Consider the following 113700-nt stretch of genomic DNA (forward strand, 5'->3'; position numbering starts at 1 on the left):
AGCAGGCCGTAATTTGCGGTAAAAAGCTGCGTATATGCGCCGAGTGTCAGACGCCAAACAACTCCGCCGTACAGTCCCTTTTGGAGAAAGCTATAGACGACAATGATGAGGAGCGGCAGCACGAAAAACACGGTGAACCATGCCGCCATCGGGAAGGTATACAAAAAGGCGTACCGGCGCCGGGAATTATCTTGAGCCATACGCTTACGTTAGATCCTCTACAATATAGCCGTCGTTAGCCGCCCACGAAACATACACCTGATCCTTCCATTCGATTTCGGGGCCGTCTTCAAGATAATTCTGATGCTGCTTAAAGACTTGCACGACCGTACCGCATTCCAGTTTGACAAAAAACTTTGACTGAAAGCCCGAGTAAATAGGTTCTTCAACTTCGCCACGAAAGACATTCAATTCCTTGGTTTGCGATGATGGCTTTTCCAAAGAGATTCGGATTTTTTCCGGCCGCACGGTAAAGCATACCGGTTGCCCCACTTTTGTTTTATCGTAGTCGGTAATTTTAACCGACGTACCAAGCACGGGAGTGTCGAGCGTAACCATAAAGCCGTCCGTATGAGGTTCACAGGCGGCAACGGTTGCATCAAAGAGATTCGTTTCGCCGATAAACTTAGCGACAAAAGCAGTCGCAGGCTGTTCGTAAATTTCATACGGACTGCCGATTTGCAGCACCTTTCCCTGATTCATCACCGCAATGCGGTCGGATACGGAAAGCGCCTCGCTTTGGTCGTGAGTAACAAAGATAAACGTAATACCGATTTGGTCGTGCAGCTTATCAAGTTCGATTAAAAGATTTGCCCGCAGCTTTGCGTCGAGCGCGGAAAGAGGTTCATCCAGCAGCAGTACCCGCGGTTCGTTAATCAAGGCACGGGCAATTGCAACCCGCTGCTTTTGCCCGCCTGAAAGCTGAGACGGCTTTTTGTAGATATGCGCATCAAGCTGCACCAAATGCAGATATTCTTTAACCCGCCGGTCAATTTCGTCCTGCGGGCGCTTACGGATACGGAGCGGAAAGGCGATATTTTCGTACACGGAAAGGTGCGGAAAAAGCGCGTAGGTTTGAAAGACGGTATTCGATTGCCGTTTATGAGCTTCTATACCTATAATATTCTGCCCGTCAAAGGTGATAACCCCTGAATCCGGCTGTTCAAATCCGGCAATAATACGCAGCAGCGTGGTTTTTCCGCACCCCGAAGGTCCCAACAGCGAGAAAAACTCTCCGCGCTTAATATGAATAACGGCATTATCCACCGCATGAAAATCGCCGAATGTCTTTGAAACATTCTCGATTGAAATTTCGCATCCTTTCACTGACGCATCGCGCCCCCTTCACATCATTATAGACACGGCTAAAAGCAGTTAACCGGTAACAGGACTCTTAACCATGACCTATTATATTTGAAGCATTTAGCGGTTTATGTCAATCAGGGGAAGACTTTTCTTTTTTTTCGATAAAAAGAAAAGTCTTCCCCTGTGACCCCATCTAAAGAAAAATGACGAGGAGCTGTCCAAAAAGTTTATTGCGTTGTTCATTTTTTTCCCTAATCCTGCCCATAAAAGGGCTGAGTGCTCCTTTAGCCTCTCGCTTTAAGCCGCCGGTTGTTGTGCTTCCTTCTTCTTTTTCTCATTTTCAGTCCATATCATGGTCTTTATATTGTACCCGATCAGTAATAAGCCCCATTCTGTCCCTACTTTTTCTTTTCCGCATCATATACCCAATTCTCCGATTCATTCTTTTCTACCGAGCTGAATAAAATCTTTTGCAATAAAAAAACCGGACGGTATACGGAATACCTATTCGGTAGGCTGCATAACCGGAACGGCGACCCGATGGACTCCCGTCTGTTTTCCCCGGTTGCAGGATCTTTTTCCGTTTCTAAAATTAACATTATGGTCGGCATAATCAGCCTATGTTTTTTTCTGATTGCTTTTTTCTTTCATCTGTACAAGTTGTGTAAAATCATTTTTGACGCTCCTTGGCATCCCCTCTTATGCATTATCTTCCCCGCCGCAGCTTTTTTGCTCTTTGTGCTTTTTACCTGCTTAAAGAAGCAGCTAGAGTCCTCCTATTTGGACAACAAGTAGGCGTCCCATCTGCCGGACGCAATTACTAAATCACCTAACCATTCGGCGCATTCCGGAGTAAATAAGCCGCGCGGCATCCGCCATGTCCAGTTTTTCCCCAATGTAGACGGCTCGTTCATGCGAGCCTCTGCACCCAGTGCATACAGGTCTTGGAACGGAATAACGGCAAAGACCGCCACGGAGAAAAACGCTTGCTTAATCAGTTCGGCACATAGGTCGTCTTTAAAGGCAGCAGCTTGCAAGACTGTCCCTTCGTCTGCAGGTTGCCCCGTTGCGGGGGTATTGCATTGCACTGCAGTACCGTCAGTCGAAAACAGTTCGTCGAGCAATTCGGCGGCAGGTCTTTCACCGTAGAGGTAGAACAGCAGTACTTCAAAATCATCCCGTGAGAGTGTGTCGAGCCATGCCCGCAATGTAGTGTTGTCATGAGTACCGGTGTACACGACAGCGTTTTGCGTATACCGGTGCGGTAAAAAGGCATCGGTAAAGCCTATTTCCCGTACCTCTGCGGCGCTAAAAGCAAACTGTAAGATTTTCATTCCCGGCAAATGGAAGTCGTCGCGGAGACGCTCCACCTGCGGGGTAATAACCCCAAGGTCTTCGGCAATAATCGGCAAACCTTTGGCATATTCGCTGTTCTTTTTGAGTAGGACGCGCTGTACCGCTTCAAAAAAATGATGATCGGGGCCGGGCAGCCATTCGCCTTTTTCCGCAGTCGGAGCGCCGAAGGGTACCGCCCAATACGCTTCAAAACCACGGAAGTGATCGATACGAATATAATCGACGAGTTCCAAACATGCGTCAATGCGGTCAATCCACCAGCGGTATTTATCAGCTTTCATTGCATCCCAATTATAGAGCGGGTTTCCCCACAGCTGCCCCGTTGCGCTAAAATAGTCGGGCGGTACCCCGGCGACTACCGTCGGTATACCGTTTTCATCAAGCTGAAAGAATTTTTGATTTGCCCATACATCAGCTGAATCCGGAGCGACAAAAATCGGTATATCCCCAATAATCGAAATTCCTTTTTCATTTGCATATCGGTGCAGCTTCTGCCATTGCTCAAAGAAGAAATACTGAATAACCGTATACAGCTCAATTTCGTGCCGATGTTCCTGCGCCCAACGTTTTAATGTCTCCATGTCGCGGCAGGCAAGGGCTTTCGGCCAATAGTTGTTCCACAGTTTTCCTGAAAGCCCTTCTTGTGCAGCCTTTGCATCATATACTTCTTTAATCGACATAAACAGCGCATACTCACCAAGATGTTTTCTCCTTTTACACCGCCGATAAGCTTCCTCCAGTTCCGCAGCGTCCGGCGCATCGCCTTTTTTAATCTTACCAAGAAACGCCGAGGCCGCTTTTTTTAAAAGCGGCAGTTTCCAGTATACCACCGAGCCGAAGTCAATATTACCATCTGTAGAGAGGTATTCCGGCAGCTTAATATCATCGGCAGTCAAATATCCTTGCTCCGAAAGTGTTTCCAAGTCGATCAACAGCGGGTTCCCGGCAAAGCTCGAAAATGCCGCATAAGGAGAATCCCCGTAACCGGTCGGACCGAGCGGCAGTACCTGCCATAGTCGTATATGCGCAGAGTGAAGCCAATCGATAAAGTTATAGGCGGTTTTGCCTAGTGTGCCAATCCCTTCATTACTCGGAAGTGAAGTCGGATGGAGCAGTATTCCTGCAGAACGGTTTAAAAGTTTTTGACTCATAATATCTCCTAAAGCATCCATTAATATTCACCGGAAAGCAGCGTTACGGTAAATAATTCTTTCCCGTTTTTATCTTTATAAATATAAACCACTGTAAGACCGTCCGCTCTTACCTGCGACACCGATTGATTCGTTTTTAGTTTTTCTTTTAATGTATTTTCAGTTGACGCCTGTACAACAGCCCAAAGTTGCGTATCCATATCTTCATATACTGCACCGGAAAAGAGATAGGTATAGGCAAGCGCATGCCGTACCTCATCGTATTCAAGTTTTGTAAGAGTCGTTTCTCCATCAACTTTTATCGGGCACTGCTTTGTTACCCCTTCTGCCATAGCGCGATATACATCGGTTTTCGTATGTATATTTTCGGCAGATGCAGGCAGTTCTTCTTTTACTTTCGCAGCAGTATTAGCTGTTTGACAAGCGGTAACATACGCCAGCCCTACGGTTATAATAGATAATACGATAACCTGTTTTATATTTTTCCGGACTTTCATATCGAGTCTCCTAACTAATTGTTGTATTAAAAATACTTTATCACATCTCCCCATTTATGAAAAGGCAATACATCGGCGGTCGATACTATTCAGGTAAATTGAAATATAAATAGAAATAAAGCGTATGAAGGTCAGTTTAAGGGTTATCAGTCAATATGCAGAAATCAGATAATTAGATAAAAAAAAATTTATTCGTGCGGAGAGTTTAATACCCCGACGCTCGCGTCGGGGTTGTTGATTAGATGGGCGGACACTAATAGGCCTCTCTAAAAACTCCAATTTTTAGAGAGGCCTAAGAATCGCCTTAGTTTGATTTTATGGCAATTTGCCGGCGAGGAGCAATCTCCTTACGCGGTATATTAACGGTCAACACCCCGTTTTTAAACGATGCTTCAACCTTGTCTTGGTCTATATCCTCAGGCAACGTAAACCGTCTGACAAAGCGGCGCTGTGTGCGTTCGCGGATCAGGAATTGTTCACCATTCGGTTTTTCTTCCTTTTCCTTTGTTTCCTCATGGTTGGAAGCAACCGTTAAAACACGCTCTTTTAAATGAACGGTAACGTCTTTTTCCGTATAACCGGGAAGGTCAATATCCATAATATAAGCATCGCTTGTTTCGCGCACATCAACAGTCGGATAAGTCGCATTTGCCAACGGACTGAAAACTCCGAAATGAGGGCTATCGTGATTTAAAGTGTCAAGAACAGAGTCCGCAAATAAGGGATTAAAAATACTTAATGAGTTCATAGTTTTCCTCCAAAAGGCTTGTAATAGTAGGGCTTTTATAAAGTCCTTGAAGTTTTTCAACTTCACTTATTATAAAGCAACAAATGTGCCAAGTTATACCAAGCAATTTTCAAACTTTGTGAGGACTTTTGGAGCCTTCCTATGATAAAAACAGGCAAAATGACGCTGTTTTTGAGAATTTTCGATATGGGACTTCTATTTTGACGGCTGCTTATTTCCCGATTTTGATTATACTGTATCATTTTGCATGGCATATTGGGTCAATATTTCCGACGTAAACCAATAAGTGTGTTATTATGACACACCTTCTTTTACTGCATCATAAGTATTATGGGCATCTCTAAAAACTCGGTTAGATTTTTAATTTTTTTTATTAAAAATAGAAAAAATAGGTTATACTGTTTTCTATTCAATTTGTTTCTTGACAGACAAAAAGTATCGGATTATGGTAGTGCTCTTTACACCCAAAATTGATGTAAACACCATCTTAGTCCTATAGATAGAGCCGGAGGCGGATATGAACGTAACCGATTATCTTACTGAATCCGAATGGAAAAAAGTAATACATTTTTCCGAAAAACTTGAAACACCCTGTGTGGTTATCAATTTGGATCGAATTAAAAAAAATTACCTTGAATTAAAAAATTTCTTTTCTACTGCAGATATTTACTATGCGGTAAAAGCGAATCCTCACGAAGAAGTTTTAAAACTGCTTATTGAGTTAGGAGCCAATTTTGATATTGCCTCACGCTATGAGCTTGATAAAATACTGGCTTTGGGGATTAGCCCCGATCGGCTTAGCTACGGGAATACAATTAAAAAAGCGAAAGATATTGCCTATTTTTATGAAAAGGGTATCCGGTTATTTGCTACCGACAGCAAAGAAGATTTAAAGAATCTTGCAAAATATGCGCCGAAATCGCATGTCTATGTCCGCATCTTGGTTGAAAATACCAACAGTGCCGACTGGCCGCTTTCCCGTAAGTTCGGCTGCCATCCCGATATGGCTTACGATCTCTGTATTTTGGCGAAAGAACTGGGGCTTATTCCGTACGGTATTTCATTCCATGTCGGCAGCCAGCAGCGGGACATCGGACAATGGGACGATGCTATTGCAAAGACAAAGTATCTGATGAGCTCGCTTGAAGAAGAAGAAGATATTGAACTTAAAATGATTAATATGGGCGGCGGTTTTCCTGCCTCGTATGTGGTGCCCACCAATGAACTTTCCGAATATGCAAGCGAAATTAACCGCTACCTTGATGACGACTTCGGCGATGAACGACCGCGTATTATCTTGGAGCCGGGTAGGTCGATGGTTGGTAATGCAGGGGTTTTGGTTACCGAAGTTATCACCGTTTCACGCAAGAATAATACGGCTTTGCAGCGCTGGGTTTACGTTGACGCCGGCGTATTTAACGGATTGGTAGAAACGCTTAACGAAAGCATCAAGTATCCTATTATAACCTCAAAAGATACAAATTGCAGCAAACGCGGAGAGGTGATCCTTGCCGGGCCGACCTGCGATAGTATGGATATAATGTACGAAAAATATAAATACCAGCTTCCGATCAATCTAAAACCCGGCGACAGAGTGTATTTTCTCAGCGCCGGCGCATATACGGCAACGTATGCATCCGTAGAATTTAACGGCTTTCCGCCGCTTAAAACCTATATTATGAAAAATGAAAAGAAAGGGGACTGAACATTTTTAACATAAGGGCATCTCCAAGCACTCTGCCGGATTTTTAGAGATGTCTGATACAAAAAAAAACGGCACAAAGAACATATCTTTGTGCCGTTCATACCGTATGCTATATTTTACGGTTATTTTGCGAAACGCTCGCCGAATTCTTTACACTTTTTCTGTGCTTCTTCATCGGGATCATCATAAGCGATGAGACCTTCTTCAAACACATCGGCTCCATCTCTTTTAGCACGTTCTACCCATGTCTGCATCCACTCGCCGTCCGCCCATTCATAAGAACCGAACAACGCGATTTTGCGTCCTGAAAGCTTATTTTCGATAGAAGCAAAGAACGGTTCAAATTCATCAGGCTCCAGCTCTTCCGAACCCATGGCCGGGCAGCCGAAGGCGATTTTATCATAACTATCTAATTTGTCCGCACTGAACTGGGAAACAGGGAATAATTCAGCCTCTGCTCCGCCCGCTTTCAGTCCTTCCATAATGCACTGCGCCATTTTTTCGGTATGACCGGTTCCGCTCCAAAATACTACTGCAACTTTTGCCATAGAAAACTCCTTATAAGGTTTGATGAGAATAATATAGGCATTATTCTGTTGTTAGGCAACACAAACAATCTCAAAGATAGTCATGCCGCTCTTTATCTGTAAAGCAAAACGCTCTTTACATTCGGTATATCGATGGAACACTTGTAATGCTTGCTCCGGATTGCTGTACACCTTCCAGTATCCGCAAAGCAAACAATTTTGACCGCCCGTTTTTACATATTGCATTACATCCTCGGCCGGATAGCCTAAAAAAAGGCCGATTTCATGCGGAAAGCTATCCCTGCAATGCCTGTTCCGTGTCCCTATTAAAACAGACATCCGTTCTTTTAACCGCATAATAATCGCATCAAGACCGTTTTCCGGCTGATAGCCGAAAGACTGTAACGCTGCTGCTACCTGCGGCTGAAAACAAAAACGGGCAAGTAAATCCTTCCGATACACTAAAATTTGTGCGCGGTCTTCGCATACGCAAAGCGGCATAAAGTATATTCCTTGCCCGTTCAGCCGCCGGTTATAGAGACGGCACCATTGGATATCGGCGCTGGGAAACGATACGAGGTTTGCCGGTTTAATTCCTGCCAAACAGGGTGCCGCATGGCGGGCAAGAGCTGCTTCAACGTAAGCGTGCGGTAACATATCATTATTATGAGCATAGAACTTGAAAAATGTCAACCTCGAATAACTGGATTATATCCGGAACTATCAATAGCAATTAATTAGTGTCGAAACAAGCTATAAAAGACTTCTAAAAGTTAATCGAGTTTTTAAATTTTAAAGATGTCCATATATCTTTAAACGGTTTATAAATAAAGGTATAATGCGAATACATACTAAGCATAAAAATCCGGAGGTACGGCGACTATGAAATTTATTATGGACGAAAGTTTGAAAGCGCTTGGGATTAAAAGCATTGTGATTGGAATTGCAAAAAATGTAGATCCGCAGGCACCATTATCGGATTCATTTTTGAAAAAACAAAAAGAGATGGAAGAATGGGCATTAAAGTGCGACATTGATGAAGTATTCAATCATCCGGTTATTCAGGGATATACGGATATGCTGCAAAGCGTTGGACGCAGTATCAAAAAATATATGCCGACCGTTCCGGCTCTTATCCGAAATATTCAGCACCGCGGCTCCATTCCGCACATCAACAGCGTTATCGATATTTATAATGTCGAATCCTTACGTTCGCTTTTGGCAATAGGCGGACATGACCTTGGGAAGGTAGACGAACCGATAGAATTTGCCGTCAGTAAAAAGGAAGATGTATTTCTCCCTATCCTGTCTACGGAAAAGCATGTTGCCAAGACTGATTACATGTACCGTGACCTCAAAGGCATTATGGCGTGGCTGGATGTCCGCGACGGAGAAAACTATAAATTTGATGACGGAACAAAAAACGCAATCTTTATTATTCAGGGGAATGCCAATACTTCCGTAGAAATGCGTGTAGAAGCGCTCAAGCGGATTCAAAGCGATTTGGCGGAGTGTATGCCTCAGTTGGAATTTGAAATACAAGTTATCGAAGGATAGCGCAAATAAAATCTAAGGGAACTTCTAAGAACTAAAGTTTTTAGAAGTTCCTTCATGCTCCTTAATTGTGAATCATCTGCTTCATACATAGACAAGACCTTTTCTCTATAGGCTCATCATCGTTGTTCCACTGTGCCTGTTTTTTGACTATTCTTAAAGAAATTTAACCGAAATGCTTGAAACTTTGGCTTTTGTTATCGGTTTGATTTTTACTCTTGTTGTATCGATAGATGGATATGTTTAAGATGGATATATTTAAAACCAATAGAGAACCTCTAAAACGGATCCGTTTTTTAGAAATGTTCGTAAAATACCATTTGGAGTAAGAAATGAAAGAAAAGTTAGCTCAATACCGTGCGTTAATTGAAGGAGAAACCGATATCATTGCGGTAATGGCAAATACAAGTGCTTTTATTATGGAAAATATTTCCGGCTTAAATTGGGCGGGTTTCTATAGGATGGAAGACGACGGTTTGGCACTTGGTCCGTTCCAAGGGCGGCCTGCCTGTTATCGGATTGAACAAGGAAAAGGTGTTTGCGGACACTGCGCTGCAAATCGAAAAAGCATCATTGTTCCCGATGTCCATGCGTTTCCGGGGCACATTGCCTGCGATTCGGCCAGTAAAAGCGAGCTGGTCGTGCCGGTTATTCACCACGGCACATTGTTCGGGGTTATCGATCTTGATGCCCCCGAATACAATCGGTTTACCGATGAAGATAAGCTTTTTATTGAGGGCATTGCCGAAATATTTTCTCAAAAGCTGTAAAAGAAAACTTCTAAAAATTCACCAAAGTTTTTGAGATGTCCAAAACACGCTGCAAGGAGCTATTCCAGTTATATGAAAAAATATGTTTGTGCAGCAACGCTTTTATTTGCTGCTTTTACCCTTTTTGCTCAAACGGGAACGGATTCCGTTCAGGATTCTGTGTATCAAAGACTTTTGCAGTATCGAATTGAACACGATAGTAATTACCGGCAGCTTCAAATGCAAGCGGAAATTGCGGCTAATAAAGCCGAAAAAACAAAAACGGAATCGCTGATAACCACGGAAGTCGGCAGCGGAAATACGCAGGTTCTCCTCAACAGCGATGCTGACAAGCGAGGCGTTACCACTGAGCCGTACGCAAATATCGCATTGCCTTCGTACAATAATACCGGTATAAAGGTCAGTGTGCCGTACAGTAAAATAGGCCAAAGGCAAGAAACGGGAGCCGAGGTTTCCGTATCGACCGATATTTATTCCAAGAATGCGGAAGCAAAAAAATACACGCTTAATCTTGCGCAATCCGCTGCAGAGCAAGCTCAGCGGGCAAAAGAAGAAGGCCTTGCACTTACCGAGAAGCAATTCCTTCAAGATATTCAGCGGCTTTTGGACGATTATACAACGCTGCTCGATAAAGAACTCAGTGAAGTAAAAGCGGAAATTCAATATAATCAAATAAAGAGTCAAGGATATGCTGACAGCTCAACTAAAATGCGTACGGCAAATTTGGAGCTATTAGGTGCAAAACGGGAACACCAAAATGCCGATTTTAACTTTTCCGCATCGTACCGTGTGTTTGCGGAAAGCTGCGGCATCACAACCGATGAAGACCCCCGAACATTTTTAACTTCGCTCTGGAATTCTCTGCCGACACAAAAAGCTGCGGATATCGAACAATATCCGCAATCGGCGTATAAGCCGTTGGTTGAAGCGGAACGGCAGCATACGCAAAATACCGTTAGGAGGGATATTGAACTGTCTCCGTTTTCCATTAGTGCCGATGCAGGGTATAAGCTGCGTAATACGAAAATAGGCGGCGGTTCGGCAACAAATGAGCATTCCGTCTTAGGCGGCTTGAATATACAATTTCCCGGCGGAAAAGCATATACCGGCGTCGAAGTTCCGCTTTCCGATCCTAAAAGTACGGCGATTAAACTTTCATTCAGTTGGAATCCTTTTTCGATTAAAACTCGGAAGCTCGATAAAAAAAATGCCGAATTTGACGATGCCATTGAACGGCTTAAAATTGAAGATGCAAAGGAGCAGTATCAAACACAGCTCCGTACCAATAAAATCTCCAATGAACAAATGACATGGCAGCAAACGGCTACCGCCGATGAATTGAGCATCTATAAGCAAAATGCCGATGACCATGCTCAATGGTACCGCAACGGCATTATCAGTAGAGTCGAAAGCATGCAGGCAGAGCTTGAATATAAAAAGGCGGAAGCCCGCTATGCAAAGGCTAAAGCCGCCGTTATGATTTTCAATATCGATACGGCGCTGCTGTTTGAGAAGCAGTAAAATCAACAACCCCGACGCGAGCGTCGGGGTATTAAACCCTCCGCACGAATAAAACAATGCGGGTGACAATACAAACGAAAAGATACAATTTTGATATATATTGTTATGGATAATTACGGAGGATGGTATGGGAGTAAATGAACAGCCGCTGACGGCACGGCAAAGAAAATCGCGGAGAACAAGAATTACTGTAATAATTGTTTGCGTCCTTGCGCTGTTCTGTATATGGTATTTTTTTCTTAAACCTAAGAATCAGCAAAGTGCCGGTTTGGCTCCTTTAACCGTACGGAAAGAGATCGAACACAATCAGATTGAAATTTCCGGTTATATTGAGGCGGCACAAACGCAGGTATTGGAAGCGCCGGGAGAAGGGTTTGTCGAGCAGGTATTGGTAACGGAAGGCGATAGAGTAAAAAAAGGAGCACTGCTGTTTGCACTTGATACCGATCAACAAAGCTATAATGTTGCGCAGCATGCGTTTGCAATAAAGCAGGAACAAATAAACGGGGCGTCGCAAAAACTGAGTCTGATGGAACAGGAGCAGCGGCTTTTGGAAAAACAGCTTTCCGACCGTAAGGTGTACGCAAAATTTGACGGTATTGTCGCCGCGTTGACCATTTCGCAAGGGCAATATGCAAAAGCTAAAGATACGTTCGGCACACTGATTGACCGCAGCTTTCTTAAAGCTACGGTAGAAATTGCCGAAAGCGATGCCTCCCGGCTTGCGGTCGGACAAAAAGTCGATATGACATTTCCCGCCGAACCGGATATTAAAGTACAGGCGGAAGTTATCTCTTATCCGTCGATTGCACGGCTTACCAGTCTCGGCCGTACTGTTGTAGATACGCTTATCCGTCTTGATAACCCTCCCGAAAAAATTTTGCCCGGTTATTCTTTTAACGGAACCATTGTAACGGGACCGGATTCGGAAGCGCTTATAGTGGAACAAGACGCTATCCGGTATGTAGAGGGCAAGCCGTTTGTGGATAAAATCGACGGCAATACGACACAGGAGATTGCGGTAACCGTCGAATCCTATACGAAGGGGTTTGTTAAAATTATCTCCGGCGTGCAGGAAAACGATGTACTGAAAAATCAGGCAAAGATAAATAGCAACAATAGACGTCCGTAGGGGGCACAATGAAAACAGGAATGATTGTATCCCTTGATTCGGTTGTAAAAACTTTTTTTATGGGCGAAAACGAAGTGCATGCGTTACGCGGGGTTTCTTTCGACATACCGGAAAGAGGCTTTGTGTCGCTGATGGGGCCGTCCGGTTCGGGGAAAACCACGTGCATGAATATGATCGGGTGTCTTGACCGTCCGACGGCAGGAGCAATCTATGTTGACGGGGAAAACACCGCCGAAATGAGCGGAAAAGACTTAGCCCTACTACGTAATAAGACCATCGGCTTTGTCTTCCAGCAATATTTTTTGCTGCCGACCCTTACCATTCTCGAAAACGTGATGCTTCCGCTCCGGTATCAGGGTATCCCTGCTTCCGAGCGGAAAAAACTCGCCGCCGAAGAATTGGATAAAGTGGGGTTGAGCAACCGGCTCAAGCATCGGCCGAGCGAGCTGTCGGGCGGACAAAAGCAGCGTGTTGCCATTGCTCGCGCCCTCGTAACTCGCCCGAAATTAATCCTTGCCGACGAACCTACCGGAGCGCTCGATTCCGAAACGGGGCAGTCCGTACTCGACCTTTTTTTCGATATTAACAGGCAGGGTACCGCAGTCATCATCGTTACTCACGATCCCGACATCGGTGCAATGGCACCCCGCTCCATCCATCTTAAAGACGGAAAAATCATCTCCGACATGGCGGATACGAAGGCGCATACAACTGATACGGCAAATATGGCGGATACGGAAACGCATGTAACCGACACGGCGGAAGGCGCACATGTTTGAAGATATTCTTTCTGCCTTGCAGAACTTCCGGCACAATAAAATGCGCACACTTCTTTCGCTTTTAGGAATTATGATCGGTGTGTGCTCCGTTGTTATTACGATGAACTTGAGCAGCTCGCTTGAAGCGAGCGTTGCACTGGTGTTTAAGGATTTAAGCAGCTCGATTCTGACGGTTATGCCTCATTCGCGCCGAAACCGTCCGCTTACGATGAATCAACAGTATGCGGATGTACTGCAAGAAAAGATACCGGAAATAAAGCAGGTCTTTTTTATGGATGGTGTTAATGCGACGGTCATGCGCGGGAGTCTGAGCGCCGGTACAAAAGAATGCCAAGGTGTGGATTACGGCTATTTTGAAGCAAATAAATGGGAGCTTGAATACGGAGAGCCGTTCAGCATTTCCGATTTTATGACCGGCGCACGGAAAGTGATTATCGGAGAAGACATTGCAAAAGGCTTATTCCCTGAAGGAAATGCTGTCGGAAAAACCGTCTCGCTGTCGATTAACAACGGGGATTCCGCCCCCTTGCTTTTTACTTGTACGGTGAGCGGCGTACTTAAAACAAAAAACTCTTTTTTCGGGCAAATACAGCAATATATTATTTTACCGCGTGCTTTTTTAGTACGCCAGCTTGGGCATAAAAATGAAGGTTCACGGATGGCCGTAGAGGTTTACGAAACCGTTACGGATTTTACTGCGGTAGAAACCGCTATTGAAGAAGTGTCCGCCGAATTCACAAACAATAAAAATGCCGTACGGGTTTTTTCGGCAGCGTCCATGCAGCAGCAAATACAGGGGAATCTCGCAATGATTTCCGCGGTATTTTCCGGCATTGCGGCGCTTTCGTTGCTGATAGGCGGCGTGGGTATTATGAATATCATGCTCGTTACCGTGGCGGAGCGGCGGCAAGAAATCGGTATCAGAAAAGCAATCGGCGCAACGACGGGGGCAATTCTTTCGCAATTCTTGACGGAGTCGGCAGCCATCAGTATCGTCGGCGGAGGTATCGGACTCGCCGGAGGTTTTTTAATCAGTTTTGTAGTCATTACGCCGGTGCTGCAATTGTTTTCGGGTGGGAGCGCCATCATGCTTAAATTCAATATGCAGGGAGCGCTCACCGCATTTCTTATTTCAGCCGCCGCCGGTATTTTCTTCGGATTCTACCCCGCATGGCAAGCCGGCAAACTCGATCCCGTCAAGGCGCTGGAGGAATAAGTGTACATATAATCTACGATGTTTGCCGAACGGCGAACTCGGAAGGAAATTGAGACACACTATTTGTGTGGCTTAACTTAATATTCCTTTTGTGCAAAATTTTTAATAAAATTTTGCACTATTTTTAGAAAAGAGGGGTAAACGCATCAGGCCGAGTAGATATAAATCGCGGAAAAATTGAGACTGTGAGACCATTTGAACCGCGAAGAGGTTCAACTCTGGTCGAATAGTATCAATTTTTCCACGGGGATATAAAAAAATCAGACTGATGCGTTTACCCTGAGGATCAGCTATGTGGGAAGATTTTATCAATGCGCTCAATAATTTCCGCGTAAAAAAACTGAGAACCATATTGTCTCTTTTGGGAATTGCGATAGGCGTTACCGTTGTTACCATTATCAGTAATATCGGCAGTTCCATGCAGGCAAGCATGGTAAAGATGTTCAATCTCGACACAATGAATATTATCGAAATTGAACCGCGCTGGGATTTTCAGACGCGGAAATCCAATATCACGTTTACCGAAAAATACCGCACGGAGTTGGAACAAGCCGTGCCGTTGATAAAAAACGTATTTTATACGGGCGTTTTCAACGCTACCTTATCGCGTAAAACGCTTACCCTTGAAAACAAGCGGGTAAACGGTATTGAACCCGGCTGGCTTGAAGCGAATAACTATGAATTGCTATACGGTCAGGGATTTACGCTTGACGATTTTGCAAACCGCCGGCATAAAATAATCCTTGGTGAAGATGAGGTAAATTCGCTTTTCCCCGAAGGAGATGCAATCGGAAAAACAGTTACCGTTACGGTTTCATACCGCGGTACAAGCGGATGGAATTTTATTCCGTTTTCGTTTGAAGTATGCGGAGTGGTAAAGTCAAATGACAATTTCAGCAATATCGAAGCGTATTTTATCCCGCGTTCATTCGTAGTTGAAGATATGGGAATCGGAAAAAACGATTCGGATTTAGCGACGGTACAGATTCACGATTCAAATTATATCGATGAAGCAACCGAGCAAATAAAAGCCTTTTCCGATTCGTTTGCAAAAGCGTCAGATACGCTGTGGACATTTTCATATAAAGAATTGCTGACCGATATTTCTTCACAGATTACACTGGTGAGTGCGATATTGACGGCGATTGCGGTTATGTCGCTTATCGTCGGCGGTATCAACATTATGAATATTATGCTTGTTACCGTAACGGAGCGGAAAAAAGAAATCGGTATCCGCAAAGCGCTCGGCGCAAGCGAAGCGGTTATCCGCAATCAGTTTTTGGTTGAAGCCGCAACCTTGAGCCTAACGGGCGGCATATTCGGTATGCTGCTTGGCGGAGGCATTAGCGTTCTGTTGGTACAAACCGTCTTTCAGTCAAGCAACTTTGAAATGGTCTTTTCTCCGAATATCACCGGCTCGGTTATTGCCTTTGCGGTATCCATCACTATCGGCATTTTCTTCGGATTCCGCCCAGCCGTTAAAGCCGCCCGTCTCGATCCGGTAAAAGCGTTGTCGGATTGATTGCAGAAACAGCCTATGCGTTCCTGTTGTGCATAATTTCCAGCTCTTCCATGACAAGATCGACAACTGCTTGTTTTTTGTCGTCTCCCTCGCGGCAGCGTTGTTTTGCCCGCTCCCGGAATTCGCTGCAGTCGATAACGGGACTAACCTCTATTACAACCTTGTCTTGGCAAACGATGTCGCCCAGCATATTGGAAGGGTCGTCGGAGATGCGTAAGCAGTTACCGTTAATGGACACCAGCATCATCACATCGGACGTTCTGATATACGAGTCGATTTCGCGGACACCTCGTTTCGTTTCAGGTTTTCCCGGCCGGTAGCGAGTCCCTGCAGGATATACGATGACGGCTTTTCCTTCTTTCCGCACTTCTTCCAGTGTCCGCATCGAAGCAATATTGATGCTGCGGCTCCGTTTTTTCTCTTCCTCTAATTGTACGGGATCGGTAATACCGGCGAGTGTTCTGCTGGGATAAATGACAATACGCTCGTATCCTTCGGTAAGAGCAGCTATAAGCGGATCCTCTTCGGTAAGCTTCATTCCTGCCATTGCAATTGAACGATGGGCAAGTTCTACCCCTGCCTTGCCCGTTTGCTCCATTAAATAGAGGAATATGGGTAAGTCAAGATTGCTGTAGTGTTCGGAAAGGATGATTCCTTTCTTTCCGGCCTTGATTGCTTCTAAAAATTCGGCAACGTGCGCTTCAGGATACAGTTTTGAGCCGTCCAATAAGAGTTTTTGCACGGCAGATTCCAGTATTGAACGGATATGAGGGTTTTCCAATTTGTATACATTTTCTTCGGTGATAACATTGTCCTTGCTTGCATATTGTTCAAACAACGGCCTCAGTTCTTCAAGCATATTTTTTAATACAAAACCGTCCATCTTTTCTTTTACCTCCTCGAAATAACATAACAATTTTCCAGCAGCGCCGGCAGCTCATAAATTGACTTGATCGAAGGAATTCCGGATATTTTAGTAAAATCCGTGAGTCGTTCCTTCTCATCGATTAGCACGCTCTGACCGCCAATTTGAACAAACCCTTGAACGTATGCGGGGCAATCGTCTAAAAAGAGCGTTTCTTCTACCGTTTTATGTACGGCTGTAAGCGCTTTGATAAAAGCATCCGGTCGCGGTTTGCCCTTTCCCTCGTTGTAGGAAATATCAAAAACGCCGAGGAATAGATCGCTGATGTTAAAAAATTTTAAAACCCGCTCTGCATGTGCCATCGGTGCATTGGTTAAAACCGTCATCGGCATCCGTAAAGAAAGCAAAAAATCCCGCAAATTGGGGTCGGGTTGTAATTCGGAAATTTCCGAATCGGGATGTACAGCCTTAAAATAAGTTTCCCTATCGTTAAAATGATATTCGCATTCAAGCCATTCGAGCGTAGTACCGTAGTTGTGCCGCCTTTCGCGCTGCAGTTTTATCGCCTCTTCCAATGGAACCGATAGGAAATCGGCAATGAACTGAAACATCCGTTCGGCAATCTTCCGCTCCATCAAGTTCGATGAAGAATAGAGCGTATTATCAATATCGAAAAGTAAATGATCTATCATTTCCGTTGCAGTATATCACAAAAACTAAAAAAGTCCATTAAAATACGCCTGCGCTGCACTATATGCATAGCTGTTAACCGTAAGGCTGATAATAGTAAAACTGCCGTCTTTATTTTTAATGCAGCGCTTTATGTCTTTTGAAATCTTTTTCGATTCAATGTCGTATACGGATTGTGTAAGTGTAAAAGCACTCGGCGTCCCTTCGGCAATTGTGTACGGCAGCAACGTTTTTACGTACGGGCTTGATGCGGTTAGCAGCCGGATTAACCGTTCCGATGCGGATAATTGATTTCCGCTTTCTGCCGGCGGCAGATTGACCGTACTTACGGTTAAAAAAGCCGTATTTCCGCAGAGAAATGAGTTATCGGCAATTTTAGTCCACTGGCTATCTAAATGGAGTGATATGCCCGATACGTTAATTGTTTCTTTTTTTGCCGTTTTATCGAGGGAAAATGTATTTTCGTCCTGCTTAGGTTCTGCCGGGCTGTAGCCGTAAAACACCGATTCTCCGTTGCCGTTAATAGAGCCTATTTCGATTAATTCCAATGCCGTCTCTTTGTTTGCACCGGTTATCGTTTTAAGGTGAAAGAGGGGGATAAAAGACTGAAAGTCGAGGGCAGCTGCGCCTCCGAATTCTTCCATTTGTTTGCGTACCGTTGCCGTACCGAAGGGCGCTTTCCCTGCACGCGGCAAGGTTTTCAGCTCATAGAGCTTGGGCAAGAGGCTCATTAAATAATTAACCCCAAAGGTATCATCGGGCGTAATGGAAGAGATAATTTGCTGGCCGGTTAATACCAGCTGCCCTTTTTCGATTTTGCCACTGAACAAGATGGATACGGTACTCGTTTTCTCCGGTGTTTGGGTGTGAATAAAAGCGCCGTAGGTTTCATCGTTATAGTATAAAAAGCCTATCCATGTAGGCGCTTTCCACGAATAATCGCGGTAAATAACATAATCGCCGGAAAAGGTCCCCTGCGCCGCTTCGGTAACCGGCTTTTGCGCTGCAAAAAGGAAAACAGGAATAAAAGTCATCATACAGTATATGATGAGCCGCGCAGCATTTTTCTTTAGGAGCCCGTAATAGTAGTTCATTATGATCTCCCCAAAAAAATCAGCTTTTTTCTGCGTTTTCTTCTGCGTATTTTTTAAATTCTTCTTCGCTCATTTTATCGGCATAGATCGGATAGAGTGCTTCAACTAAATCTTCCAATGTAGGAAATTTTGCACCGTCTAATTTATAGGGCATTACTGTACCTCGCTTACTGTATTGAGAATTTTGATGAGCTCTTCTTTTGTTCCTTTAATAAGGGGAACATCCAAAAGAGGTGTATTGATACCCCTAAGATATTCGGGAATGATTGGGGATTCGCCGCATATCCGGGTAAGAATTTCGCTTTCAAAGGCGGGATGATCCTTCGATACCAAAACGAGGGATTCTCCATCGTGCCCCCAGAATATATTTCGGGCATGCGCCGCTGCGTAGGCATGAGCGGTGGCCGTATCGAACATGATACCGTACCGCCGGTAGGAGTCGTTGATAAGCGTTTCCGCTTCCGTATCCGAAACCTGTGCAGGGAAAATAATCGACTTCATAACGGAGGGGCTGAGTGTAAAAATTTGTTCAAGCCGTTCGATGCTGGAAGGAACGGCGGGATCCGCTGGGCCGCGCTCCGAAAGCGGAATAGAGGAATTAATACAGCGGCACCGCCCGTTTTCGTCGCAGTTAAGCGCTTCCGTTGCATCGGTGATAAAACCGTTTACCGGCAAGCAAAACTTCCATGCGTAGAGACCCGCCGCAAGATTGCCGTAGTTTCCCGACGGCACCGCGTAGAATATTTCCCCTGCCGTTCTTGTTTTTATGCGGGTAAAGGCAAACATATAAAAAAACACCTGCGGCAGGATACGCCCGATATTCACGGTATTCGCAAGAGTTAGGTTATAATCTTTTACAAGCTGCCGCTCTTGATAAATAGAGCGGATGAGGTTTTCAACTGCGGTTGTGTCTCCTTCAACCTCTACGGGATAGACGGAGCCGCCGTTTTTAAATAGCTGTTCGGGCTTTAACCCTTTTGCATATCCTTTCGGGTATAAAACAATCAGTTTAAGGTGTTTTTTATTGCCGAATGCCGCAGCCATACTCCTTCCGCCGGCTCCGGTACTAGGCGCAATAACAACAGCGTTTTTTTCATCTATTGTCAGCAGATGTTCCAAGGCGGAAGCAAGCCATAAAAAACCGAAATCCCGGTGATTGCCCGTCGGTCCGTGGAACAGTTCCAGTAAAAACAGACGGTCATCCAGCTGGCGGAGCCGCGGACTATAGTTTTGAAACGCTGCTGCAGCAATCCTTTCGGAGATAACGGGGCTAATTTCTTCTTTCAGCAGCGCCGCGGTTAATGAACCGGCTATAGTTGAAAAAGCCGTCTGTTCATTCATGTGCAATATCCACGATCGCAAATCGTGTTCGGAGTACGGAACATACAAACCGCCGTCGGCAGGCATACAATCAAAGATCGCATGTTTAAAGGAAACAGCATTAGCGCTGTTTCGAGTGCTGACTAACTTCATAGTTTCAAAGCGCTCCTTTATCAAGCCGGTATTTTTTGACAAAACCTTCCGGCTTGTAGCTCATTTTTGCATGGCGCAGCCCCTCGTCTCCCAAATCTTGCTCACAGTTAATGTATACTATGTGTTCGGGAAGCGATTGTGCAAAGGCGTAGTTGATATATTGGTAGCTGCCTCGAAAATCGGTTCGTGCTTTTTCAAAATGGACAACGGCGGTAGCTCCTTGAGCCGCAAATTCAGCCAAACACCATGCTACCGGAGTCCCCTGTACATAGAGAATAAGGCCGGTAAAACCGTCCGTTTCCGGTAAGGCCAAGGCCTGCTGTGCGGCTTCATAGTCGGTTTCTTGGAGATCGGATTGCTCCGTTGCCCAGATATCTAAAATTTTACCTGCATCTTTTTTTGTATCGGCATCCAGTTTTTTTAATGTAAAATCAGGATAATTAGTTAAAAATCCGTTTACATGGTTCTTTTTTTTATGTAACTGCTTTCCGGAGAGGGTGCTTAATGAAAGCCGCGTATAAAGATAATCGAAATTATCTCTGTCTTCCGTAGGGGCTCCTTTGAAGGTTTGAAAAAGGGCGGCATTATTGTTTAAATACGATTCTGAGATTAATTTCCAATATGCGCAGTCTTCATAAAGCTCTTTAATGATAGCGATGGGAAGCGGATCGCCGATAGTGAAAAAAAACGGCTTTTTCCGTTCTTCTCCTAAAAAGAGTAGGGTACGCTCATTAAATCTGCTTATTTTATATTTATAAGAATTTCTAAAAAAGTATAAACTTCCGAAGGTTAACTCCGACATACCGTCTTTCAGCAGCTGCAAATCGGTTTTAATTGCCTGTACTGCTTCAAGTGATAATGGAGAAAATTCAGGATACCGCGCAATGACGTCCATGGCCGCTATGTTACTCTTTTATTAAAAAAATCGCAAGTTCTTTCGTAAAGATAAACAGAGTAACCGCACCGGATTCTTTTTACGTTACCCCGCAAAATAAGTGAGGTCGTTCAACCGGAGTTTCGTCGCTTTACAATTAAGCTGTCAAATCCAATAGATATGCCGATTCGGGCAGCGAAGAAGCATAGCCCGTGCTCTTGGAAAGCGTAATTTCCGTGTGGATTTTATTGTTGACGTATTCAATCATTGCATCCAGCGTTTTTTCGTCAGGCTGTGCCGTTAACAGCTTATTTGACCGTTCATTTTCGCGCATTTTCACCAGCTGGTCGATAAGAGTATTTAAAATCTTCAGCTTTCCGATACTGACGCCGTTCTGATCCTTAGTACGCGGAACCCCGGAAACATATTGAAAATGAGAATAAACAACTTGTTTTGTATCGACCGGAAGATAAGCACGCCCTCCGGCCGAAATGCTCGTCATTGCCGCATAAGACAATGTTGACAACGGTACATAATTCGATACCATACCGATCCCTCCACTATTCCAATAATCGGTAGTTTTTTTATGTACTTTAGAAGAATCTTACGGGGAGAGGCTTTTTTGAGTTTACTGCGCCGCCACACGTAAACAGAGAAAGCATCAAAAGCAATTACCGCCGTTACAGTTTAGCCACCGTCTCCGCAAGTGAGCTTGCCGTTAAACCGTAGTCTGCAGTATGCAGCATTTTAGCGGCTTCCGCATGGGCAAGGCTCGCGGTATAAGCAGCCTCAAGCGGCGGGTATCCTTGGGCGCCCAGTGCGGTAATCATCCCGCTTAGGACATCCCCCGTCCCTGCTTTTGCAAGAGCATTGGTTCCAAGCGGATTCACAAACACGCGGTTTCCGCAGCCGATAAGCGGATAGGCTCCCTTCAGCACCGTTACTGCATGGGGAAAGACGCCGCAAAAGAGCCGTAAATACTCAAACCGATGTTCCTGTATTTCCGCAATGTTGAACCGGCCGAGCCCGCTGTTTGCAAGTAAGCTTTGGAACTCTTTGGGATGCGGCGTTAAAATAGGCTTTTTTAAGAGCGGCAGCAGCTTAGGCAGCTCCGGATTATGCAGAATGTCGGCATCAAGAATTAGCGGACACTCCCGAACCTGCTCACACGAAAGGAACTCAAACGCCTGTTTCTGCATATCAGGCGTTCTACCCAATCCGGAACCCAGCATTGCCGCGGAAAAGTTTTCGGGAAGCTGTTGCGTATACATAAAATCGAACGGAGCGGCAGGCACGGGCGAGCCGAATACGGTAACCAATCCAACCCCGAAATGGAGCGCGGCAGAGGCCGCCAACATACAGGCGCCGGTTTTTTCTCCGCAGAAAAAAAGGCCGTGTCCGTAGCTCATCTTATGGGTATTTTGCACGGAGCGGTGCGGAAGCTTCATATCCGCAGCAGACAGAAGAAAGGTATCGCTTTCTCCTTCGTAGCAGCGCCGCGGCAATCCGAGGCTAAAAACATGAATAGTGCCGGTATAGTCTTTTGCGGCGTCTGAATAGAGTGCGGTTTTTAGGGCGCCCATCGTACAGGTTTCATCGGCACGGAATGCAACCGGCGACGGTATACCGAAGCCGTTTAAACCGCTTGGGATATCGCAAGCGATTTTATAACCTTGTACGGCATTCATCCGCTCAATCAAGGCGCTTGTTTCAGCATCAAGACTGCCGCGGATACCGGTACCGAACACCGCATCGATAAGTATATCGCAACGCTCCTGCAATTCGGTACTTACCGGTATGCCGAGCAGTTCAAGCCGCTCCCGCTGCAATTTGCAGAGCGGAGACTTAGGTTCCTTTACCGAAACCACCCTAACGCAGTAAAGATCGGCAAGCATCCGCGCAAGCGCAAAACCGTCGCCTCCGTTATCCCCCGAACCGCAGACAATCTGCACCAGCGGTAATTCTTTGTGTGAGTAGGATAAATATGACGAAAGAATGCTTCGGATACGTTCGGCCATACCGCGGGCAGCCTGCTCCATAAGCACACCGTTTTTTAGATTAAAAGCCTCTTCCGCCCGCTTATCCAACTCCCGTACCGAATCAAATATCTTTTCCATAAAAAGGCCTCATAGAAAGAAATTAGGCTATTCTTCTTTCTTCAAGACAACCTGTTCAAGCATGATAAAATTATAAATCTTCGTATAAACGGCAGTCATCCATTCACGTATCGGCTGGTCGGAATGTTGTTCGATTTCTTTCCAGTTTTGCAACAAATCTCGGCGCGGTTTATCATAATCCGCGATGCAATTCTTTATGGCATTTCCCAGCGTCATAATATTTTTAATGGAAACTTTAAGCAGTTTAAGCGCCGCTTCGTTAACATCATTCAAATGCTTTTGCACCTGCCGGCCGGCTTCTTTTTCCCGCTCCATTCGCGACAGCAGCGTACGGAATTTTACACCCATTTCGGAGACCTCGGAAAGTTTTTCGTCAAACTCCAAGATTTTTGTCGAAATGTGCATTAAATTATGATAGCTTTCGGAATATTCGGCAGACAGCACCTGCTGCGTCCATTGCCCCCGTACTAAAATTAAATCGGAGAGAGCCCTTATATCGCTTTTAAAGTAATCGACTAAAAACGATTTAAGATAGTTCATCGCATCGGCATAGATATAGCCTTCAAGCCCTCGCTTTTCAAATGCCGCATTGGAACGCGGATTATAGTTTTTAGTACCTGAAGGAATAACATTTCCGAATACACGCTGTACAAGTACCGCTACCTGAGAATTTTTTTGCTCCGTGATAATGTCTTTTAACGTCGTATCAATCGACCGTTCTATTTGCTTAAGATAGTCGTCCGTTACCTTTTCTGTAAAAGGACTGGTTTCTACCGTGTAAGTAGGATCTTTTGTAATGTGTTGGATAATTTTTTCTAAGATATGGGAGCGGCGGATATCGTTCAAAACGCCCAAATGCTTTTTCCACTGAGGAGCATTAACCGGCTGTACATTTTTATATGCCGTAATAATTGCAAAGAGTTTCTCCCAATTTGCATCGAGCGAAAGGCCGTCAAGCACGACGATAAAATCTTTTAATTCATCTTTCAGATATTCACCGTTGACAGTTGAAAAGTTCGGGGTATAAGAAAATTTATCTTCCGGCAAGGCAGGATCGAATTTTTTTAAAAAGAAATAATAGTCAAACAGCACAAAGTGAATAAACTCATTGAGCTGACGGTACAGCGTATCGATTTCATCTATTTTCTTTCCGTCAAACTCACGCATAAAAACATCAAATTCTTTCTGTACCTGAATACTCAGCTCTTTTTGCTTGGCCGTTTTTGCGCGTTCCTTAATAGCATCAGGCGTAAGTTTTTCCCTTATTTGGTGCTGCTGTTTTGACAAATTTTGTTCTACGGTAATCGCTTTGAGAACCTTGGAAGATGCAGCACTCGCTAAAAGTGCTCTCGCAGGCCCGACAATCTTGTATAGCTCGAAAAAGAAACGCGCCATCTGCGGCTGGAACTCTTCGGAAGAAGGTTTATACCATTTACCGAATTTATTTTTTGAAATTTCCTTTGCCAGTGCCTTTAAATGCCGTTTTTTTATCGCCTCCGCATCATCCCGCGGTAAAAAAAGCTGTAATATGCGTGTAAGAAAAGATTCTTTTTTCTGTGCCATAGGTATAGCTATAATGAAGAAAATCACGCAATCTGTCAATCAAAAAAAGCTTTTTCTCCCTTTCAAGCCCTGCGATTTTATGATACTGTAACAGCAGTTATTATCGATAATTGCAGAAAGATAAAAATTCGGCTTCCTTGTGTTGAAGCCCGACACTTTCCATATAACGGAGATTCATTATGCGCCATGATGAAGAATTTGATTTTACCATTGAAACCCTCGGCTCCTGTAAAATACCGTCGCCTATACACCTTTCAAACGTCATCGGAGACCGTATCGCCAATTATGTTACAAACGACGATTTTATCCGCTTTCGGCTGGAGTCCAAAGTCGGAGAGCAATACGGCCCCTTTAAACGAGAACAACTAATCGAAAAAGCAGGCCCGCGGGAAAAGATATTTTTTAATCCAAGCCATGTTCATGCAGGCATTATCACCTGCGGAGGGTTATGCCCCGGACTTAACGATGTTATCCGCTCTGTAGTGCGCTGCTTGTGGGGACGGTATGGAGTTAAACGCATCAGCGGTATTCGCTTCGGTTTTAAAGGACTTTTACCGGATTACCACTTTGACGTTATGCCCTTAAACCCGACGGTTGTCGATGCCTGCCATAAAACGGGAGGAACAATACTCGGTACCTCACGAGGAGGCGGTACACGCGTAGTCGAAATTGTCGACGGAATCGAACGCCTCAACTTAAATATTCTCTTCGTCATCGGCGGAGACGGAACACAAAAAGGCGCTTTGGAAATTGCAAAAGAGATTGAACGGCGGAAGCTTTGTATCTCCGTTGTCGGCATTCCGAAAACCGTCGATAACGACCTGTCATTTATTCAAAAATCATTCGGGTTCGATACGGCAGTTGTAAAAGCCTCCGAAGCGGTCGCCGCCGCCCGTATGGAAGCACAGTCTCAAATCAACGGTATCGGATTGGTTAAGTTAATGGGGCGGGAATCAGGCTTTATTGCAACGCACACCGCCATTGCGAGCCACGAGGTTGACTTTGTACTTATCCCCGAAATTCCCTTCGATATGCACGGAGAAAACGGCTTTTTAAAGCATTTGGAAGACCGCTTGGAACAAAGCCATTACACGGTTATCGTTGTTGCGGAAGGAGCAGGTCAAGATTTAATGCAAAGTAAAAACGAAACGGACGATTCGGGCAACAAACGTCTTTCCGATATCGGCGTTTTCTTAAAAGAGCAAATCGATGCGTATTTTAAATCGAAATCCATCCACATCAATCTAAAGTATATCGATCCCAGCTATCAAATCCGTTCCGCCCCCGCTGCACCGGTTGACTCCATTTACTGCGAACGGCTTGGAAATAATGCGGTACATGCGGCTATGGCTGGAAAGACTAAGCTGATTGTCGGTTTGATGTATAACAAATTTGTTCATCTGCCTATTCACGTGGTTGTCCGTTCACGCAACTACGTTGAGCCGGACGGCTCTCTTTGGCGTGATACGCTTGACGCAACCGGCCAACCGCCGCTGATGAAAAACAAAGTACACGAAAATCGCAGCGAACATTCTGCTGCGCATTAATAATACCATACCGCGCATTAGTTTACCACAAATAAACGCGATACAGAGTGATTACCGCCTTCCGTCCGAAAGGCGGTAATTTTATTTAACGCATGGAGGAACGGACGTCTTTCAGCATAACATCGTGAGAGCCGCCTTCTACAATACTGGAAGGAGACACCAACGTTATTTTGGCATTCTTTTGCAGCTCCGGAATAGTTAAAACACCGCAATTACACATTGTAGAACGCACTTTATACAGTGTTGTTTTAACACCGTCGTGAAGAGAGCCGGCATAAGGCACATAAGAATCAACGCCTTCTTCAAATGCAAGTTTACTGTCTCCGCCGGAATCGTACCGCTGCCAGTTTCTTGCCCTTGATGAACCTTCCCCCCAATATTCTTTCATATAGCTGCCGTTCACCAGTATCTTGTTTGTCGGGCTTTCGTCAAAGCGGGCAAAGTAGCGCCCCAACATACAGAAGTCGCTCCCCATTGCAAGGGCCATTGTGATATGGTGATCGTACACAATACCGCCGTCGGAACAAATCGGAATATAGACTCCCGTTTTTTTAAAGTAATTATCGCGGGCTTTTGCGACCTCAATAAGCGCCGTCGCCTGCCCCCGTCCTATACCCTTCGTTTCGCGGGTAATACAGATGGAACCACCGCCGATACCGACCTTGATAAAATCGGCTCCTGCGTCCGCTAAAAAGTTAAAACCGTCTTCATCGACAACATTTCCTGCCCCGATAGGAATTTTATCTCCATACTGTTTTTTAACAAACTTAATGGTGCGCTTTTGCCATTCGGAAAAGCCGTCGGAGGAGTCGATGCATAATACATCCGCACCGGCTGCTACCAATGCGGGAACGCGCTGTTCATAATCGCGCGTATTGAGTCCAGCCCCAACCAAATACCGTTTTTTTTCGTCGAGCAACTCATTCGGGTGTTCTTTTTTGCTTTCATAGTCCTTGCGGAATACAAAAGCAACAAGCTTTCCTTCCGTATCAAGGACGGGCAGCGAATTGAGCTTATATTCCCAAATAATATCATTGGCTTCTTTTAAAGTAACACCTTCATCGGCATAGTGTATCTTTTCAATCGGCGTCATAAATTTTGAAACGGGCAAGTCCCGCGCCATTCTACTTGGACGGTAATCGCGCCCGGTAATAACGCCGAGCAGCTTTCCATGGGCAGTACCGTCATCTGTTACAGCAACGGTTGTATGCCCCGTTTTTTCTTTTAAACGTAATACATCTTCCAAGGTATTTTCAGGCCTTAAGTTTGAATCGCTTTCTACAAAGCCCGCTTTATAGTTTTTAACGGCACAAACCATCGCAGCTTGTTTTTCTATACTCTGCGAACAGAAGATAAAGGACAGGCCGCCTTCTTTTGCAAGCGAAATTGCCATACCGTCATTGGACACCGACTGCATAATTGCAGAAACCAGCGGGATATTCAGCGTGTATTGAGGTTTTTCCCCAGACGAAAAACGGGTAAGAGGCGTATGCAGATCGATATTTTGAGGACTATGCTCAACGCCGGTATAACGCGGAATTAACAAATATTCATTAAAAGTATGCGACGGTTCTTCATAATAGTATGCCATAATTCCTCCTCATATCTATAGTATATTTTTTATGAATTGTTTCTCACCCTTTGCTTGGACACCGATTATTCACAGTTTACTCACTGATATAACAGATTATCCACAGGTTATCATCAAATTATTTTCACTATTTTCCCTCTTATTTAACCGATATAAATAGCTCGCATTTACAGTCTGAAAAATATAAATCACTTATAATTAAAGACTTACAAAACCATAGCAACAGAGCCGGTATGATAAAAAAAGAAAAAAGCCCGAATTTGCGGATATACATTTTTTAGAATATCCACAACTTCTGCACAAGCGGTGATGAAATATAATATCAGCCGAGTGAAACTTGTGCGTTATTATCGATTGCTAAAATAGTTTTACATTCCGAACAGCGGAAACGTCCCGGGCGAGGTGCCTTTAACTTTTTTGCGCAGATAGGACACGAGAAAATTTTTGGGAAAAGGGTAACCTGAGGAGTAGCAGCGCTTCCTTTGTTTTTAAAGAATGCAATCGAGGTTTCCAAAGAATCGTGAATAGTAAAGAAATTAGCAAAGCCGAGCAATTGAAATACTTCATATACTTTCGGCTGAAGGCTTAATAATACAATATCGCCGCCTTTTCCCTTTACCGCCTTTAAGAAAGCGGTAAAAGAGCCGATACCGGTAGATGAAACATAGTCCAAATGGGCACAATTAAAAATAATCTGAATATAGCCCGCATCAATAAGGGTTGTAACTCTTTTTTGAAAAAAAGTTGAATTATACGTATCAACATATCCCGACAAAATGATAACGATACATTTTTCAAGCCCATCTACCTTTTGGAGTTGTATCTTGAGGCTTTTGTCTTTTTCATTGTCGAAACTTCGAATTATTTCTGCATCATTCATATGAGAATCCTTTCTCCAGTCTATTATTTTATAAAATCAGAACTATACCTGTATTTACCTCTCTTTTCAAGAGGCTTAACTTTAAAATGAAGACCATCCTTTGTCAACCGGCATCACAACTCCATTGTAAGATCCGTCTTTTAATAGAAAAAGAGCGGCTTCCGTAATCGCTTCCGGAGCAATCAATTCTCCATCCGGATTCTTTTTTGCCCATATAGCACGGGTGTCTTCCGTCAATAGCCCGCTGTCGGTAAAACCGGGACAAACGGCATTAGCCGTAATACCGTAGAAAGCATATTCCATACTCACGGATTTGACAAGAGACATAATACCCATTTTTGCGGCTCCGTAGGCGGCGTTTGTCCTAAAGCCCCGTAAAACTTGCGTTTCCGTACCGCCGAATAGTAAAATACGCCCCCACTTTCTCTCTTTCATGCCGGACAAAGCCGCAGAGACTAATATTCCCGGCAGGGTGAGATTTGCGTATACGGTTGTATTCCATTCCTTCGCTGTAGTTATATCGAGTGGTTTTTGCAAAAACGGACCGTAAACAACGCAGAGAATATCAGCTGCATCGGCATACCTGCATAATTCTTCTAAATATGCAACTTTTTGCAAATCACAAATAAGACCTGCAGCATTGCCTTGACTGCACAGGCTCGCAACACGTTTTGAATTTATCTTCCCCTGCACAACGACAGAAACCGATTCCTGTAAGAGCGATTGCGCTAAACAGTATCCAATTCCGCTTGTTCCGCCCACAATCAATGCACTTTTACCCTGTAGAACATTATCCATAACGTATTCCTTTTTTAATACAGTTTATTAGATAGTCCCCACACTCACATTTTTAATTATACTCCTAAGCACTTGACATAGCAAGCGTTCTTTACAAAATAAACCGTTATGAGTATTGAATTCTCCCAACAAAAGCTCCCTGTTGCTGTTGTACTCTGCCGTCCCGAAATAAGCCGTAATATCGGCGCTGTTTGCAGATCGATGGCGAACAATAATTGTTCCGATTTACGTATCGTAGGCAATAAATCCGATTATGATGAAGAAGAAGTTCTCCGTTTGGCAATCCACGCCGGTACGATATGGCAAAACGCACGGTTCTTTGAACCTTCGGTTGCCGGATTAACAGCTTCGATCGCAGACTGCTGTATAGTTGCCGGTACCACACGACGCGTAGGAGAAAAACGTAAGTCATGGGGTATGACACCGGAAGCCTTTGCTTCATTTTCTTTAAACAATGCTGCGGGGCTTACCGGTATCGTATTCGGGAATGAACGGACGGGACTTACAGACGAAGAATTAAATGTTTGCTCAGTCGCGGTTAATATCCCTTCGGCACCCGATTTTCCGTCTCTTAATCTTTCTCATGCCGTACAAGTCGTCTGTTATACCCTGTTCCGCGCCTATAGTCCCCGAAAATACGGATACGAACGTATTCCCTATACGCGGGTTACCTCCGCTGCAGAACATATCAACAGCTGTTTATGTAAGATGGGGCTTTTTAAACATGCAGGGAAAGAAGATAATATCCGCTTTTTTCAGGAGATAATCGCAAGGGCTGCCCTCTCTGCCCGGGAGGCTCGGTATTTGGAAGAGCTTTTTCAAAAGCTTTGTTATGTTAAATGTCAAAATGCTGCGGAAAAAGAACCGGGGATGACTTTGCAGCAAATACAGCCCGTTCCAAACAATTAAAAAGCTCACGGACATTCCCCGGCCAATTGTGCTTACACAATAAACTTAACGCATCCCGTGACAAATATTTTTTTGCTTGTTTTAAATAATTGTACGCGAGTACTCCGATATCTTCTTTATGCTGCCTGAGCGGCGGAACAATCAGATGCGATACATCAAGGCGGTAAAAAAGATCTAAGCGGAAAAGACCTTGATCGACCATTTCCGGCAGGTCGCAATTTGTGGCACAAATTAATCTAAAATCGGAATGATATTTTTTATTCCCGCCCAGTTTATAATACTCATGCGTTTCGATAACCCGTAAGAGTTTAGCCTGTAAATTCAATGTCAAATTTTCTATTTCATCCAAAAAAAGGGTGCCTTGATCTGCTTCCGAAAAGAATCCTTCTCTGTCGATTGCGCCGGTATAGGCTCCCTTACAAGAGCCGAATAATAAACTCTCTGCAAGGTCTTCCGCAATACAAGTCGTATTTATCGCTAGATATTTACCGGCATGGTTTTGGGAATATTGATGAATAAGCGAAGCGACAACTTCTTTTCCCGAACCGCTTTCGCCGTATAGCAGTACGTGGGAATTTTGCTGTGCTGCCTGTAAAATAAAATTCCGTACTATCTGTATTTCAATACTTTGTCCCTGCAGTTTGGTATAAAGCGGATCGGTTACCGGATTAATATCATAAGGATCTATTCTATGAACGATTTTTCCTTCAAGCACATTTTTAATGGTATCGCATAATATATTAAATTCATAGGGAATTGAAAAACACCCCAAAATCATACCTGTTGCAAAAGCTTTTTTTTCGACAAAACTGCAGTGTTGATGCGATAGTAAGAAGATAGGTAAAATAGGATATTGATTATAAATTGCTTTGAGTACAGCCGGCGGATAGCTGCCCCCCGCTTCAAAATCAAATAAGAGAAAGTCGTAGGCCTTTTCCCCTAAGCGCGGTAACACAGCTCTATTATCAAAGATGTAGTCTACCAACCACACTTTTCGAGATACATACGCAAGTTTTTCGGCATCTGTCGAAAATGCTGCGACAAACAAAACAGTTAACACAGCGAAGCCTCCAACAGAAAACCGGAAGAGGCAGGAATCGAACCTGCCGTTGCGAATTGTGCAACCAACGGTTTTGAAGACCGCGAAGACCACCAGATCCCATCAGCTTCCATATAAACAAGAGGAATTAAGCTTCAGTATAAAATGAAATTTTCATTTAAGCAAGCCTATTATTTCAATTCATCGGCAAGTTTTTAATTTTAATCAACAACCCCGACGCAAGCGTCGGGGTATTAAACTTTTTTCGCTTGTAACACCATATTTAGCGTAAAACCGGATCATAATTGCAAAAAAAATTTGCAAGCAGTTATGCCTTAGTTTAACGATTCTTTTACCACAGCCAGATACCTCAGCATTTTATCAATAAGAACAAATGCTTGAGGCGTGAGCGTTTCACGGCTATCCTGCGGACTATGCATCCGCTGCCATGTTTGCGGAATAACCGCTGCAAGCGGTGAAGTAACCGGAATATGAGCATTCGTAATAATGCAGTGCTGCAGCATTTCGGAGCAGGGCATATACCGCATCAGCAGCTCCGCCTCTTTCCGCGGCAGCACGGTGATAACCTGCGCGGTCAATCCGGCGGAAATAAGCCCCGCGTTATCGCTGTAAGCGGTCGGCAGCGAAAGCCAGCGGCCTCGACACGCGGCGTCGGCATATATGCGGCAGCGCCGGTGAAGGGCGATAAGCGCCGCCGTTTTCCGTTTATCCCTGCCGTATATCCCCGACTCGGAAAGGATGAGCGTACCCCCGCTGCCGCACATATCAAACACAAAGATGTCATCCCGCTGCATGGAAAGCGCACGCAGCCCTTGTCCCAAGCGGTACGCGCCTTGGTTCTTAATACTCTCCGCACCCGCTTCTTCGCCGTCGGTAAAGATAATGCGGATATTATGCGCGTCCCGTTTATGCAGCAGCGTTTTCGCAAACAGCAACAGCTGTACGCAGGCAGCGGAATTATCGTTTGCACCCGGACAGCCGGCGGCACGGTCATAGTGCGCTATCAGCGTTTTCATCTTAAAACGGGAATCGTATGCGGATTGCCGATATGTAATAACGATGTGGGTTTTATTCTGAAGTGTAACGGTACGGTAGGGAATATTTTGCGCGGACAGCCACGCCGTGATACAGGCGCAGCGGTCTGCCGCCGGTTCTAAAAAAGCGCTGAAAAAAGGCGATGCGATAATCGCCCGAGCTTGTTCAAGAGTCACGGCGGCAGGTAAAAGAGAGCTATAGAGCTGCTAGGGCTTTTTCAAGCTCACCGACCAAATGCGCAAAATGCTTACACGCCGCTTCGACAGGTTCGGGAGAAGCCATATCGACGCCGGCAATCCGCAGCGATTCGATCGGATAGCGGGAACCGCCGGAGGTTAAGAACTTAAAGTAATCCTCCCGTTCCGCCTTACCGCCCGAACATACCCGCTCGGCAAGAGCAAGCGATGCGGAAATACCGGTCGCATATTTGTACACATAGAACGAATTGTAAAAGTGCGGAATACGCAAACCTTCAAGATCGCTGCATTCTTCAAAGTGCATCGCGGGGCCGAAGTAAGCAGTCAGCAGCTTGCGGTACTCGCCGCGGAGATTCTCGATAGTAAGCGGAGTTCCGCCTTCCACAAGCTTATGCGTCATATATTCGTACTCGGCAAACATCGTCTGACGGTAGAGCGTAGCGAGGATATCGGTAACGCGGATACTCAAGAGGTATGCCCGCATTTTGGGGTCGCTTGTATTTTTTAGCATGGAACGGAACAGCAGCTCTTCGTTAAAGGTGGAGGCAACCTCCGCTTCAAAAATCGTGTAGTTGTAGCTGAGGAACGGATTGTTCCGCGCCGAATACCACGAATGCATCGAATGCCCGCCTTCATGGACAAGCGTAAAGACATCACGGATAACGTCCTCTTTATAATTGACCATGATATAAGGATCGCCGTCAAAGCCGCCCCACGAAAAAGCGCCTGAACGCTTGCCTTTATTTTCGTACCGGTCAACCCAGCCGTTCAAAAGGCCGTTCCTCAGCGTCGTTACGTATTCATCCCCGAGCGGCTGTAACGCTTCGGTAATCATATCAACGGCTTCGTTATACGGGGTATGCCGCCGTACCTCACCGACTAACGGAACGTACACATCGTAGTGCCGCAGCTCGTCAAGCTTGAGCGATTTTTGCATAAGCTCATAAAAACGATGCAGCGGTTCCAAATTTTTGCGGATTGTCCGGATAAGATTGTCGTATACTTCCGTCGGAACCTTATCGGGATAGAGCGCCTGTTCACGGGCGGAACCGTAGCCGCGGATACGGGCGAGCGCAATATCCTGCTGTACCTGACCGGTATATAAAGATGCGATTGTGTTTTTATACGCATCGAAAGTACCGTAAAATTGCATATACGCTTGCTTGCGGATATTCCGGTCGGGATTGATTAAGAATTGCAAATATGAAGATTGAGTAAGCTCCTTTGCTCCGTCGGGTGTTTCAATCGAACCGAAGCGGAAGTCTACATTGGTAAGCGTCGAAAAGCTGCGGTGTTCGACATCCTGCGATTCCGCTAAAAGCGAAAGAATCTTTTCTTCTTTTTCGCTCAATGTGTGTGCTTTTAATCTGATCAGTTTTTCGATAAAGACTTTGTACGGAGCAAAAGCCGCCCCTGTTTTTCCTGCAGGATCGATCCAGCTGCGGATGGTCTGTTCGGGGATATCCAGCAAAGCGGGGATAAACCAACTGGTTTCGGAAGAAAGCTCCGTATCCGCCATCATTGCGAGGGATACTCGTTCGATATTCTTAGGATCGCTTTCGTCTACCGACTTCATCAAAAAGGCATAATGGCTTGTCTTTTCGGAAATACGGGCTGCCGCTTCCACCGCTTGTAAACAGCCGAGCACCGTTTCGGCGGTCAATTTTTCAGGCGCGGCAAAGTCCGTTTTGTAGGTTAACACACGGTCTTTTGCAGCAGCGATATCTTTAAGGGATGCATGCCAGTCCGTGTCGTTTGTAAAAAGTTTGCTCAGATTCCATTGATCGCTTTTTGCGACTTCCGAGCGCAGGGGTACCGTTGAGTTTTTCATACGTTCACTATACAATATGACCGATGAATGAGCAACTGTCGACCTATAAAATTAAACAAGGGCGGCGAATCTACGATATTTACAACATCTTCAATTCTTTTTCTTTTGCGCTTGTTACCGGCAATACGATTACCCTTTATGCGTTGTTTTTAAAAGCGAATACAACGGTCGTCGGCTTATTGACCGCATTTATGTATCTGTCTTTTTTTGCAATTCCGCTCGGTAAACTGATGGTGCTGCGCTTCAGCATTATGCAAACCTTCGGCATGACATGGCTTTTGCGTACGGTATCGCTGCTGCCCCTCTTGGCAATTCCGTTTCTTGTATCGGCCGGCTACGATCAGTATGCGCTTTACTGTCTGCTGCTTGCGGTCGGGCTGTTTAATTTTTTCCGCGGCGTCGGAATGATAGCGAACAATCCCGTTATCAGAATCCTTGCGCCGGGGAAAGACCGCAGCTCCTATATCGTGCGCCTCTCCTTAATCAATAACCTTGCAGCCTTACTCGCCACCGTTTTACTTGCGTGGCTGCTACGGATGGATTCTTCGGTGCGCAGCTACAACCTCGCGAGCATGATCGGTATCCTGCTCGGTTTTATCGCATCTCTGCTGCTGTTTAAAATACCGGAACCTGAGTCTGCAAAGCCGAACCGTCAAACAAAAAAAAGCACTGCCGCTCCCCGCCAAGGCTCCGCCTTTTTAACGCACATTCGGGATGCATTTAAAGATGCAAATTTCAGACGGTTTGTATTGGCCTTTTTTATTATCAGCCTCGGCATTGCAATGATCCGCCCGTTTATCATCGTTTACGCAAAAGAGGTTTACGGCAGACAGGACAGTACGGCAACAATTCTGTCGGTATACTCACTGATTGGAGCGCTCAGCGTCGGCCTTTTGATGCATTTAGTTATCGACCGCATCGGCGCAAAACCGATCTTCATCATTTTCACTGCGATAAGCGCTCTTTCACTGGTACCTGCGTTTTTTGCTCCGGGACTCGCAAGCGCCGGAATGCTCGGCACTATTTTTCTCATTGCATTTACAATGATCAGCAACATCGGCTTTGTCGGGCAGGATAATTCTTCCCAAGCCTATTTTTTCGCTATGGTGCCGGAAGAAGCGCTGATGGATTTAAGTATGCTTTATTACTTTGTCCTTGCCATTACCGGCGGCGCAGGTTCCATCCTCGGCGGAACTATCCTCGATCTTTTGCGCGTACAAGGTTTTTCCTACCTGCAATCGTATCAAATATTTTTCTTGATAGTCATCGCCATTATCGCAATCGGTATCGTATTTCAACGCAAGCTCTTGAACCTCGGCAGTTACCGCGTTTTTGAAACGCTTGCAGTGCTCTTTTCTCCCCGCGATATGAAGGCGCTCAACCTTCTGCACAAATTAGACCGAAGCGAGACTATCGAAACCGAGGAGAAAATCCTCAACGAACTCGGCGAAATTGCTTCATCGGTATCCTGCGATCAGCTGCTGCATTACCTTGAATCTCCCCGCTTTACGATTAGGATGAATGCCCTGCGTGCGCTCTACTCAATGAATACTATCAATTCTAAGGTACGCGATGTAGTGCTGCAAGAGCTTGAACACGGGGAGTTTACCACAGCGCCGCTTGCGGCAAGGATACTCTCAAAATTCAACGTGCAGCAGGCGGTTGTTCCGTTACGGGCGGCACTCGACAGCAACGACTACTACCTTGCAGGCGAAGCGATGGTTGCCCTTGCACGGCTTAACGACAGCTATAGCCAGCCGAAAATCGGCACCATCCTTTCGCAAGCGGAAAACCCCGCGCTGATACTGAAAGGAATACGGGCTCTGGAGCTTTTTGATGCCGATAATTCACCGATGTTTATTCTGGATATCCTCCGCAGGGAAACTGTTGCCCCGTATATCGAAAATGAAGCGCTGCTCGCGTTGGCATCACTGATGGGCATCCAAAACGACTTTTATTACATCTTTGAAAAATACCGGAACGAAAAGCAATCGCCTTCTATCTTATTCATCGATATACTCGATGAAATTTTTGAAACAAAAAAAACGTCCGATCCCGTGTTAAAGAAAACCGTTATCGATTTTATCCAAGACTATCAATACGACGAAGCCTTTGTACACTGGTTAATCGGATTCGGTAAAAATAAACTGGGTATACGGTCTGCCCTGCTGGTTGCAGTTGCGCTTGATATCGGACTCATCCATCGGGAAGCATTCCGCTTCTTTTTATCGTTCTGGGCTATCTGCTTATTCAAAAAACCGGAACTTGCGGAGCGGTAATAAAAGAGCTATAAACAGCCGGTACGTTATTGACATTACCAAACACCTTACTTGACAGAGGAATAGAAAATCGTTATCGTACAAGAAGACACTAAGGATATAATCCATTGGAGGTGATTCTGTAAGTGGCAAGTATCGTTATCGATGATTCCGAAAACCTTGAAAAAGCGATTAAGCGTTTTAAGCGCCAAGTTGAAAAAGAGGGAATTATCCGCGAGTGGAAAAAGCGCGAATACTATGAAAAGCCGTCTACTATTTTAAATAGAAAGAAGAAAGCTCTTCAGCGCAAGTTAATGAAAAAAAACCGCAAGTCGTATGATTCAAAGTCATATTAGTCTTTAATAATCAACAACAAGGCCGATTTAACAATTGTTCATTGGCCTTGTAATCCTTCTACAAAACAAGCAAATCTTATTATTGTTTTAATCCATAAAATCATCTATACTATCCTCAATTATCCTCAAAGAGCATGGAAGGAGCCTATCATGGAATATTCAATAGAAAAGTTTGAAACCGGCTACCTTATGGTCAATACATGGGTATTCCCGCTGAGCGAAAAAAGCGTTGCCGTAATCGACCCGGGAGGATTAAGCCCCGAATTATCGCAGTATCTATATAAACTTAACCCTACCCATCTTGAAATTATGCTGACGCATGGGCATTTTGATCACGTGGGCGGCTTACCGGCCTTAGTAAAAAAATACCCCGATTACCGCTTATGGATTCATGAAAAGGATTCCGCATACCTTGGTGCAGCCGCCACAGCAACGCATTTAAAAAGCTTTGGACCGCTCCATGTCCAGAAACTGATTGAACCGCTGGAAAAAAATCCGCTTCCGGATCCGACGGACTTTTATAAAGAAGGAGATATTGTAAACGGCTTTACCGTGTTGCATACCCCCGGCCATACGCAAGGTTCCATTTGCCTGTGGAACAAAGAAGCCGGAATCCTCTTTAGCGGCGATACTCTTTTTTACGGTTCACGCGGCAGAACAGACTTACTTGACGGCAATGAAATGCAGATACATCAGTCGCTCAAGCGACTTTTTAATGAGCTGCCGGGAAATACGCAGGTGTATCCGGGACACGGTTCGAATACGACTATCGAATTTGAAAAAAAATATCAAAGCCCGTATCTATAACCGTACAAGAGCTTGAAGAATCTGCGTGGCTGTTTCGGTTTTTAGGAAAGCTCGCAAACCGGCAGACTTTTGGGCGCATTGTTTAACGACTTTCATAATCGCCGCAAGGTCATTGATATAACCCTGATTGTCAAAAGCGGAAACCTCTTGCAGCATTTGATATTTTTTTTCGGCAAGCTCTATCAGCATATTATCCAGCTGCGCTCGCGTCGGCTGCCGGAAGGCTTCATAAATAAGCGCCGTTACCGCCCCATACCGCTTCGCCAAATAGTAATCTCCTTCAAATCTGCTGTTACGGGTATTATGCGCGGGAACCGTATTTTTTGCATTGGTTAATAAAATAATGATAAGATGCTCAACAGGATCGATGAGGGTAAGTGTCCCCGTCCAACCGGTATGCCCGAATGTTCTGATAGAGGCAAGGGGAGAAAATGCCCAAGCGTATTCCTGAGTGCCCTGCCGCCGCCACCCGAGTCCGATGCTGGAAACAAGGGATTGCTGTGCCGTAAAATATCCTGCTACTGCAGGATCGAAAAATCGTTTAACACCGTACCCGCCGTTATTCAGCATCACTTGAGCCAAGACCGCAATACTTTCCGCATTGGCAAATAAACCGGCATGCCCGCTAATTTCTTCCATTGCCGTATATGCTTCAGGATCATGTACCGTGCCGTGAATTAGCTCGGTTGTTTGGGCGGCCTCGATAGCCGTTTGTGTGCGCGGTTTCGCTTTGATTTCCGTTGCAGCAATCTCATCAAGCGTAAAACCGTGCCGAAGCGGTGTAAAGCAAATTCTGTCCAACCCAAGCGGACGGTAGAAACTATCGGCGACATATTCATCAAGTCCTATTCCCGTCAATTTTTCAATAATATAAGCAAGCAGCATATAATTGATATCGGAATAAAGCATAGCCGTCCGCGGCTGATATACAAGCGGTGTTTCCATGATCAAGTCAAAGGTATGCTCGCGGTTGCTTTTTCCCGAAGTTTGTTTAAGCTGCTCTATCTTTTGAGAATACGGGCTGCCGGCGGGAAACCCCGATTGATGGGTTAAAAGATCGAATACCGTAATTTCGGCTTTCCCTTTAATTTTACTTTTTTTATCGTCGGCAAATTGCGGAAAAAAGCCCTGAACCGTATCGGTTAGCGCAAGCTGCTGTTCGGAAATCAATTTCTGAACGGCAAAATTGACTGCATACATTTTGGTATTGCTGGCAAGGTCGAACAACGTCTTTTCCGTTACCGGAACACCCTCATCAAGCACATTGCCTGCGTTATCAACCTTGCTTATAACGCCATAAGCACTATTTTTAATCATAACGCCGTCTTTAATGATAACCAGCTGCGCTCCGGGAAAGCCGTTTTCCGTTTCTGCGGTCAGTAGTCGATCGACTATTTCAAGTGTTTCCGTCGAATACGGCAAATTTTTTTGCTGTTTTTTTGAAACACTTCGCGGATTTGTAGCGGGAAGCGGCTTGATAACGGGGTACGGGATTTTTACCTGCAATGAAGGAGATTCTTGTTCTTGGGCACCGCCGCTTTCGGCAGGAACAAGCGCAGAAATATAGAGCATATTCCTACCGTTTTGAATATAAGGGGATGCATCAAAACAAATAGGCTGATCAATACAGATGGAGTGTGTCGAAATCTTCCGGTTATTGATATATAAATCGAAGGAAGCGAGCCTGTGTGCCCAAAAATAAATCCGTGCTTGTCCTTTATATGCGGTGAATGCCAGATAATTGTTCGGCAAGATGGAAGCATCATACTCCTCCATAGGAATGGGGAAGGTTTGCTCGGTTTGCATCTGCGCCGTATCGGAAAATACCGCTTCAATCATTTCGGCGGTATCGGTAGGCAACAAATCATCGGTTTTACCGGCAGAAATAGAAGCACACCCCGAAAGGCTCAAAAGGAAGCACGAAATAACAACCGAAATAGCGAACGGCTGAAGGGGGCTTTTATGGGAAAATCGGAAAGGCTTCATATCCGGCATCCTTTAACCGAAGCCCCATATCTCCGGCAGCGTTCTCTTTAACCAGCACGGCAAAATAGACGGTGCCGCTGGGACGCGTTTCTTCTTTTATAATGGGGGTAAATTGTTTTTTTTGCAGATCGGCGGCAAGCGCTTCTGCATATTTTTTTGTCTTGTAAAACCCGAGCTGATAATACGTAGGCTTAGCATGAGTTTCTTCTGCAGCAGCGGCTTTCTCAGATTGAGCTGCGGTTGCGGCCGATTGAGGCGAAGGATTGCTCTGTTTAGAAGGTTGAGCAGAAATTACTTCGGTTTTCCGAGCCGCACCCGTTTTAGTGTCGGCTCCACCGATTACCGGCTGTTGGGTAAGCGCGCTTTTCGGCATTAAATACCAAAAAGTAGACGGCTGCACCGTAATGGTCCCGTTCACAGCCGCCGCTTCCATACCGGAGGGGTATTCTTTAAGCAGCCGCTGTTTAGCATCTTCATCCCCGTTAACCCACCATAGTGTAAATAACAGTGCAGGATGATAGTCCTCAAAAGCTTTTTTTTTCGTATAAGCGGTGATGAGCGGCACCGCACGGTCGGCACGGTCTTCGGCAAGAAGCCGCCACGCATCATACACGGCAGCTCTCCGGTAATAAGGGTCATCGTCGCTCACCGGAAGCGCCGCGGCGATTTCAGTTAATAGGCTGCGGGCAGAATCAAAGCTGCCGCCGCAGAGTAAGGCGCGCACCGCGTCCAATAGCAATGCGGTTTTTCCCTCGCTCGTATCCAAACCCGCCGCACGCCGATAACATTCCGCAGCATTGGAATAATTACCGTGATACTGTTCATAGTCCGCTAAAAGCGCCAGAGCCTGAACTTGTGCCTGTGCATTCGGAAGCGTTGCGATATTCTTTTCAAAAAACTGCCGGACTTCCGCCGCTGTCTTTTGAGCAAAGGCTTTTTGCGCTAAATTCCGTACGGCAGACGGCAAAGCCGGTTCCGCAAAAACGCGCGTACCGGGGTGAATCATTATCGCCCCGACGATAATAAAAAAAGAGAGATATTTTTTTATAAATCCGCCGCGGAGTTTATACATCCTGTTTTGCCGCCCCGCTCTCTTCGGAGTTCTTTTTCTTCCCGAACCAGCGGCGTTTTTCAGGTTTTAATTCGACTTTTTCAACATCATGGTATAAGGCCGCTTGTTTTTCCGCCTTCTTCATCTTATGACGGCTGCTGATCAGGAATGGCAGCACCGCAATATTTCCAAGCAAAAAAGCAAACAGCATACTTAAAAAAATCGGCACATCCTTAAATACATAAAAAATAACGGAAATATCGCAGCGGTTCGGTAGATTAAAGCCCATAAACAGCGCAATCATCAACATTACAATAATAAAATACAATAACTTTCCCGGCATTATATCCTCCCCTGGAAATCCTTACACGACAGGGACAGCTCTAAATGTTTTCCCTTTTATGGATTGTAATTGAACTTTCATAAAATGTCCAATATGTTTCGGATCGCATTTTTCCGCAAGCACAGCCATTTCCCCCTGCTCGGTATGTCCGAACAGCTCATCGGGATTATTCCTTGACTGCGATTCAATCAGCATCATGACAGTTGAACCGAGCCGTTGCTGCATTTTAAGATCGGTAATACTTTGCTGCAAATCGATAACTTGCTGCAGCCGATTAATCCGCTCAGCATCCGGAATCCGGTCGGGGAAATTATATGCTTTCGTACCTTCACGCGGATTATAGTGATACATAAAAGCCGAATCAAACTGTACCGTCCGCATCAAATCAAGCGTTTTTTCAAATTCAGCCTGTGTTTCTCCGGGGAACCCTATTAAAATATCGGTTGTCAGCACGATATTCGGTATACGATTCCGGAGTTTTTCTACAATTTTAAGGTACTGTTCAACGGTATAGCCTCGATTCATCCGTGCGAGTACTTCATCGGATCCGTTTTGCACCGGCAAATGCAGCGACTTACATATCCGCGGATCTTCCGCCATCACCTCAATCAGTTCATCCGATAAATCTTTCGGATGGCTTGAGATAAAGCGTATCCATTTAATAACGTCCTGCTTGGTACAGGTTTGGGAAACCGCACGGAGCAAAGCGGGAAAGTTCACTTTTGAACCCGAAGCAGGATCGATACCGTGATATGAATTGACATTTTGTCCCAACAGTGTAATTTCCTTTACGCCCTTGCCGCTTAAAAACGTGATTTCGTCTAAAATACTTTCAACCGGCCGGGAAATTTCCCTGCCACGGATATACGGTACAATGCAGTACGTACAAAAATTATTACACCCGTTCATAATCGGGACAAAACTTTGAAAAGTCCCCTCGGTATACGAACGTCCGGAAAAATAATAACGTTCTTCATTACTGGACTGTGGACAAAATGAAGCAAGTTTGGCATTACCGGCTACCGAACCTTCCCAGAATGTTTCTCGCTCTACCGCATCAAAGATTTTTGTAAACTGATCCCGTTCAAACATTCCGACCACGTAATCGAGTAACGGAAATTTTGACTTTATCTCATCATGCAAACGCTGCGCCATACAGCCCATTAGGATAATTGTAAAATCCTGTTTCTTTTTCATCGCGGAAAATAAACCGAGCCGCCCGAATACGCGGGTTTCGGCAGTTATCCGAACCGAACAGGTATTCACAATCAGCAAATTGCAGTGCTGTATATCTTCGGCAGCTTCCCAACCGCGCTCCCGCAAAAGCTGTTCCAATGCCGCAGATTCGGCAAAGTTCATTTGACATCCATAAGTTTCTATAAAATATTTCAAAATGCTTATTCCTAACTTCGTCTAAACGCCAAGGGTTCTAGAGGTTTCCCTTCTAAAATTCCGTATTTTAGCGATGATCTAAAAAGCGATAAAACTTCAACGCGAGATTATCATATTTCCACCGTAAAGGGCTACCTTTGTCAAGCGTTTTATTTGCAACAAGCGGAAATTCGGCAAGCAGCAGTGTATCGCCGCCGTGTTCCGTTAAAAACTGAACTTTGCCGATTTTTTGCCCTGCCGTAATAGGAGCAGCAAGCGTATGGGGTGCGAGTATCTGTGAATAAACTACAGCGACATTCGGCTCATGTCCGTTTGCTTCCCCTGCTTTCCCTGCTTCCGTTGCGTAAACCGGAACGGTAAAAGCTCCGTTATTTCCACTCGGATCGTCAAGCTGCGGAAGCAGCGCTGTTCCGGCAGCAGGCTCTTTTGCACCCATAACAGGGATAATCGGAAGTTCTAACGGAAAGTTTTGTGCATATCTTGTGGAAAAATGAGAAAAAGCCCATTCCATCAATATTTTTCCGTTTGCTTCCCGTAGAGCCTTTCCTTCCGCCATGTTTTTACCGGCGCCGCCTAAAATAACCGCAATAAACCGGTTTCCGTCCCGCTGTGCGGTAAGGGCAATGTTAAAACCCGACTCATAAATAAAACCCGTTTTAATACCGTCGCAGCCGTCCAGTTTATCCAATAGCGTATTCGTTGCCGGCTGCCGAAAAGATGTCTGTGATTTCAGCATATTATGCGGCTGCGGATACGTAAGCTCCCGTGCCGAATGGAATCGCGCGAGACACTCGGGATACTTGCGTACATATACCGCAGAAAAGCGGGCAAAATCACGGGCGGTTGTGCGGTTATATTCGCTCAAACCGTTTGCGTCTTCAAAGTGAGTATTCTGCAGCCCGAGTGCAGCAACGGCTTCGTTCATCCGCTGCACAAAAGCAGCAACCGAACCCGCCGTATGAATTGCAAGAGCAACCGCCGCATCATTCCCCGAAACAACCGCCATTCCCAGCATCAGCTCTTCAACGGTTACTTGCTGATTTTTCCCCAAAAACATCAGCGACGAACCCGGCGGGATATTAACCGCCCATGATTCTTTAGGGGGTATAATACGGTCGCTTAAATTGATTTCGCCCCGCTCAAGGGCCTGCATCACCGTATACATCGCAACCAGCTTTGTTAACGAGGCAGGCGGAATGCTTTGATCGGGATTTTTTTCGAATAAAAGAGCTCCGCTTGCGGCGTCCATTACAACAGCGGAACGGGCGCTTATGGCAGCCGGCTGCAGTATATCCCGTGTACACGGTGCAAGATGTAATAAAGAAGGGGTATGAAAATTTCTTGAGCCAAAACCGGAGACTGCCGCAATTTTTTGCCGTACTTGGTCATCCGGCAGAATTGTTATAAGCCGGGCACCGCGGATATACAGCGCAATACCTGAAACGGCAGCCCAACAGAATACGACTGCAACAGCTATAAAAATATAAAAACCGATTGAACGGGATTTCGTACTAGTCATGTCTCAATAAGTGTGTTTGAACTACAACCTTTTAATAGCATAACGCTAATTTAATAGTCCGGCAGGGTTAATCGTGGCTCCGTTCCGATAAACGGTAAAATGAAGGTGCGGCCCCGTACTCATTCCGGTATTTCCGACCGTTCCGATCTTTGAAGAAGCGGAAACGAAACTGCCTTTGGAAGTAAGGATTGTATTCAGGTGCCCGTATAGCGTTTGATAGCCCGAATGATGACGGATCATCACATAATTTCCGTACACGGTGCTGTATCCGGTAGCAATAACTTGTCCGTTCAATGCCGCATAAACGGAGGTTCCTTTAGGCGCGGCCATATCCATACCGTTATGAAAACTCCGCTTACCGTTGAGAAAGGGATTATCCCGCCATCCGTAACGGGAAGTGATATAGTAGCTGCTATGCAGCGGCCGTTTAAATAGATCTCCGTTGATTTCCTGTAAGGTTGCCCAATCAAGTTTTGCATCGGGCAAAAAGATAATGGAGGCAGGTTCTATCGTGTTATCGCTCAGAGTATTTACCGTTGCAAGTTTTTCCAAAGAAATCTTATATTTATCGGCAATAGATTCGGGTGTATCGCCTTTTTTTACCGTATAAGAAATACCGTCAATAGACGGTATTTTTAATATCTGTCCGATTTGTAGTGTCCGCGTATTTTTAAGTTTATTAAGACTGATAATAGCGTCTTGACTTACCCCGCATTCTGAGGCAATAGTGCCGACCATATCACCCTGTTTAACGGAATATGCCCGATAATACAGCGATTGATGGACGGAATGGTCATCCTGCTCTTCCGGCAGCTCGGCAGGCAGAGAAGTACCGCCTCCTACACCATGATCAAACGCGTCATTTTTGCCGCTAGCGGACAACCATAACACAAGGAATAAGGAGGCAAGACATATAATACTAAAAATAAAAATACGCGTTACTTTCATTGATCTCTGAATTTACCAATCGGGATACGCCTAAATTGCATCTTCTCCTTCCAAGTACTCGTCGAACCCGGACATAATAGAAAATAGCCAATCCAAGGTACCGTTAAAATTATCCGAATTAATACCGCCGTCCGTACAAAGAAAATAGTTCAAATATATGCAGTCTTCATAGCTAAAAACAGTTGTAAAAATTGTGTCAGTATTCCACTGATTTAAAATTTTAAATAGCCTGGCACTAGAAATAGTATCGGATTTTTTCCATATTGCATAAAATTTTAGAACGTCTCTTTTATCATCAACTTCGACATACAAACTGAGTCCGTCGTCTTTGATTTTTATGTCGCCGTCTTCATCTATAATTGCACTTCCTGCATAATCACTATTTAACAACTTAAGAAGAGTTTTGGCTGAAATGTTTGACGATTGTAAATCTTCGGCAAAGGCATTAAATACCGAAAAAAGAAACATACCGCTAAAAACTAAAACACATAACTTTCGCATATTAAATAGTATACCGGAGTATTAAAAAAAATCAAGTAAAATTTTTATACTGTAAAATTTTTTATACGAGCGAAGTAACCGCATAAGCACTATTTAGCGGTTGCCTGCTTATATCTGACGCCTACAGCGCACGGATACTTTTTCGATATGATACAAGATAATCGATAAACGAACCGACCGATAATAAAGCGGCAATCCAATACAGCACTTTATTGATAATAATCAGCGTATCGGTAACGGATTTTTCCGCAAAGGAAAATGCAATCAGCAATTCAATAAGCAGCGTAAAACCTTCGGCAAGGATATAGCACACCGTTTTCGTTTTACCGCCTTTTTTGGCGCCGATAGTAATACCGTTCCCCCGTGCAAGCATCCGTAAAAACAAAATATTTAGCTCGCGGTATAGGATGATGATAAAAACCGGCAGCGGCACATATCCTGAAAGCATAAAGACCAACAATACGGTCAAATTTGCAAATACATCCGCAAAGGGGTCGAACAGTTTACCGAAATCGCTTACTTGTTTAAGCTTACGGGCGTAATATCCGTCTAAAAAATCGGTAAATTCCATATAAATAAACAATGGCACAAGAATAAGCAGAACCGTTTGTTGTGATATACCTACATAATTAGGAAGATAGTAGATAATGACAAAAAGAGGCGCAGCAACCATTCTTGTCGCGGTAAAAAAATTTGCAATATTCATAATTTGAGTATCTATCATCGGCATAAGTTTGTCAAATACATCTTTTTGAAAATATGCGAGCATCTGCGTTGTCGCTACGCCGAAATAAATACTCACCGTATACCCGATACGCTTCCGTTTTATTTCGGCTAGGCTCCTGATATGCTTCGCCTATTTTTCAAAAAGCTAACGGAAAAACTATAAAAAAAGCCGACTAAAATCCGATGAAGACTTTAGACGGCTTTTGCAGAAGTTACTGCCGGCATCTCTAAAAACCGATATTTTTAAGAGCGCCTAATTGTAATGTTCAATTACTTATTCTGCAGTCTTTTCAGCTTCGGGAGGTAGAATGTCCAATAGCTCAACTTCAAAAATCAATGTTGAGTTAGGAGGAATAACCTGTGAAACACCGCGTTCTCCATAAGCAATCTTAGAGGGGATATAAAGCTTATATTTTGAACCGACTTTCATCAGCTGTAAGCCTTCCGTCCAGCCGGGAATAACGGCTTCCAGCGGAAATTCAACGGGATTGCCGCGGTCGTAAGAACTGTCGAATACGGTACCGTCAAGCAATGTACCCTTATAGTGTACTCTTACCGTATCGGTAATCACCGGCACGGCGCCGGTTCCTTCGGTAATAACTTCGTATTGTAAACCGCTGTCGGTTGTTTTTACACCGTCTTTTTTTGCATTCTTTTCCAAAAATTCGGTTTCTTTTGCTAAATTTTCCGCCGCTTCTTTTTTATGAGCTTCTTCGCTCGCCCGTTGTAATATTTTCTGAGCCGCAACAAGATCTATATCCGTTTTCTTTTCGGCGTCCTTTAAACCTTTTACCAGCTGACCGTAATCAACTTCGAGTTTAAAGTCTTTAAGCGACGTTCCCATCATAACGCCAAAGGCATAACCGATTTCTTTTTTCGTCGGAGGCGGAAGTTCTTTTTCTTCCTCTGTTTTTGCACCCGCAACATTAGTCCCTTCCGTTGAAGCGGGAGTTTCGGCCGCCGGTTGTTTTTTACAGCTTACCGCAAAAGACAGCGCAATAAGCACCGCAGCAAGAATTGATAAAATTTTTTTGTTCATTTTTCACATCCATAAATAAAATTGTGTTTTATGACGATACTAACAATGAATAAAAAAGTCAATCTTTTGCAGAAAAATTTATTGATGCCTTATTTATGAAACTTGAACGGCTGAGGTACTGCATGTTATATATTATTTTAGGCTTAATGTGCCTTTCATTCGCCGGTGGCGGTATTATGATTAGAGAATTAAAAGCATACGACTTAATTGCAGGGTATAATACTATGTCGGATGAAGAAAAGGCACATTATGACATTAAATCGGTCGCAAATCAGTTAGGCATACTATTATATTTTTTTGCGTTATTGGCTGCGATTGTCATGGTGTTGTTTTATTTTGGTAACTTCTCTTTACCGATAAGAGAACTTATAATGCTTGGTTATGCGGCAATTATCTTGTTTATACTAGGCATAGCTATGTTGGTATTTAATAAAAAAAATATTCGTAAAATTATTCCGGTTTTCATTATTTACAATGTTATCATGCTGGCATCATTAATACCTGCTTTCTTGAAACTGCTAAAAAAACTTTTGTAAAAAATACTCTGGAAAAGAGGATTGCAGATTTACTCCGCTTATGGGGGATAGCGGCTTTCGAGAACAATTTGTCAACCATCTCTTCAATTTTGATACTTCAATCTTGACATTGTAAAGATTTTTAGCTATTATCTTGACAGTGTAAAGATTTGGAAGGAGGCTGTTTATGTGCGAATCGAATCTGCCGTATCACCGCAAGGATTTAAAAAATCTATTAATTGAAAAGGGCATCGAAATTGTCAATACCGAAGGGTTGCAATCTTTTTCGCTAAGAAAAGCTGCGGCAGCCTGTAAAGTCAGCCATGCTGCTCCCTACAGCCATTTTCACAGCAAAGAAGAATTACTCAATGCTATGCAGTTACATATCACCGAGCGTTTTTCAAAAGCACTCGAAACGGCTATCAGTGAAAATAAAGCTCCTACCGAATTGCTAAAAAATCTGGGAATAGCATATATTTCTTTTTTTATTGAAAATCCCGCCTATTTTCAATTTTTATATTCCAAATCCGACATAAAGGTGGATTTAACCTTATCTATGCCGGATGAGGAAAATTATAGTCCTTTTATTCTGTATAAAAATAGCGTTCTTTCATTACTCAAGCAAATTCAATATCCGAAGGAAAAGCAAAATGACATTGTAATAACGATATGGGCTTTTATACACGGCCTTACTGCGTTGGCAACAATGAAAAATGTCCACTACGACAAAAACTGGAAAGAAAAAATCACCGATTTTATGGATCTGCTTGAACCGTCCTTTTTAAAATAATGGAGCATAGTATATGAACGGAATTTATTTTAGCGGAACGGGCAATACAAAATACTGCATGGAAGTATTGACAAAAACGACCGGCGGCAAAGCTGTCAGCATAGAAGCAACTGAAGCGCTTGATGTTTTACGCATATCGGATGAAATTGCGCTCGGGTACCCTGTTTATTTTAGCGACATTCCGCGTATTGTAAAAACATTTATTTTAGAACATGCCGATATGTTTTGCGGAAAGCGCGTTTTTGTTATTGCGACAATGGGACTTTTCAGCGGAGACGGAGCAGGACTTGCGGCTCGGCTGCTTCGAAAATGCGGAGCTTCCGTTACGGGAGGCCTACACATACGCATGCCGGACTGCATTGCCGATGTAAAACTGTTGAAAAAAAAGCCCAATGAAAATATCGCGCTCATATCGGCGGCGAAAAAAAAGATTGTACAAACGGCGGAAGGTATAAAACAAGGAATATATCCGAAAGACGGTTTATCATTTTTACACAGAATTGTAGGTTTGTTCGGACAACGTCTGTGGTTTAAACAGCATGCCAAAAAACTGAGCGAACGGCTCAATATCCGAACGGAACGCTGCATCGGCTGCGGAACATGCGCGGCAAATTGCCCTTCAAAATCATTGCATATCAAAAACAAAAAAGCCGTGTTTTATCCCGGAAACTGCACGATATGTTACCGCTGTATAAACAATTGTCCCACAAAGGCGATCACGCTTATAGGTACGGACGTATTTGAACAGTGCCTCTTTAAAAACTATGTAAAGGAAGGAACAATATGAAAAAAATATTTACCGTATTTTTTTGTATGACGCTTCTCGGTTTGGTGTATTCCCAAACGACGCAGAACGAAGCGCTTCATGATGTAGAAATCGTTATAACCGGCATAAAAGAAAATTCCGGAACGATTGTTATCAGTATTCATAATTCGGCTGAAAGTTTTAATAAACGGCTTCCATATCGAACTGTCAAACTAGCGGCAAATGGAGAAAAAGCAGTTTATCATATACCGCTGGAATCCGGTGATTATGCTTTTTGCGTTTACCATGATGTCAACGACGACGGAAAATTAAACACAAATGCAATAGGTATACCGAAAGAGCCGTTCGGCTTCAGTAATTATGACGGAAAAGGTTTCCCCGGAAATTTCAAAAAACACAAAGTTTTTATAGGAGATGCAATGACAATAAACATTCCTTTGGTTACGTTTTAATGTAAGGAGCTGCCTTTGGAACTGCATTGCATTGTTCGAGGGGCTTATTGTATACTATCGCTATTATTGTTGAAACTTTTTTATTGGCTTTTATGGAGGTTGTTACATGAAAAAACTTGCTGTTTTATTGCTACCGATGTTGGCGTTAGTCTTTGCAGGATGCGGAAAACGAACAGCAATGTTTATTATTGACAATCAATCTGACTGGAGAGTTGTTGTATCTATCACAAATGTGAAAGAAGTAGGTAAAAAAGTTGATAAATCATTTTATACAATATTGAAGCGTAACGATCCGTATAGTAATTCAGCGCAGTCAAACAGAGCTGTTTTTGAAGTTTATAAGGGGAGTACATGCGAATTAATCAGTGTAAATGGCGCTAAAATAAAAACACAGACGAGCGATATGCTTATTCTTGAGAATAGCTCTCCTATGAACGTGTTAGTTGTAAATGAAACCGGCAAAAATATCCTTCTTAAAAACGATGCTTGTATACGAAATAATTTAGAAGACTATTTTTATTGCGGAGATACTGTAACGTGGGATAATAGAAAATTACCGTGCTATTATTACGTTCCATTATTTACCACAAAATCAATAGCTGCTCACAATACAATCACAGATCCCGTTTCTATTCAGTTCTTTGCATGGCAATTATCCCAGATAATCGATACGTCCGATCAAAAAATATCGGATGCTATTAATCATCTTGCCGCGGAAACTATTAAAATAACCGATAATTGGAAACCGATAACAACTCATTGGAAAAAAGAGGGAAACAATTTATATCTCTTTTTAACTAACTGATTTTCAAAAATTACACTATTATCTCAATCTTGTATAAGTTTGAAAAAACTGATATGATTTTTTATTCGGTATATTCAAAAAGATATTAGTGAAATAAGCTTTGTATATTACAATAAATCATTATATAACAATGATTTACACAATTTACAAACAGTTCGAAAATAGAAAAAACTTTTAAATTATCACTTTTTGAACATTTCTTGCACTGAATTTTTGAAATACCAATTTATTCTATATGAGGTGAAATATGATTAGAGGCGGCGATATTGCAAAAGGAACGGTATTATTACACAAGGGTAGTCCGTATTTAGTAGTCGAACGGGAATTTGTCAACCCCGGAAAAGGAGCTGCATTTGCCCGTGTTAAAATGAAGAACTTAAAAGACGGGGCTGTTTTAACCCAAACGATCAAAACAGCAGACACCGTAGAAGACGCAACAGTAGATACTCACAAGGGACAGTATCAGTATGAAGACGGTCAAAGCTATCTTTTTATGGATACGGAAAGTTATGATCAGATTGCCGTTCCTTCAGACATCATCAATGATAAAAAATATTACCTGCGGGAAGGGGATGAATATGAAATTCTTATTTGGGAAGGTAACCCGATCGATGTAAAAATTCCTGCAAAAATGGTTTTTGAAGTTGCAGAAAGCGAAAACTACGTTAAAGGTGATACCGTATCCGGAGCGACAAAACCTATTACAACCGAAACAGGTCTTGTAGTTCGCGTTCCACTCTTTATTAAACAAGGTGAAAAGATATTAGTCAACACCGAATCGAATGAGTACCAAGAACGCATTAATTCGTAATTTAAACCTATTAAAGCACAGTACGACGCTTTCCGATGGTTTGGAAAGCGTCTTTTTTTATTTACCAAAATGAAACGAAAATGTTTCACGTGAAACATTTGAGAAAATTTGAAAAAAGTCAGCTATTTATATAGTTTTAATTCTTTCATTACCTTTGCCATATTTATAAAATCACTATCATTATGCAGCAAATACAAATTATTCTCTATTGCGGTTTCTGCTATCAAAAGGTTTATCGTGCTTCTAATTGTAATACCATTTTGTCTACACTTAATATTTATCAGTGCAGCTTGTTCATAAGATTCTTTATCGTATTTTAAATGATATAAAGGAATTGTTTCAAAGTAATACATACATTTTATTTTGTCAAAATTATGGGACAATATTTTCTTCCTAATTTCAACAGCCAACTATCTATATTGACTAGCAACAAAGCTTAAAATATAATAAAGATCATCGAGTATCTAGGATTTTTTAGCCTAATTATATCGATACTAAGGAGGATGTATGAAAAAACTGCTTTTTATAAGTATGTTTGCACTTTTAGTAAGTTCCCTAACCTTTGCCGCTGCAAAAAGTACTAGCAGCAGTGGGAACGGAAACGGCGGAAAAGACAAAATCGGCGGGTATATCGGTTCTCCGTTTGGCTTATCCTATTCACATGAATTTAATGATTTAGTCGAATTTGATTTAGTTGCTGGTTACGGCGGTATTTGGGGTTACCATAGACTTGATGTCCAACTTGGTGCACTTTTTACCGTATTTGATCCGGTATTATCCGGACTTGGGGATCAACACTGTCCGTTATCACTCGGTCCGGTACTTGGAGGTAGTTTTACCTTTGTAAAATATGCCAACGAAACCCTTTTAGGCGGAGCAATATCTTTAATGGTGCCGATCCGATGGGAAATAAACTTTGGAAATATACCTGATTTTAATCTTTTTATAGATGTTGCGCCGGTCGGAGTTGCTATAAATTTCGTGCCGTCTAAAGTTACTGATTCTGTCACACCATCAGGTGTCACATATAAAAACGAAATTCATACAGTCTGGAGTTATACCGGCCGCTTTGGTGTCGGACTCCGCTACCGTATTCCTAATAAAAAATAAAAACACAATTACAAAACAGCCGTTAGTTTTAAGAAAATTAACGGCTGTTTGCTCGTTTAGCCTTCAAGTGTTGCTTGATGGGAACCTTCGGCAAAACGATACCACGCTCTTTTACTGGAAAATCAATATCTTGACTTACCATACCAATAAGTGATATTATCTTAAAAGTTTGCGGATGTCGTATAACGGCTATTACCCGAGCTTCCCAAGCTCGTGACGGGGGTTCGACTCCCCTCATCCGCTTATTACCGATTTGCTGATATTCCTTCTTTTAACGGTTTCGTTCAATAATAGATTTTTTTAATTTCTCAAAAGCGTCTTGTATTTCAGGCGGTAATTCATTTTTTGTCGCATCGGAATTTTTAGTTTTTATCGGCGGTTCTTGTTGCATCGGTACCGTATTAGTCTTATCATTTGGCCGACTATGAATTTCAGTGGTATTATTTCTCGTATGCTGAAAATCCGTATGATGTGATGAAACAATAACCGAAATATTTTCAACGCCTAACTGAGGATATTTTTTTTGAAAATTCCGTATGATGTATCGCTTATTTAATAAAATTTGCTGGCTCCATCCCGAATGGTCGACTTCGATGATGGCGGTTTGATGCCTAATATCGATCAATTTTGAATGACCGGCTTGTTTTTCGCCGACAATGGATGCCCACGATGCATACACTTCCAATACTTGTGACTGTTCAAAAAGTCCTACTTTATTCAAATAGGCAGTTATCAATTCCGCAAGTTTTTTTATATCACTCCGCACGGAAATTACCCTCAGAAACGATATATACAAGGCTTTTTTCACGTATGTAGTTTTGATACGGCTCGCCCGGAAGGAAGGTACAGATAAGCTGATCATATTGCGGTAAGTGCTCGGTAAAGTTTTTCCGCTTTTCGGGATCAAGTTCCAAAAGAACGTCATCCATAAGCAATACCGGCAAACGTTTTGTGGTTTCCGTGTAAAAATATGCCTGCGCCGCTCTTAGTACAAGAGAAAGCAAGCGCTGCTGTCCCATCGAAGCAGTCTGCACGAACGGTTTTTTGTTACGAACAAACCGGATTTTATCGCGATGAGGACCTGACATACTGGTATTCATTGTAAAATCAAGTTGCCGCTTTTCTATTAACGAAATCAATACTTCATCAAAATTCGCAGATTTCCATGAAGGGCTGTAATCGATCATCACGAAATCGATGCCGCCGATGTTTTCATATAACGAAGAAAAAATGTTATTAAATGATTCAATAAGCGCTCGGCGCCGTTCCATAATTTGCAGCCCTATCGGAATAAGCTGTGCGTCGATAACATCTAAGATTTCACTTTTTTTTTCTTTTAATACAAGATTCCGCGATTTTAGCAATTTTGTAAAATTACGTAGAATATCGATATACGAAGAATCATAAAGAGAGAGCGATTGATCGATAAAAAAACGGCGCCGCTCCGGTGAGCCTGTTGCAAAGTCAAGGTCATCATGGCAAAAGAGAATACAAGGAATAGTGGAAATAAAGTCTTTCCGGTCGTGTATCTTCTTTAAGTTTTTTTCTATGATTTTTTTTTTATCTTTTGAAATAATTGATATGTTGTGGCTCCGCTCTTCATTTTCTTTAAATAAGACACGGATACTATATTCATTCGTGTTTTTTTTATATATTTCAGCTTCATTTCGGGTTCTAAAAGAATTGCCGTAAGAGGCAAGGTACAACGCCTCTAGAAGATTTGTTTTACCTTGCCCATTTTGACCGACTAAAAAAACTTCGGGAGCGGAAAGATCGATCGCCTTGTTTTCAAGATTCCTGAAGTTATAAGGTGAAATCGATAAAAACGGCACGAATACTACTCCATCTGCATCGGCATAATGATATGGAAGAAATGAGTGTCCGTTTCCGGCCGTAATGTAATGGCACGCATCGGATCGGTAAATTCTATTCGGATATTTTCGGAACCGAGCACTTTGAGCGGTTCTTCAAGATACATATAGTTTAATGCAATCGTTATTTCTTCACCTTCGTATTTGCAAGGAATTTCTTCGTTTGCCGTTCCAAGTTCATTTTCATTTGACGTAATGGAAAGCGTACCGTCGGAGATTTTTAAGAATATCCGCTTTGATTTTTGTTCTACGAGCAAGGCAACTCTCTTTAAGGCCTGCAGGAAATCATCGCATTGAGCTTCAAAATGATGCGCTTGAGATTCGGGAATAACCCGTTCATAGTTCGGGAATTGACCGTCGATTAAAACGGAAGAAAAGTTGTAAGCGTTAAAGCGGAAAAATATGTTTTTCTCACTTATACCGATGGAGATCATTCCTTCTTCCGACGATCGCCGTTGCACGATAGAAAGAATTTTTGGAGGGATGATACTTCCTTTAAAGTCGGGTAAGGCAATACCGAAATCATGTTGAATAAAGGCCAATCTTCTGCCGTCTGTAGCAGCAAAAATAAGGTTGTTCTCTTTCTTTTCCATATATACGCCGTTCATAAAATAGCGGGTTTCGTCATCGGAAACGGCAAAAATCGTTTGAGTGATCATCTCTTTAAAGTCTTTTGCAGGAACTTCAAAGAACTGAACGTTTGAAGAATCGGTAAACGGAGGAAAGTCGTTATCTGATATGGTTTTAAGAGAGAATTTTGCTTTTTTACTGATGGAACGGATAATAAGTTTTTGATCTTTTTGTTCCGCTTCTATTTCTCCTGAAGGCATTGAAGCGATAATGCTGGTAAATTTATCGCAGAAAACGGTTGTTGCACCTTCTTCGGCAACATCGACGGGAATTTTTGTTTCAAAGGCTACTTTTATATCCGTTGCACGGATTGTTAAACTACCTTCTTTTGCTATGAGCAAGACATTGGATAAAATGGATATTGCAGTTTTATTTGAAATAATTTCTTGGGCGATAGCCATTTCTTTAAGTAAAACTTCTTTAGTAAAAGTAAATTTCATAGTTTCTCCTAAAAAGAGGTTAATCTTATTATAATATAAATTTAGTAATAGTAATAGTAGGCACTGTGAATTTCTTAATATTTAGGTTAAAGCCTTGCTTGACCGTTAGTTATCGATTTAATAATGATGATTGAATTGTTCACAATTTGTATCATTATACACAGTCGAAAAAAATATGCACAGTAAAAGCTGCGTTATAAACAAGTTGTGCTGCTGTTATGCAGAGCTTATGAACAGTTTTCGGTAGATATACAGAATTGCAGGTTTTTACTATACTAAGGCTTAGTATGATAAAAGCGTTTAGAATCGGAGAAAGAGTTTTTTCACCCCAAGAGCATGTTTTGATTATTGCGGAAATAGGTACGGGGCATAACGGCAGTTTACAGAAAGCAAAAGAGTTGATTGCCGCTGCAAAAGAAAGCGGGGCGGATGCGGTTAAATTTCAAATTGTGTATGCTGATGAAATTCTTCACCCCGATACCGGTTTTGTAAATTTACCGACGGGAAGAATTCCGCTTTATGAACGCTTTAGAGAGCTCGAGTGCAGTATCGATTTTTACGCTGAACTGGCACAATATGCGCATAAATGCGGGATGCTTTTTTCCGCTTCGGCGTTCGGACTCCGTTCCGCCGATGAACTGCGGCAGCTTAATCCGGCTTTTATAAAGATTGCTTCGCCGGAGCTTAATCATTTTCCGCTGCTTGAACATGTCGCTTCGTTCGGATTGCCTGTTATTCTTTCGTCGGGGGTTTCCATGCTCGGCGATATCGAACGCGTAATCCGTTGTTTGGAAGCGTGCGGGTTGCCGGCCGATATGCGGGCGTTGCTCCACTGTGTAACGGCATATCCTGCGCCGGAAACCGATTACAATACGGCTGTACTGCAATCCTTGTCGGCGCTGTTTAACAGTCCTGTCGGGATTAGCGATCATTCGCTCGATCCGGCTGCCGTTCCGATAGCGGGGTTGCTGTGCGACGCCTGTATTATAGAAAAGCATATTTGTCTTTCCCGCAATGATGCCGGTCTTGATGATCCCGTTGCGCTGGAACCGGCGCAGTTTTTGCTGATGTCGAGTATAGTGCGGAATTTAACCGGTAAATCCGATGAAAATATTTTTAATGCGGCGGAAACGTACGGCTATTCAAAGGATTTTTTGCGGCACATTATAGGCGGCGGCGAAAAGAAACTTGCTGCTGCAGAAAAAGATAATTACGGCAAAACAAACCGTTCGCTGCACTATGTAAAAGATTTGCCGAAGGGTACCGTACTAAAAGATAATGATGTTGCCGTTTTACGGACGGAAAAGAATTTAACCGTAGGAGAATCCCCTGAATATTTACACTACTTTGTCGGGGCGGTTTTGCAAAAAGAAGTTAAGGGAGGAGCAGGCGCCGTGTTTAATGATATTATAGAAAGGAAGATACCGTAATGTCGGATTATTATGAAACGCTCGGTAGTTTGCTGCGTGATAGGCTTGGGACTGATGATGATCCTTTTGAGCAAGCTGTAGAAGAACGGCAGGGGAAATATCGGAGCGCCGGAAATAAAATAGAGAGGCGCGTTCCTAAAAAAAGGACATATAAAGAACCTGAACAAAAAAAGGAGCCAATACGCGTACCTGTGCCCGATGTTTTAACCGAGGATTTTGCCGTTTTGCAAGTGCTTCCGGGTGTTCCGCTCGATTATTGCAAAAAAGCATGGAAGCACTTATTAAAAAAATATCATCCCGATGTAATTCCCGAAGAATCGGCACGGCAGCAAGCCGCTTCAATTGTCCGAAGAATAAACCGTTCGTATAAACGTATCGAAATATGGTTTTCGACCGGTGAGGTTCAGGATTATGACAGTTTATGAGCTTTGTGCATAAACACGTATTGCCGGCAGTACGGTATTTTTGGATATTTCTTTTTCTTCTTTTCCCGCTTGAAGGGCTTATCGCAGAAAATATCTTTTATGAATTCGGTCCTAAAACGGATAACGTTATTGTATTTACCGCATCGGCAGGTAGCGATAATCAATCTACCGCAGCGACTGTACAACTGCAAAAATATGCGCAGCAATTATCTGTTGAAGCACCGGATGTTCATATTATTGTCGCTATTACAAAAAATGATGTTTCGGAATTACCGGTAGACATTCCCGTAAAGCGGTACGAGGGTACTCAATCTTTAATTCAAACATTAAGTGCGTATCCGAATGCAGCCGTATGCCTTATTGCTCCCGCTCGGGCTGATAATACGCGGATTGTTACGGGAACGTCGCAGGGGACAACACCTGCATGGCTTTTGAGGACGGTATATACCTGTCTGGAGCAACAGAACATTCCCGTTGATTTTTATACCAATGCGGTTGTGTTCCACCGGCTTGGCTGGCTGCCAGATGATCCTCTTTTACGGCTTTATAATGAAGCAAAAATTCCGGCAATCAAGATAGAAAGCGGGGCGGATCTGTCGGAGGTTTTCTCTTCTATTGCGCCTGCCGTTATTCAAAATATGAGTAATGAATGGGATACTCATTATTTTGTCTGGAAGCTGCATACGAAACTGATAATCATCAATGAACGGCATATTGTTATAACGCTGATTGTGTCTTCAATAGTCTTTTTGCTATGGCTCATGTTCTTTAGTTTTTTATTCGGGAAAAAACGGGATCAGCATATCAGGGATTTGTTAAAACTATGGTGGATGCCGGGCTATTTTTTCTTGGTAAATTGGCTCAGTTTTTTCTTGGGTTCTAAAATAGCCGAGGCACTTTTTTACGTGCGCTTTGGAGCTATGGGAGAATTGAGTGCGTTTCCGTTAACGGTGCTTTCGATTAAATATGTATTTGCATTGTTTTTTATGTTTGCCGTTACCGCATTTAATAAATTTATTCCGCTTCCGGCCAATCGTTTTATTTACGGATTTATTGCGCACGCGGTTTGTTTATTGAATATTTTTATTTTTTCATTTATCAATCTTTCGTTTTCAATCATATTTATGGTGATATATTTTGTTTCGTTAGCGGCTTATCATTTTAAAAATATTGTACTGCAGATTATATTCATCGTATGTCTGTTTTTACCGCTTATGCCGTTTGCGATGCATATTATCCTTTACCGTGATTATATGTTTCATATCATGTTTTTTATAAATCTTGCGCCTGCCTGTATTTTTGTTCCGTTTGATCTGTTTTTAATCAGGCTTAGTCTCAGTTTTGATAAAAAAAGAAAGATCGTTAAACCGATTTTAAGAATACCGATCCAATGTAAAGTTATGGGCGGGCTGTTTCTTGCATTAACGCTGTGGACATTTGTGATGCCGGCAACAAGAAATACCGCTCATAATCGATGGATGCTGGTTCAGCATCTTAACGGTGATAAAAGTACCGTGATAAAAAAATATATCGAGCCGCCGGCAGAAGAGGTTATAACGGATTACACCCGTACAAATACGCAGGATACAGCGGAGAATGCGGATAGTTTTTTGACCGTGCGGACATCGTTTGAAAATTATTTTGAACGCAGTATCGGCGTTATTACTATTGATTCTCTGTTAAAGATAGAAGCGTTTTCCGTAACGGTGAGTGCGCTCAATGATATTGCAATTTTTGAATCCGATGTCGCATTTGAACAAAGTTCCTCCGGCGATACGGCAACGTTTGTGTCTCCTCCGCGTCCGAGTTTTCCGGCCATTATTCATTTTTCGGGTAAAAAAGATGCGGCGCTTACTGTCTCCGTCGTACTGTGGTCAAACGATAATCCGTTCGGGATAAGTTTGATTGAAGGCAATACTCAAGAAACGAAAGCTCAAGCGGAAAACATTCCGTTCCTATTAAAAGTAGAAAAGACGCTGCATATTACGGCACGGGAGAAGGGGGTGTAGGGGGGGATACAGTTTTCATTTTAATACGAATTAATTACTATTAATTGAAATAATGACTAATTATACATAATACCAAAATAATCCAACCACTGCTTCATTACCCTTTATTTTCCAGTATTTTGTAACCATCTATCTAACATGTTATCGGCAATATATCAATTATATATGCTTAAATTCAATTGTATTTTTCCGATGATAAAACATTCCATATATTTCTGCTGCTTTAACAGTCTATAAGGTTGCGCATATAACATTGTTTTAGACTGCAAACGGGTCATATCTTGTTTGCCGGCTTTGAAAACGATGTTATATGAATCATCTAAATCTAATATTAGCCCATTTGATAAACTCGGCCAATGAAAAAACATGAATGGTCTTATCATTATTAGAATCAGATGTATATTTTTTTGATTTAACTGTTTCTTGTAGCCATGTTATTGCCCCTGCTTTTGCACCGCCTCCATCAACAATAATAACAATTTCTTTTTCAGGCATTGCTTCGATACAATTTAAATAAAGGTATGGAAATTTTTCATCAACACTGCCATTTGATTGCTGCCATTTACATTCAATTCTGATTTCACAATTAAATCTTTTCGATTTCAACAAAAATTCCGTATTTCCATCATGGTGATAAATATTCTTAAACGGACAGTTTTCTAATAGAAGTTCACTACCATACTTCTCGCGATTTTTATCCCATGTTCGGTATTTTATAATTTCAAAACCTTTTGCTTGAAATGTAGTTTCAACTGTTTTTTCAAGTATTTTACCTTGATTGCTTGCTAAGGCACCTTGCTCATTGGATTGCAAAATATATCTCCTCTTCATCATCTGAAATCTGCATTAATTTTCTTTTTGTTAATTCACAATATTCTTTATCAATTTCAATCCCAATATAATATCTCTTGCCTATAATTGTAGAGGCTATACCAGTAGTACCGCCGCCGTTAAAAGGATCAAGAATAATTGCATTGTCATTTGTTGAAGCTAAAATAATCCGTTTTAACAATGATAGTGGTTTTTGGGTAGGATGCTTACCAAGCTCTTTTTCTCCTGCTGGAGGTGTGGGGATTGACCATACCGATCGCATTTGTGAATGTTCTTTTTTCAATTTATCTTCAGGGAAAAGACCATTTTTCATTGCATCATAATTGAATGTATGCTTTGATTTTTTGTCTTTTCGTGCCCAAATGAGAGTTTCATGTGATGCTGTAAAAAATCGACAGCTTAGATTCGGCGCCGCATTGGGTTTGAACCATGCAATGTCATTCAAGATATGAAAATTATTTTTTTGTAATAAATATCCGCATTGATAAATGCTATGATACGTGCCGCTAATCCAAATTGTCCCTTCTGGTTTTAGGACTCTCCTACAAGCTGCTATCCACGCATTATGAAATTCCATATCAGTTTCAAGCCCACTACTTTTATCCCATTTACCTTTATTCACACTTACCATACGTCCGTTTTGACACGTAAAACCATCGTTTGACAGCATATATGGAGGATCGGCAAAAATCATATCGATGGATTCATCAGGGAGCCTTTCGAGAACTTCAAGGCAATCAATATTAAAAATAGTATTAACACTATCCTCGTAATAAGGTTCTAAGATTGTCTTAGGCTCAACAATAGAGGCTATAAGATTTTCATAAGTTTTCCCAGAGAATCGTATAGTATCAATTATCTGAAAATGTTGTTGTTCAGTCATAACTCTTCCTATAAGCATTGTATAGGATAATTGATAAAAATCCAATATATAGACTAAATCTTGTACCGCTTCAGCGGTATCCGTACAACTACCGCTTAACCTTGCATTTGCGGCTCGTCCGCAATGTCAGGTTGAAGCGAGTGTTAGGTTTTATTTCTAAATTCTTCTTTTAGCTCTTAATAAACTCCGATCTTATTTTTTTAAATTCCTCAAAATCAGCTCTTAGGTCGTCAATGGTTGGATCGTTATGAACGAGTTCAGGATTGCTATGTGCATTAATGAATCCGCAACAACGCTCATACATATCATTGAGAGTCTCTTTATGTTTAGATAAGCCTTCAGCATTGACCTGAATAAACTTACCAAGTGAAACATGCTTTTGATATCTCTGGATAGTACCATTAAAGATTTCATGCTCAATACAAAGTTCTATAGCACTTCTAAGCTCACCAAAGCCTTCCTTTACAACTTCTGCTTCTGATCTGCCTTTGGGTTTGCTATTGATTAATGTATTAATTTTACTGATATTCTGCTTTACCTTATTTTTCTCTTCTTCAGCTTCAGTAATTACACCCACAAAATCATACTCTTTCTGAGAATTGTAAAACTTATAACTCAAGTATTTGAAACTTGGCTGATTGCTGGAGTAAAGAAGACTATTGAAAAGTAAAACGCTGTGAGTAAAAACCACAACCTGTCTTTGCTCGCTTAAGCGTATAACCCGTTTTGCAAATGAATCGATTATCTTATGATCCAGACTGTTAACAGGGTCATCAAAAATTACAGGGGCATTGATGGTATCTAATTGCAATTCGGTTAGAAATTCTGCTAATGCAATACTTTTTTGCTCTCCTTCACTCAGGATTTCCAATAATTGATGATTACTGATTTTATGATTAATTTTTGTCTTTCCCTTATCAGTACCAAAGCTTAACTCTATTGGCATTTCTGATTTTCTAAGAGACATTAATTCTTTTTGAAATATATTATTAAAATCCTGACTTATCAGCTCTTCCCTAGCCTGTGATGTTTTCCTACTGATTGAACTTGTAGAAAAGGAATTGGAGTGTTTATTTAGAATAGCCAATATTTTGTGATTAACAATTATATCCCTGATTTCATCAATTTTTTCAGAAAGATATTTACGGTCTTTCAATTCAGCTATAACTTTTTTTAATTCTTTCTCTTTGGTTTCGATATTTGTTAATAACTCGTTTTTCTTGCTTAAAGAATCTTGAAGTTGTATTGCTTTATTAGAAATAAATGTTTTAAAATCATCACATTTCAAATTAAAGACCAAGTCATCTGAAATTTCATCATTAATAATTTTTTTCTTTAGAATTTCTAACTCTCTATTATATGCAGTCAATTCTTCTGGTTGGATTGGATTATCTTTATCATCACTTCCGAAGCTTGGATAGCTTAGCTTTAATGATGTATCTATATCATTTACGGAATTAATCAAATCATGTTTAGACTTTATAAGTTTAGCTAAATTTTCTTCTGTTTTGTCATTCAGTAGTTTACGATAACTTTCTAATAACTCCTTTGCATCAACTTCAAGAGGTTGTCTGCAATAAATACACACATCTTCATTTTGCGGATAATTGGGCTTAGCCATTTTTTTGATATAAGCTTCTGCTGAACTTAAAAAGGTTTTAAACTCGTTTGTTTCATAGAACTCAATGCCTTTTGATAAGGCAATCGCACTAATGCCTTTTTGAGTATTTTTTTCTAATTCAGCAATGGATTGATTAATCTGCTTTAGTTGGTTCCATACATCAGCATTCAAGACCTTTTTTGCTTGTTCTACTCTTTCAGTAATTGTGTTCAGCTCTGAGCATTGATAGTTTAATGCTCGAATCTCATTTTGCAGTAATATTTTATTTAGATTTGATAAATCCAATTCTTTTACCTGAAGTTCTTTTGCTTGTTCTTTACCAAAGGTCGAAAGCTCAGTTAGTTTTTGGTCATCGGAGTCTTTTGATAGATTACTGATGAATACCTGTTGCGGGGTATTTAAATTTAGATTTTCTAACCACGAAACTTGAACTGGATATTCATTTTTTTTATCTTGAAATAGAGCGCCTAAAGCACTTAGCTCTGAAGAAACGAGATCAAATAAATGAAAACCTATAGGTGACACAATCAGTTGACGACTGCCATCGAGACTGATTTGAACACAGTTATTGTTAAAAACCGAGATGCTTGCTAGATCTTCATTTCTGTTTTTTCCTGTCCAAACAAATGTTTCGGGGCTACCATTCGCTTCAAAAACAATTTTAGCAGATTGAGGCTCTGTTCCTTTGAAAATATTTGATAAGATGGTGTTATTTTGATCATAACTAAATCCAAGAGCTTTTAGGATTCTTCCATATCCGGTTTTACCTGTTCCATTTTCACCATAAATGACAGTAAGGTTTGGTGCAAATGTTATTGTCTGTTTCTTTGCCAGTTTATTAACACCAGTGACTTCTGAAAGTTCAGATAGCTCAATTTTTTTTGAAGCAGGTGAATAACTTGGTTTTGTGATTGTTAGAGGAGGCAGCTCTTTTATCAATCCAATTTTATGCAAGAAATATTTAAATATTTCTTCTCTATCAGATTTAAGTAAACTGCTTTCAGTGCTGACGACTTTATGTACCAATAACTTAGCCCAATCAGAATTGTCTGCCCAGTCCCAAAGGAAATCAACAATTTCTTTTTTGTTTTTTGTTGCTGATGTCATAATTTACCCCTTTATGTACACCTAACATTGTTTTAAACCGCAAACGACTTGTCCGTTTGTCGGCTTTGAAAACAGTGTTAGGTGATTATTATTTTGCAAAAATATACTCTAATATTTCCTTAATAATTTCATCATTCGGTGACTTCTTCATGCCTCTAATTCTAATTGCGTATTTTCCAATATGTTGTCCTTTTTTTATATCTGTAATTTCAATATTTTCCGAGTTGATTAGCTTATTCCAATTCTTAAGCATTGAAAATGAATGCTTTGGTTTATATATTATACTCCACATCTTTTCCATATTACTATGTATAGAATCTAACCACTTATTTGAATGCGAATAAGAAACGACATCAATATAATCATTTGCATACCGCAAAGATGTTTCGGAAAAACCTTTACTTATATTTCCAGATTTGTAATATGATATTTTTTGTATGATATCATCATTATTAGGGAGATTCCTTTGAAGTAAATTATTCTTTTGGCTCTTTACAGGAATAATTTTTTCTACATTACTTTTTTTGTTTGAAAATTTGAGAGTGAAAATCTTCTCTTTTCCTAAATCGGAAAGATTTTGTTTAGGAATGGTGTTTTTATCAACCAACGCCAAATCCAAGAAGTTTATAAAACTGTCTCCATATACTTCAAAACTGCGTCTTAATATATAGTCTACTACATTTTTATTTTCTCCTATAGATTTTACATTTATATTATTCTGGTTGGGAACTAGAAAATAATTTATTGGATCTATAAAACGTAAAAAATGAGCAATTATGATTTTCTTTTCGTCATTGGTAAATGAATAATTCAGTTTTCTCTTATATATATTATTAAATAACTTCCAATCAGACAGTTTTCCAGGTACAAGGATTTCTTTAATATTAACATTGGGAAATTTATAGAATTGTTCGTCATTTATAGAAATTATATGTGCTAGATACCAACCTTGTGTATAGAATACAGGTTTGTAAGCTTTATTTACAAACGATGAATACTTTCTTTCACAGTCGGTTGTTCCGATAAATGAGTATAAAGAGAAAATATGATTTATAAACATATCCTTAAAATTTTTATATTCAGGAACAAATCCTACATATACCATTGAATAAATTATTCTTGCGAAAAAATTCGATGCAAATGCATAGGAAAAATTATCATTCATTATCGTTTCCATTCCACGACGTGTATCCCATTGTCCATTGACTTTTCGACTTTCATACAAACGACTTAGTAATATTGATTCTGAATCTTTTGAATATTCTACAAGTAAATTATGCCATTCTTTTACAATTGATGAATCTTTTTGCAATGTTGTTTTTATACAGTTTTCATAAAATTCTTCTATAGAAGATGCAGTTCCTGTCGGAACTGCAGGAAAAGAAAAAGTGCTATCATTTAAAAAATCTTGTATTGTTTTCATTCTTCTTCCAGTGCCCCTGTGCGGGTGTTAGGTATTTATAATAATTTTCCATAATCACGTTTTGCATAAAAAATATGCATTATAGTAACTATCTTTTTCTTTTCATCAATTAAATATAATGCTATATAATTATTCTTAAATATAAAACGATGATAACCTTTCTTATGTAATTTCAAAATAGAACATCGAGGAAACATATATGGATTTTCAGCTAAAAAAAATTTTTGTCTAAAAAAATCATCTAATAAACTTGATGCAGCGTCTGGATTTACAAGTATTTCTTTTATATATTTTACAATTTCATTCAAATCTCTCTTTGCCTTATCAGTGATTTGAACATCATAAATCATATCGACTTTTTATCTCCTCTATAGCCTCATCAATACCGGAAACCCTGCCGTTTTGCAAATCCATTTCTGCTTCTTCTAAATTATCATAAAGATCATTAAAAAAAGCATTTTTTTCATATGTTTCCATGCTCATAATAACCATATCACCATAGCCATTTTTTGTTATAAAAATCGGCTCATTTGTTTCATGACAAAGATTTGAAATCGTACTCGTATTTTTTAAGTCGCGAATTGGTACTATTTGTGGCATATAAATCTCCTGATGGTATTATTATACCATAATAACACCTTTATGCCTATAGGAAATACTTTTTTTACAATAAAGCAGTAAAATTCCTTATAAATTTTCACATAATCATAGGGAGAAAATTTAAAACTTATACTTCCTTAATTTTCATTTTTATATTCTTATCATTGAACTCGGAATATGTTTCCATCTTTGTCCTCCGTATAATAAACTCAAACTATCCCAAAGCATAATATTAACATTTGCACTTTCTCATTCTAAACATTTTTAAACATGACTGTTTCAAAAGGTTTCGCCGGAAAATATATATCTAAGATTGTATCTCCTGTTTTTGAATCTAATGCAGTGTATCCATTTTTTTTATAGAATGTTTCTACCCATAAGCACGGTTTTAGTGCCTTCAAAACAATCTTTTTAGATTTACCTGCTTTTGAAATTTCTTTTTCGGCATATTCTAATAATTCAGAACCGATGCCGCTTCGTTGTCGCTCTTTTAAAACATATAATGCTGACATAAATATATGAGTTCCTTCTTTCAAAACAGGCTGCATAGAAATAAAAGCTATTGGCTGCTCATTATCTTCCATTATAAAAACGATTCCGTTTTGAACCTGTTCTTCAAAAGTTGACTTTATATCCTGTGCCGGCCAGCCAAAAACACTGTTTCCATCGTTATAAATATCAAGAATTACCGATACATCTGCAACCGTTGCTTTTCTAATCATCCCATACTAATAAAGTCTGTAGACCCATATTTCAATTTTATCATCTTAAATAGCATTCAATCTTAATTAAAAAGATTTAGATTTAGCAATTTTTCAAAGAAACATCCTTAACATCTCTAATTCAAATTTTATTCACATCAAAATTGGCTGTCATACAGTAGGATAATAAGACAAATAAAACTAAAACAATTAGGAAGTCTCTAATATAATACTCTTGTTATTTATCTTTTCAATTATTTTTTCATAATTTATCAAATCTGATGATAATATAAAATTAGTTTTATAAATACTAAAATATTATTTCTTTCAACAACTTTCCATGTACGATGCCAGTCTGAATTCTTAGTGACAATTACTTTACTTTCTATTTCATGAAATTGATATGCTGTAATATCAATTATTAGTGATTGATTACATTCTAACCAAGAAAGGCTTATTTCTTGATGAAAGTATCCATTAAAAAAATACTTTTCACCTGTAATTATTTGAAATTCTTCAAATCCATTTTGTATTAAAAATAAGCCAAGAAATAAACATGTTGAACCACAACTTCCTTTTGGAAATAAGGTAAATTCCATTGATAGATCATGTCTTATCTCAATGATCACATCATGAAAAAGTTCTACATATTTTAACAAATGTTTTATATCCATTTCTCTGATTTATAATTATTAATTAGCATTCATTAAATATAGAAAAAATCATGTTGAAGATAACGGTAATATATTACATAATATGATCTATAATCTTAATTTTTCAAGTAAGGAATATAAACTCCATAAAAAATAATATAGTTTAGTTACTTATACTTGTTTTTTTTAATATATTAGCAAATAAATTAACTATTACAATGAATATTTTTTTCTTTCATATTATAACTCTTTTAATAATTGTAAGTTTTTCATTTTTGATTAATAATAGGTTATACTAGGAAAATCAGCTTCCTTATATTATCTTTGATTTAAGTTACGTTTTAATAGCCAGTCAATGATATATTTAATCCTTTACAAGATATTTTCCAAACAATTTTACCATTTAAGTATGAGTGACTTGAACTATATGTATCAAAAAACGACTTCCCATGAAGTAATTCAATATTATAATCTTTCACAATATACTCATTAACGTATTTGTCTAAATATAAGTGTCCACCATTAATATATATTGGCGTATCAGTTCCATTTACAATACTAAATTTTGCAACATATCTAGTAACCCCACTACCAGCAATTACATTATACAGTCCATCATAATCACATTTGATTTTCCTTTCCGGATCAATTATATCCAAATAAGATTGGAACTTTGCATTTATTTCACAATTATTATATATTGAATATTCAATTGTACTACTAGTATGCTCAGCATTATTCACAATTTTTTTTAACATATACTCATTATTAGGAATAGCCTTTATAATAATTTTTGATCCTTCTTCATATTCAGTTTGAACTGGTGAAATTTGAATTCTTCCTCCATTAGGATTTAATATATTCACTGAGTACTTCTTTTTTACTGGAATAGCAGTCGAAGATATATTTACATCTTCAATAATTTTATATGTTATAATGGGAGCATAATATTTTCTACCATTTATTATGGTACTTTCAAATTCATAATCCTCATTCACTTTTACTTCAATAGCTACAGTTTCACCATATGAATATTTCTCTTTATTAGGATAAACAGAAATCACACAATTCATACCACTCTTTGTTATTTTGTATATTTTAGAAATATCTTTTAAATTCTCTCCATCATTAATAGTGCTATATCCTTCTTTGCCCTTATTGCTATTCGGTTGCAGACAACCAGTATTTAAAATCACTGCACTAATTATTAAAACTAATGCTTCAATCATTGAAACTAATCTTTTCTGTTTCATCTTAACATTCCTCCTTGCGATACCCTTTTTATTGCAATTATTTTTATTTTTTGTCGACGAGATGCCTTGATTGATTCCGCAGCTGCCTGCCTTTAGGCAGATCAACCTAACATTCGCTTGACCTGCATTTGCGGCTTGTCCGCAATGTCAGGTTGAAGCGGGTGTTAGGCTTATTACATTATTTCTTTCCAATTTCAAAACAGATATCATAAAAATTATTTAGTTCATTCTGCCAGATATTTTTAATTGCAAGTTTGTATTCATTTAAGAGAAATACATATCTTTCAGAACATATTTTATTTTCTATATTTTTATTCGCTGAAAAATACACCTGTCCATTCCTTCTATTTATTCTTATAAAACTATTAACTCTTTTACATTTTTTAATAAAAAATAAAAATTTATTATTTTCTTCCACCAAGTCAAAATCATAAATATAAATAATGCAAATTTTTCCTTTTATATTCTTTATTTTTTCAGATATTTCATGTATTAACAATGAAAAATTATTATCCTTTATCCTCGAAAATATAAAAATATAGTTATGAATAATTTTGAAAACGAGTTTTTTCTTAACTTTGCTACCGACAATAAAATCATATTTTTCATTATTTTCGATATAACTATTTGGTATATATTCTTTTACAGATTCTAATATGATACTACTAAACATTAATTATTTTGCCTCAATTCTAATAAATTAATTGCAATTTATGCCTGAGCATACAACTAAGTACGGCATAAGCCATAAAACTATTCATCCCCTTCATATATTATTTTCTATTTTTTAAATACTTATATAGCCTTATAATGTCTCTAATAGTTATTCATAATCATCAGTCAATCCAGTTATCATTGAATTGATTGGTAAAATCCTCCTAGGTAAGCTATTTCGTTTTCTAAGTATATTAAATATCAATTAATAAATAAATTTTGATAAATATGTTGTTAATTTTATTTAACCTCTCGCGAAGCGTCCGTTCAACATCGTTTTAAACTGCAACGCAGCTTGCCTGCGTTGTCGGCTACGAACCTCTGTTATGTGTATTACTTTAATTCAAATCCTTTTTCTTTATAATTATCAATATTCTCTTTACTGCCGTTTCCAGTAACTGTCCATTGTGATATATAATCTGGATTTTTAATTACTTTGCCACTTTGCCTTTCTCTATAGTCACCGGGTTTTGCTTCTATAATAGCTCTATCATCATTTGGAATTGTAAATAATTCTTTGTAATTTTCTCTTTTTATTTTAATTTCTTTTTCAGTAATAGATTCTATGATTCCACTTGTCTGATATTGTTCCAACAATTCATTATTGTTATTGTAATACCTAATTCCAATTAAAATCAGTTTTCCAATTGTATTTTTATTCATTTCATATCCTTTAATTAAAATCGGGATTGATCCGATTTTTAGTATTTTTACAAGAATAAGTTTTTTATTTACAAAAATAAATATAACCGCTTCCCCGTCCTACCCCTAAACTACAATTAATTATTTTATTCCAATTTTATAGACTTCCATATTAGGAAAATCCTTTACATCATAATACGGTTCTTCATTTTTCCAAATTTGATGAAATCTTATTATAATATGCTCTTTAAAATTACAATCAAAATATACATAGAATTTTTTGTTTTGAAATTTAATTTTCAGTTGTTCAATTAAATTACTTGTAATTAACTTTGCACAGGCAAATGAGAAAAATTTGAGCCGTTTTACCGTTAGGAAAAAGTATCGCAAAAATAACGATATTTGTATCTACGAAAACTCTCAACGTGCTTCCCTTAATTCCTTGATATAAGTAATAACATCCTCTTCTATTTGAAATCCTGCTTTTTCTGCTTCTCCTTGCATTTGATCTTGAACATTTGATAGAGTTATTTGAGAAGCGTTTCTAATATAAACTTTTCCTCTACATTCTTCAAAAAAGACTTTATCGCCGGTTTTTAATCCAAGCAAATTTCTTATCGTAAGAGGAATGGTAATCTGACCTTTTGAGGTTACTTTTGCAAGTTCCATAAAAGAGCTCCTTACTTTCCTTACCCATACTATGCACAAATTAAGTATTTTCTGTCAATACCTCTTGCAATTTAACTTTACACAAGGTAAGCACTGTATGATTACATCTTATATATAAATATAATCATACAGTGTTAAATAGACTTACCTAGTCATTATCATCGTCCTTCTCATCGTCATCATCATAATGAATATGGATGTCTCCAAAAGGGGTATCCAGATCAATGTCTAGAATGAAGTCATTTGTCATATCAGACATAACACATCTCCTATAAATATTTATTTTTAGATAGAAATAAATGTTATAGGTCGGTTCCGCACCTGCCTGCCGTAGACAGGTCAACCTAACTGCCGCTTAACCTGCATTTGCGGCTCGTCCGCAATGTCAGGTTGAATCGGGTGTTAGGTTTTATTATACTTTCAACAAAACTTTCTCCTGGTTATTCGAAACAGCAAGTTTTGAATAGGTAATTATTTCCAATCCCATTCCAAGACTATCAAGATAATCTATCAAAGTAGAAATTTTTATATCTTTTCTTTTTTCAATTTTTGAAATAGAGGACTGTGTAAAATTAGACATTTCAGACTGCTTTATATCCTGTTCTTCACGGAGTTTTGCAAGACGGATTGACATACTATCTTGTTCAGCTTTAATATGAGCGCGTCTTATGGCTTCTGCGGGCATATTATTTTCCATCATTTTTATTGCATCTTTCATTTTCCAACTCCCTTTCGTGTTTATCGATTATTATTTCGGATTCTGCAATTAAATCCTTATAAAATTTATTCTGATCCTTCCCCTTTTTATCTCCACCAGTAAGTAGAAAGGCATTTCTTTTAGAATCAAAATAATAAGCAACTCTCAAAAGATGATTCCGTGTCTGATTACGTAGCTCTTTTAGGTTCTTATAGTTCTTTGAACCATGGAGAACATCTGCATAAGGATGCGGAAGATTCGGACCGTATTGCCTTAGCAAAAGCACTCGTTGCAATACAGCTTCTTTACTTTCATCATCCAAAGACAGAAACCAATAATCATATTCATCTGATGAACCTATATTCCACATACTCACATTATATGAACTAAAGTGAATATTTGTCAATAAAAAATGGCGGACTTGACTGTCGGATAGTCTGAGTTAGTCCGCCATACGGTAAGAAATTTAAAATTTCTAAGTGTTTTTAGTTTGTTTCTTATAGATTTTTTTATTACAAATCATCACCATATGCATCTTCCAAATCTTCTGGTGTGTCTACATTATAAATGTCTGACATCTCATCCATTTCATTAAAGGTTTCAGATGAATAGTACGTATCATTTTGCGTATCATACCAGATTTCCTCGTACCATCACTCGTCTTACCGTCGACAATGAACGCTTAATACCCCGTTGTTCAAGTGCTATCTGCATACGCCTGACCCCATAGTTCTTGTTTTCTTCATCCTCATCGAGAATCTCATGCATTTGAGCGAGCAGTTTCTGCCATGCTTTCACCTTTTTCCTATTCTGCTTCCATTTATAAAAACCACTTTCGCTGACCGGAAGAATAGCGCACAGCATCCGTGCTGAAAACTGCTTTTCAGCACTCCGATGCTGGATGTAAGCGAAAAGACCATCCTTTTCTATTTCTTCCGGTCTTGCACGAAAAAACTGAACGCATCCTTGAGTATCTCATTCGCGCTTTTAAGCTCAGCTATTTCTTTTTTGAGCCTGATGATCTCCTTTTGAATGTCAGCATTTGTAGTTTTTCCTTCTTTGTTTTTCTTCACCCGCTGCTTTCTCCAGCCTGCTAATGTTCCGTAGTTCACATTAAGCTGTTCACACACCTTCTTGACTCCGATCTCGTCCGACAGCTTCAATGCCTCGATTTTAAAGTTCTCATCGTACCGTTTCATTGCCCTTCCTCCTCTCTTTTTCGGCAATTTTGGCACTGCACTTTTATTGTATTACTCCATTTTCTAATATATTAATATAATTTCTTAATATTTATTTCTTTAAGTATGTCTTATGATATAGCAAATCCACCATTTGAATCGCTATATAAGCTAACAACTCCTGCTTCTAAGTCATTTGCGAATTTTTGAACAAGATTTTGTGAAATTCTATCACGATTATAATAATTCAATATTTCGTGTTTTATGTTTTGTAAAACAGGCTTATTATTAATAATTATTTCTGCTAATACTCGAGAAGATTTATTAAGTACCCAGTATCCATTCCTTTCTTCTTTGATGAAATAGCCATTGCGTAGATAATATTTGATATCAGCACTGGTTCCTTGTATCTCAATTGTATCAGATTTTTCATACTGTACTGATTGAATTTCAACTTTTGTCATTTTGCTTCTCCTTATATATTCTTTTAAAATAATATTCAGTTGATAAGTTAGCTAAATATTATTTTTTACGATTAACATTGCTCTGATTCTCCAATTAAATTCAAAAAGAGAAAAAAGGCTCTAAGAAAATAGATTTTTCTTAGAGCCTTCATAGGTAATTGCTAATTAGCTCATCTTTGCTACAAATGAATCAAACTCTTCAGTGATATAAATAGATCTTGAAGCTCTGTTTCCTGATCTTACAGACAAGCCGGTTTTATATTCATCTCCCCGATTAAGCTTTATAAAGGATATAACATCTTCTTTTTTTATTGACATTTGAGTTGGAGCTCGATGTCCATATGCCAGCTCGAAAGAATCGCAACCTTTTACGTTTAAAAACATAACCTATCTCCTATAAATTGATTTTTCGATCTAAATAAATGTTATAAGTCGGTTCCGCTATTTACTCTTCTCACCAAACAAAACACGAACAAAATCTCTTCTTGAATACAAAATCCTTACAATTCTTACAACTTCGTCTTCAATTCTATAAAATATTGAATAATTATTTGCAAGCACAAACTTATAATCGGTAGGAAACGAAACATATTTTTCCACAGGTATCCCTACATTTTGAAAAGTCGTCAGATTTTCATAAGTTTCTATAATTTTTGAAATGGTATTATGTGCAGCAATGGGATTTTGAAGTTCATTCTCTATATAATCTTTAATTTCAAGTAAATCTGCTGCCGCTTGCGGAGCAATCTTTATCTCAAACATTCAAAGTCCTGCCATTTTTCTGACTTGTGTTGTGTCCAGCCATCCGTTTTGCAAAGCAGATTCTTCACCTTTCTTCAATTCAGAAAAAAGAGTTTTCGTAGCCGTCAATTTTTCGTAATCTCTTATGGAAATTACCGCATAACACCCCCTGCCATTTTTAGTAAGAAAAACCGGAGATTCATCAGCAACATCCTGCAAAACTTCATTATAATTACGCAAATCGGAAACAGGTTTTATCGCAATCATACATACCTCTAATATTCGTAATATTTTACGAAATAATTATCTTAAAATACTTATAAAATGTCAAGTGGATTAAACATTCATATCAAGAATTTCGTATTATAAGCTTTTGCAGATAAAATGCAGTGAACCCATTGCTATACGTAACAAAAAAACAAAGCTTTTAATCGTAAAATGGCTTTATATCTTCAAGCGTAGAGCTGTTTCGATGATTTAGAACATAAATTTCATAGGTTTTTATTTATAATGTGGAATCCCTGACTCTCATATATTTTACTAATTGTGAATAAAAGCCTCTCCATGACCGTCCGAAGGACTTATATTTCGTTAATTTCCTTAATAAGTTTTAAGATTCTTAGATAAAAGTTTGTTTTTCTTACTTAATTAGTCAGTATGGTGAAACATCGTTTACTCAAAGAGCCTAAGCTATTAATTTGGGTTTTAGGCTTTAATTTACAAAAATATACACCATTTTTCAAAGGTACAGTTTATCGTGCCGTAAGGCATCGGTCTAACATTCGCTTAACCTGCATTTGTGGCTTTGCTGACGCGTATAGCGGCGGCAAAGTTGGCGCGAAAGTTGCATAAAAAAGGGAGCCGCAGGCGACCGTCCAAGCAACTTTCGTGACACAACAAATGTCAGCGTTGAAGCGGGTGTTCGATTGAAGCCCTTAAAAATATATTTAAAAATTTATTTTATTATCATCTTCATCAATCCAATTTTTTTTATTTTTCCAACTTTTAATCCTAATTCAGAACGCATGTTACATATTAAATTTTCAGTTTCACTAATTACATCCAAGGGTGTTAAATTAGTAACATTATTTCTTAATTCAATCCATTCGATCAAAACATCTTCTGAAGCCCAAGCCATAGCTTTAGGTGTCCACTCAGTTAAAATTCTTATTGCTTCTGATAAAACAGTTTCTGGATTTTTATGTCCGATTGCAATCAGATCAATTAAACCTTTAATTAATTCTTGATATACTTCAGTTTGTTTTTGATGAATAGCCAATTCTATTTCTTTAGTTTTATCAAGGTACCTTGTAAGAATCTGTAATAATGCCGAAGCAATTAATGTAATTATTCCTCCATAAATAACAGCAGAAATAGTTGGATCAAGCTTTTCAAGAGATGCATTCAAATATCCTATTAACTCCTTAATTGATGCAAGTAGAAAAATAATAAATATTAAAATCGTAATTGCAATAAGAGTATTAATTATTACCTCAAAAGTATTTCGCTTTATTCTCCTGACCTTAATAATATTCATATCTAATCCTTATATTAATAATATTACAAACTTTATATTTATTAATTTATTTTTGCGTCAAAGGCATCCGTCTAACATTCGCTTAACCTGCATTTGTGCCTTTGCTGACGCGTATAGCGGCAGCAAAGTTGGCACGAAAGTTGCATTAAAAGGGAGCTGCAACAGCCGCGACCGTCCAAGCAACTTTCGTGACAAAACAAATGTCAGCGTTGAAGCGGGTGTTAGTTGATAACCATTTTTATGTTTCTCTTGCAGAATTAAATTTTATTATTTTATTCCAGTCGATTTCACCGGAAGATAAACAATAGTTTTGAATAAATTCTCCAGTGAATTTATTTATCATCTGTGTATATGACTGCATAAACTCATCGCTCTTTTCTTTTGCTTTAAATCCTAACGGTTCAATGATATCAATATATAAATTTTCATCTCCTGAAATAAACTCCCAAAATTGTTGACCGCAGTACTTAAAATAATCACCTTTATCATAATTCTTTTCTTTACCGTAACAGCAACCGTTCACTGCTACAATATGTAGTTGAGAATTACTTGTCCGTAATGTTTTTTTAGCTGTTTTAAAATCGGTAATCATTTTCTTAATTTGAGAACTGTTACCCCAATTGGGCCCCGATTTTATACTGACAATATAACGTGTATTGTTATAATCAAATTCAAGATCAATACCTTGTATACCGGATTTATAACCACCGTACACTTTAGAGTTAATAAAGAGTGCAAAACCTTCAAGCCAATCACCAAATATCGTTTCTTCATTTGAAGAAATATGAGCATTTAAAAATCCGCATACAATCTGTTCAGCAGTTAAAATATTGGAGTGATACAATAAAAGTGCAGTGCCAAAATTGCCGAAAAAGAGAGGAGGAAGGGCAATGAAACGGTACGATGAGAACTTTAAAATCGAGGCATTGAAGCTGTCGGACGAGATCGGAGTCAAGAAGGCATGTGAACAGCTTAATGTGAACTACGGAACATTAGCGGGCTGGAGAAAACAGCGGGTAAAGAAAAACAAAGAAGGAAAAAGTACAGATGCTGATATTCAAAGAGAGAACAGCCGCCTCAAGAAAGAAATAGCCGAGCTTAAAAGTGCAAATGAGATACTCAAGGATGCACTCAGTTTTTTCGTTCAAGACCGGAAGAAATAGAAAAGGATGGTCTTTTCGCTTACATCCATCACCGTAGTGCTGAAAAGCAGTTTTCAGCACGGATGCTGTGCGCTATTCTTTCGGTCAGCGAAAGTGGTTTTTATAAATGGAAGAGAAACAGGAAAAAGGTGAAAGCATGGCAGAAACTGCTCGCTCAAATGCATGAGATTCTTGAAGAGGATGAAGAAAACAAGAACTATGGAGTGAGGCGTATGCAGATAGCACTTGAACAACGGGGCATTAAGCGTTCATTGTCGACAGTAAGACGAGTGATGGCACGAGGAAATCTGCTGCATGAAGGCAGAAAAAGCCCTGACGGTCTTACAAAAGCCGACAAAAAGGCTCTGAGACCGCAGAATATCATCAAGCAAGACTTTAGAGCACAAGAACCTTTGAGAAAACTGCTAACGGATATCACGCAGATACTGTGCAAGGACGGAAAACTGTATGTGTCGCCGCTTTTTGGCTGCTATAATGGAGAGATCATTTCTCTTGTAATGGACACAAACATGAAAAAGGAACTATGTATAAAAACGATAACGGAGGCATACAAGAATTTTGATATACCAAGTGGAGCGATAATTCATAGTGACTCTGGAAGCCAGTATACAAGCGGCGAGTACAAAAAGACGCTCTGACAGCTGCACGCTGTCCAGAGTATGAGCGGAGTTGGCAAATGCTGGGATAATGCCCGGATGGAAAGCTGGTTTGCGACGCTGAAAAAGGAAAAGATATACCAGCTTGATACGACAAAACTGACCGTGGAGGAAGTCAAGACAATCGTCTGGAGATACACGTTTGCTTATTACAACACCAAGCGTGTAACGACGGTAAATCCTGATGGCTTACCTCCACTGGTATACAGGAAAACAGCAGCTAAAAAAAGTGCTGCTTAAATACATTTGGGGTATTTAGGCACTGTACTAATATTGACTATTCCATATTTTTTGCTTTAAAAAGATACGGATTTTTTCTTTTTAAGACTGTCGATAGTTTTAGATTATCCAAACTGCTGATTCTTTTTTTATGAAAATCACCAATATGCTTTTCAACATACATTCTTACATCATCTATGTTCAAATTACCCATAGTTAACCTGACCTTCAAATAACATCATTTCTTGTTGATTAATTTGCTTTTGTACCTTCCTACAATATTCATCTACAATATCAATCCCTATCGCATGACGATTCATACGGTTTGCAACAAAGACCGTCGTACCAGATCCCATAAAAGGATCTAAAACCGTGTCATATTCTTGAGTAAATAATTTTATAAACCATTCAGGCAAACTTTCAGGAAATGCAGCACTATGGTTTTTGTTACCGCATTCAGTGGCTAAATGAAGAACATTAGTCGGATATGCCATATCTCTTTCAAGCCAATTTGAAATATTTTTTCCGAAACCGCTGCCAACTTTTGAATTGTCCCTAATTTTATCTACTTCCGATAAATTTTTAAGCCTATTTTTTGCCCAATCTCCCATAGGAACCATTACGGCTTCTTGATACATATTAAATTTTTTTATTTTATTGAATTGTAACAAACGTTCCCATGCATCTCTAAACCTATTCGGCCATTTTCCTGGATAACAGTTTTTTTTATGCCAAATAAATTCTTCTGTCCATAACCAACCTTGCCTTTTCATTTCCAAAATTAATTCAAGAACATACGTACTACGTTCCCCGTTTTGTACTTTTTCTTTTATATTGAGAATGAAAGTGCCATCATTTTTCAAAACTCTAAAAAGCTCCGCTGCAATCGGAAGAAACCATGATACATATTTCTCCGGTTTTATACCGCCATAAGTATTTTTCCTCTGATCGGCATAAGGGGGAGAGGTAATAATAAGATCTACAGAAGAGTTGGGTAATTCTTTTAGTTTTTCAAGACAATCTCCTGATAATATATTTGTTGCTATCATAGTATCTTATAAATAAATCCTTTATGTGATTTTACACAAAAAACGATAATTAGTACAGTAATCCAAAAAATGCATTGCGTAAGCAATGTCCATCTAACATTCGCTTAACCTGCATTTGCGGCTTGTCCGCAATGTCAGGTTGAAGCGGGTGTTAGCTAACTCTGCTTACTTCACCGCAATTACTTTTTTTTTCAACTATACTCATATATTTTTTTTCTACTGCATAATTGTACACATCTTCCGAAAAATCAGTAATTAGTTTATGTACTTTTGAGCAGCATTCTTTAAATTGCTCTATATCACAAGTTCTTTCCAAGACACTACCATGAGCAATATTATTTCTTGTATTTAATAATACTGTATCTATAAACTTATAATTCAATTCATATTTTGATTCTTCAAAATTTATAGTATTTAAGATATTTTGAAAGACTTCAGCTTTTAAATTACTTTCTGTATTAATTATTTTTTTATATGGAATTTCTTTTGATTTCCTTAAATTTAAAATATCTTCAATTACTTTCGCTCGTGATTTAATTTTAGTTGTTTCTGATAAAAGTTTTAAATCATGTTCTTTTATACTTATGAGCATGAAATTCATTGTAAGCTTATTTAATTCGATTTTTTGACTGGAAACATATTGTATATATAATGTTGCTAACTCTTTTATCGCTCCTTCAAAGTGTGCATACGTTAGAACATATCCAGTCCGTATAGCAACAGATTGAGAAAACCCCTTTGAGGTTTCCGCATTTTCTAATAAGTAGCTGAGTTCTTTTTTTCTCCAAGCGATTATTCTATCTATTTTATCTTGCAATTGTTCTAAATTCATTTTTATGGACGGAAAAATACCTTTCCGAAGTTCGATAAATCTTTAAATCTTGGAACAGATTTAGTGCCAGGTTTCATATTTTTCGTAAAAGTATCTTCTTTATAGAAATTCGAAATTTTTTCTGAAAGCCATTTTTTATTATTGGATAACTTTCCTATGTTGCTAATATTACAGAATACCCCATATGCAATTCCTTGATAAGCAGCCGTAAGAAAAGGTCCTGAGTGACGCCCGTCTTTGAATGTTTTAAATACACCTTCACCTTCGGTCTCGTTAAGTAATTTAAATGTTTTACTAAATGCTTCTTCTATTTCTCCCTTATTACTATTTTCTTTACATAATTTTATTGTCATTTTATCTAATAAATCTGAAATTTCTTGGTATGCATTTATTTTGTTATCGTCCAATACAGCAGGAACAAGCAATCTCAATATCAATTCTAATAAATACTGCTCATCTATTTTTCTATCTGTAATCGGGACCGTATTATTAAAATCAGGATTTTTCGAAAGTTTTACAATAAAGTTATAGTAATCATGATTTGTCATAATCATTAAACAACTTCGAACTTCCTGATCACTTAAAAAGCTTCCGCCTGTATTTAAACGTTGAAATAATTCATATTTTGTATTTGGATCACTTTCCTTTTTTACAATGTTTACATCAATACGAGAACGTTTAAAAAATAATCTTTGTTCTGCAGTAAATGATTCTTTTTCATTCTCTGTTTCCCATTGAACAGAATCAAAAGACGGTAAGTAATCGGTCGGTAATAATTTTAGATTTTCAATTTTCTTTCCTTCTTCATTTTTTAATAACCCAACAAATTGGAATATTGTTGAAAGACGCTGCACCCCATCTACTACATCCCAAATGCCTTTTTCATTTTGACTGACAAAGATGGGAGGGATTGGAATATTGAGCATAATTGATTCTATTAGTTTTGTTTTTTGAAAATCATTCCACCGAAAAACACGTTGAAATTCAGGATGGATATCTAGCTCGCCGTCTCTATATAAGTTAAGTAATTCCCCTATAGACATTTGGTATGAATCACGAAATATTTTACTTGCTTTTTCCTCAATTTCTTGTTGTAATGACATAGATTGCTCCTTTTATAGTAACCTTATCCCCTTCCCAATCTTCTTTTTTGCATTTTTTTCCAGATTTGTCTTGCTTTCACACATATACTTTGTTCAATTTTTAATACACCTATAAGAATTTCATTATCAACTAAGTCTAAAGCTTCCTCAATGTCTTTATTATTTCTGACAATTTCATCAACTTTTGATATAAGTTCTTTTAATGTAACTTGTGGCAATGACTTTACATCAGGAATTAATATATTTCCCATTTCTCGCGGTAAAATTTCTAAAACACCACCACCATAACTTCTTCCACATATTTCACTAAAAGCAAAAGAAATACTGTTATAGTAAGAAATGAGAAGCAAATCAGGATTTACTCCTGCGTTAAATTTCATTCTATGCATTGTATCCGTAGAAACAGCATGACATTTATTTAGAATAAACTTTGGATAAAGGTTATTTCGTCGCAAGAAAAAAGCATCCGGAACCCAAACTGATGGTATTATATACCAACGATCACGGATTTTGCATTTATAACCTTTGTTAATTTCGGCTTCCTCACCTTTTTTAATATAGTCTTTATAGCCTTGAGGATATTTCTCAAAAGGAGCATTAGGAAAGTTTAAAAGTTGTGATTTTTTCCCCTTATCGAAATTTATTTGCCAATCTTCTTTTGTAAAATAAATTCCATAAGCATGAGAACTTCTCCCTATTAAAGGTAGCAAACTATCAGCAAGTTGATACTTTTCTTTCAGTTTTTTATCAATAGAAAAATAATCGTTATTTCCTGTTGTTATTCCTACATTTATCGTTCCAAATTCCGAAAATTTTTTAAAACGCTTGTCATCTTTTAATTCTTGGATTAGATCAATTTCTTTATTGCTTATGAAGTATCGTGTCCATTTTTCTTTTACATACTGAAGAGGAATAAATCCATTTGAGTCTAAATTAAGATTTGAGAAATCTTCCAAATCGTGCATTTCTATTATGCGGATTCCTTTTTTTTCTTCTCCTTTTTCCCCGATAAATACAACAATTTCCTGCTGAATATCAGGGAACACAAGAGTTTTGAAAGTGATAAGAGTAATTTTTGAATATTGGTTTGAAAGAAATAATCTTACTTCTTCCGCATAAGTAACTTGAAGTAATTCTGCCGGAATAATGAAAGCGATTTTTCCTTTTTCTGAAAGCATTTTTGTACAGGCAACTAAAAAGCAGACCCAAATATTTATCAGTTTATTGGGTTTCATTCCATTTTCTTGAATGATTTCTGATACTATAGCTCTTTGTTCTTCAGTCAAATATTGATATCTAATATAAGGAGGATTACCTATAATTAAATCAAAGTGCTGTTTATTTTTTACCCTTTCATGGAAGCTTAAAAAATCATCATGGACTAAATTAAGTGAAGATTGATGTGTATAACGTTTCTCGACTTTTCTTAGTTCTTTCTTTTCTATTTCAACTGCTGTAATTTTTTTGTTGGTGGAAAGAAATTTATTATTAACTAAGGCATCTATAAAAACACCGTCACCGCAACTTGGTTCTAGTATATCTTTTATATTTGATAAATTGAATAACTTAACAATTTTATCAGCTAATTCAAACGGCGTATAATATGCACCTCTTAATTTCTGTTCTGAATTATTTACTTTTAATTTCATATATTCTCTCTATCACAAAGAAATTCTAAATTCCAGACTTTATCTGTCTCGTGCTGAATCTCAACAATTAAATCTTGTTTTTCTCTGGTAAACAATTCAACAGATTTTTTATCTTTTTTAGAGTTTAATAGATTATTTATTTCAAAAATCCTTTTTGTTTTTTCAATAACTGAATTGTATATTTTTTTTTGATCTTTATTATTCAAATCAAGCGGTATAAATGGTATAGTTTTTAACAATGCAGTTCCTCGTGCATAATAATCACCCTCGAATATACTACCCACAAGCCTTACATACTTTTCTGTATGCGGGTTCGCAAGCCATGCTTGAATATAAGAAAGTTTATACGGAGAGCCTTCTTTTTCTGCAATAGCACAATAGCCTGCTGTTCCTCCTGATGCTATAAGCATATTGTTATTATCATAAGCATACATTGCTTGGTTAAGTTTTCTTAGAACACCGACAATTAATTTGGGGGTGTCAATAAATGATGTTAATCCTTGATTTCTTCCATATTGATACCACGTATCTTTAGTTGAATCAGGAACATCTCTTTTAGCATCTGAGTTCACCTGCTTCGGTTCAAGGCGAGTATAATATGCTTGCAAATAATTTAAAGTATTTGGAAATCTATTGCGTAAAACATCCAAACTGTAAAGTTTTCCATTTTTATCATAAGGGAAAATAATTTTTTTATCTGTTGTTAAAACACTGTAACTATCAAGTCCTTTTTCATCATTTTCAGTTGGTTTAAAATATGGAAGGGTTATATCCTTTTCAACTTTATAAATATGATTTTCCTTTTTTATAGTATAAAACTGAGAATCTTCGCTTTGTATTTCATCCTTTGAAAACCAATAAACAGGAATAAGGCTTTCTGCACTTGTTTGTATTCCGTTAAATATTTTTGCATAATCCGATAACGGTTTTGACAATTTTTCAAATTTACATAAATAATTAATAAAATCAATATCTGGAGATAACCGCCAAGGAATTTTGTTTAAATGACTTTCCGAAAATTTTATAAATTTGTTATATTGTCCTCCCCAAAGATCACTTAAAGAAGTTCGACTGGAATAAATAAAACTTTCATTTGCCTGTTTATTTAGGCAAATGATACAACTATAAATAGATTGTTGCTGAAATAGTTGAGATGCACCAAAATCATCAATTAGTTCAACATATTTATGTTTTGCTAAAACTTCTTGCAATTTTCTTCCTGACTTAACTTTTAAAAACTTATTTGGAACTATCATTCCTATACGTCCATTTTTATCAGTTTTATTAATAGCCTGTTCAATAAAAATAAAATATTTATCAAATTGTTTATCGGGCAATGAATAGTTTTTTAAATAATATTTGAACTCTTTTGGAGAAAGTAATTTGTGCATATCTTCTGTTTTTACATAAGGCGGGTTGCCGATAATCGCAGAAAATTTATTTCCATTATTTATTTTTTCCCAACTGAATGGCGAAATTAACAGATATTCAAAATCAGAAAGTTGATTTTTATCCAATTTTTCAGGTTCTACCAGAGAATTTCCAAACTTAATATTTTTGTCTAAATTTGGAAGAATTGGAGATATGTTGACAACAGATGGCGCCGTTTCATTTTCGATTAATTTTATTAAAAGAGAGAATTTTGCGACTTCAACTGCATGAACATCCAAATCTATTCCATAAATGCAAGAAAGCAAAATGTTTTTTTTGTCTTCCAAAGGTAGTTGTCTGTAGTTAGAAGAAAGTTCAATAAGATATGATGTATCATTTTTCTCATACCAACTTTCACAATATTTTACTAAATAATCGAAAGCTTCTTCGAGAAAAATTCCTGAACCGCAGGCAATATCAGCAATTTTCAAATTGAGTATTTCTTCAGGCTGCCTATTTTCACATAAAGGTTTAATCGTTTTTTCAACAATATATTTTACAATTTCGATTGGAGTAGAAACAATAGAGCGGTCAGCATAATCTTTTTTGGTTGTTAATATTATTTTACCAGACTCAACAACTAACTTCTTTGTCAAAAATTGTTCATAAATTTTTCCGAGTAAATTCGGTTCAATAATATTGAAAAGATAAGGGGTTTTAGGATAATAAAGTTCTTCTATAATTTCATTGATTAAATTTTCATCAAGATCATAATAAATACTACAATCTTCAAATAAACCTGAATTATATCTTTTATCTGATTCCTTCAAAAGTTTTATAAGTGCATTTTTGTCATTTGTTGTTTCTAGCAATTTATGATATAAAGGCAAATTTCGATCTTCACAAATGCGCAAGAATATAATTTGGTTAATAAATGACTGAACTTTATCATTCAATACGGCAATAAAATCTTCATCATTATTATTTGGCAAACTCGGATATAAATAATTACTAATTTTTAATCGCCAGTTATTTATTTGAGATAAAAAATGAACATCGACTTTCTGAGTGTGATGATTTTCAGAGAATACTTCATCTGAAAAAATTTCATCAAATTTACCAGAATATACAGTTTCTTTAGATATAAGATTTCTTATTTCGTCAAATTTTTCAACATATTCTTTAAAATTGTATTTTTTATATAAAGCTGTATTTACATTATCAGTATCAGAAGGAATAATCGTTGCATCATAAATTAACAAAAATTCAAAATTTGTAAGTATTACAATTTTATGGTCTGCATTCCAACCGTAACGGCGGGCTTGAAATGCAGGTTCCTTCAATAATTGAATTTCAATAGCAGGCTTTTTTACTTCAACAAAAAGCTTTGCTACGCCTTTTAATGTGAGTGAATAGTCTGGTCGGTCTTTTTTTGTGGAATATTTTTCAGGGATAACTTCTTTATATTGAGGCGGTAAACCTTGTGAATTTGAAACATCCCAACCAAGAATGCAAAGAAAAGGCGTTATAAAATCATCCCGTGTAGTCTGTTCGTTATAATTATTTTTGGGCTGCTTATAGTAAGAAAAATTATCTGAGAAAGTTTTTACGAGCTTTTCAAGTTCTGCTATTTTTGACATCCTACCACCTATATAGATATTACCATAATTTTATTTTTTTATCTACATCCGTACGTTTTCTATAAAGTGAAACTTTTAAAGATACAGATAAATATTTATTTTTTTATAGCACCCAAAAGCGGCTCTCCGAGCTGTCTAGCTAACATTTGCTTAACCTGCATTTGCGGCTTGTCCGCAATGTCAGGTTGAAGCGGGTGTTAGATTTCCTTTTTCCATTCTTTTATTATTTTCCCTTTTTGACAAATTATTATTTCAATTGATGTATCGAAAGCGATAATAGTTATTATTGCATAATTGATAATATCAGCTATATCCTTAATCTCTTCTGAAATTATAATGCCTTTTTTTAATGTTATAGTATTTAGGATTAGAGCAGATATAAATCCTACTAGATAGATCAATGATTTTATAGTAGAACAAAAAATTGAAGTTGCCCAGCTTGTAATTATTTCTGACTCTTCTTTTGTAAATATATTCATCAGAAATCTTTTAAAATAATACCCAGGTAAATTTCTTCCTCGAATCAATAGAATACAAAGTGTAACTATAAATAAATAAAGTGAAGCATTTGAATCCAATTCAGTAATAGTTTGTATATGAATACACATTTCCCATAATATACAAGAAATAACCATTGCTATAATAAACATAAATATATTTCCTGAAATTATGAATAATATCTTATTAATTATTCTTATATTATGATTCTCAGTATCATTTTTAATCTTAATATATGAGATAATTGCACAGCAAAATGTAACAATTAAAATTAATAACATAATTACCAATATATTATTCCTCTTCTACCAGAAAAACCAACCTACTATAATTTCCTTACAACAAAACTGATGTTTCGCTTATAGCCGGCATTTTTATGGAATCGTTCTGCTTCTGTATTTAATTCCCAATATGATAACTCTATTTGCGTTGCACCTATTTTATTCGCATATTCTTGTAGTGAATTCATTAACTTATTCCCATAACCTAGATTTCTGTATTCTTTTTTAATACATATGTGTTCGATTTGAATACCTTTATAAGCTTTCCTAAATGGATTCTCCATGTAATTTTGTTCAAAGAATAAAACATATCCATACTCATTATTCTGATCGCCAATAATATATGCATGATAATTATCTTTTGACAATTGTTCCTTCACATACTGTAAAACAGAGTCATATGAATATGGCTTGAAATATTCTGGATATCTCTCATAATGCAGATTCTGAACAGATTCATTAAGTTTAGCAATCTTATCTGCATCTTTTGATTCTTCAATCATACTCTTTATTATCTTTTTCCTTAGCGCCGTAAGGCATCCACCTAACATTCGCTTAACCTGCATTTGTGCCTTTGCTGACGCGCATAGCGGCAGCAAAGTTGGCGCGAAAGTTGCGGTGCCGTATAGGCACTTTAAGCAACTTTCGTGACAAAACAAATGTCAGCGTTGAAGCGGGTGTTAGGACAATCTACCAATTTCTCACTGAGTTTTTTTCAGAATCCTTCATTCTGCCAAAAACTGCAAGAATGAAATCTATGCTATTTACGAGCACTGATATACTTACAAAACCTATTAATAATATAATAAATACACTTCTATCTATAAGAAGAAATGAATACCAATAGCAAAAAACCAAAAAAAATTCAGTAACAATAATCAATCCAAGTAATAATTTTCCAATACCTATTACCGTTCGTCCTATATAGAATCTATCAATTCCTAAAAAACCTAAAAATGCAGAATAAAGTATTAAATAAGTTCTACTTTTTGGTGAAATTCTTTTATTATTTTTTATTTCCAAATATCGGCTTTCGCTCTTTACAATCATACTACCTGCTGATAAAATAAAAGAAATATTTCTTATCAGAATAAATATATATAAAATGGAATTCTGTGCAGAATTAAATGCAGAAAAAAATGTAAGGTAATTTACTCCTTTCTGTGACACAGCGATAAATAAGGCGGAAACCGAAAAAGGATTATCAAATATTATTGTTATGAGAATATAAAAATAAAGTGTTAGAATTCCATACTCCCTTTCATTTGAATTACTTTTTAAACAGAAAATTCCCAGTAAAAAGAAAAAAATAAAGTTCTTAATAATTTCTTGCCACGGAACAATAAATATATCTTTATACTCATCTAAGGATGACAAATATATTCCTACAATACTTTTTTGAAAAAAAATTAAAAGAATTATTGCAATAAGTAAACTTAGTTCTGTCCAAAATGCAATTAATCCTGTAACTTTTGAAAACTTATTCATTAATTCTCCTGAATTTTGCACGCCGTTAGGCGTGTCGTCCTAACATCTTTTCGACCTTTCCTCATAATACCATCAAAACTACTCGTTTGCAATCTAGACTACTACAAGATAAGAAATTAAATCTTTCTACTATAATAACTAATCGGCCATATGACCAAGCAGCAGATTAGACCTATCTTCAGTAAACAAGCTAAAGCAAAATCACATCCTGTCTATAGTGACTAGAAAAATTTTATCCATTTTTCCTGTTCCCGATTCCCGAAATTTCTATGCTTTCTTTTAATTTAAAATACTCTCTATCATACATAAACAATAATATGAGTAACAATGCAGATACACCTAATATAGTTAAATATAATTGTATTGATTCTCTTTCAAATAAAAGAATCATATTTGATAAATTAAAAAAAGTATGATAAAAAATTGCATTTAAAATATTGTTTTTTGATTTCTTATAAAAATATGTGATAAAAATACTAAGCATAATAACCGTAGGGATAAATAATAGGTATCCTACGAATCCGACGTTCATTATTTTGAAGAAATGCCATGCCCCCCAAAGTATTCCAACAAATAGTGAACCGGTAAACGAAGTATATTTATTTTCAAAAATTTGTAATAAAGTTCCTCTCCAACCAATTTCCTCACTAATAGATCCGACAATAGTAGCTATAATACCAATTAGTAACAAATACCCCGTGTATTCTGATTTAACATACGGTATTCCCATTAAATCAAGTATAAATGAAGATAGTAAAATCAGTGTTATTGGAAATATAATAGCTATTACTGAGTATCTATTTAATTTATAAGCATAAAATTTTCTTTCATTATATTTTTTTCTAAAAATTAAAGTTGTTATCAATGGAGATAATTGTACTGTAACCATTGTAACAGAGCCTAATAGTAATTCATTACCTCTGATATTTTGTGTAGCACCTCCGAATATCATAGCAAGAATAAAGGTTATTAGTAAGTTCATCAAATTAAAAAATACTACTTTTTTATTCATTTTATTTCCTCTAAACTTATTTTTTTCGTTATCGTTAAAATAAATGTTATAGATTAGTTCTGTCTCCGCCTACCTCAAGAAACGTCAATCTCACTAAACCTTATCCTACCGCCATTAGGCGTACGTCTCACATTGTTTTAAACCGCAAACAGGCTTGTCCTGTTTGTCGGCTTTGAAAACTGTGTTAGGCGTTATCATCTACACAACCAGCTTTAACTCCGTAATAATTCGAGCCATATTAGTAAAATCGTCATCATCGTGTAGAAGCGGAATATTATTTTCAATCGCAGTTTCTGCAATCAGCAAATCTACCGTACTACGAATTGTAACACCTTTTCTACGACAACGGAAATTCAACAGAGCAGCATTTTCAAAGGATTGAATACCACGTTTTAGCAAATATAACGGTACATTCATTAAATAAGATTTCAAAATAGCAAATTCTTTTTCGTCTTTTGAACCTTGCAGAATCTCTTGATAAATGAATTCATTGATGCAAAAATGTTTTTGTTCCTCAAGCAATTTTTCAAAATATGCTGTACCAACAGTTTCCTTGCCACGAAAAAAATTGATCAGCACAGAAGTATCTACTAAAACCATTAAGAACTCCGCATTGCTTTATAGTCATATCCATCAGCAAACTGAATTTTACCCTTTAGGTCGGCAAGAGTACGATTTCGTTTTTCAGAGGGCAATTCAATTGTTTCTATGTATGAAATAACCATCTGTGCCTGTTCATTATCAAGCATTGCAAAATAATCCATCGCTTTTTTTTTAAGAGCTGTTTCTACCATCAACAACCTCCTTACAGTCCATAATTATACTATTATTCTGATAATTTTTCTACTATAAAAAATGACAGGAATGTATCGCAACTCTGCGAGCTTTAGCAAATTTCTAGCGTATAGTCTAGTTTTTATACAATTTTTTTACAATGCAATTTTATCTTTTTAATAGCCCAATCATAATGACTTGAAGTCGTACTTACAAAATATGATCTTAAATCGGTTGTTCCTGTCCATGAAAAATATTTTTTTGTAAAAAGTTCTTCATTGGAATATTTATGAGCCAGTGCAAGAATTTTTTTATGACTTTCTGCAAGCATTACTTTTGCACTTTCAAGACTTGTATTCTGATGCCGATTCCAAAACATAACATTCATTGCACCATAGGTTTTCCAAGAATACTCATCCGGCAAAAACGGAATATTATTTTTTCCGTCAGCATTATTTTCTATGAATTTCAGCATAAGTTGATGCCATTCATACAAATGAATTAAGACATCTCTCACATTTTTATCACGATCCCAATGAGCTTCTTTTTTACTTTTATCGCCGGAAAAATCAAAAAACGTGTTCATTTGATTTTCAGTCATTTTAGAAATAATATCCATCAATTTTGAATAATTTTCCGTAGCAAATTTCAGTAAATCATCTTTATTTCTTGCCCGTGCCATAGTTCCTCCTATCCCAAAGCAGCTCTAGTAGAGCCGTCCGCCTAACATTCGCTTAACCTGCATTGCCGCAAAGGCAATGTCAGGTTGAAGCGGGTGTTAGATGCTTTATTTATATCGATACTTTAGTTTTAGCAATAAATTCTATCTTCAAATTCATTCCCAGTCCGTCTGCAAGCCTTTTCAAAATCTTTATTGTCGGATTTCCAGAACCATTCTCTATTTTGCTTATATCTGATTGAGCAATTCCAGTTGCATCGGCAAGTTGTTTTTGCGTAACATGACTTAATTTTCTGGCATCAATTAATGAACTGATAAGTTCATATTCCGGTCCAAGAGATTCATATTCTTTTCTGAAAGTTTCATCTTTCATTTGTTCTTTTAATGCCTCTGTTAATGTCATTTCTTTCCTCCTGCTTCCAGATTTCTATTCAAGTAGTCAGTTCGATAATCTTTTGCCCTTTGTATTTCTGAAAGTGGTGTTTTTTGCGTTTTCTTTCGAAAACCATGCGTTATGATTATCTTCTTTTCAATGATAAAGAAATACAAATGCCTTACTATATTGTTACCTTGAATTGTTCTTAACTCAAATATACCGTCATCAATGTGCTGGGAATATGGCAATCTTAACTCATTCCCTTTATTTTCCAGTAATCCTAAATCACGGAACACTTTAGCCTTAAGCTTGATTTCAAGCGTATTTATGAAATCTAAACTTGGTTTTTCACCTGCTTTTGTTTCATAGAATTCAACAATCCAATTATTTGCCATCTCTCAATCTAATTATATTGGTTATATCCTATATTTGTCAAGATGACGCATTGCATCACAAAAAGATATTAGGTAGGCGGAATATCAAAATGGTTCCTTAACGACAAATTTCTGATCTTCTCAATGCTCGATCCTTTCTAAAATACAAGTTAAAGCGGATTTTAGATTAAATTGTATTTTTGTCCTTTTTCCACGTTATATAATCTTTTTTTGCCTTCATAGCTTTTAGCTTACTCCACGCGTCTAATGCCTCTTCTCTTGTTGCATTTTTTTCATTTGCCAGATAATCACTGATGAAATTATTAAATTTACAGGATGGAATTTGGGGAAGCTTTTCTTCAGTTTTGTTTAATCGAATGTATTCACAAATGACATCATTATACGTTATTTTTTCACCATGAGAAAGTTTGTCTTCAATCCATCGATTAAGCCAATATTTTGCCCCTGATTTCGGTTTTAATCCCGGAATCCGTTTATCCATCTCACTATGTATGAATTCCCATGTTGCTTTTTTGTTGGTAAAATTTTCAACATAAGTATGACCATTCAATATGTCTCTATTCCGGCTTTTACTCCAATAATTATTCTTTTTATTTACTGTTCCGGTTTCCAAAAAATGAATAATCATCTTTTCAAGCTGATCCTTTCGTATTTTTAAATCAAAAGGAATTTCAAGCGATTTTGCTAATGCTTTGAGTTCACTCATGTGCCAATATTTATTCTCGAATTCTTTTATTGTCATATAGCTTTTTTCTTATGTACTGTATGCATTAACAGCTATCATAATATCCTCGATACTTATATACCAATTTTTTCCTTTTTTGATTATTGAACTTCTCTTATCAAGAATTTTCTTTTTACACCGCTCAATAACATCTTTGGTATCTAAATCAAGATTATGTTTTATTCGCTCAATACCCATTTCAGTTGTATGAATTTTTTCTGAATTTTTATACAGAATTTCAGAAATGTGTTCCATAATGATTGTATATCCGCATATTATTTTATTTTGCATGCGACAGCATGTCCATCTAACTATGTAGCTAAACCGCAAACGGGCTTGTCCCGTTTGTCGGCTTTGAGCTACTTGTTATGTGATTTTTTACTCATTTGCAACCAATTTTACCACAGCTTCCACAAGCTTCTGATAATTTTCTTCGGAAAGTCTTGACACCTTCTTTTCAAGGCAAAATTTATTTACCGCACCAATAAGATGAATTACTGCGACCGAATCTTTCGAAAGCCCAGTTTCTTCTTTTTCAATAAGAATATTAGGCTCAAAATCTGCTCGGTCTAGATTCGAAGTAAAAGGAATTACCACAACTGTATTCAGATCTTTTATTCCGAGCAAATCATTTTGCATTACGACGACAGGACGTATTTTTGACGGCAAACTGCCTACCGGCTGCCCAAAATCAATTGTCCATATCTCACCATGTGTCATTTTTTAATTCCTCCCACATAGTGTTCATTGAACCTCGGGCAATATCAGTTTCCATTTCGGCATAGTTTTCTTCATTCCGTTTTTTTTTCAAAGACTCGAGCATTTTTTCCATTAAAATAATTGTCTGTTCATAGGAAAGAGAAAGTACTTGTTCCGTAAAATCTGCGTAAGCGGTATCTGACATATTGCACCTCCAACTTTCATTATACCATATTTCAAACAATTTTTCACAAAATTATGTTTTTTTTATCGGATGCCTGATGACCGTTTTCCATTTTTCCGGAGAACTTTTTCTGGGGTCTGAAAGATAAATTTCATGGTGCAAACGTTTTTCCGTCATATCGTTTTCATATCCATTTGATCGAATGAAATCATCCATAATTTTTACGCTTGTCGGTTCATCGTCATAAGAACCGTTATGCATTATCTGAACGCACAAGCCTTCTTCAATCGATAGAAATTCCGCAGAGGAGCAATCGATTTTTTTCTTTTCAGCAGCAGTCTTTACAGCCCAATCAAAATCTTTTTTTGTAACAAAATCTGGAATACGAATTACCGAAATCCAATTGAAGCTTGATTTGTCTGAATAGTCTACGCCGTCAATCCCGGCCTGCCACCAAAAACCTTCCAACGGAGGAACAACATATTCAAAAAATTCGTTAATTTTATAATCAGTCTTGTAACTCATTTTTAGAGTATACGCTACCGCATATAATACTCCAACTGCCCGCTGATAAGCGCCGCCTGCTTCATTTGGATTTCCTTTTCCCCTAACTGCAATATAATTCATTTTTGGAACTGTTACAATTTCTGGTTTATTTTTGGGAAGATAAAATTCCCGGTATTCTTTCTTGAAATCAAATGCCATTCTTTTCTCCATAATAGCTGCCCGAAGGGCAGTCCACATAACTACCGCTTAACCTGCATTGCCGCAAAGGTAATGATAGGTTGAAGCGGGTGTTAGGTGTTTATTTCTTAGGATAAAACTCTACTTCGAAAATCAATTTTTCGTTTTCAATCGCATTAAAATTTACACCAATATTTATTCCTATCTTTTTTACTGTCATATCAAAATTAGAATTGATACCAAAATCATCTGTATAATTAAACTCTGCTCTACATTTCAAAACACCTTTTTTGAGCCTCGAATCTTGCATTGTTTTCCATGATGGTTCCCCATTTAGCCATAGAGAATTATAGTTTTCTAAAATATTATCTTCAGGAAACTCATATGAAAAATTTAAAAATGAAGAACGATTTCTATTATACTTAACTCCTGCTTTTCCCCTATTATCCTTATTCACACCAATTCCTATATTTCCTTCAACCTCCATTTCAGAAGAATTGTCAGATATAACACTGCATTTTTTTGCACCCAAATACGCACATAATTTTAAAAAGTCATTTAATTTCTCTTGCTTTAACTTTTGATGATATTCACTTAATGGATAAAAGACATTATTGTCTACTATGCTACTAAGATAAATACAGCCATCAATTGGATGATTTATTGGGAATATAAAATTATTTGGAATTTTGCTTTTATCAATAATTGTATACGGACATTTTTTCTTAAAAATTTCACTCTTATTATAACTTTGATATTTAATCAAATAATATAAAGTTCTTATTGATGTAGAAATATCAAATAAATCTAGCAAATTATGGATTACATCATCAGAAGCAAGTTCTTTTAATTTCTTATCTGATAATATTATAACTTTTTCCATATTTTCATCTCCCCCGCTGCCCGCAGGGCAGTCCGCCTAACATTGTTTCAACCTTTCCTCATTATATCACGCAAACTATGCGCTTTCAATCTAAACTGGCACCTCACCAAGCAGCTTCATCTTTCTACCATAATGTCTGTCGTAACACATCATCAACAGCCAGATTAGGCCTATCTTCACTAAATGGGATAAAGGCGAATCACATTCGGTCGATAGGGCTTTGAACGCCGAGACCGCCGCGGTTGAGGACGTGGGTGTAAACCATAGTGGTTGAAACATCGCTGTGACCGAGAAGTTCTTGAATGGTGCGGATATCGTAACCGGATTCCAGTAGATGCGTTGCAAATGAGTGGCGGAACGTGTGGCAGCCGATTGGCTTCGGAATACCCGACCGTAAAACAGCTTCGTGCAAAGTGCGTTGAATAACCGAAGGATCAATATGATGCCGTCCCTGCTCACCGGTTTCTTTATTCTGCCATCGATGTGCTTGAGGAAACACCCATTGCCACGCCCACGTTTTACCTGCAGCGGGATATTTTTTTGCAAGGGCAGACGGAAGCGGCACCGAACCGAAACCGTCTTTGCAGTCTGCCTCATGGATGCTGCGGACATTTTCCAAATGTTTTTGCAGCGAAAATTTCAAAGATACCGGCAGCATAGTTTTACGATCTTTTGCTCCCTTTCCGCAGTGTACCGTAATTTCATTTTTATCAAAGTCAATATCCTGTACCCGTAACCGCAAGCCTTCCATCAACCTCATTCCCGTTCCATAAAGTAAGCGAATAAAAAGACCGTAGTCGTTTTCAGGCAACAGAGAGAATATCTTTGCCGTTTCCTCACGGCTCAGTACAGCAGGCAGCTTTTTTTGCTTCTTGGCACGAACAATGTTTTCCGGACTTTGTATCGTTAATCCTAATATGTTTTTATAGAGAAACAAAAGAGCAGCAAGAGCTTGATTTTGACTTGAAGCAGCAACCTTTTCTTTTGTTGCAAGACGGCTCACAAAGGAATTTATCTCCGCATCGGAAAATGTTTTAAGATTTTTATCCTTATGTTCACGGATAAAACGGCTTATCCAATAGCTGTATGCTTCCCGTGTACGTTTGCTGTAGTGTTTTGCAGTAATCACTGCATCCAACTTTCTTAAAATATCTTGAATATCCGGTGCAGTAGGATTATTACTTTCTCTAATAATTTCGGTATTCAAAGGCTCAATATCATGAGGCTTGCTATCATTAGGTTTACAATTTTTAAAGGTAAAGCCGGGATCTGCCCTGCAAATCCCTTCATTATAAAGGTTGTTTAATAAAATATCGCAAGAATTACGGTCGGCAGGGATAATCTAAAAACGTTTATCCGGCATCCAAGTCCTGTTTGGTACTTTTTTTACCGCTTGTAAAATCTTAGAAAATTTCTCTCCCTCAGCATTAAAACTTACCGACAAAGCCTTATTTTCATAAGGCCGAATTTCAATAAACATAAAAACCTCCTTTTCAGATGTCTTTGCATTCTTTAGACATGGGGAACACTAAGCTGTATAGCAGTAAGACTTCATTTACCAGTGATTCCAAAGATACAATTACTCCTTAGAAGCGGCTTTTCGTAATAGGACAATAGTAATAGAAGTCCCCTTACCCTTTCGTTATTTTTGGCAAGAGAATAATTCCACCGATAAACACAACCAGAACGGCTATCCATGCGGAAAGAATGTTCATGAAAATTCCGCCGATGATAAAGCCTGCTAACGAACAGCCAGCGACAAAAAGCGCATACGGCATTTGAGTTGCGACATGTTCAAGATGCGGGCAGGCGGCTCCTGTAGAAGATAAAATTGTGGTATCCGAAATGGGTGAGGCATGATCGCCGAAAACGGCTCCGCCGAGAACAGCCGAAATACAGATGAAGATGGCATTGAGCGCGGTGTTTTGTGCTAGGCCGGCATTTTCAGCTAATCCGACGGCAATCGGCATGATAATCGGGATCATAATGCCGAAGGTTCCCCAGCTGGTGCCGGTTGCAAATGCAATAACGGCTGACAGTGCAAAGACGATGGCAGGGAGTATCCACAATGGGAAAGAGCTGCTTACAACTAGTTCGGAAAGATAGCGGCCCAATCCTAAGCCGCCGTCTACAGGTGCCGACCGTATAACCGTTCCGATTGACCATGCCATGGTCAAGATAATTAAAGCGGGCACCATGGACTTTATACCGTCGCGGACAGCTTCGCTTGCTTCTTTCAGATTCATAAGGTGGCGCGCAAGATAGTAAACGTATGTCACGGTTAAAGTAAAGATGATGGCGTAAAAGAGCGCATACGATGAATCGGTATTGATGAAAGCCTCACGGAGACTCATCGACGCGGCTGCTTGCGATATATTGGTGATCGTTGTTCCGTTTATGGCGTTAATCCACGAAACGGCAGGAAAAAAGGCAATAGCAAAAACAATGAGAAGCAAGATGGGAAACAGCATATCAATCGGCTTTGCGCGGGTTGTTTGTTCTTCGGGTACATCGCCGGAGATAGCACCGTAGAGTTCTTCGTTCCAGAGGAGACCGGAAGTTCTTGCTAAGTCCTCGGATTTTTTCATTGCACCGAAATCAGCTTTAAGAAAGATGATGACAAGAATCATCAGAATCGTTGTCAGTGCGTAAAGGTTATACGGAATAGCGCGGATAAAAAATTCAAAATCGCTGATGCCGAGTTTACCAAATCCTTCGGAATTTCTTACGATAGACATAACGGTAACAACCCAACTTGAAACAGGCGCCAAAATGCACACAGGGGCGGCTGTCGAATCCAGAATATACGCCAGCTTTGCACGTGGTACCTTATGTTGATCATTTATCGGACGCATAACAGTTCCAACGGTTAAAGAGTTAAAATAGTCGTCTATAAAAACGATTAGACCGAATATAAACGTTGCAAACTGAGAAGCTGTTTTGTTCTTCAATTTTTTAGACATCCACAATCCAAACGCCTGTGCTGCTCCTGTTTTTGATAACATACCGACCAATGCGCCGAGCAATCCGCAGAATAGGAAGATGCGGATATTCCAGCCGTCCGCTAAAGAACCGGCGAGTAGATCCGTTAGTCTCATAAGCGCCGCAGCAGGATTTCCGCCGGCAACGATAATACAACCGGATAAAATCCCCAAAAAAAGCGAAATGATAACGTCTTTTGTGATGAAAGCAAGCGCGATAGTTAAAACGGGCGGTATGATGCCCCACATTCCAAAGTGATCCATAAAGATATAATGCTCCTTTTTTATCAGGGTTTAAAATAAGTTAAAAAAAAGCTCCAAAGAACTTCCCAAAGTTTAGAGATATCCGAAAAAATAGTGTAACATATATTTAATATCTGTGCAGTAGGGGTGATGCTTGAAACACGGAAATTAGTTTATAATGAAAAGTGAACATGTCGTGTATATATCGTAAGGTTAGCTGAAAATGATTCATAATCCGGTATTTTTTCATGTTGATTTAGACGCTTTTTTCGCCTCGGTAGAACAGCTTGATAATCCGGCATATCGCGGCAAACCGGTTATTGTCGGAGGCCTCGGCAAGCGGGGTGTTGTTTCGACTGCGTCGTATGAAGCGCGGAAATCCGGTGTGCATTCCGCAATGCCGATTGGCCGTGCACGCGCCTTGTGTCCGCATGGCATCTTTTTAAAAACCCGTATGCAGCGTTATTATGAAAAATCAAAAGAGATTATGGAAATTTTTAAAAACTTCAGTCCCGATATACAGCAGCTTTCCGTCGATGAAGCTTTTTTGGATATGAGCGGTACGGAAAAAATATTCGGTAATACCGAAGCGGCGGCCCGGCTTTTAAAAACCACCGTTTTTGAACAAACCGGTTTGAGGGTTTCCGTAGGAGCGGCTTCCAATAAATATATCGCAAAGATTGCTTCGGGACAGTCGAAGCCGGACGGTTTGCTGGTTGTTCCGCCGGGCAGAGAAGCGGCGTTTATGCAGTCGCTGCGTTTAAGCGATGTGTGGGGTATCGGCGGCAAAACCCGCGCACGGCTTGCAGAGGCAGGCCTAACGACTATTGCCGAAATTCTCAAACAACAGGAATCTGTTTTGCAGCTGATTATCGGAAACGCCGCCGGTACGTTTTTGTATCAAGCTGTTCGCGGAGATATGGCGCATGTCTTTAATGAGGATCGGAAAAGTCATTCTATCAGTACGGAGCGCACGTTTGAAACCGATTTGCATGAAAGGGATGAAATTTCCGATGTGCTGTTCCAGCTGAGCGCCGAGCTGATGTGCCGCATTCTTGACGAGCACATTCAAAGCCGTACGGTGCATATCAAAATACGGTATGCAGATTTTACCACTATTTCGGCCCAGCAGAGCGGGGCATTGATTAACGATTCGGCGGATTTATACGAGCGGGCACGGCAGTTGTTCTTTTCCCGCTTTGATGCCGCGCTTTCCGTCCGGCTTATCGGGATTGGGGTGGATGTCAGCAGCGACAATAGTCAGCTGGAATTGTTTGCTTCCGAAAAAGCGGCGAAAAAACGTAAACTTGAAGAAGCGGTTTTGAATATTGCAAAGAAAAATAAGGACGTCAAAATTGTGCAAGCACGATTGCTCCCTCCGCAGGAGTAAGTTAGGTAAGCTATGCCGATTATGATGGTTTATTTTAAGCGGGGAGCAATTTCTCCAACATTAGCTTTATACATAGGAGGTAAGAGGTTATTATGGATATTCGTTTTGATAAGCTTACCGAAAAATATAAAAAAGACGTAATTGATATTTTCAATTATTATCCGGAACTGAAATGCCGATAAAATTCACTACCGTTATGATAATCGTCAGTTTCCTCTGCTTTTTCCGTAATTCGGACATTATAAGCCATGTTTTTCCTTTATACGGAAAAATGCATCCTCGACAGAAGAATATCTGTCATTTTTACCGCATATTTAAATGTGTGGTCTATAAGGCAGGTCAAGTGGGTATTGGGTGTCCATTATTCAATCATCAGTTTGATATTATCTACTACAGAATTTATTTCATCGTCAGAAGCTTTTTCTATAAAACTGCATTTTCTTTGAACATAGTCCATGTTCTTTATTTGATCACTTAAAATACAGCCTTTTATTGAATGAGCCTTTAAAATTACTTCAAATGGATAGCCCTTTACGTGACTTGTAATTGGGCAAAATAAAGCTAATCCTGTTTTTTGGTTATATAATTTTTGGGAAACACAAATTGCAGGTCTATGCCCTTGTTGTTCATGTCCTGCTTGTGGATTAAATTCCAACCAAACTAAATCTCCTTTTTCAGGAATAAAACCGCTCATTACCATTCTTCTTTTCCTACCGCTTCAAAAGTGTTTATTTCTGAATGGAGATTCTGATCTGTAACAAGATTCATAAAAGCTTCAAGTGATTTTTTCTGAGGAAGAATTATCATTTTCCCTCTTTCGGCAATTATTTCTATTTTACTTCCATTTTTAATATTATTATCTTTTGCCCAAAGTGACGGAATTCTAAGCCCAAGACTATTCCCCCATTTCTGAACTACTGCTTGCATAATAGCCTCCGTAAATGTAGTATATACAATATATATACCGAATCGTCAAGGGAAATGAAAATCACGCTTGATTTTTATTATATCACTTTACCTCTCCATTAACCGATAATAACAGATACGCTTTCCTGTTCCTACTCGCCTCAGTTCTTCGTCTTCAACCAATAAATTATAGGCAAAAATAAGGGAAAGGATAATCGGTTAAGGGGAAAACCTTTTGTCCCACTTATAACACCATGCACAGTGTGCCTGCCGTAATCAGCAGCGAACCGATTACCGATTTTGCAGTGATATTCTCGTGGAGGAAAATTACTGCTAAAATTAATGTGATGACTACGCTTAATTTATCGATAGGAACCACTTTGGACGCTTCGCCAAGCTGCAATGCCTTGTAATAACACAGCCACGAAGCGCCTGTTGCGAGCCCCGAAAGGATCAAAAACACCCAGCTTTTCCTGCTGATGTTTACTATTCCGTGTTGAGCACCGGTCAGAAACACCATGCCCCACGCCATTGCCAACACAACAACCGTCCGCAACGCTGTCGCCAAATTTGAGTTTACCCCTTCAATTCCGACCTTTGCCAAAATAGAAGTAAGCGCTGCAAATACAGCGGATAAGAGTGCGAAAACCGCCCACATCATTTTTCTACGCTCCTTAGATGATGTGTATTATACTGCGAAAGTAATCCGATTACCAGATTTTATTCCGAATGTTACGGCGCAAACGTAGCAAAAATCTTTTAAGTCGCAATGCCACAGAATACCACTTTCATTGACATGCAGATATACATGATATATCTTTTTTGAATAAGAAGGTGAAAGATGAAACCGGTAAAAAGTTTGGATTGGCAATGGTATGGGACGGGTGCTGCGATTGTAGATATTGCCGATTCGGTAACCGAGTATGCAATCAACTGCGCCACGCCGAACGGGCGGATGAAAGTATTCCATTTGTTTCCGGGAATCGATTATGCGCTTACAACCTTTGAAGCAGCTACGTGCGATTATCGGAAACATTCGGCGCCCGATGTTATCGAAATAGCGTATTGTAAATCGGGGCGGTTTGAATGCGAATATAAGAGCGGCTATTTTACCTATATCGGAGAAGGTGATTGCGCCGTCGGTATTTTGGAAGCGCAAACCGAAAAACCGTATTTTCCGTTAGGGTATTACACAGGCTGTACGCTCATTATCGATCTAAAAAAAGCGGGTAAGGTTTTTCAAACCGGAATCGCCTGTATGTCTTTCGATTTACCGGCAATGCTGAAAAAGCTCTGTCCCGATAACCGATGCGCAGTATTCAAAACACCGGACATATTGCTCCGTGTATTTACCGAATTATACAACACATCGCAAAGTCTCTGCTATTCTCCTGATGAAACAAAGGCATATCTACAACTTAAAGTTTTAGAACTGCTGTTTTTATTGCAGCATTATGAATCGCAAGAGCAAGCAGCGGAACATGTCTGCTTTTCGGGCGCATATATAAAAAAGATCAAAGCGATTAAAGCGGATATTACGGAAAACCGGAACGGGAAGCTGCGGCTGAAAGGCCTATCTCAAAAATACGGTATAAGTTTAACGATGATGAAAGACTGTTTTAAGGCGGTATACGGCAAACCGATTCATGCTTTTCAAAAAGAATATAAGATGCAAAAAGCGGCGCAGCTCTTACGTGATACCGACCAATCAATCACGGACATTGCCGCATCGGTCGGATACGAAAATCCGAATAAGTTCTCCTCCGCTTTTAAAATGATGTTCGGCTGCCCACCGAGGGAATATCGGCAGCAGGCTATTTGTAATTAAAAGTAATGGGAGGTAACGCCGTTTCTAATCCAGTCATTGAGCCGCGTTTGCCATCCCTTACCGCTCGCTTTGAGCGCTTCGAGTAAATCCGCATCAATCCTGATACTTAATACCCTTTTTTGCGGTTTCCACATTGCTTTATTAACAAGATGGCTCGGCCTTATCTGCGTTATCTGATCGCCGGTCAACTCCGGAATATCGGAAAAATCTATTTCGTCATCAGGAACCGCATGGGCTTCACAAGCTGTTATAAATTGCTCTAAGTCTGTCATAATAAATGTCCCGCTCCTTACCACTCGCTTTACGTGCGGAAATCAGTCGTATGTTTCCGCACCTATCCGTATATACAACCGCTAATACAAGATATTTTGAGGTAACGCCATAGCATATATATCTTGCTTCACATTCTGTCGAATGAGCACTATCAAAAAACTCGATGAGGTTCGGATCATTAAAAATCTCTGAAGCTTCATCGAAGGATATGCCGTGCTTGCGGATATTCAGTTCATTTTTTGCCTTGTCCCATTCCATAGTGTAATGCTAAATTGTATTACACTATTTGTCAATATCATACATGACGAAGACATCGGAATAAGTACCGCATTTCAAAACTTTCCGGCTTTTCGGATAGGTTTCGGCGTAATGGAGTGGAAAGAACAATCCTGTTGACGCTATAGTGTTCTCATGAGTTAGCAGGTGCTAACTCGAATAACAGTTCCGGCTGTTATGAGATGGAGCTATTGATACAAAAAGGAGATACTATCATGGAAGCAAAAACGGAAGGGGCGACTCGGCTGCGGTTAAAGGATATTATCACGCTTTCGATTTTTAATATCGCGATGTTGGTTATCATGGTGATTGTCAAGATGATTATGACGGTTGCCGCAACGCCTGCGCTCGATTACCTTTTTTATGTCGGCGTCATGGCTTTTTTCTGCGCGCCGCTGTACATCGTGATGTCCAACAAAACCGCAAAACACGGGACGTTTTTTATCACGGCTGTTTTTTGCGGTTTAATGATGGCGGCATTCGGGTCGGTGTGGTTTTCGGCAGTGATGCTTGCGGTCGGAGTGATTTGTGAGCTCGTGATGCTGGGGGATGCTGCTTATAAAAATCCGCTTCGGAACGGCATCGGGTATGTGGTGTATTGGACGCTGTACGCATGGGGCAGTTCAATTCCGCTGTTCTTTTTTAAGGAACAGTACTTAAAAAGTTTGGGCGATTCATATACCGAAGAAGGGAAGCAAACGCTGATTCACTTTTACGGTTCGGTCGATATGATGCTGCTCATCGGGTTGATTTCGGCGGTACTTGCAGCTCTGGGTTTTTGGGCCGGTATGCTGTTTTTCAAAAAGCACATCAAAAAAGCAAAGTTAGCGTAAGCCGTGCGGAATCTCGATCCTCGGACTCACCTTGCCGTTACGCTCTGCGCCGCCGTCGTTTGGTTTTTATATGAACGGCTCGGGCAAATGCACCTGCTGTGTCTTCTGGCAAGCTGCTATTTATGGCAGGCAAAAGAGGTGCGGACGGCGGAGCGCTTGTGTCTCTTCTATTGTATATTGCAGGCGCTCAGCCTTCTTTGCGCACCGCATACGGCGCTGCTGTATGTCATCCTGCACACCTTTGCACGGTCAATCCCGCTGGTGATGTTTGCCGCCGCTATCGCAACAAGCAATCCGAGCAGGCTGATGGCAAGCTGGCAAAATCTGCGTGTTCCCAAGCCCGTCCTGATTATGCTGTGTATGATGATACGCTTTTTTCCGGTACTGCGGAAAGAAATGGCATCGATCCGGCAGGGAATTAGAGCGAGAGGGCTGTTTCCTCATTGGTATGATTATCTCCGCCGTCCCGTTACGGTATATGAAAGTTTTTTTGTACCGTTTACCGTTCGTTGCCTAAAGTTATCTGCGGAATTGGGAGCAACGGCGGAGCTACGCGGCTTGGACGCTCCTACAGAACGAAGCAGCCTCTATGCCGCCCCCTTGTCCGTATACGACTATCTGACGGCGGGCTTATACGCCGCTGCGATGCTCTGTATATTATTCATTGATTGAACAATGACTATGATTAGCTTTTGTGATGTCTCGTTTTGTTACGGGGAAGAGGATGCGGAGGGCGGGATGGATACCTGCATCGAGGGGATGTCGTTTGAGATACGGGCAGGGGAATGTGTTGTTTTGTGCGGCAGGTCGGGGGCGGGAAAAAGCACCGTCTTGAGGCTGATCGACGGCTTGGCTCCGGCTTTTTATGAGGGGACGCTGCACGGTTCGGTGGCGGTTGCCGGGAGGGAGCCTGCGGCGATGACGCCTGAGCAGCGGGTTAGGACATTCGGGGTTGTGTTTCAAGACCCGCGCAGTCAGTTTTTTATGAACAGTGTGCAGGATGAAATTGCGTTTTCTGCGGAAAATATCGGGCTGGAGCCGAGGGTGGTACAAGAAAAGGTGCGGGAGGCTGCGGCATTGCTGGATATAGAACCGCTGTTGTGCCGGACGGTTGACGCACTGTCGGCAGGGCAAAAACAGCGGGTTGCGATTGCTGCGGCGCTCATTTTGTCACCTGATATTCTGATTTTAGATGAGCCTGCTTCCAATTTGGATACGGAGGGGTGCCGGATTTTGATCGGACTTTTGGCGGAGATTAAACGGAGGGGTACGACGGTCATCATTAGCGAGCACCGGCTGCACGCATTTTTAGGGATTGCAGACTCGTTTTTGCATATCGAACACGGCAGAGCGGCGCACCGATGGACGGCAGAGGAATTTGCGTGTTTGCCGGAGGATGCACTGAGGCGCTTCGGGTTCCGGTACCCCGGTATGGCGGAGCTCCCGTTACGCCGGAAAAAAATCCGTGCAGTAAAGGCAGCAGGAATAATTGCAGGAACGGCGGTATCAGCGGTAGCGGTTGCAGAAACAGCAGGAGCAAAGACGGCATCGGCAGAAAAACCAGAGGAAAAAATGCGCTCTGCATTGTGCGCATCGAATGTGACGTATTTGTACAAGCCGGTGAGAGCCGGAGTAAATGGGTGCGGAGAAAAAGACCGCGAAAAGGACGCCGCCGGGCTGGAATCGGTATGCGGTATCCGGAATATCAACCTTGTGTTTCCGCACGGGAGCGTTACCGCGCTGACCGGAGAAAACGGCGCCGGTAAAACGACCCTGTGCAAGGTGTTGTGCGGGCTGCTCCGGCAAAAGAGCGGCAGCATTATGCTGGATGGGCGGGAGCTTTCCTGTGCACAGCGGCGGCGCATAAGCTATTTTGTGATGCAGGACGCCGATTATCAGCTCTATTCCGACAGCATAATTAACGAGCTGCTGTTGGGACGGGAACCTTCACAAGACAACAAACGGCGTGCGGAAGAAGCTCTTGAGCTGTTCCGTTTGCAAGCGGTACGGAACCGGCATCCCGCCTCGCTGTCGGGCGGGGAAAAGCAGCGAGTGGTGATCGCCGCCGCGTACTGCTCGGATGCGGAGGTGTTTGTGTTCGATGAGCCGACCAGCGGCATGGACGGCGAAGGGCTTTTAAGTATGGCGCACTGGGCGGATATGCTTGCACAAGCGGGGAAAACCGTGATCATCATTACGCACGACGAGCTGCTCGCCGACATAGCCTGCGATTACAGGGTGCAGCTGATGAAGCATCCGTTAAAAAGCTATACCTGAATTTTTTGCAGATGTCCTGTATACTAATCGTCTGTTGTATCCCTATTTTATTAATATCTAAGTAAGTTGTAGCAAACGAATCTTTTATATTACCTCTTTAAACCCTTCTATTAGTCTTTGATAATACTTCTCTAAAAAAACGTTATCAGTTTTACTAAAATCGTGAGATGATCTTCTTTTTATAATTTTGAAAGCGCCCTATTAACTTTCCCAATCAATTGCCTTAATATTTTCCCCTTCGCCGAATTTTACGCAAAGTATTTCATCGCTTTCGTCCGGCGAAATCATAAAATCCATTGTGATATGCGGTTTTTCATTGTCAATCCATAAACCTAAATTCGTTACCGCCATTTTCATTACAAAGTCGGTAACCTCGTTCGGTAAGTCTTCAAGTCCACATTCTTCAATATGAAAGTTTATATAGTAATTGTCTTCTTTTAAATATGCTATAAGAGCTTTTCTTGCTTCTTGTATTTTCTCGTCTATATTTTCAAGAAAATGTGCATAAATATCCAGTATACCGTTCGGTAGTTCTACATTTTGATCGAACCAGAGACATACGTCTATTCCGTTAATTGTTTTTTCCCAAATCACATTCACATTATCTGCCGTATCAAAACTTAATTGACCGAAATATTGATGTTCTATCTTTTTCATACTTTAATTTCCTCAAGGCATTAATTCTTTTCCGATTTATTTATTTTTAAGTGTATCACATTTATTTTTCTTACTCAATTTAGATTAAACGGGTTGATTTGCAATAAACCAAAGAACCGGCATAAATAAAACGTAGGGCTTATGCCCATAGAACTTTGATGATTAAAGGTAAGTTTTCCCGACCAGCCGGAATTTTTAGCACCGTAAGCCTCATTTTAATATCCGTACTTCTTCCGATTTGCTGCAAGGAAGCAGAGCGTTGCGATAACCGCCATCAGCTCCGCGCCGACAATCGAAAGCCAGATACCGTCGACTCCCCAAAGAAGCGGGAGCAGCAAAACGGCTGCAGCTTGAAACACCACAGTCCGTAAAAATGAGATTGCAGCGGAAACGCCGCCGTTGTTCAATGCCGTAAAAAACGATGAGCCGAAGATTGCATACCCGGAACACAGAAACGAAAAGGCAAAGATGCTGAAGGCGTGGACGGTCATCGCAAAAAGACCTGCATCGTATCCGACAAATAGCGAAGCAAGGAGCCGCGATAATACAAGTGACGAAGCAAACATTCCTACTGCAAAAATTCCAATGAGTATGCTGCTTTTTCTTAACAGATTTTGTAATTCTTTATGATTTTGCGCACCGTAATGATAGCCGATAATCGGCGCCGTCCCGACCGAATATCCGATAAACAGCGCTTGAAAAATAAAGCCGACATACATCAATACACCGTAAGCTGCGACTCCATCCGCTCCTGCATAACGAAGGAGCTACACATTGTACAGCATACTGACTAGCGACATGGATATTTGACTGAGTAATTTCGAAAACCTGTTCGAGTAGCTTTTTATCAACGCGTTACCGTCAAAAGCCGTTTTACCGAGCCGTAAAAAACTCTTGTTCGGACGGGCAAAATACAAAATCGGAACGAAGTTTTACCGACATAGTTTGAAACAAAAAATCCATCGACAACATTGTAGACGGATGTAAAAATAGGCATAATGATAGTCGGAATGGTAAAGCGCAGCAATTTTATAAAGGTAAACCGCTCCGATAGTTGAATGGGCATGTGAAATCCTTGCTCCTTAATACAACCTAATAATTATAGAAGATTTTTAGGTTTGAATCGATAGGGTTGATTTCGGCGATCCATTGATAAAAGCCGCACAATGAAAGCCACATTTTTTCCTTGACATTGTGTCAGTAAAATCATATAGTACAGCTCATCACGCGAAAACAAAAAAATGTAAGGAAGTTTTATCATGCCGAAAACATCGCCTGAATATATGGAAAACCGCAGAAATGAAATCATCAATGCCTGTAAAAAGCTGTATGAGACCATGGATTTTAAAGACATTACGATAAAGGAAATCAGCACGGCAACCAGTTTTTCCCGCCCTTCCATTTACAATTATTTTAAAACAAAAGAAGAAATCTTTCTTGCAATTTTTCAGACGGAATATGAACTTTGGACGAATGAGCTCAATGCCATAAGGCAGGATCCTGCGCTGCCCGCAACTTCACTTCCGGAAAAAATCGCCTGCAGCCTTGAAAAACGCGGATTGCTTTTGAAGCTGCTCGCCATGAATCTGTACGATATGGAAGAACATAGCAGTCTGGAATGTCTGGTACGTTTTAAGCGCGCCTACAAAGCCGCTTTTGATGCCGTTGAAAATCTGCTCAAGCAGTTTTATCCTTCATTTTCGCCAGCCCGCCGCCAAGAATTCCTGTTTTCATTTTTCCCTTTCCTCTTTGGAATCTATCCTTACGCCTTTGCAACAAAAAAACAGATTGAAGCCATGAACCGGTGCGGCTTTGAATACCCAAGAGCCACGATTTACGAGCTGGTGTGTCAGTGCGTAGCACGGCTTCTTGGAAACCGCTAAAAACTGAAATTGGAGGATGCCCCATGTGCGAAGAATGTTATGTAAACGAAAGCAGAATTACGCCGCTGCTTAATCCTATTGAGTGTTTGGAACATCACACGCAGTATATATGCGGAACATGCGGACGATGTATTTGTATTGAGCATGATCCAAAGCGAGGCTTGCAAAGATGGAATTTCCCCTTTAAGTCATTGGAAATTGCAAAGCTGTACTTACGGACAGCGGATTATACGGAAAAAGAGCCTTGCGGTATTTACGAAATAGAAAACAGCAAGGGGAAAAAATCGTATAAAATTTTTCCTTTCTATGACGATGTGCTGCTCTTTTTGAAAAAAAACAAAGACAAGCAGTGCAAGCATACCGCGCCTCTTTTTACTGCCGGAGAATATAGAGAATACCCGCATACACAGATACGCAGATTGACGCCTGCTGAAGTAACACGCTATATGGATGAACGTGAACACGGCACCGCTGTATAAATTTCTTCCTGCAAAAAATTTTGACAACAAGAAATTTTAACCTGACATTATGTCAGTTTATCGTTATACTCTATCCATAAAACTGACATAATGTCAGTAATTGTTCACAGGAAACCGATATGCGAACGTACAGATTGTAAGAGAGCATAGAGGTTTTCCTCAAATTCATTTTGACTTACAGGAGGCAGAAAAGCTTATTTTTTCAGTTTTAATGGGAGCATGTATGGCGGCAGGTCTTTCGGCGAAAACGGCGGTAGTATATTTTAGCACAACCGGTACGACGGAACGGATGGCAAAAAATGCGGCAAGCGCGATGGGGGCGGATATCTTTGAAATAGAGCCTGTCCACAAATACACTGCTGCCGATCTGAATGGCTTATCGAAAACGATACAGCGGCGGATGCGGTACTATTGCAACAGCACGGAATTCCTGAAAGAATTGGCTCGGCCTAGAAATGCAAAAAATACAGGGATTCCGCATTTGAATTATAAAGTTATAATCTATAATAACTTATACGTTTTATGTTTTGTATTCTATTTTATAGCAAGTTATTATTATATAATGACCTAGACGGCTATAATGCGGAATTCCTGCAAAAAAATAGATAAAACTATTGCATATTTATGCTAATATGCTTCATAGTATTCCAAAGTCACGTGTTGCTTTATATATAGGGATTAGAATGATCAAAGATATTTTTTTACAAAAACTACAGCGAAAGTCAAATACTTTTGAAAAGGCAATTTCTACCAATGAAAAAAAAATATTTATACGATCTCTCTTTGGAAATTGACCGTCCTTATACCAACTTAAAAGAGTATCAGAACTATAAAAACGTTATCTAACAAGAAAAGGTGTATTAATATGGACTTGCCGATTGTCAAACGTATTGCAGTGCACGGCGTTATTGGGTAAATATATGCTGCGATTGGATAAAATAAATGCTAAAAACGTACAGGATATTTTAAAACTGAATGTTTCGGAAAATCAAAAAAGCTTTGTTGCAGGCAATGATGCCAGTATCATTGAGGCCTACACTGCCGTTACGGCAAACGGATATGCTTTTCCTTTTGGAATATATGATGATGAAATGCCGGTCGGTTTTCTGATGATAGGTTTCGGTGTTTACGATTATTGGGATGATGCACCGAAAATAGCCTACGGCAACTATAACCTTTGGCGGTTGATGATCGACGAAAAATATCAGAATAGAGGATACGGCAAAACTGCGGTTAGCCTTGCTCTTCAATTTATAAGAACATTTCCATGCGGTAAAACGGAATACTGTTGGGTATCGTATGAGCCCGAAAATAACATTGCCCGCCGGTTATATGCTTCGTTCGGTTTTTACGAAACGGGTGAAACCGACGGAACGGAGCTGATTGCGCTATTGAAGTTGTAGTTCGGAATGTGCCGGGAAATTATGCCGGCGTTCCCGGCGAACAGACAAGCAACGAATGGTGCGAGCCGGTAAGCGATGCGGAATACGGGAAGCTTATACCTATTGTCAATTAAAATATATCCTTGACTTTTTCATCCCTCCTGTTTATTATAGACACTCGTTCTGTGAGTGTTTTTTCTTTATACGGTTAGCGTGATCTAAGGTATAAGGTGAGCGACTAAAATATCGCCGCTCACCTTAACCGTCAAGTTTTCTGATCGAAAACTTGCTTATTGACGTGTGCGCGTTCCGCGCACGAATTCGTCCGCCTCCAAAATTGATATTTTGTTCGGTTGTCGAATTTATAGGAAGGTATAACTTCGACCGCTCAAATAGCGCGGTCTCGTTAACCGTCGAGTTTGCCGTTCGGCAAACATCGCTTATTGGCGTGTGCGCTGCCGCGCACCAATGCAACAGTTTCCAAAGTTCAAACTTTGTTCAACTGTTGCATTTTAAGGAACTTATAAAGTAGAAGGAATATCTAAAAATGTTCCTCAGTTTGTAGAAGATGGCGAAAGGAGCCGATTTTTGAAGCGTAATAGCAAAAAGCCCGAAGTCCGTAAACAGGAATTGATCGAAATTGCAGCGAAACTCTTTGCGGAAAAAGGATATGAGGCGGTATCCGTACGAGACATCCTTGATGTCGTCGGCGGAGCGCCCGGTATGTTTTACTACTATTTTAAGTCAAAACAAGATATTTACGTTGCAGCGATGGAGCAATATATTTCCGAACGCTTGGAACGAAAGTGCCGGATGCTTGAAGATGATACCCTTCCGTTCCGTAAAAAACTCGCCGCTTTTCGCAGTATGATCAAAGAGGATATCAGCGGGTATATGGAGCGCTTCATATCAAACAGCGATGCTTCGATTTCGGATACTTCGTATAAAATCTGGGATTTTGTCCAGATGCTAAACCGCATGGTTAAACCGTATTCAAAGTTTCTTTTGCAGGCATACAACGAAGGTCATCTGTCCACTCGGCTAAAAATAACGGAAGAAAATGCGGCGGTCTTTGCCACTTTTATACTGTACGGCTCATGGGGAATTATCTATAACGGACAATTTACCGATAGCGGTCAAAACTTTACCATGGAGGATGTAATAGCGGTTACCGACAAACTTTTACAATAAATGACTATGAATACTTCTGATAGTATCTACTGGATTGAATGTCGACTTTCTATTTTTTTAATAATAAGGGCGGCTTTTTGCGGCAAGCCGCAAAAACCAGGCTTTGCGGGGTTCCGCTTTTCGCTCCATTCCTCCGCTTCGCTTCGGAACCGCCCCGCCTTAGGAAATCGGCGGGACGGCCCCTACAATCCTTGCCGCAGGAAAATTCGAACTTCCAGCTCATAATATTATTGAAAATTTTAGAAGTTTATCGGAATGTATTCTTTGACACCTACAGCAACGGGAATGATCCTTACGGACATTCCCGTTGTTGCGTTTAAGGGGGTATGGAACGAATTCTGTCTGTCGTTTTTAAAAGTATCGATGCAACGGCTGAACTTAAAAAAATGAAGATAGCGCATAATGAGCAGATTATGCAATTGGGAACCTCTAAAAACTTCAGTTTTTATAGATGCCCAATTATCAAGAAATAAAAAGAGCGCAGCTGATCAGTTGTGTTCTTACTAAATAGAGAAAAGGAGTTTTTATGGACAACCAAAAAAACACAAAGTCCGCGAGAGGAGCGATCTCCGCAGGTCTTTTTATTGCGCTCTATCTTGTAACCTACGTTATCATCGGCGCTATCTGTATGCCTGTTGCAGTGCTTTTCCTGCTGATGCCGGAATTGGTAGCGTTTTTTGCTGCGCCTATCTACCATACGATGCTGACCAAGGCGCCGGGATGGATTTCGATTTTTCTTGCAGCGATCATTCCCAGTCTGGTGTTAATTGCAACAGGGCACATTCCCATTGCGCCGTTAGTTTCCATTCCGGTAGGCATTATCGCCGTGCTATTAGCAAAGAACGGGCACTATAGAAGTTTTAAATGGAATGCAATCAGTCACGCGGTTTTTTCTTTAAATCTATTCGGAGGTTTTCTCCCTATTTGGGTTATGCGGGATTACTTCTTTCAACATACGCTCGAAGGAGGAATGAGCAAAGCTTTTTGCGACACTGTCCGCTCGCTTACGCCATGGTGGGTACTTCCGGTTATGATGATTGCAACAGCGCTCTGCTCGCTGCTCGGCTCTTTGTTCACAAAAAAAGTATTGCATAAACATCTGGAAAAAGCAGGCATCGTGTGAAGCAGACAGCGAGCGTGCCCTATAACACAAAACGGCAGCATAACGGATGGGTATTCGATCCCAGAACTAAAATGATAGTGCTTATTGAACTTGATATGCTGATTTTTTTAAGCCGCTCGCTGCTTTATGAAACGGGCGTATTCTTGCTGTGCTCTCTCATTCTTCTGGTCGGCGGTCAACGCAAAACCGCAATCAAGTATATCGGTCTATTTGTAATCTTTGTCGGTATTGAACACCTGATACGTCCGTATATGGCTCATTTTTCGGTTTCTCTGATTTACTTTGCCGTTGTCATTATACGCAAGGTGTTACCGGTTTTTATTTTGGCGAAGTGGTTAATTGCAACAACGGAAGTCAGCGCTTTTGTTGCCGCACTATGGAAAATGCGGCTGCCGAGAAATATGATTATAACCGGCTCCGTTATTTTCCGCTGCTTCCCTACGATTCGGGAAGAATGGACTGCAATTCAATCCGCTATGCGTATGCGGGGAATTGAATGCAATGTGCGCAATCTTTTATTCAAGCCGTCGGAAACGATTACGTATACTTTAATTCCTCTTTTTATTTCAATCTTGAACATCAGCGATGAATTGGCTCAGGCGGCATTATGTAGGGGGCTTGATAATCCGGGGCGTCATACCTGTATGACGGAAATAGGATTCAGGCTGCCGGATATCCTTTTTTTAATTCTTGTTACGGGTATTTTTACCGGCGTCTGTACCGCTAAAATGCTGGGAGTGATGCTATGATCAATATCCAAAATGTTTCTTTTTCTTATGAACAAGCGGATGCGCCAAGCCTCAAAAATATTAGCCTTTCAATTAAAGCAGGTGAATGTGTGCTGCTTTGCGGGAAAAGCGGGTGCGGAAAAACGACGCTGATACGGCTCCTCTGCGGTATGCTGCCTGATTTTTATAACGGCGCTTTTTCCGGCAGTGTGTCGGTTAAAGGAATTGATCCTGTGAGCGCACCGATGTATGAGATTGCAAAAACGGTCGGCACTGTTTTTCAAAATCCGCGTACGCAATTTTATACCGTGAATACGACAAGCGAAATTGCATTCGGATGTGAAAATCTCGGAATGGAACCGAAGGCTATAAGGAAGCGGGTAGACGATACGGCCGATGCGCTGCACATAAGAACACTGCTTGACCGAAATATTTTTCAACTTTCAGGAGGAGAAAAACAAAAAATCGCATTTGCAAGTATTTATGCCGTTCATCCCGATATTTACGTTTTAGACGAACCTTCTTCCAATCTGGATAATCACGCTATCGGTGAATTGCAAGCAATTTTGCACCTTTTGAAAGCACAAGGAAAAACAATTGTTATAGCAGAACATCGAATGTGGTATCTTAAAGAATTGGCGGATTGTGCTCTGTATATGAAAGACGGCAAAATCGAAAAAGAATACACCATGCGTGAATTGGATTCTATGTCGATTGCGGAACGTATGGAAACAGGTATCAGGCCGGTTTCGTTATACGATTTTTTTCCCATTATAAAAGAGCAGAGCGAAAGTAGCGGCGATATAAGAGCCAATGCTTCAATACAAATGAAGAATGTTTATTTTTCTTATAAGAAATATGAGAGGAAATCATCGCTTGCTGTACCGGATGCGTATTTTCAATCGGGGACTGTGATTGCGGTTATTGGAAATAACGGAACTGGAAAATCGACATTGGTTTCAGTGATAGCAGGACTATTAAAAAATAAGAGAGGCGTTATTAGTGTGAACGGAACTATTCAATCCGCAAAAGAACGTTTGTCGATGAGTTATATGGTGATGCAAGAAGTAAATCATCAGTTGTTTACGGATAGCGTAAAAGAAGAAATTATGCTCGGCGTTAAAAATCCTGACGAGACGGTATTGAATACCGTTTTAAATAAGATGGATATAGAGCCCTTAAAAGACCGGCATCCTATGACATTATCCGGTGGTCAAAAACAACGAGTTGCGATTGCAGCCGCCGTTTTTTGCAAAAAGAAAATTTTGATTTTTGATGAGCCGACAAGCGGTCTTGATTTTTTTCACATGACGCAAACGGCGGAATTGATTAAAACACTGAAAGCCGATGACACGTATATATTCGTGATTACGCATGATTACGAATTTATTGTAACGGCTTGCGATATCGTTGTTGAAGTAAAAAAGGGCAGCATTGAAGCTCAGTACCCATTAGATGTGCAAGGGCTTCACCGATTACGAAACGGTATGCTTTAACGGTGTGTTTTATTGAGGGCACCATCATTGGTTTAAGCATAGACCGGAAAAAAATAAAATGTTTACAGTCGTTCTTAGAAAGCCTCTGACAGTTATCTTATTTATTCGGAAAAATTATGTTATTTTACAAAGCAATCAACGATTAAAATCAACAACCCCGACGCTCGCGTCGGGGTATTAAACGCACGAATAGAAAGGAGGACTCGTATGTATCAGGCTATAACAGAGGAAGATCGGACCGAATTAGTAACGGCTCTCTATAATCAAGTGCTAAAGGATAGCTGGGATGAAAGAAAAGAAAAAAACGGAGAATATCTTGTATGTTACTGTAAAATACAAGATGCCGCCTTTACAACCGAAATGACGGAGAATGAAATAAAAACTTCTGCTCGAT

Annotated in this window: 126 protein-coding genes, 2 tRNA genes and 2 pseudogenes (2 of these 130 cut by a window edge); 41 read left to right on the top strand and 89 right to left on the bottom strand. The window is 39.8% G+C overall.

The genetic code is table 11. From position 1 onward, the window contains the following. The 6 genes from HMPREF1222_RS07040 to HMPREF1222_RS07070 form a co-directional block, all read right to left on the bottom strand. Positions 1 to 200, bottom strand: partial view of an ABC transporter permease gene (locus tag HMPREF1222_RS07040; protein WP_016518818.1) — the start only. It extends 658 nt beyond the left edge of the window; only the first 200 of its 858 coding nucleotides appear in the window; its start codon is at positions 198 to 200; its stop codon lies beyond the left edge, outside the window. Between the two features lie 4 nt (positions 201 to 204). Beyond that, complete coding sequence (locus HMPREF1222_RS07045) at positions 205 to 1326, bottom strand: ABC transporter ATP-binding protein (RefSeq protein WP_006187593.1); 1122 nt, start codon at positions 1324 to 1326, stop codon at positions 205 to 207. Positions 1327 to 1703: 377 nt separating this feature from the next. Then, positions 1704 to 1916, bottom strand: coding sequence for a hypothetical protein (locus tag HMPREF1222_RS07050; protein ID WP_016518819.1), 213 nt, complete (start codon positions 1914 to 1916; stop codon positions 1704 to 1706). A 165-nt stretch (positions 1917 to 2081) separates the two neighbouring features. Beyond that, a complete protein-coding gene (gene malQ / locus HMPREF1222_RS07060; protein WP_016518820.1) occupies positions 2082 to 3812 on the bottom strand; it encodes a 4-alpha-glucanotransferase in 1731 nt (576 codons plus the stop codon). Between the two features lie 20 nt (positions 3813 to 3832). Next, positions 3833 to 4309: a hypothetical protein gene (locus HMPREF1222_RS07065; RefSeq protein WP_016518821.1), complete on the bottom strand. Its 477-nt coding sequence runs from the start codon at positions 4307 to 4309 to the stop codon at positions 3833 to 3835. A gap of 304 nt (positions 4310 to 4613) precedes the next feature. After that, positions 4614 to 5057 (bottom strand): Hsp20/alpha crystallin family protein, encoded by a 444-nt coding sequence (locus HMPREF1222_RS07070; protein ID WP_016518822.1) that lies wholly within the window; start codon positions 5055 to 5057, stop codon positions 4614 to 4616. Between the two features lie 517 nt (positions 5058 to 5574). Between HMPREF1222_RS07070 and HMPREF1222_RS07075 the strand changes: the two genes are divergently transcribed. Continuing rightward, entirely contained in the window at positions 5575 to 6762 is a 1188-nt protein-coding gene (locus tag HMPREF1222_RS07075; protein WP_006188229.1) for a type III PLP-dependent enzyme, read from the top strand. Positions 6763 to 6884: 122 nt separating this feature from the next. Here HMPREF1222_RS07075 and HMPREF1222_RS07080 read toward each other — a convergent pair whose 3' ends face one another. Together HMPREF1222_RS07080 and HMPREF1222_RS07085 are read right to left on the bottom strand one after the other, a co-directional pair. After that, the gene (locus HMPREF1222_RS07080) at positions 6885 to 7310 is read right to left on the bottom strand and encodes a flavodoxin (RefSeq protein WP_006188231.1); all 426 of its coding nucleotides are present in this window, start codon (positions 7308 to 7310) and stop codon (positions 6885 to 6887) included. A 51-nt stretch (positions 7311 to 7361) separates the two neighbouring features. Then, positions 7362 to 7946 carry a DUF3793 family protein gene (locus HMPREF1222_RS07085; protein ID WP_006188232.1) on the bottom strand — a complete coding sequence of 195 codons (585 nt, stop codon included), beginning with the start codon at positions 7944 to 7946 and terminating at the stop codon, positions 7362 to 7364. 225 nt (positions 7947 to 8171) lie between these two features. Between HMPREF1222_RS07085 and HMPREF1222_RS07090 the strand changes: the two genes are divergently transcribed. From HMPREF1222_RS07090 to HMPREF1222_RS07120, 7 genes are all read left to right on the top strand, one after another. Continuing rightward, positions 8172 to 8846 (top strand): B3/B4 domain-containing protein, encoded by a 675-nt coding sequence (locus HMPREF1222_RS07090; RefSeq protein WP_016518823.1) that lies wholly within the window; start codon positions 8172 to 8174, stop codon positions 8844 to 8846. Positions 8847 to 9175: 329 nt separating this feature from the next. Next, complete coding sequence (locus HMPREF1222_RS07095) at positions 9176 to 9613, top strand: GAF domain-containing protein (RefSeq protein ID WP_016518824.1); 438 nt, start codon at positions 9176 to 9178, stop codon at positions 9611 to 9613. A gap of 72 nt (positions 9614 to 9685) precedes the next feature. Further along, positions 9686 to 11134, top strand: coding sequence for an HlyD family secretion protein (locus HMPREF1222_RS07100; protein WP_016518825.1), 1449 nt, complete (start codon positions 9686 to 9688; stop codon positions 11132 to 11134). Positions 11135 to 11261: 127 nt separating this feature from the next. Continuing rightward, a complete protein-coding gene (locus HMPREF1222_RS07105; RefSeq protein WP_016518826.1) occupies positions 11262 to 12266 on the top strand; it encodes an efflux RND transporter periplasmic adaptor subunit in 1005 nt (334 codons plus the stop codon). Positions 12267 to 12274: 8 nt separating this feature from the next. After that, positions 12275 to 13045, top strand: a complete 771-nt coding sequence (locus tag HMPREF1222_RS07110; protein WP_016518827.1) for an ABC transporter ATP-binding protein — start codon at positions 12275 to 12277, stop codon at positions 13043 to 13045. After that, positions 13038 to 14261: an ABC transporter permease gene (locus HMPREF1222_RS07115; RefSeq protein ID WP_016518828.1), complete on the top strand. Its 1224-nt coding sequence runs from the start codon at positions 13038 to 13040 to the stop codon at positions 14259 to 14261. The genes HMPREF1222_RS07110 and HMPREF1222_RS07115 overlap by 8 nt, the downstream gene beginning before the upstream one ends. Before the next feature lie 292 nt (positions 14262 to 14553). Continuing rightward, positions 14554 to 15783, top strand: coding sequence for an ABC transporter permease (locus HMPREF1222_RS07120; protein ID WP_016518829.1), 1230 nt, complete (start codon positions 14554 to 14556; stop codon positions 15781 to 15783). Between the two features lie 13 nt (positions 15784 to 15796). On the opposite strand, the gene HMPREF1222_RS07125 is transcribed toward HMPREF1222_RS07120, so the two are convergent. From HMPREF1222_RS07125 to HMPREF1222_RS07160, 9 genes are all read right to left on the bottom strand, one after another. Beyond that, entirely contained in the window at positions 15797 to 16666 is an 870-nt protein-coding gene (locus HMPREF1222_RS07125; protein WP_016518830.1) for a 1-acyl-sn-glycerol-3-phosphate acyltransferase, read from the bottom strand. An 8-nt stretch (positions 16667 to 16674) separates the two neighbouring features. Beyond that, positions 16675 to 17340, bottom strand: coding sequence for an HAD-IA family hydrolase (locus HMPREF1222_RS07130; protein ID WP_016518831.1), 666 nt, complete (start codon positions 17338 to 17340; stop codon positions 16675 to 16677). 24 nt (positions 17341 to 17364) lie between these two features. Next, complete coding sequence (locus HMPREF1222_RS07135) at positions 17365 to 18432, bottom strand: DUF7954 domain-containing protein (protein WP_016518832.1); 1068 nt, start codon at positions 18430 to 18432, stop codon at positions 17365 to 17367. A 19-nt stretch (positions 18433 to 18451) separates the two neighbouring features. After that, entirely contained in the window at positions 18452 to 18586 is a 135-nt protein-coding gene (locus tag HMPREF1222_RS13290; protein ID WP_006188244.1) for a hypothetical protein, read from the bottom strand. Then, positions 18586 to 19905, bottom strand: a complete 1320-nt coding sequence (locus HMPREF1222_RS07140) for a pyridoxal-phosphate dependent enzyme (RefSeq protein WP_016518833.1) — start codon at positions 19903 to 19905, stop codon at positions 18586 to 18588. Before HMPREF1222_RS07140 ends, HMPREF1222_RS13290 begins: the two co-directional genes overlap by 1 nt. Positions 19906 to 19909: 4 nt before the next feature. Continuing rightward, complete coding sequence (locus tag HMPREF1222_RS07145; RefSeq protein ID WP_016518834.1) at positions 19910 to 20800, bottom strand: DUF2156 domain-containing protein; 891 nt, start codon at positions 20798 to 20800, stop codon at positions 19910 to 19912. Between the two features lie 136 nt (positions 20801 to 20936). Next, the gene (locus tag HMPREF1222_RS07150; protein ID WP_016518835.1) at positions 20937 to 21326 is read right to left on the bottom strand and encodes a hypothetical protein; all 390 of its coding nucleotides are present in this window, start codon (positions 21324 to 21326) and stop codon (positions 20937 to 20939) included. Between the two features lie 133 nt (positions 21327 to 21459). Continuing rightward, the gene (locus tag HMPREF1222_RS07155; protein WP_016518836.1) at positions 21460 to 22896 is read right to left on the bottom strand and encodes a bifunctional ADP-dependent NAD(P)H-hydrate dehydratase/NAD(P)H-hydrate epimerase; all 1437 of its coding nucleotides are present in this window, start codon (positions 22894 to 22896) and stop codon (positions 21460 to 21462) included. 27 nt (positions 22897 to 22923) lie between these two features. Beyond that, the gene (locus HMPREF1222_RS07160) at positions 22924 to 24459 is read right to left on the bottom strand and encodes a DUF5312 family protein (protein WP_016518837.1); all 1536 of its coding nucleotides are present in this window, start codon (positions 24457 to 24459) and stop codon (positions 22924 to 22926) included. 179 nt (positions 24460 to 24638) lie between these two features. Here HMPREF1222_RS07160 and HMPREF1222_RS07165 point away from each other — a divergent pair, with 179 nt between their 5' ends. Continuing rightward, complete coding sequence (locus HMPREF1222_RS07165; protein WP_016518838.1) at positions 24639 to 26006, top strand: ATP-dependent 6-phosphofructokinase; 1368 nt, start codon at positions 24639 to 24641, stop codon at positions 26004 to 26006. An 85-nt stretch (positions 26007 to 26091) separates the two neighbouring features. On the opposite strand, the gene HMPREF1222_RS07170 is transcribed toward HMPREF1222_RS07165, so the two are convergent. From HMPREF1222_RS07170 to HMPREF1222_RS07180, 3 genes are all read right to left on the bottom strand, one after another. Beyond that, positions 26092 to 27597, bottom strand: coding sequence for an IMP dehydrogenase (locus tag HMPREF1222_RS07170; protein WP_016518839.1), 1506 nt, complete (start codon positions 27595 to 27597; stop codon positions 26092 to 26094). 322 nt (positions 27598 to 27919) lie between these two features. Continuing rightward, a complete protein-coding gene (locus HMPREF1222_RS07175) occupies positions 27920 to 28477 on the bottom strand; it encodes an STAS domain-containing protein (RefSeq protein WP_006188256.1) in 558 nt (185 codons plus the stop codon). A gap of 81 nt (positions 28478 to 28558) precedes the next feature. Next, on the bottom strand, positions 28559 to 29275 hold the full coding sequence (locus tag HMPREF1222_RS07180) for an SDR family NAD(P)-dependent oxidoreductase (RefSeq protein WP_006188257.1): 717 nt from the start codon (positions 29273 to 29275) through the stop codon (positions 28559 to 28561). Between the two features lie 108 nt (positions 29276 to 29383). Between HMPREF1222_RS07180 and HMPREF1222_RS07185 the strand changes: the two genes are divergently transcribed. Beyond that, positions 29384 to 30184, top strand: a complete 801-nt coding sequence (locus HMPREF1222_RS07185) for an rRNA methylase (RefSeq protein WP_016518840.1) — start codon at positions 29384 to 29386, stop codon at positions 30182 to 30184. Here HMPREF1222_RS07185 and HMPREF1222_RS07190 read toward each other — a convergent pair. The 4 genes from HMPREF1222_RS07190 to pepF all read right to left on the bottom strand — a co-directional run bounded on the left by HMPREF1222_RS07190 (position 30111) and on the right by pepF (position 34307). Beyond that, positions 30111 to 31244 (bottom strand): sigma 54-interacting transcriptional regulator, encoded by a 1134-nt coding sequence (locus tag HMPREF1222_RS07190; RefSeq protein WP_016518841.1) that lies wholly within the window; start codon positions 31242 to 31244, stop codon positions 30111 to 30113. The genes HMPREF1222_RS07185 and HMPREF1222_RS07190 overlap by 74 nt on opposite strands. Positions 31245 to 31266: 22 nt before the next feature. Further along, positions 31267 to 31355 (bottom strand) — tRNA-Sec (locus HMPREF1222_RS12750). Positions 31356 to 31558: 203 nt separating this feature from the next. Further along, entirely contained in the window at positions 31559 to 32455 is an 897-nt protein-coding gene (locus HMPREF1222_RS07195; RefSeq protein WP_016518842.1) for a M28 family peptidase, read from the bottom strand. Between the two features lie 19 nt (positions 32456 to 32474). After that, positions 32475 to 34307 carry an oligoendopeptidase F gene (gene pepF, locus HMPREF1222_RS07200; protein ID WP_016518843.1) on the bottom strand — a complete coding sequence of 611 codons (1833 nt, stop codon included), beginning with the start codon at positions 34305 to 34307 and terminating at the stop codon, positions 32475 to 32477. 23 nt (positions 34308 to 34330) lie between these two features. Here pepF and HMPREF1222_RS07205 point away from each other — a divergent pair, with 23 nt between their 5' ends. The 3 genes from HMPREF1222_RS07205 (at position 34331) to HMPREF1222_RS07215 (ending at position 37728) form a co-directional block, all read left to right on the top strand. After that, the gene (locus tag HMPREF1222_RS07205; protein ID WP_016518844.1) at positions 34331 to 36586 is read left to right on the top strand and encodes an MFS transporter; all 2256 of its coding nucleotides are present in this window, start codon (positions 34331 to 34333) and stop codon (positions 36584 to 36586) included. Positions 36587 to 36711: 125 nt separating this feature from the next. Continuing rightward, positions 36712 to 36921, top strand: a complete 210-nt coding sequence (rpsU, locus tag HMPREF1222_RS07210) for a 30S ribosomal protein S21 (protein ID WP_006188264.1) — start codon at positions 36712 to 36714, stop codon at positions 36919 to 36921. 150 nt (positions 36922 to 37071) lie between these two features. Continuing rightward, a complete protein-coding gene (locus HMPREF1222_RS07215; RefSeq protein ID WP_016518845.1) occupies positions 37072 to 37728 on the top strand; it encodes an MBL fold metallo-hydrolase in 657 nt (218 codons plus the stop codon). Here the strand turns inward: HMPREF1222_RS07215 and pbp4b are convergent. The 9 genes from pbp4b to bamJ all read right to left on the bottom strand — a co-directional run bounded on the left by pbp4b (position 37723) and on the right by bamJ (position 47233). Next, on the bottom strand, positions 37723 to 39714 hold the full coding sequence (gene pbp4b / locus HMPREF1222_RS07220) for a penicillin binding protein PBP4B (RefSeq protein WP_016518846.1): 1992 nt from the start codon (positions 39712 to 39714) through the stop codon (positions 37723 to 37725). The two genes, HMPREF1222_RS07215 and pbp4b, sit on opposite strands and share 6 nt — an antisense overlap. Continuing rightward, positions 39689 to 40786 (bottom strand): SPOR domain-containing protein, encoded by a 1098-nt coding sequence (locus HMPREF1222_RS07225; protein WP_016518847.1) that lies wholly within the window; start codon positions 40784 to 40786, stop codon positions 39689 to 39691. Before HMPREF1222_RS07225 ends, pbp4b begins: the two co-directional genes overlap by 26 nt. After that, entirely contained in the window at positions 40779 to 41108 is a 330-nt protein-coding gene (locus tag HMPREF1222_RS07230) for a hypothetical protein (protein ID WP_006188270.1), read from the bottom strand. Before HMPREF1222_RS07230 ends, HMPREF1222_RS07225 begins: the two co-directional genes overlap by 8 nt. 21 nt (positions 41109 to 41129) lie before the next feature. After that, the gene (gene miaB, locus HMPREF1222_RS07235; protein ID WP_038076592.1) at positions 41130 to 42500 is read right to left on the bottom strand and encodes a tRNA (N6-isopentenyl adenosine(37)-C2)-methylthiotransferase MiaB; all 1371 of its coding nucleotides are present in this window, start codon (positions 42498 to 42500) and stop codon (positions 41130 to 41132) included. Positions 42501 to 42567: 67 nt separating this feature from the next. Then, positions 42568 to 44019 (bottom strand): D-alanyl-D-alanine carboxypeptidase family protein, encoded by a 1452-nt coding sequence (locus HMPREF1222_RS07240; protein ID WP_016518849.1) that lies wholly within the window; start codon positions 44017 to 44019, stop codon positions 42568 to 42570. A gap of 45 nt (positions 44020 to 44064) precedes the next feature. Then, positions 44065 to 44967, bottom strand: coding sequence for a M23 family metallopeptidase (locus tag HMPREF1222_RS07245; RefSeq protein WP_016518850.1), 903 nt, complete (start codon positions 44965 to 44967; stop codon positions 44065 to 44067). Positions 44968 to 44997: 30 nt separating this feature from the next. Then, the gene (locus HMPREF1222_RS07250) at positions 44998 to 45468 is read right to left on the bottom strand and encodes a YbjN domain-containing protein (protein WP_081636884.1); all 471 of its coding nucleotides are present in this window, start codon (positions 45466 to 45468) and stop codon (positions 44998 to 45000) included. Positions 45469 to 45589: 121 nt separating this feature from the next. After that, positions 45590 to 46270 (bottom strand): CDP-diacylglycerol--glycerol-3-phosphate 3-phosphatidyltransferase, encoded by a 681-nt coding sequence (gene pgsA, locus HMPREF1222_RS07255; protein ID WP_155997599.1) that lies wholly within the window; start codon positions 46268 to 46270, stop codon positions 45590 to 45592. A 198-nt stretch (positions 46271 to 46468) separates the two neighbouring features. Then, complete coding sequence (gene bamJ / locus HMPREF1222_RS07260; RefSeq protein ID WP_016518853.1) at positions 46469 to 47233, bottom strand: BamJ family beta-barrel-assembly machinery protein; 765 nt, start codon at positions 47231 to 47233, stop codon at positions 46469 to 46471. 122 nt (positions 47234 to 47355) lie between these two features. On the opposite strand from bamJ, the gene HMPREF1222_RS07265 reads away from it, so the two are divergent. The 8 genes from HMPREF1222_RS07265 (at position 47356) to HMPREF1222_RS07305 (ending at position 52725) form a co-directional block, all read left to right on the top strand. Next, entirely contained in the window at positions 47356 to 47769 is a 414-nt protein-coding gene (locus HMPREF1222_RS07265) for a DUF3784 domain-containing protein (protein WP_016518854.1), read from the top strand. Between the two features lie 166 nt (positions 47770 to 47935). After that, positions 47936 to 48538 carry a TetR/AcrR family transcriptional regulator gene (locus tag HMPREF1222_RS07270; RefSeq protein ID WP_016518855.1) on the top strand — a complete coding sequence of 201 codons (603 nt, stop codon included), beginning with the start codon at positions 47936 to 47938 and terminating at the stop codon, positions 48536 to 48538. Between the two features lie 13 nt (positions 48539 to 48551). Next, positions 48552 to 49325 (top strand): EFR1 family ferrodoxin, encoded by a 774-nt coding sequence (locus HMPREF1222_RS07275; RefSeq protein ID WP_016518856.1) that lies wholly within the window; start codon positions 48552 to 48554, stop codon positions 49323 to 49325. Next, on the top strand, positions 49322 to 49756 hold the full coding sequence (locus HMPREF1222_RS07280; RefSeq protein WP_016518857.1) for a DUF2141 domain-containing protein: 435 nt from the start codon (positions 49322 to 49324) through the stop codon (positions 49754 to 49756). The genes HMPREF1222_RS07275 and HMPREF1222_RS07280 overlap by 4 nt, the downstream gene beginning before the upstream one ends. A gap of 106 nt (positions 49757 to 49862) precedes the next feature. Beyond that, positions 49863 to 50561: a hypothetical protein gene (locus tag HMPREF1222_RS07285; protein ID WP_016518858.1), complete on the top strand. Its 699-nt coding sequence runs from the start codon at positions 49863 to 49865 to the stop codon at positions 50559 to 50561. 247 nt (positions 50562 to 50808) lie between these two features. Further along, on the top strand, positions 50809 to 51372 hold the full coding sequence (gene efp, locus HMPREF1222_RS07290; protein WP_006188283.1) for an elongation factor P: 564 nt from the start codon (positions 50809 to 50811) through the stop codon (positions 51370 to 51372). 507 nt (positions 51373 to 51879) lie between these two features. Next, complete coding sequence (locus tag HMPREF1222_RS07300) at positions 51880 to 52482, top strand: hypothetical protein (protein WP_016518860.1); 603 nt, start codon at positions 51880 to 51882, stop codon at positions 52480 to 52482. A 171-nt stretch (positions 52483 to 52653) separates the two neighbouring features. Next, a tRNA-Gly gene (locus HMPREF1222_RS07305) sits at positions 52654 to 52725 on the top strand. Between the two features lie 28 nt (positions 52726 to 52753). Here the strand turns inward: HMPREF1222_RS07305 and HMPREF1222_RS07310 are convergent. The 3 genes from HMPREF1222_RS07310 to dnaN are packed head-to-tail and all read right to left on the bottom strand — an operon-like array spanning position 52754 to position 55423. Beyond that, positions 52754 to 53248 carry a DciA family protein gene (locus tag HMPREF1222_RS07310; protein WP_016518861.1) on the bottom strand — a complete coding sequence of 165 codons (495 nt, stop codon included), beginning with the start codon at positions 53246 to 53248 and terminating at the stop codon, positions 52754 to 52756. Then, a complete protein-coding gene (gene recF / locus HMPREF1222_RS07315) occupies positions 53238 to 54314 on the bottom strand; it encodes a DNA replication/repair protein RecF (protein ID WP_016518862.1) in 1077 nt (358 codons plus the stop codon). Before recF ends, HMPREF1222_RS07310 begins: the two co-directional genes overlap by 11 nt. A 5-nt stretch (positions 54315 to 54319) precedes the next feature. After that, on the bottom strand, positions 54320 to 55423 hold the full coding sequence (gene dnaN / locus HMPREF1222_RS07320; protein WP_006188288.1) for a DNA polymerase III subunit beta: 1104 nt from the start codon (positions 55421 to 55423) through the stop codon (positions 54320 to 54322). Between the two features lie 287 nt (positions 55424 to 55710). On the opposite strand from dnaN, the gene HMPREF1222_RS07325 reads away from it, so the two are divergent. Genes HMPREF1222_RS07325 through HMPREF1222_RS07335 form a run of 3 tightly spaced genes read left to right on the top strand, consistent with a single transcriptional unit; the run spans position 55711 to position 59287 of the window. Beyond that, entirely contained in the window at positions 55711 to 56853 is a 1143-nt protein-coding gene (locus HMPREF1222_RS07325; protein ID WP_016518863.1) for an N-acetylneuraminate synthase family protein, read from the top strand. Next, complete coding sequence (locus tag HMPREF1222_RS07330) at positions 56853 to 57278, top strand: J domain-containing protein (RefSeq protein WP_016518864.1); 426 nt, start codon at positions 56853 to 56855, stop codon at positions 57276 to 57278. Before HMPREF1222_RS07325 ends, HMPREF1222_RS07330 begins: the two co-directional genes overlap by 1 nt. Next, positions 57275 to 59287: a hypothetical protein gene (locus tag HMPREF1222_RS07335; protein WP_016518865.1), complete on the top strand. Its 2013-nt coding sequence runs from the start codon at positions 57275 to 57277 to the stop codon at positions 59285 to 59287. The genes HMPREF1222_RS07330 and HMPREF1222_RS07335 overlap by 4 nt, the downstream gene beginning before the upstream one ends. A 315-nt stretch (positions 59288 to 59602) precedes the next feature. On the opposite strand, the gene HMPREF1222_RS07340 is transcribed toward HMPREF1222_RS07335, so the two are convergent. From HMPREF1222_RS07340 to HMPREF1222_RS07450, 22 genes are all read right to left on the bottom strand, one after another. Then, on the bottom strand, positions 59603 to 60100 hold the full coding sequence (locus HMPREF1222_RS07340; protein WP_016518867.1) for a PD-(D/E)XK nuclease superfamily protein: 498 nt from the start codon (positions 60098 to 60100) through the stop codon (positions 59603 to 59605). Further along, positions 60087 to 61001: a DNA-methyltransferase gene (locus HMPREF1222_RS07345; RefSeq protein ID WP_016518868.1), complete on the bottom strand. Its 915-nt coding sequence runs from the start codon at positions 60999 to 61001 to the stop codon at positions 60087 to 60089. Before HMPREF1222_RS07345 ends, HMPREF1222_RS07340 begins: the two co-directional genes overlap by 14 nt. Positions 61002 to 61170: 169 nt before the next feature. Further along, entirely contained in the window at positions 61171 to 63729 is a 2559-nt protein-coding gene (locus HMPREF1222_RS07350) for an AAA family ATPase (RefSeq protein ID WP_016518869.1), read from the bottom strand. An 88-nt stretch (positions 63730 to 63817) separates the two neighbouring features. Further along, on the bottom strand, positions 63818 to 65152 hold the full coding sequence (locus tag HMPREF1222_RS07355; RefSeq protein WP_016518870.1) for a hypothetical protein: 1335 nt from the start codon (positions 65150 to 65152) through the stop codon (positions 63818 to 63820). Positions 65153 to 65187: 35 nt separating this feature from the next. Continuing rightward, positions 65188 to 65502 (bottom strand): type II toxin-antitoxin system RelE/ParE family toxin, encoded by a 315-nt coding sequence (locus HMPREF1222_RS07360; protein ID WP_016518871.1) that lies wholly within the window; start codon positions 65500 to 65502, stop codon positions 65188 to 65190. Further along, positions 65492 to 65758: a type II toxin-antitoxin system Phd/YefM family antitoxin gene (locus HMPREF1222_RS07365; protein WP_081636885.1), complete on the bottom strand. Its 267-nt coding sequence runs from the start codon at positions 65756 to 65758 to the stop codon at positions 65492 to 65494. The genes HMPREF1222_RS07360 and HMPREF1222_RS07365 overlap by 11 nt, the downstream gene beginning before the upstream one ends. A gap of 248 nt (positions 65759 to 66006) precedes the next feature. Next, entirely contained in the window at positions 66007 to 66474 is a 468-nt protein-coding gene (locus tag HMPREF1222_RS07370; protein WP_016518873.1) for a GNAT family N-acetyltransferase, read from the bottom strand. Positions 66475 to 66725: 251 nt separating this feature from the next. Further along, positions 66726 to 67127, bottom strand: coding sequence for a hypothetical protein (locus HMPREF1222_RS07375; protein ID WP_016518874.1), 402 nt, complete (start codon positions 67125 to 67127; stop codon positions 66726 to 66728). Between the two features lie 320 nt (positions 67128 to 67447). After that, positions 67448 to 68359, bottom strand: coding sequence for an InlB B-repeat-containing protein (locus HMPREF1222_RS07380; protein WP_016518875.1), 912 nt, complete (start codon positions 68357 to 68359; stop codon positions 67448 to 67450). Positions 68360 to 68537: 178 nt separating this feature from the next. Further along, positions 68538 to 69032 carry a hypothetical protein gene (locus HMPREF1222_RS07385; RefSeq protein WP_016518876.1) on the bottom strand — a complete coding sequence of 165 codons (495 nt, stop codon included), beginning with the start codon at positions 69030 to 69032 and terminating at the stop codon, positions 68538 to 68540. A 374-nt stretch (positions 69033 to 69406) separates the two neighbouring features. Then, a complete protein-coding gene (locus tag HMPREF1222_RS07390) occupies positions 69407 to 69736 on the bottom strand; it encodes a hypothetical protein (RefSeq protein WP_016518877.1) in 330 nt (109 codons plus the stop codon). Positions 69737 to 70135: 399 nt separating this feature from the next. Further along, entirely contained in the window at positions 70136 to 70384 is a 249-nt protein-coding gene (locus HMPREF1222_RS07400; protein ID WP_016518878.1) for an AbrB/MazE/SpoVT family DNA-binding domain-containing protein, read from the bottom strand. A gap of 412 nt (positions 70385 to 70796) precedes the next feature. Then, positions 70797 to 71102: a helix-turn-helix domain-containing protein gene (locus tag HMPREF1222_RS07405; RefSeq protein WP_016518880.1), complete on the bottom strand. Its 306-nt coding sequence runs from the start codon at positions 71100 to 71102 to the stop codon at positions 70797 to 70799. Beyond that, entirely contained in the window at positions 71071 to 71451 is a 381-nt protein-coding gene (locus HMPREF1222_RS07410) for a type II toxin-antitoxin system RelE/ParE family toxin (protein ID WP_016518881.1), read from the bottom strand. The genes HMPREF1222_RS07405 and HMPREF1222_RS07410 overlap by 32 nt, the downstream gene beginning before the upstream one ends. A gap of 260 nt (positions 71452 to 71711) precedes the next feature. Then, positions 71712 to 71945: an IS3 family transposase gene (locus HMPREF1222_RS07415; protein ID WP_016518882.1), complete on the bottom strand. Its 234-nt coding sequence runs from the start codon at positions 71943 to 71945 to the stop codon at positions 71712 to 71714. A 62-nt stretch (positions 71946 to 72007) separates the two neighbouring features. Next, complete coding sequence (locus HMPREF1222_RS07420; RefSeq protein ID WP_016518883.1) at positions 72008 to 72280, bottom strand: transposase; 273 nt, start codon at positions 72278 to 72280, stop codon at positions 72008 to 72010. Positions 72281 to 72390: 110 nt separating this feature from the next. Then, positions 72391 to 72723, bottom strand: coding sequence for a hypothetical protein (locus tag HMPREF1222_RS07425; RefSeq protein WP_016518884.1), 333 nt, complete (start codon positions 72721 to 72723; stop codon positions 72391 to 72393). Positions 72724 to 72888: 165 nt separating this feature from the next. Next, the gene (locus tag HMPREF1222_RS07430) at positions 72889 to 73107 is read right to left on the bottom strand and encodes a hypothetical protein (RefSeq protein ID WP_016518885.1); all 219 of its coding nucleotides are present in this window, start codon (positions 73105 to 73107) and stop codon (positions 72889 to 72891) included. Between the two features lie 57 nt (positions 73108 to 73164). Continuing rightward, on the bottom strand, positions 73165 to 73485 hold the full coding sequence (locus HMPREF1222_RS07435) for a type II toxin-antitoxin system RelE/ParE family toxin (RefSeq protein WP_016518886.1): 321 nt from the start codon (positions 73483 to 73485) through the stop codon (positions 73165 to 73167). After that, positions 73486 to 73731 carry a type II toxin-antitoxin system prevent-host-death family antitoxin gene (locus tag HMPREF1222_RS07440; RefSeq protein WP_002690260.1) on the bottom strand — a complete coding sequence of 82 codons (246 nt, stop codon included), beginning with the start codon at positions 73729 to 73731 and terminating at the stop codon, positions 73486 to 73488. 688 nt (positions 73732 to 74419) lie between these two features. Next, the gene (locus tag HMPREF1222_RS07445; protein ID WP_016518887.1) at positions 74420 to 75001 is read right to left on the bottom strand and encodes a hypothetical protein; all 582 of its coding nucleotides are present in this window, start codon (positions 74999 to 75001) and stop codon (positions 74420 to 74422) included. Between the two features lie 238 nt (positions 75002 to 75239). Then, on the bottom strand, positions 75240 to 75845 hold the full coding sequence (locus tag HMPREF1222_RS07450) for a PmeII family type II restriction endonuclease (RefSeq protein ID WP_016518888.1): 606 nt from the start codon (positions 75843 to 75845) through the stop codon (positions 75240 to 75242). Between the two features lie 46 nt (positions 75846 to 75891). On the opposite strand from HMPREF1222_RS07450, the gene HMPREF1222_RS07455 reads away from it, so the two are divergent. From HMPREF1222_RS07455 to HMPREF1222_RS13150, 3 genes are read left to right on the top strand one after another with little or no spacing between them, the layout of a single operon-like run. Next, positions 75892 to 76164 (top strand): transposase, encoded by a 273-nt coding sequence (locus HMPREF1222_RS07455; RefSeq protein WP_016518889.1) that lies wholly within the window; start codon positions 75892 to 75894, stop codon positions 76162 to 76164. Positions 76165 to 76187: 23 nt separating this feature from the next. Then, positions 76188 to 76802 carry an IS3 family transposase gene (locus HMPREF1222_RS12765; protein ID WP_280452056.1) on the top strand — a complete coding sequence of 205 codons (615 nt, stop codon included), beginning with the start codon at positions 76188 to 76190 and terminating at the stop codon, positions 76800 to 76802. A gap of 21 nt (positions 76803 to 76823) precedes the next feature. Beyond that, the gene (locus tag HMPREF1222_RS13150; RefSeq protein WP_244870132.1) at positions 76824 to 77060 is read left to right on the top strand and encodes an IS3 family transposase; all 237 of its coding nucleotides are present in this window, start codon (positions 76824 to 76826) and stop codon (positions 77058 to 77060) included. A 37-nt stretch (positions 77061 to 77097) separates the two neighbouring features. On the opposite strand, the gene HMPREF1222_RS13415 is transcribed toward HMPREF1222_RS13150, so the two are convergent. From HMPREF1222_RS13415 to HMPREF1222_RS07575, 23 genes and pseudogenes are all read right to left on the bottom strand, one after another. Next, positions 77098 to 77253, bottom strand: coding sequence for a PmeII family type II restriction endonuclease (locus tag HMPREF1222_RS13415; protein WP_016518891.1), 156 nt, complete (start codon positions 77251 to 77253; stop codon positions 77098 to 77100). Beyond that, positions 77246 to 78088, bottom strand: a complete 843-nt coding sequence (locus HMPREF1222_RS07470; protein WP_016518892.1) for a DNA-methyltransferase — start codon at positions 78086 to 78088, stop codon at positions 77246 to 77248. The genes HMPREF1222_RS13415 and HMPREF1222_RS07470 overlap by 8 nt, the downstream gene beginning before the upstream one ends. A gap of 151 nt (positions 78089 to 78239) precedes the next feature. Continuing rightward, complete coding sequence (locus HMPREF1222_RS07475) at positions 78240 to 78920, bottom strand: MAE_28990/MAE_18760 family HEPN-like nuclease (protein WP_016518893.1); 681 nt, start codon at positions 78918 to 78920, stop codon at positions 78240 to 78242. 2 nt (positions 78921 to 78922) lie between these two features. Then, positions 78923 to 80023, bottom strand: coding sequence for a DUF262 domain-containing protein (locus tag HMPREF1222_RS07480; protein WP_016518894.1), 1101 nt, complete (start codon positions 80021 to 80023; stop codon positions 78923 to 78925). Positions 80024 to 80046: 23 nt separating this feature from the next. Beyond that, positions 80047 to 81672, bottom strand: a complete 1626-nt coding sequence (locus HMPREF1222_RS07485) for a class I SAM-dependent methyltransferase (RefSeq protein ID WP_016518895.1) — start codon at positions 81670 to 81672, stop codon at positions 80047 to 80049. Continuing rightward, positions 81669 to 84683, bottom strand: coding sequence for an Eco57I restriction-modification methylase domain-containing protein (locus HMPREF1222_RS07490; RefSeq protein ID WP_016518896.1), 3015 nt, complete (start codon positions 84681 to 84683; stop codon positions 81669 to 81671). Before HMPREF1222_RS07490 ends, HMPREF1222_RS07485 begins: the two co-directional genes overlap by 4 nt. Positions 84684 to 84880: 197 nt before the next feature. After that, complete coding sequence (locus HMPREF1222_RS07495; protein ID WP_016518897.1) at positions 84881 to 85333, bottom strand: hypothetical protein; 453 nt, start codon at positions 85331 to 85333, stop codon at positions 84881 to 84883. A gap of 173 nt (positions 85334 to 85506) precedes the next feature. Continuing rightward, complete coding sequence (locus HMPREF1222_RS07500; RefSeq protein ID WP_038076986.1) at positions 85507 to 85965, bottom strand: GNAT family N-acetyltransferase; 459 nt, start codon at positions 85963 to 85965, stop codon at positions 85507 to 85509. 187 nt (positions 85966 to 86152) lie between these two features. Continuing rightward, positions 86153 to 86950, bottom strand: coding sequence for a TM2 domain-containing protein (locus tag HMPREF1222_RS07505; RefSeq protein WP_016518899.1), 798 nt, complete (start codon positions 86948 to 86950; stop codon positions 86153 to 86155). A 232-nt stretch (positions 86951 to 87182) separates the two neighbouring features. Further along, positions 87183 to 87962, bottom strand: coding sequence for a CPBP family intramembrane glutamic endopeptidase (locus HMPREF1222_RS07510; protein WP_016518900.1), 780 nt, complete (start codon positions 87960 to 87962; stop codon positions 87183 to 87185). A 198-nt stretch (positions 87963 to 88160) separates the two neighbouring features. Next, positions 88161 to 88562 (bottom strand): type II toxin-antitoxin system VapC family toxin, encoded by a 402-nt coding sequence (gene vapC, locus HMPREF1222_RS07515; RefSeq protein ID WP_016518901.1) that lies wholly within the window; start codon positions 88560 to 88562, stop codon positions 88161 to 88163. Next, entirely contained in the window at positions 88562 to 88756 is a 195-nt protein-coding gene (locus HMPREF1222_RS07520) for a hypothetical protein (RefSeq protein ID WP_016518902.1), read from the bottom strand. Before HMPREF1222_RS07520 ends, vapC begins: the two co-directional genes overlap by 1 nt. A gap of 122 nt (positions 88757 to 88878) precedes the next feature. Beyond that, positions 88879 to 89418, bottom strand: a complete 540-nt coding sequence (locus tag HMPREF1222_RS07525; protein ID WP_016518903.1) for a ClbS/DfsB family four-helix bundle protein — start codon at positions 89416 to 89418, stop codon at positions 88879 to 88881. 109 nt (positions 89419 to 89527) lie between these two features. Next, complete coding sequence (locus HMPREF1222_RS07530) at positions 89528 to 89818, bottom strand: helix-turn-helix domain-containing protein (protein WP_016518904.1); 291 nt, start codon at positions 89816 to 89818, stop codon at positions 89528 to 89530. Then, complete coding sequence (locus HMPREF1222_RS07535) at positions 89815 to 90186, bottom strand: type II toxin-antitoxin system RelE/ParE family toxin (RefSeq protein WP_016518905.1); 372 nt, start codon at positions 90184 to 90186, stop codon at positions 89815 to 89817. Before HMPREF1222_RS07535 ends, HMPREF1222_RS07530 begins: the two co-directional genes overlap by 4 nt. Positions 90187 to 90352: 166 nt before the next feature. Beyond that, on the bottom strand, positions 90353 to 90928 hold the full coding sequence (locus HMPREF1222_RS07540) for an SAP domain-containing protein (protein ID WP_016518906.1): 576 nt from the start codon (positions 90926 to 90928) through the stop codon (positions 90353 to 90355). A gap of 12 nt (positions 90929 to 90940) precedes the next feature. After that, positions 90941 to 91165: a DUF3781 domain-containing protein gene (locus HMPREF1222_RS07545; protein ID WP_016518907.1), complete on the bottom strand. Its 225-nt coding sequence runs from the start codon at positions 91163 to 91165 to the stop codon at positions 90941 to 90943. 123 nt (positions 91166 to 91288) lie between these two features. Further along, positions 91289 to 91630: a type II toxin-antitoxin system PemK/MazF family toxin gene (locus HMPREF1222_RS07550; protein WP_016518908.1), complete on the bottom strand. Its 342-nt coding sequence runs from the start codon at positions 91628 to 91630 to the stop codon at positions 91289 to 91291. Next, entirely contained in the window at positions 91617 to 91814 is a 198-nt protein-coding gene (locus tag HMPREF1222_RS07555; RefSeq protein WP_016518909.1) for a hypothetical protein, read from the bottom strand. The genes HMPREF1222_RS07550 and HMPREF1222_RS07555 overlap by 14 nt, the downstream gene beginning before the upstream one ends. A 51-nt stretch (positions 91815 to 91865) precedes the next feature. Further along, positions 91866 to 92498, bottom strand: a complete 633-nt coding sequence (locus HMPREF1222_RS07560) for a GyrI-like domain-containing protein (RefSeq protein ID WP_016518910.1) — start codon at positions 92496 to 92498, stop codon at positions 91866 to 91868. Positions 92499 to 92598: 100 nt separating this feature from the next. Beyond that, a complete protein-coding gene (locus tag HMPREF1222_RS07565; protein ID WP_016518911.1) occupies positions 92599 to 93360 on the bottom strand; it encodes a hypothetical protein in 762 nt (253 codons plus the stop codon). Positions 93361 to 93559: 199 nt separating this feature from the next. Continuing rightward, positions 93560 to 94840: pseudogene (locus HMPREF1222_RS07570) on the bottom strand (integron integrase). Positions 94841 to 94991: 151 nt separating this feature from the next. Continuing rightward, positions 94992 to 96605, bottom strand: a complete 1614-nt coding sequence (locus tag HMPREF1222_RS07575; protein WP_016518914.1) for a Na+/H+ antiporter NhaC family protein — start codon at positions 96603 to 96605, stop codon at positions 94992 to 94994. Between the two features lie 202 nt (positions 96606 to 96807). Between HMPREF1222_RS07575 and dinB the strand changes: the two genes are divergently transcribed. Beyond that, positions 96808 to 97974, top strand: coding sequence for a DNA polymerase IV (gene dinB / locus HMPREF1222_RS07580; protein WP_016518915.1), 1167 nt, complete (start codon positions 96808 to 96810; stop codon positions 97972 to 97974). A 361-nt stretch (positions 97975 to 98335) separates the two neighbouring features. On the opposite strand, the gene mazF is transcribed toward dinB, so the two are convergent. The 3 genes from mazF to HMPREF1222_RS07595 form a co-directional block, all read right to left on the bottom strand. Then, entirely contained in the window at positions 98336 to 98674 is a 339-nt protein-coding gene (gene mazF, locus HMPREF1222_RS07585) for an endoribonuclease MazF (protein WP_016518917.1), read from the bottom strand. Next, a complete protein-coding gene (locus tag HMPREF1222_RS07590) occupies positions 98668 to 98901 on the bottom strand; it encodes an AbrB/MazE/SpoVT family DNA-binding domain-containing protein (RefSeq protein WP_016518918.1) in 234 nt (77 codons plus the stop codon). The genes mazF and HMPREF1222_RS07590 overlap by 7 nt, the downstream gene beginning before the upstream one ends. A gap of 223 nt (positions 98902 to 99124) precedes the next feature. Then, entirely contained in the window at positions 99125 to 99541 is a 417-nt protein-coding gene (locus HMPREF1222_RS07595; protein WP_016518919.1) for an EamA family transporter, read from the bottom strand. Positions 99542 to 99721: 180 nt separating this feature from the next. On the opposite strand from HMPREF1222_RS07595, the gene HMPREF1222_RS07600 reads away from it, so the two are divergent. Beyond that, positions 99722 to 100708: a helix-turn-helix domain-containing protein gene (locus tag HMPREF1222_RS07600; RefSeq protein ID WP_016518920.1), complete on the top strand. Its 987-nt coding sequence runs from the start codon at positions 99722 to 99724 to the stop codon at positions 100706 to 100708. On the opposite strand, the gene HMPREF1222_RS07605 is transcribed toward HMPREF1222_RS07600, so the two are convergent. Further along, positions 100705 to 100980: a BrnA antitoxin family protein gene (locus HMPREF1222_RS07605; RefSeq protein ID WP_006190336.1), complete on the bottom strand. Its 276-nt coding sequence runs from the start codon at positions 100978 to 100980 to the stop codon at positions 100705 to 100707. The genes HMPREF1222_RS07600 and HMPREF1222_RS07605 overlap by 4 nt on opposite strands. Next, the gene (locus HMPREF1222_RS07610; RefSeq protein WP_006190337.1) at positions 100946 to 101239 is read right to left on the bottom strand and encodes a BrnT family toxin; all 294 of its coding nucleotides are present in this window, start codon (positions 101237 to 101239) and stop codon (positions 100946 to 100948) included. Before HMPREF1222_RS07610 ends, HMPREF1222_RS07605 begins: the two co-directional genes overlap by 35 nt. Positions 101240 to 101472: 233 nt before the next feature. Between HMPREF1222_RS07610 and HMPREF1222_RS07615 the strand changes: the two genes are divergently transcribed. From HMPREF1222_RS07615 to HMPREF1222_RS07625, 3 genes are all read left to right on the top strand, one after another. After that, a complete protein-coding gene (locus HMPREF1222_RS07615) occupies positions 101473 to 102090 on the top strand; it encodes an MptD family putative ECF transporter S component (protein ID WP_006190339.1) in 618 nt (205 codons plus the stop codon). 3 nt (positions 102091 to 102093) lie between these two features. Beyond that, positions 102094 to 102762: an energy-coupling factor transporter transmembrane component T family protein gene (locus HMPREF1222_RS07620; protein WP_016518921.1), complete on the top strand. Its 669-nt coding sequence runs from the start codon at positions 102094 to 102096 to the stop codon at positions 102760 to 102762. Positions 102763 to 102828: 66 nt separating this feature from the next. Then, positions 102829 to 104367: an ABC transporter ATP-binding protein gene (locus HMPREF1222_RS07625; protein WP_016518922.1), complete on the top strand. Its 1539-nt coding sequence runs from the start codon at positions 102829 to 102831 to the stop codon at positions 104365 to 104367. Between the two features lie 201 nt (positions 104368 to 104568). Here HMPREF1222_RS07625 and HMPREF1222_RS07630 read toward each other — a convergent pair whose 3' ends face one another. The 3 genes and pseudogenes from HMPREF1222_RS07630 to HMPREF1222_RS12950 all read right to left on the bottom strand — a co-directional run bounded on the left by HMPREF1222_RS07630 (position 104569) and on the right by HMPREF1222_RS12950 (position 106090). After that, the gene (locus tag HMPREF1222_RS07630) at positions 104569 to 105024 is read right to left on the bottom strand and encodes a DUF2004 domain-containing protein (protein ID WP_006190342.1); all 456 of its coding nucleotides are present in this window, start codon (positions 105022 to 105024) and stop codon (positions 104569 to 104571) included. Positions 105025 to 105239: 215 nt separating this feature from the next. Further along, positions 105240 to 105773: pseudogene (locus tag HMPREF1222_RS12945) on the bottom strand (MATE family efflux transporter); the annotation flags it as partial. A gap of 98 nt (positions 105774 to 105871) precedes the next feature. Next, the gene (locus HMPREF1222_RS12950; RefSeq protein ID WP_006190344.1) at positions 105872 to 106090 is read right to left on the bottom strand and encodes a hypothetical protein; all 219 of its coding nucleotides are present in this window, start codon (positions 106088 to 106090) and stop codon (positions 105872 to 105874) included. Positions 106091 to 106283: 193 nt separating this feature from the next. Between HMPREF1222_RS12950 and HMPREF1222_RS07645 the strand changes: the two genes are divergently transcribed. The 9 genes from HMPREF1222_RS07645 to HMPREF1222_RS07690 form a co-directional block, all read left to right on the top strand. Beyond that, positions 106284 to 106907: a TetR/AcrR family transcriptional regulator gene (locus HMPREF1222_RS07645; protein WP_016518924.1), complete on the top strand. Its 624-nt coding sequence runs from the start codon at positions 106284 to 106286 to the stop codon at positions 106905 to 106907. A gap of 23 nt (positions 106908 to 106930) precedes the next feature. Continuing rightward, entirely contained in the window at positions 106931 to 107386 is a 456-nt protein-coding gene (locus HMPREF1222_RS07650) for a hypothetical protein (RefSeq protein WP_006190348.1), read from the top strand. 223 nt (positions 107387 to 107609) lie between these two features. Then, a complete protein-coding gene (locus HMPREF1222_RS12390) occupies positions 107610 to 107957 on the top strand; it encodes a flavodoxin (protein WP_016518925.1) in 348 nt (115 codons plus the stop codon). Positions 107958 to 108306: 349 nt separating this feature from the next. After that, entirely contained in the window at positions 108307 to 108789 is a 483-nt protein-coding gene (locus HMPREF1222_RS07660; RefSeq protein WP_038076605.1) for a GNAT family N-acetyltransferase, read from the top strand. Positions 108790 to 109356: 567 nt separating this feature from the next. Then, positions 109357 to 109959: a TetR/AcrR family transcriptional regulator gene (locus HMPREF1222_RS07665; RefSeq protein WP_006190357.1), complete on the top strand. Its 603-nt coding sequence runs from the start codon at positions 109357 to 109359 to the stop codon at positions 109957 to 109959. Between the two features lie 526 nt (positions 109960 to 110485). Beyond that, positions 110486 to 111082 carry an MptD family putative ECF transporter S component gene (locus tag HMPREF1222_RS07675; RefSeq protein ID WP_016518927.1) on the top strand — a complete coding sequence of 199 codons (597 nt, stop codon included), beginning with the start codon at positions 110486 to 110488 and terminating at the stop codon, positions 111080 to 111082. Beyond that, complete coding sequence (locus HMPREF1222_RS07680) at positions 111079 to 111831, top strand: energy-coupling factor transporter transmembrane component T (RefSeq protein WP_016518928.1); 753 nt, start codon at positions 111079 to 111081, stop codon at positions 111829 to 111831. Before HMPREF1222_RS07675 ends, HMPREF1222_RS07680 begins: the two co-directional genes overlap by 4 nt. Beyond that, positions 111828 to 113306, top strand: coding sequence for an ABC transporter ATP-binding protein (locus HMPREF1222_RS07685; protein WP_016518929.1), 1479 nt, complete (start codon positions 111828 to 111830; stop codon positions 113304 to 113306). The genes HMPREF1222_RS07680 and HMPREF1222_RS07685 overlap by 4 nt, the downstream gene beginning before the upstream one ends. A gap of 207 nt (positions 113307 to 113513) precedes the next feature. Then, positions 113514 to 113700 carry the 5' portion of a hypothetical protein gene (locus tag HMPREF1222_RS07690; protein ID WP_016518930.1) on the top strand. It continues 356 nt past the right edge of the window, so 187 of the gene's 543 nt are visible here — the first part of the coding sequence; it begins with the start codon at positions 113514 to 113516; its stop codon lies beyond the right edge, outside the window.

The sequence above is a fragment of the Treponema vincentii F0403 genome, assembly GCF_000412995.1.
GTDB lineage: Bacteria > Spirochaetota > Spirochaetia > Treponematales > Treponemataceae > Treponema > Treponema vincentii.

Bases quoted from the DNA above. Each gene is read 5' to 3' on its own strand.
- HMPREF1222_RS07050 (WP_016518819.1), bottom strand. From the start codon at position 1,916: ATGCCGACCATAATGTTAATTTTAGAAACGGAAAAAGATCCTGCAACC.
- malQ (WP_016518820.1), bottom strand. From the start codon at position 3,812: ATGAGTCAAAAACTTTTAAACCGTTCTGCAGGAATACTGCTCCATCCG.
- HMPREF1222_RS07065 (WP_016518821.1), bottom strand. From the start codon at position 4,309: ATGAAAGTCCGGAAAAATATAAAACAGGTTATCGTATTATCTATTATA.
- HMPREF1222_RS07070 (WP_016518822.1), bottom strand. From the start codon at position 5,057: ATGAACTCATTAAGTATTTTTAATCCCTTATTTGCGGACTCTGTTCTT.
- HMPREF1222_RS07075 (WP_006188229.1), top strand. From the start codon at position 5,575: ATGAACGTAACCGATTATCTTACTGAATCCGAATGGAAAAAAGTAATA.
- HMPREF1222_RS07080 (WP_006188231.1), bottom strand. From the start codon at position 7,310: ATGGCAAAAGTTGCAGTAGTATTTTGGAGCGGAACCGGTCATACCGAA.
- HMPREF1222_RS07085 (WP_006188232.1), bottom strand. From the start codon at position 7,946: ATGTTACCGCACGCTTACGTTGAAGCAGCTCTTGCCCGCCATGCGGCA.
- HMPREF1222_RS07090 (WP_016518823.1), top strand. From the start codon at position 8,172: ATGAAATTTATTATGGACGAAAGTTTGAAAGCGCTTGGGATTAAAAGC.
- HMPREF1222_RS07095 (WP_016518824.1), top strand. From the start codon at position 9,176: ATGAAAGAAAAGTTAGCTCAATACCGTGCGTTAATTGAAGGAGAAACC.
- HMPREF1222_RS07100 (WP_016518825.1), top strand. From the start codon at position 9,686: ATGAAAAAATATGTTTGTGCAGCAACGCTTTTATTTGCTGCTTTTACC.
- HMPREF1222_RS07105 (WP_016518826.1), top strand. From the start codon at position 11,262: ATGGGAGTAAATGAACAGCCGCTGACGGCACGGCAAAGAAAATCGCGG.
- HMPREF1222_RS07110 (WP_016518827.1), top strand. From the start codon at position 12,275: ATGAAAACAGGAATGATTGTATCCCTTGATTCGGTTGTAAAAACTTTT.
- HMPREF1222_RS07115 (WP_016518828.1), top strand. From the start codon at position 13,038: ATGTTTGAAGATATTCTTTCTGCCTTGCAGAACTTCCGGCACAATAAA.
- HMPREF1222_RS07120 (WP_016518829.1), top strand. From the start codon at position 14,554: ATGTGGGAAGATTTTATCAATGCGCTCAATAATTTCCGCGTAAAAAAA.
- HMPREF1222_RS07125 (WP_016518830.1), bottom strand. From the start codon at position 16,666: ATGGACGGTTTTGTATTAAAAAATATGCTTGAAGAACTGAGGCCGTTG.
- HMPREF1222_RS07130 (WP_016518831.1), bottom strand. From the start codon at position 17,340: ATGATAGATCATTTACTTTTCGATATTGATAATACGCTCTATTCTTCA.
- HMPREF1222_RS07135 (WP_016518832.1), bottom strand. From the start codon at position 18,432: ATGAACTACTATTACGGGCTCCTAAAGAAAAATGCTGCGCGGCTCATC.
- HMPREF1222_RS13290 (WP_006188244.1), bottom strand. From the start codon at position 18,586: ATGCCCTATAAATTAGACGGTGCAAAATTTCCTACATTGGAAGATTTA.
- HMPREF1222_RS07140 (WP_016518833.1), bottom strand. From the start codon at position 19,905: ATGAAGTTAGTCAGCACTCGAAACAGCGCTAATGCTGTTTCCTTTAAA.
- HMPREF1222_RS07145 (WP_016518834.1), bottom strand. From the start codon at position 20,800: ATGGACGTCATTGCGCGGTATCCTGAATTTTCTCCATTATCACTTGAA.
- HMPREF1222_RS07150 (WP_016518835.1), bottom strand. From the start codon at position 21,326: ATGGTATCGAATTATGTACCGTTGTCAACATTGTCTTATGCGGCAATG.
- HMPREF1222_RS07155 (WP_016518836.1), bottom strand. From the start codon at position 22,896: ATGGAAAAGATATTTGATTCGGTACGGGAGTTGGATAAGCGGGCGGAA.
- HMPREF1222_RS07160 (WP_016518837.1), bottom strand. From the start codon at position 24,459: ATGGCACAGAAAAAAGAATCTTTTCTTACACGCATATTACAGCTTTTT.
- HMPREF1222_RS07165 (WP_016518838.1), top strand. From the start codon at position 24,639: ATGCGCCATGATGAAGAATTTGATTTTACCATTGAAACCCTCGGCTCC.
- HMPREF1222_RS07170 (WP_016518839.1), bottom strand. From the start codon at position 27,597: ATGGCATACTATTATGAAGAACCGTCGCATACTTTTAATGAATATTTG.
- HMPREF1222_RS07175 (WP_006188256.1), bottom strand. From the start codon at position 28,477: ATGAATGATGCAGAAATAATTCGAAGTTTCGACAATGAAAAAGACAAA.
- HMPREF1222_RS07180 (WP_006188257.1), bottom strand. From the start codon at position 29,275: ATGGATAATGTTCTACAGGGTAAAAGTGCATTGATTGTGGGCGGAACA.
- HMPREF1222_RS07185 (WP_016518840.1), top strand. From the start codon at position 29,384: ATGAGTATTGAATTCTCCCAACAAAAGCTCCCTGTTGCTGTTGTACTC.
- pepF (WP_016518843.1), bottom strand. From the start codon at position 34,307: ATGAAAAACTCAACGGTACCCCTGCGCTCGGAAGTCGCAAAAAGCGAT.
- HMPREF1222_RS07205 (WP_016518844.1), top strand. From the start codon at position 34,331: ATGAATGAGCAACTGTCGACCTATAAAATTAAACAAGGGCGGCGAATC.
- HMPREF1222_RS07215 (WP_016518845.1), top strand. From the start codon at position 37,072: ATGGAATATTCAATAGAAAAGTTTGAAACCGGCTACCTTATGGTCAAT.
- pbp4b (WP_016518846.1), bottom strand. From the start codon at position 39,714: ATGAAGCCTTTCCGATTTTCCCATAAAAGCCCCCTTCAGCCGTTCGCT.
- HMPREF1222_RS07225 (WP_016518847.1), bottom strand. From the start codon at position 40,786: ATGTATAAACTCCGCGGCGGATTTATAAAAAAATATCTCTCTTTTTTT.
- HMPREF1222_RS07230 (WP_006188270.1), bottom strand. From the start codon at position 41,108: ATGCCGGGAAAGTTATTGTATTTTATTATTGTAATGTTGATGATTGCG.
- HMPREF1222_RS07240 (WP_016518849.1), bottom strand. From the start codon at position 44,019: ATGACTAGTACGAAATCCCGTTCAATCGGTTTTTATATTTTTATAGCT.
- HMPREF1222_RS07245 (WP_016518850.1), bottom strand. From the start codon at position 44,967: ATGAAAGTAACGCGTATTTTTATTTTTAGTATTATATGTCTTGCCTCC.
- HMPREF1222_RS07250 (WP_081636884.1), bottom strand. From the start codon at position 45,468: ATGCGAAAGTTATGTGTTTTAGTTTTTAGCGGTATGTTTCTTTTTTCG.
- bamJ (WP_016518853.1), bottom strand. From the start codon at position 47,233: ATGAACAAAAAAATTTTATCAATTCTTGCTGCGGTGCTTATTGCGCTG.
- HMPREF1222_RS07265 (WP_016518854.1), top strand. From the start codon at position 47,356: ATGTTATATATTATTTTAGGCTTAATGTGCCTTTCATTCGCCGGTGGC.
- HMPREF1222_RS07270 (WP_016518855.1), top strand. From the start codon at position 47,936: ATGTGCGAATCGAATCTGCCGTATCACCGCAAGGATTTAAAAAATCTA.
- HMPREF1222_RS07275 (WP_016518856.1), top strand. From the start codon at position 48,552: ATGAACGGAATTTATTTTAGCGGAACGGGCAATACAAAATACTGCATG.
- HMPREF1222_RS07280 (WP_016518857.1), top strand. From the start codon at position 49,322: ATGAAAAAAATATTTACCGTATTTTTTTGTATGACGCTTCTCGGTTTG.
- HMPREF1222_RS07285 (WP_016518858.1), top strand. From the start codon at position 49,863: ATGAAAAAACTTGCTGTTTTATTGCTACCGATGTTGGCGTTAGTCTTT.
- efp (WP_006188283.1), top strand. From the start codon at position 50,809: ATGATTAGAGGCGGCGATATTGCAAAAGGAACGGTATTATTACACAAG.
- HMPREF1222_RS07300 (WP_016518860.1), top strand. From the start codon at position 51,880: ATGAAAAAACTGCTTTTTATAAGTATGTTTGCACTTTTAGTAAGTTCC.
- dnaN (WP_006188288.1), bottom strand. From the start codon at position 55,423: ATGAAATTTACTTTTACTAAAGAAGTTTTACTTAAAGAAATGGCTATC.
- HMPREF1222_RS07325 (WP_016518863.1), top strand. From the start codon at position 55,711: ATGATAAAAGCGTTTAGAATCGGAGAAAGAGTTTTTTCACCCCAAGAG.
- HMPREF1222_RS07330 (WP_016518864.1), top strand. From the start codon at position 56,853: ATGTCGGATTATTATGAAACGCTCGGTAGTTTGCTGCGTGATAGGCTT.
- HMPREF1222_RS07335 (WP_016518865.1), top strand. From the start codon at position 57,275: ATGAGCTTTGTGCATAAACACGTATTGCCGGCAGTACGGTATTTTTGG.
- HMPREF1222_RS07345 (WP_016518868.1), bottom strand. From the start codon at position 61,001: ATGACTGAACAACAACATTTTCAGATAATTGATACTATACGATTCTCT.
- HMPREF1222_RS07350 (WP_016518869.1), bottom strand. From the start codon at position 63,729: ATGACATCAGCAACAAAAAACAAAAAAGAAATTGTTGATTTCCTTTGG.
- HMPREF1222_RS07355 (WP_016518870.1), bottom strand. From the start codon at position 65,152: ATGAAAACAATACAAGATTTTTTAAATGATAGCACTTTTTCTTTTCCT.
- HMPREF1222_RS07360 (WP_016518871.1), bottom strand. From the start codon at position 65,502: ATGATTTATGATGTTCAAATCACTGATAAGGCAAAGAGAGATTTGAAT.
- HMPREF1222_RS07370 (WP_016518873.1), bottom strand. From the start codon at position 66,474: ATGATTAGAAAAGCAACGGTTGCAGATGTATCGGTAATTCTTGATATT.
- HMPREF1222_RS07375 (WP_016518874.1), bottom strand. From the start codon at position 67,127: ATGGATATAAAACATTTGTTAAAATATGTAGAACTTTTTCATGATGTG.
- HMPREF1222_RS07380 (WP_016518875.1), bottom strand. From the start codon at position 68,359: ATGAAACAGAAAAGATTAGTTTCAATGATTGAAGCATTAGTTTTAATA.
- HMPREF1222_RS07385 (WP_016518876.1), bottom strand. From the start codon at position 69,032: ATGTTTAGTAGTATCATATTAGAATCTGTAAAAGAATATATACCAAAT.
- HMPREF1222_RS07390 (WP_016518877.1), bottom strand. From the start codon at position 69,736: ATGAATAAAAATACAATTGGAAAACTGATTTTAATTGGAATTAGGTAT.
- HMPREF1222_RS07400 (WP_016518878.1), bottom strand. From the start codon at position 70,384: ATGGAACTTGCAAAAGTAACCTCAAAAGGTCAGATTACCATTCCTCTT.
- HMPREF1222_RS07405 (WP_016518880.1), bottom strand. From the start codon at position 71,102: ATGAAAGATGCAATAAAAATGATGGAAAATAATATGCCCGCAGAAGCC.
- HMPREF1222_RS07410 (WP_016518881.1), bottom strand. From the start codon at position 71,451: ATGTGGAATATAGGTTCATCAGATGAATATGATTATTGGTTTCTGTCT.
- HMPREF1222_RS07415 (WP_016518882.1), bottom strand. From the start codon at position 71,945: ATGCTGTGCGCTATTCTTCCGGTCAGCGAAAGTGGTTTTTATAAATGG.
- HMPREF1222_RS07420 (WP_016518883.1), bottom strand. From the start codon at position 72,280: ATGAAACGGTACGATGAGAACTTTAAAATCGAGGCATTGAAGCTGTCG.
- HMPREF1222_RS07425 (WP_016518884.1), bottom strand. From the start codon at position 72,723: ATGACAAAAGTTGAAATTCAATCAGTACAGTATGAAAAATCTGATACA.
- HMPREF1222_RS07430 (WP_016518885.1), bottom strand. From the start codon at position 73,107: ATGTTTTTAAACGTAAAAGGTTGCGATTCTTTCGAGCTGGCATATGGA.
- HMPREF1222_RS07435 (WP_016518886.1), bottom strand. From the start codon at position 73,485: ATGTTTGAGATAAAGATTGCTCCGCAAGCGGCAGCAGATTTACTTGAA.
- HMPREF1222_RS07440 (WP_002690260.1), bottom strand. From the start codon at position 73,731: ATGATTGCGATAAAACCTGTTTCCGATTTGCGTAATTATAATGAAGTT.
- HMPREF1222_RS07445 (WP_016518887.1), bottom strand. From the start codon at position 75,001: ATGAATATTATTAAGGTCAGGAGAATAAAGCGAAATACTTTTGAGGTA.
- HMPREF1222_RS07455 (WP_016518889.1), top strand. From the start codon at position 75,892: ATGAAACGGTACGATGAGAACTTTAAAATCGAGGCATTGAAGCTGTCG.
- HMPREF1222_RS13150 (WP_244870132.1), top strand. From the start codon at position 76,824: ATGAGCGGAGTTGGCAAATGCTGGGATAATGCCCGGATGGAAAGCTGG.
- HMPREF1222_RS13415 (WP_016518891.1), bottom strand. From the start codon at position 77,253: ATGGGTAATTTGAACATAGATGATGTAAGAATGTATGTTGAAAAGCAT.
- HMPREF1222_RS07470 (WP_016518892.1), bottom strand. From the start codon at position 78,088: ATGATAGCAACAAATATATTATCAGGAGATTGTCTTGAAAAACTAAAA.
- HMPREF1222_RS07475 (WP_016518893.1), bottom strand. From the start codon at position 78,920: ATGAATTTAGAACAATTGCAAGATAAAATAGATAGAATAATCGCTTGG.
- HMPREF1222_RS07480 (WP_016518894.1), bottom strand. From the start codon at position 80,023: ATGTCATTACAACAAGAAATTGAGGAAAAAGCAAGTAAAATATTTCGT.
- HMPREF1222_RS07485 (WP_016518895.1), bottom strand. From the start codon at position 81,672: ATGAAATTAAAAGTAAATAATTCAGAACAGAAATTAAGAGGTGCATAT.
- HMPREF1222_RS07490 (WP_016518896.1), bottom strand. From the start codon at position 84,683: ATGTCAAAAATAGCAGAACTTGAAAAGCTCGTAAAAACTTTCTCAGAT.
- HMPREF1222_RS07495 (WP_016518897.1), bottom strand. From the start codon at position 85,333: ATGTTTATTATAGCAATGGTTATTTCTTGTATATTATGGGAAATGTGT.
- HMPREF1222_RS07500 (WP_038076986.1), bottom strand. From the start codon at position 85,965: ATGATTGAAGAATCAAAAGATGCAGATAAGATTGCTAAACTTAATGAA.
- HMPREF1222_RS07505 (WP_016518899.1), bottom strand. From the start codon at position 86,950: ATGAATAAGTTTTCAAAAGTTACAGGATTAATTGCATTTTGGACAGAA.
- HMPREF1222_RS07510 (WP_016518900.1), bottom strand. From the start codon at position 87,962: ATGAATAAAAAAGTAGTATTTTTTAATTTGATGAACTTACTAATAACC.
- vapC (WP_016518901.1), bottom strand. From the start codon at position 88,562: ATGGTTTTAGTAGATACTTCTGTGCTGATCAATTTTTTTCGTGGCAAG.
- HMPREF1222_RS07520 (WP_016518902.1), bottom strand. From the start codon at position 88,756: ATGGTAGAAACAGCTCTTAAAAAAAAAGCGATGGATTATTTTGCAATG.
- HMPREF1222_RS07525 (WP_016518903.1), bottom strand. From the start codon at position 89,418: ATGGCACGGGCAAGAAATAAAGATGATTTACTGAAATTTGCTACGGAA.
- HMPREF1222_RS07530 (WP_016518904.1), bottom strand. From the start codon at position 89,818: ATGACATTAACAGAGGCATTAAAAGAACAAATGAAAGATGAAACTTTC.
- HMPREF1222_RS07535 (WP_016518905.1), bottom strand. From the start codon at position 90,186: ATGGCAAATAATTGGATTGTTGAATTCTATGAAACAAAAGCAGGTGAA.
- HMPREF1222_RS07540 (WP_016518906.1), bottom strand. From the start codon at position 90,928: ATGACAATAAAAGAATTCGAGAATAAATATTGGCACATGAGTGAACTC.
- HMPREF1222_RS07545 (WP_016518907.1), bottom strand. From the start codon at position 91,165: ATGGAACACATTTCTGAAATTCTGTATAAAAATTCAGAAAAAATTCAT.
- HMPREF1222_RS07550 (WP_016518908.1), bottom strand. From the start codon at position 91,630: ATGACACATGGTGAGATATGGACAATTGATTTTGGGCAGCCGGTAGGC.
- HMPREF1222_RS07555 (WP_016518909.1), bottom strand. From the start codon at position 91,814: ATGTCAGATACCGCTTACGCAGATTTTACGGAACAAGTACTTTCTCTT.
- HMPREF1222_RS07560 (WP_016518910.1), bottom strand. From the start codon at position 92,498: ATGGCATTTGATTTCAAGAAAGAATACCGGGAATTTTATCTTCCCAAA.
- HMPREF1222_RS07565 (WP_016518911.1), bottom strand. From the start codon at position 93,360: ATGGAAAAAGTTATAATATTATCAGATAAGAAATTAAAAGAACTTGCT.
- HMPREF1222_RS07575 (WP_016518914.1), bottom strand. From the start codon at position 96,605: ATGGATCACTTTGGAATGTGGGGCATCATACCGCCCGTTTTAACTATC.
- dinB (WP_016518915.1), top strand. From the start codon at position 96,808: ATGATTCATAATCCGGTATTTTTTCATGTTGATTTAGACGCTTTTTTC.
- mazF (WP_016518917.1), bottom strand. From the start codon at position 98,674: ATGGTAATGAGCGGTTTTATTCCTGAAAAAGGAGATTTAGTTTGGTTG.
- HMPREF1222_RS07590 (WP_016518918.1), bottom strand. From the start codon at position 98,901: ATGCAAGCAGTAGTTCAGAAATGGGGGAATAGTCTTGGGCTTAGAATT.
- HMPREF1222_RS07595 (WP_016518919.1), bottom strand. From the start codon at position 99,541: ATGATGTGGGCGGTTTTCGCACTCTTATCCGCTGTATTTGCAGCGCTT.
- HMPREF1222_RS07600 (WP_016518920.1), top strand. From the start codon at position 99,722: ATGAAACCGGTAAAAAGTTTGGATTGGCAATGGTATGGGACGGGTGCT.
- HMPREF1222_RS07605 (WP_006190336.1), bottom strand. From the start codon at position 100,980: ATGACAGACTTAGAGCAATTTATAACAGCTTGTGAAGCCCATGCGGTT.
- HMPREF1222_RS07610 (WP_006190337.1), bottom strand. From the start codon at position 101,239: ATGGAATGGGACAAGGCAAAAAATGAACTGAATATCCGCAAGCACGGC.
- HMPREF1222_RS07615 (WP_006190339.1), top strand. From the start codon at position 101,473: ATGGAAGCAAAAACGGAAGGGGCGACTCGGCTGCGGTTAAAGGATATT.
- HMPREF1222_RS07625 (WP_016518922.1), top strand. From the start codon at position 102,829: ATGGATACCTGCATCGAGGGGATGTCGTTTGAGATACGGGCAGGGGAA.
- HMPREF1222_RS07630 (WP_006190342.1), bottom strand. From the start codon at position 105,024: ATGAAAAAGATAGAACATCAATATTTCGGTCAATTAAGTTTTGATACG.
- HMPREF1222_RS12950 (WP_006190344.1), bottom strand. From the start codon at position 106,090: ATGCCCATTCAACTATCGGAGCGGTTTACCTTTATAAAATTGCTGCGC.
- HMPREF1222_RS07645 (WP_016518924.1), top strand. From the start codon at position 106,284: ATGCCGAAAACATCGCCTGAATATATGGAAAACCGCAGAAATGAAATC.
- HMPREF1222_RS07650 (WP_006190348.1), top strand. From the start codon at position 106,931: ATGTGCGAAGAATGTTATGTAAACGAAAGCAGAATTACGCCGCTGCTT.
- HMPREF1222_RS12390 (WP_016518925.1), top strand. From the start codon at position 107,610: ATGGCGGCAGGTCTTTCGGCGAAAACGGCGGTAGTATATTTTAGCACA.
- HMPREF1222_RS07660 (WP_038076605.1), top strand. From the start codon at position 108,307: ATGCTGCGATTGGATAAAATAAATGCTAAAAACGTACAGGATATTTTA.
- HMPREF1222_RS07675 (WP_016518927.1), top strand. From the start codon at position 110,486: ATGGACAACCAAAAAAACACAAAGTCCGCGAGAGGAGCGATCTCCGCA.
- HMPREF1222_RS07685 (WP_016518929.1), top strand. From the start codon at position 111,828: ATGATCAATATCCAAAATGTTTCTTTTTCTTATGAACAAGCGGATGCG.